This window comes from Xanthomonas sp. F14, from assembly GCF_014199865.1.
The window spans coordinates 3518-118860 of sequence record NZ_JACHOM010000002.1; the positions used below are offsets into that span (position 1 = coordinate 3518).

A 115343-nucleotide genomic window follows, 5' to 3' on the forward strand; every position below is an offset into this window, starting at 1 on the left:
ACGTCCTGCTGGGCGGAGCTGGCAACGACACCTTGTCCGGCGGCACCGGCACAGATCGTTTGGAGGGTGGTGCAGGCGATGACGTGTTGTCGGTGGACTCGCAGTCACGCGACAGCGTGTTCATCGGTGGCACGGGTAACGACACGCTCAACGGCAGCTGGTACTCGGACACCTACCTCTTCAACAAGGGTGATGGCCACGACACGGTGGTAGAGACCTCGAGCTACAGCGGTGCAGTGGATCGTGTCAGTTTTGGAAGCGGGATTAATCTGGATGATACGGTCTTCACTCGATCTGGTAACGATCTACTTGTCACCTTGAAGGGAAGTCAAGATCAGCTGGCAGTAGCAAGTTGGTTTGCCTCAGACTCATCCCAAGTTGAATATCTGGATTTTAATGATAGATCAGTAGCTGCTAGCGAAGTATCCAGCTTGATTGATGCTATGGCGGTGGCAAATGCCTCTTCTGTGTCATTTATTGCATCGCGTGAAACTCAAGAGACGAAGTTGATGCTCGCAAGTTCGGCTATCTAATTGATCATCACTATATAGCCGACGCCGGGCCCCGCCATTTGGCGGGGCCTTTATTTTATTTATGCGTTAAGTTATTGCTGGAGCGGAGTTGCCAAAGATTCGGTATATTCCTCGCAAGAATTTCAAGTCATATTTTCAGATTTGAGGTCCGTTGTCTCAGGGTGTGTGAATGCCGGCAAGCGTATTGAGCAAACGTGGCAAAACCCACCATACCCTCTAGAATCGCCCCATGAGCAACGCACCCCCCGATTACCCCACCCTCCAATCCATTGGCTGGCCCTGGCCTGGCCCTGCCGAGGATCCGGCCTGGCAGGCGCTCTTTGCCGCGCATCCGCAGGCGTTGCCGGCGCGGGTGGTGGAGCAGCACCGCACCGGCTATGTGGTGGCCGATACGCCGGAGGCCGGTCTCAAGGCCGAATCGTTGCCGGAGTGGCAGCGGCCGCGGTTTCCCAGCCATGAGCGGGCGTCGGTGGGCGATTGGGTGCTGATGGAGGGCAAGCGCATCGTGGCCTTGCTGCCGCGGCGCACCTCGATCAAGCGCGGTGCGGCCGGCGAGCATTACCACCAGCAGGTGATCGCGGCCAACATTGATACGGTGTTCATCGTGTGCGGGCTGGATGCGGACTTCAATCCGCGCCGCATCGAACGCTACCTGCTGCTGGTCGGCGGCGGCGGTGCCGAACCGGTGGTCGTACTGACCAAGGCCGACCAGACCGAATACGCCGAGGATGCATTGGCCGTGCTGGAGGAACTGGAAGCGCAGAACATCCCGTTGCGCGCGGTCAACGCCAAGGATCCGGACAGCGTGGCGGCGCTGCGGCCGTGGCTGGGCGATGGCCGTACCGCGGTGCTGGTGGGCTCGTCCGGTGCCGGCAAGTCGACGCTGACCAATACCCTGCTAGGGTCGCAGAAGATGAAGACCAATGCGGTGCGCGAGAACGATTCGCGCGGCCGGCATACCACCACCCATCGCGCCTTGATTCCGTTGCCGTCCGGTGCCTGCCTGATCGATACGCCCGGCATGCGCGAACTCAAGCCCACCGGCGAAGAAGATCTGGCCGAGGGCGGCTTCTCCGATGTGGAAGCGTTGGCGGCGCAGTGCCGCTTCAACGATTGCGCGCATATCGCCGAGCCCGGTTGTGCGGTGCGTGCGGCGATCGAGGCCGAGACGCTGGATCCGGAGCGGGTGGCCAATTACATGAAGCTGCGCGTGGAAGTGGCCGCAGCGGCCGAAAAGCTCGCCACACGCCTAGCGCAGAACAACCGGGGCAAGGGATCGGGCCGGCGGCCTGCCAGCGTCGACCGCAACGGACGCCGCTGATGCCATCGCGCAAGGGGCCGCCGGACATCGTCCATCATGCGGCGCTGGATACGCGCCTGGTCAAGGCCGTACGCGGTGTGCGTCTGCTCGCGCTGGCCAGCTGGCCGCGCTCGCTGCAGGAGCCGTTCCTGCAAAGCGTGGCACGTGGGCAGCCGGAGCTGCCGCAGGTGGAGTATCCGCGACTGGATTTCGGCGATACCCGACGCGAGTTGGGGGCTATTGCCAAGCAGGCCGATCCGCATCACCCGCTGGGCGCCTACCTGATCGACTCGACGCATAGCTGGGGCCTGGCCGCCGGCCTGCTGGAATCGCTGGGTACTCCCGCAGTCAGCGATTACTCGGCGCAGCTGTTCGGCGTGCCCGACGACCCGATGCCGGGCAACGGCCCGAGCACGCGCGAGGCAGCGCGGCATTTCATCCAGATCGCGCAGGAGCTGGACCGTGAGCTGCTGGCGCCGGAAGAACAGGTGCCGGTGTCGGCAACCGCCCTGCGCATGCAGCTGCAGAACGATCTGGACGCCTTCTTCGAAGGGCGCGTCATCACCGTCACGCTGGATCCGGATCTGCTGGCCAAGGCGGCGGCCGGCGCGCATCGCATCCGCCTGCGCAGCGGCGCCACCTTCAGCGATTACGATCGTGCGCAGCTGTTCCATCACGAGGCGCTGGTGCATTCGCTGACCGCGCTCAACGGGCGCGCCCAGGTGCATCTGCCCAGCCTGGGCATTTCCTCGCCGCGGACCACCGCGACGCAGGAAGGCCTGGCGACGTTTGCCGAGCAGATCACCGGCAGCATCGATATCGAACGCATGAAGCGCATCAGCCTGCGTATCGAGGCGATCGCGATGGCGCGCTCGGGTGCGGACTTCATCGAGGTGTTCCGCTATTTCACCGCAGGCGGGCAGAACGCGGCGGAAAGCTTTTCCTCGGCGCAGCGCGTATTCCGCGGCGTGCCGACCTCCGGCGGCGGTGCCTTCACCAAGGACACGGTGTATCTGCGCGGGCTGGTGGCGGTGCACACCTTCTTCCGGCATGCGCTGCAGCGCGATCAGCTGCAGCTGTGCCGTTACCTGTTCGCCGGCAAGATGGCCCTGGGCGACGTGGCGCGCTTTGCGCCCTTGTTCGACAGCGGCGTGCTGGTCGCCCCGCGCTGGTTGCCGCCGTGGGTGAGCCGGGTCAGCGGCCTGGCCGGCATGCTGGCGTTTTCGTTGTTCGCCAATCGCATCCGCATGGATCAGCTGCAGCCACCGGCGATGAACGTCTGACGCTTGCCGAGCAACTTGCGCGCAGTTGCTGCGTCAACGCGGTGGCGCGGCGAAGCTGCCGCGGGCGCAGGTCGGGTGACAAGGCGCAGTACGTAACGCAAGCCTTGCAGTGCATTGCTTCCACTGCAAGGCGCTGAACGGTAAGCATCGTGCCGACGCGTTCTACACGATGCTGCAACGGGCTGCACCGGACACTGTTCGCCTTGCCCGAGATGGGCCATGACACGAGGCGATACGATGAAAATCCTGATGGTGCTCACTTCCCACGACCAACTCGGCGATACCGGCAAGAAGACCGGCTTCTGGCTGGAGGAGTTTGCCGCGCCGTATTACGTGTTCAAGGACGCGGGCGCAGAGATCACCCTGGTCTCGCCCAAGGGTGGCCAGCCACCGCTGGACCCCAAGAGCGACGAGCCCGATGCGCAGACCGAGGCTACCAAGCGCTTCAAGCAGGACACCGACGCGCAGCAGGCTTTGGCCAGCACGCAGCGTCTGGCGGACGTCAAGGCCGCTGACTTCGATGCAGTGTTCTACCCGGGTGGCCATGGCCCGTTGTGGGACCTGGCCGAAGACGCGGATTCGATCGCGCTGATCGAGGCATTCGCCGCGGCCAACAAGCCGCACGGCCTGGTGTGCCATGCACCGGGCGCGCTGCGCCGGGTCAAGGGCAGCGATGGCAAGCCGTTGGTCAACGGCCGCCGCGTCACCGGCTTCACCAATAGCGAAGAAGAGGGCGTGGGCCTGACCAAGATCGTGCCGTTCCTGGTCGAAGACGTGCTGACCGAACTTGGCGGCCGCTACGAGAAGGGCGCCGACTGGGGCGTGCATGTGGTCACCGATGGCTTGCTGGTCACCGGCCAGAACCCGGCTTCGTCGGAGAAGGCTGCCGAGGCGTTGCTTGAGTTGTCGAAGCGCTGATTCTGCAGTTGTCGTCTGGTGATGCCTGGACGGCCACCGGGAGACATCGCGACGTTTGATTTGGAGCGGCCAACAAAACGGAGCAACTAGTCGTCAGCTAAGGTGCGGACGTCGCGGAGGGACCGGGGTGTACGCGTGGTACATATCGGGTCCGAGCGGCGGCCGCGCTCGTCTGATGGTGAGCGCAGCAGTTTTTGGCGTCCTTCGTCGTCCGCTTCCAGAGCGCCGCAGCATCCTAAGAATCGGACGCAATCCGGTGCTCGCAACCAGGCGCACCGACCATGGTGACTAGCCCTTGCCCGCCCACCGTCGCGGGACCTTACGCGGCATGGAGGCCGCGTAAGAACCTACACGGACGTACTTGCGGCGTGTCCCGCGAGGGTGGGCGGGCAAGGGTGCTGCTGCCAGGCCACAGATCGTCCGCCCTAGCCGCAGATGGTCCGCCCTGCAGGTGCGCGACAAACCTGCACAATCGCGTTCAAGCAATACGCTCCAGCCAACGCACTGCATACGCCGGCAGCACCAGCCGCATGTCATCGCCCAGCGACTCGGCAGCCGTCTCGCCGCCATCCGCCACCACCTTCCATCGGCCATCTCCGAGCGCGTCAAGCTCCACCGTTAACAGTTGTTCGCCGAAGTTGTGCACGGCCAGGAAGCGATCGCCACGCGTCAATGCAAACAGGCGTGCATCGCCCAGCGCAAGGCTGCCTAGCGCCTGATCGGCTGCCAGTGCGGGCAGCGCGGCACGTTGCCGGATCAATCCACGTAGCCGGCGATACACCGTGCCGCTCAGGCTGGCTGCATCTTCGCGCTGTGCTGCAAGCTGCCAATCCATCGCCGGGCGATGCAACCAGCGACCTTCGTGCCGACGCTGCGGATCGTCGCGGTAGCTGCCGTCGTTGGGCAGGGCGAGCTCGTCGCCCATGTAGATCAATGGCACGCCCGGCATCGCCAGCGCGATGGCATAGAGCAACACCAGCCGATCCACCGCCATGCGCAACGCCACCGTATCGCCCGATGCCTGTGCGGCCTGGATCCCGACCAGTGCCGCGGCCATGCCATTGGTGCCGTGCACGCCGTCGCCACTGCTCTGGAAGCTCTCGCCACGCGCGTAGCTGCCCGGCACCTCGTTGGCATAGAAGCGCGCGACATCGCGCAGCGCGAATGGCGGCTGCGCGGCGTTGCCGGCGGCTTCGTGTTGCAGCACGTTCCAGCCGATGTCGTCGTGGCAGCGCACATAGCTCAGCCAGGCGCAGTTGGCCGGCAAGGGCGGGCTATGCACGATGACGTTGTGCAGGATGTCGCCGCGTTGCAGCGCCAGCGCCGACCAGCCGGCCGCCATCAGCGTGCTGTGATAGGCCAGGTGGCATTCGTGGCCCTGGTCCGCACCGCTGCCGAAGTAGGGCGGCAATTGCGTCATCGGCACGATGGCTTCGGCCTTCATCACCACCGACGGCGCAACGATGTCGGTGACCGCGCGCAGCGCCACCAGCAGGGTATGCGCCTCGGGTTGGTTCATGCAGTCGGTGCCGGTGCGCTTCCACAGATACGCGGTGGAATCCAGGCGGAAGGCTTCCACACCCAGATTGGCCAACTGCAGCATCGCCAGCGCCATCTCGCCGAACACCGCCGGGTTACTCCAGTTCAGATCCCACTGATAGGGATAGAACGTGGTCCACATCCACTGGCCGGTGGCGTCCACCCAGGTGAAGTTGCCGGGTGCGGTATGCGGGAAGACCTGCCCCAGCGTGGCTTCGTACTGGTCGGGCTGCGTGCGATCGGCGAAGTGATGGTAGTAGTTGAGATAGCGCGCATCGCCGGCCCGCGCCGCCTGCGCCCAGGCGTGATCGTCGGCGGTATGGTTGAGCACGAAATCTGCGCACAGGCTGATGCCGGCCTCGCGCAGGCGTGTGGTCAGCGCGACGAGATCGTCGTTGCTGCCCAGGCTTGGCTCCACCTGGCCATAATCGCTGACCGCAAAGCCACCATCGTTATCGCCGGCGCGTGCACGCAGGAACGGCAGCAGGTGCAGATAGCGCACACCCAGTTCCTGCAGATACGGCACGCGTTCGGCCACGCCCTGCAGCGTGCCGGCGAAGCGGTCCACATACGCGCTGTAGCCCAGCATGTGCTGCTCGCCGAACCAGCCGGGCTGACGCGTTGTGTCGAGCTGTTGCAGTGGCTGTGGCCGCTGTTGCGCGCTGCTGCCAAGCGCGCTCAACCACTGCGTCAGCCACGACGTATAGTCCGGGCGTTGCCCATACAGCGCTTGTAGCGCGTCGAGCAGACGCCGCGCATGCCGGTCGAAGCGCGGTAACAGCACGCTCGCACGCTGCGCATCCAGGGGCGCGGCAAACGCCGCGCGCAATGCAGTGAAATCGGTGGGGGAGGTGCTCATTGGCAAGCGCCGGGACGAACCCGGCGAGGGGTCCTTAGAAGTCGTAACGCAGGCTGATGCTGGTGGTGCGGCCGGCAATCGAGCGCGCGCGGATGATGCCATTGGCCGGGATGCTGGCTTCCTCGGCCTCGGTCAGGCCGAAGGTGTTGAACAGGTTGTTGACGTTGAGCGCGACGGTGAGTGCGTCGGTCACGCGGTAGTCGCCGAACAGGTTCACCTGCGTATAGCCCGGCATCTTCAGCTGATTGGAATCCTGGGTATAGGCATCGGTGGTGCCGATCAGGTTGATGCCGAACTGGTAGCCGTCGCCGCGATAGCTGGGCGTCAACTGCCACACCACATCGGCCTGGCGACGCGGCACGTTGCCGGTGTTTTCCGGAGTGATCTGGTCCTTGGAAATCTCCGCATCGGTCCAGGTCAGGCCGCCGTTGACGGTGAAGCCTTCGTAGCGGTAGCTGGCTTCCAGCTCCACGCCGTGCGCCTCGTAGCTGCGGTTGAAGAAACGCTGGCTGGTGACTTCGAAGTTCTGTTCCTCGGTACGCGCCGAGAACGCGGTGGCGAACAGGCTCAGGCCATCGCGGCGCCACTTCAGGCCGGCTTCGGCCTGGCGGACCACGTTGACGCCTTCATCGGAGGAGACCGAGCCGTCGTCGCGGACCACGCCGAACAGCAGGCGGTCGGCATTGGCGCGTGCGCCGCGGCTGATGCGCGCGAACGCGCCCAGGTCGTCGTTGATCAGGTAGTTGCTGCCCAGCGAATACGACAGGTAGTTCCAGTCGTAATCCACCGGCCGTGCGTTGGCGGTATCGACCGTGGCCACGCGTTGTTCCACCGGCTGGATCACGCCATCGCCGTTGACGTCCAGGTTCTGCGCGATCGCGGTGCCGGCATAGCTGCCGCGTGCATCGCCCATGTCGTAACGCAGGCTGCCGTCGATGCTGAACTTGCCGCTGTCGAAGGTCAGTGCGACGTACGGCGCGTTGACGTCGTAGCGCACGTCGTAGCTGCGGGTGATGCAGCAATCGCCCCAGAACGGGGTGCCGTACGCATACAAGCCATTTTGCGAGCGCGACACGCCGCCGGCATCGACCACGTTGAGCAGGCGCGAATCGCGGCCCAGGCTCTGCACATAGGAGTTCCAGGTCCAGTCCATGTCGATGGTCTGGCGCGAGCTGTAATAGCCCATGCGCAGGTTGAGCGTGCGGCCGTCGCCGCCGAACTCGCGCGAGACGCTGAGATCGTTGGTGACGTTGCCCAGGTCGTTGATCGCCACGTTGAACAGATGCGTGCGGATCGCGTTGCCGGTGTAGGCCTGGCCGGCGTCCGGGCCGCTGGCCTGCACCAGTTGCGCGCCGGCGCCGCCGATGGATGCAGCGAGCGTGGCGGCATCGGTGACCTCGGCCGGGAACGGGCTGACGAAGCGGCCGCTGTTGTCGGCGATGCGGAACTTCTCGCTCAGGTTCCAGCCGCTGCCCAGGTCGAACCAGGCCTCGGCGCCGATGGTGCGCGAGATCGGATGCATGCCGTCGCCCAGGTCGGTGCGGCGCGGCTGGTTGTTGCCGTCCAGGCCGACATCGCTGCGGAAATTGCGGCTGTACAAGGTGTCGTTGCCCGGGTCGAAGCCGGCAAAGCCCCCCAGGTCCGGCGAGCCGTCGCGGCCACGCACGGAGGTCGGCACCGGCAGATAACCGGCGGCGCGATCGTTGAGGTATTTGCCGTAGACACGCACGTAGCCGTTCTCGAACAGCCGGGTCAGGTTGGCCTTGAGCTGGCCGCCCTTGTCGGTGGTGTAACCGGCATCGCGTACGCCATCGCCCTGACGGAAGAAGCCGCCGATGTTGAACTGCCAGTTTTCCGCGAACGGCGCGCCGTAGTCGAAGTCCACGCGGGTGTTGTCGTAATCCAGGCCGCGGCTCACGCCGACGCTGCCGCCTGCGGTGTCGCCGGTCTTGCTGATGAAGTTGATGATGCCGCCAGGCGCGTTGCTGGTGAACGTCGATGCCGAGCCGCCGCGGATGGCTTCGATGCGGTCCAGGGTGAAATCCGAGCGCAGGAAGATGTCCGAGTTGCCGAAGGCGATATCGCCGAATTCCATCACCGGCAGGCCGTCCTCCTGCAGCTGCAGGAACTTGGCGCCGCCGGAGGCGACCGGCAGGCCGCGCACGGCGATATTGGCATTGCCTTCGCCACCGCTGGATTCGGAGCGGATGCCGGGGATGTTGCGGAAGATCTCGGCAGTGCTGCGTGGCGCCGATTGTTCGATCGCCTCGGCGCCCACGGTGCTGACCGACACGCTGGACTTCAGCTTGGTGGTGGCGGTGGAAGTACCGGTGACGAACACCGAATCCAGATTGACCGCGGCGCTGTCGGCGGCCGGCGGGGTGACGGGTTCGGCCGTGGTCGCGTCCTGCGCCAGCGCGGCAGGCGCGCACAGGCAGGAGACGACCGCGCAGGCCAGGGCATGCAGGCGCAGGGTGTGCAAGGTGGACATTGCGGTTCTCTCTCTCACGGATGGTGGTGTGCCGACGCCTGCATCGTCCCCTCCCAGGGAGTGGCCGTGTGGCCTGCAGTGCGAGCGCAGTAATACGCCTCAATACAATCGATTGCAATCTTGCGCTGCAGCATCATTTCTAAGCTCGCTCGCTCATGTTTCGACAAGCGGAAACGTGTTGCGGCGCAGCGTTACAATCGATTGCAAAGACGGCAGGGTACAGTGCGCTGCGGCCACTGGGAGCCGCACCGATGCCCAGGGTTCTGCATGTCGTCGACCGCCACTCCGTTCTCCTTCGCGCGCATCCTGGCGCTCAACGCCGGCTTCTTCGGCGTGCAATACAGCTTTGGCCTGCAGCAGAGCAACATGAGCCCGATCTACAACTATCTGGGCGCCGATCACGCGAGCCTGCCGTACCTGTGGCTGGCCGGGCCGATCACCGGGCTGGTACTGCAGCCGTTCGTCGGCGCGTGGAGCGACCGCTCGGTGACCCGCTGGGGCCGGCGCATGCCGTACATGGTGCTGGGCGCGCTGGTGTGCAGCCTGTGCCTGCTGGCGATGCCGTTCAGCACTGCGCTGTGGATGGCGGTGTGCCTGCTGTGGATCCTGGATGCGGCCAACAACGTGGCGATGGAGCCATACCGTGCGCTGGTCAGCGATGTGCTGGCGCCACCGCAGCGGCCGCTGGGCTATCTCACCCAAAGCGCGTTCACCGGGCTTGCGCAGACGCTGGCCTATCTCACCCCGCCGTTGCTGGTGTGGATGGGCATGAACCAGGACGCCGCCAATGCGCACCACATTCCCTATGTCACCATCGCCGCCTTCGTGATCGGTGCGGGGTTTTCTGCGGCCTCGATCCTGCTCACCGCGCGCAGCGTGCGCGAGCCGGTGCTTGCGCCGGCAGAGATCGCGCGGATGCGCCAGACCGGTGCCGGCCTGGGCGCCACAGTGCGCGAAATCTACGGCGCCCTGCGCGCAATGCCGCCGACCATGCGCCAGCTCGCGCCGGTGATGCTGTTCCAGTGGTACGCGATCTTCTGCTACTGGCAGTACATCGTGCTGTCGCTATCGACCAGCTTGTTCGGCACCACCGAAGCCGATTCGCATGGCTTCCGCCAGGCCGGCCTAGTCAATGGGCAGATCGGCGGGTTCTACAATTTTGTCGCGTTTCTGGCCGCGTTTGCGATGGTGCCGGTGGTGCGCCGCATCGGCCCCAAGTACACGCATGCAGCCTGCCTGGTCGCGGCCGGCGTGGGCATGTGGGTGTTGCCGGGCATCCAGGACCGCTGGCTGATGCTGCTGCCGATGATCGGCATCGGGCTCGCCTGGGCCAGCATGATGGGAAACCCGTACCTGATGCTGGCCGACAGCATTCCGCCCGAGCGCACCGGTGTGTACATGGGCCTGTTCAATCTGTTCATCGTGCTGCCGATGCTGATCCAGATCGTCACCCTGCCGCTGTATTACGAGTGGCTGTTGCACGGCGATCCACGCAACGTGATCCGCCTGGCCGGCGCACTGATGCTGGCGGCCGCTGTGGCGATGCTATGCGTACGCGTCCGCAAGCCCAAGGCAGCAGTGGTGTAGCCGCGACGCGTTACGTCTGTGTCGCTGCGTACTGAAACAACCGACCGCGATAACGTGGACAGCAACGCGTAGCTATGCACCGCACGCCATCACACACGCTCTTACGATTCCCGATTCCCGATTCCCGGCCTCACGCCGACTCACGCACCACCAACTTCACCGGCATCTCCACCGACTCCACCGCTTCGCCGCCGATCAACGCCAGCAGCCGGTCCACCAGCAGGCGCGCGGCCAGGCCCAGGTCCTGCCGCACCGTGGTCAACGGCGGTTGGCTGTAGGCGGCCAGCGGAATATCGTCGAAGCCCACCAGCGAGATGTCCTGCGGCACACGATGCCCGGCTTCGACCAGGGCGCGGATCGCACCGACCGCAATCACATCGGAGGCGGCGAACAGCCCGTCCGGCGGATCGGTCTTCTTGAGCATGGCGCGGGTGAGGCGGTAGGCATCTTCGCTGAGGAAGTGGCTGCGCGCATGCAGGCGCGTATCGAACTCCAGCCCGTGCCGCTGCAGTGCATGGCGATAGCCGGCAAAGCGCGGGGCAACCTCGGGCAACTGGTCGTCGCCGAGAAAGGCGATGCGGCGACGACCGCTGGCGATCAGATGTTCGGTGGCCAGCGCGCCGCCCTGGAAATTGTCGCTGCCCACGCTGATGTACGACTGCCCGTCGATGCGGCTGCCCCAGACCGCCATCGGCAGGCCATCGCGCGCGGCTTCGTCCAGCGCGGCATGTTCGGAACTTTGCCCCAGCACGATCACGCCATCGGAGCGGCTGCCGCGTGCGAGTTGTTCCACCCATCCATCCTGATGCCGGTCGAGCTTGGACAGCAGCATGCTGTAGCCGCGCCCGGTCAGCTCCTCGGCCAGCAGCGCCAGCATCGTCATCATGAAGGGGTCCGACAACGGCTGATCCAGCGCATGCATCATCGGCACTGCCACGCTCACCGTGTTGGAGCGTTTGGCGCGCAGGCTGCGCGCGATCGGATCGACCTGGTAGCCGGCATCGGCGGCAATCTGCTTGATGTACGCACGCGTCCGCTCGGCCACCACCGGGCTGCCGGCCAGGGCACGCGACACTGTGGATTCGGACACGCCCGCCATGCGGGCGATGTCGGCCATCTGCGGGCGGGCACCCGGCGTGGCGCGTTCTGAAGGTTTGGCCATGTCAGCGCAGTGCGGAAAACGCCGAGTGTAATCAGTTCGCGCTGGAGGCGGGTTGATCGACGCAGTGGCGCCCGCTTGTGCGCGCTGGTCAAACGCAATCACGCACCTGCATGCAAGCGGCAGGCGTGCGGGGCGTGCATGACAGCGGCCACGACTAGCGCGGGGTGGAGCGGTGAGGCTTCAGGGGAGTGAGGCTTCAGAGCAGTCAAGCATCAGAGCAGTGAGGTATCAGAGCGGTGATGCTTCACCGCCACTAGCAAGGACTGCGCTCACCGCCCGGCCGGCGCGCTCGGCGCTGGAACCGCATTTCTCCTCCGCACAGTCCTGCTCGGACGCGCCGTCTGTATCGAGCTGACGATTGCTCGCTACGGTCTGCCAGCGGCTCTCAACCCATGTACAGACCGCCGTTGACTGCATAGTCGGCGCCGGTCACGTAGGCGGCCTCATCGGAGGCGAGCCAGGCGCACAGCCCGGCGACTTCGGCCGGTTTGCCGAGCCGGCGGATCGGCACCGAGGTGGCCAGGCGGTCGAGCACGTCGGGTGGGAAACTGCTGATCGAGGCGCTGGCGATATAGCCCGGCGAGATGGTGTTGACGGTGACCCCGCGCGAGGCCACTTCCTGCGCCAGGGCGCGGCTGAAGCCATGCATCGCCGCCTTGGCGGTAGCGAAATTGATCTGCCCGATCTGGCCCTTGTGCGCACTGACCGAGCCGATGTTGACGATGCGTCCCCAGCCGCGCGCGGTCATGCCGTCGACCACCTGCTTGGTGATGTTGAACAGGGAATGCAGGTTGCTGGCGATCACCGCGTTCCAGTCGTCGCGGCTCATCTGCCGGAACAAGGTGTCGCGGCTACCACCGGCGTTGTTGACCAGCACATCGATCTCGCCGACCTCGGCCTTGACCTTGGCGAACGCGGCCACGGTGGAATCCCAATCGGCGGCATTGCCTTCGGAGGCGACGAACTCGAACCCCTGCTCGCGCTGTTCGCGCAGCCAGGAGGTCTTGCGCGGCGAATTGGGCCCGCAACCGGCGACCACGGTATGTCCGCTGCGCGCCAGCTTCTGGCATATCGCGGTACCCACACTGCCCATGCCACTGGTGACGTATGCGATGCGAAGTGTCATTGCTTGAACTCCTTCGGAGTTGGGATTCGGGATTGGGGATGAGGGGATTCGTAACAGCGGGCATTGGTTCGCTCTGGCTTTGGCGAATCCCCAATCCCGAATGCCGAATCCCGGCGCGCGGCTAGCGCGCCAACGGAAACAGGCCAAACAACAACCCGCCCGCCAACATCAACAGGGAAATCAGCACCGCCCACTTCAGCGTGAAGCGTTGATGGTCGGCGAAGTCGACCTTGGCCAGGCCGACCAGCAGATAGGTCGATGGCACCAGCGGGCTGAGCAGATGCACCGGTTGCCCGGCCAGCGAGGCGCGCGCCATTTCCACCGGGGTGATGCCGTAGTGGCCGGCGGCTTCGGACAGGATCGGCAGCACGCCGAAGTAGAACGCGTCGTTGGACATGAAGAACGTAAACGGCATGCTGACGATCGCGGTGATCACCGCCAGATACGGGCCCCAGCTGTCCGGGATCACCGCCAGGAAGCTGCGCGACATCGCTTCGACCATGCCGGTGTTGGACAGGATGCCGGTGAAGATGCCGGCGGCGAAGATCAGCGACACCACCGACAGCACGTTACCGGCGTGATTGACCAGGCGGCGGCGCTGCTCGGCCAGGTTGGGGTAGTTGATCATCAGTGCCAGCGCAAAGCCGATCATGAACAGCACCGGCATCGGCAGCACGCCGACCACCAGCGCGGCCATCAGCGCCAGGGTCAGGAGCAGGTTCACCCACAGCAGCTTGGGCCGCTTCATGTCCTCGGTGTCTTCCACGCGCGGCAGTGCATCGCTTTCTTCGGGGATGCTGGTGTCCAGCCAGTTGCCGTCGGCCGGCAGGCGCACCACGCCCAGGCGGCGCCGTTCGCGCATGCCCAGAAACCAGGCCAGCGTGAGGATGCCGGCGATCGCGATCGCCATCGCCGGCACCAGCGGCACGAATACATCGGCCGGATCCACATGCAGGGCGGTGGCGGCACGCGCGGTGGGGCCGCCCCACGGGGTGAGGTTCATCACGCCGCTGGCCAGGATGGTCACGCAGGTGAGGTTGAGCGCGTTCATGCCCAGGCGCTGGTACAGCGGCAGCATCGCCGACACGGTGATCATGTAGGTGGTGGAGCCATCGCCGTCGAGCGAGATCAACATTGCCAGGATCGCCGTGCCCATGACGATCTTCAGCGGATCGCCCTTGACCAGGCGCAGGATGCGGCCGACCAGCGGATCGAACAGGCCGGCATCGATCATCACGCCGAAGTAGAGGATGGCGAACATCAGCATCACGCCGGTGGGCGCGATCTTCTTGATGCCGTCGAGCATCATCTCGTTGATGCCGGTGCCGAAGCCGCCCAGCAGCGCGAACACGATCGGCACCGTGATCAGAGCCACCAGCGGCGACAGCCGCTTGCTCATGATCAGGTACATGAAGGTGATCACCATTCCGAAACCGAGCGCGGTCAGCATGCGGGCAAATCCTTTGAGGCGTACAGCAGGGGGAGAGTGGAGCGCGCGGCGGCGGGTGCATTGCGGCAGCGGTGACGCATCGTGCGAAGGTCAGGCAAACGGTCAGAAGTCGTACTGGAAGCGGCCGGTCACCGCCAGCGTGTGATCGACCACCGCATCGGCCATGCGGTCGCGGTTGCGGCTGTCGATCACATTGAGCATCACGCGCAGGTTCGGCTTGAAATACCAGTTGCCGCCCAGCGTCCACGACTGCGTGCTGGCATTAATGAAGTCGGGTTGGCCATCCAGATGCTGATCGCCGCGCATGTAGTCGTAGCGCAAGGCCAGCTCGAACGCGCCGGAGGGGCGATTGGGCGTCTTGATCCGGCTGAAACGTCCGGTCTTGCGGTCGTAGCCGCGCGACTCGCCGGTGACGAACCAGCTGACCAGGCCGTAGCTGGCCAACACCTTGGCATGCTGGGAGCCGTCGTCGAGCAGGCCGCCGCTGAATTCGCTCTGCCACGACCATGGGCCCAGCACTTCGGCGTATTCCAGCGACCATTTATCGAAATCGGTATCGCGGCCATCGGCAAAGCGCGCCAGGGTGATGCGGCTGTTGTTGGCCAGATCGTTTTCCGGACGTGGCCGGATCAACAGGGACGCCGCGCCGCCGCTGCCCGGATGCGAATAGCGCTCGTGCGCCAGCGATACGCCCAGGTGGCGCAGTCGTGCCTCGCCCATCTCCGGTGCGAAGGTCAGCCGCGTGCCGAGCGCGCCGCCCTTGGTCGAGGAATTGTCGATGCTTTCCAGGCTGTAGGCCGCGGTGGACCAGGTCGCATCGGGGCGATTGGCCTGCCAGGAGATCGCCTTGCGATAGATCGGCGCCAGCGTGGTGGAGGCATAGCCGCGTTCCAGGAACGGGCCGTAGTTGGAGCCGGTGCGATCGTCCAGCGAGAAATATTGCTTGAACTGGCCCACGGTCAGCGTACCGGCGGAAAACTTCTTGGCGATGTACACATCGCGCGCCAGGATGCCGCGGCTGCCGGACTCGTATTGCAGGCCGGCAAATTCCGCCTCGGCCTTGTAGGTGAAACCGTAGAACTTGCCGGCCACATCCAGCCACACACGGCGGAACTGGGTGTCGTTGCGCTCGGGCGTGCCGCGTTCGTCGTTGTCGAACACGGTGAAGTCCCAATGCACGCGCCCACCCACCTCGGCGGTGACCGGGCCGTCGCCCTCGGCCGCATGCGCCGCCGGCGCCAGGCACAGCGCGGCGCAGGTGGTGAAGACGCGCAGACGCAAGGTGTCGTTGCTCACAGACCCTCCCAGGTACATGTGTGAATCACGTTCAGCGATGCACCGCACAAGCACGCTGCGGCGCGTTGGCAGCAGCCTAGTCCGGTGAAGCTGTCATGGACCTGTCGTTTGGGGCGGGGATTGGGGAGTCGGGATTGGGGATTGGCAAGAGTCAAAGAAGCTTTTGTTTGCGTGGCCTGTTACCTTCCGGCCGCGGCCAACCGCCTTTGCGAATTCCCAATCCCGACTCCCCAATCCCCGCCCATGCGCCTGCTGCTAGTCGAAGACAACGCCGATCTCGCCGATGCCATCGTGCGGCGCATGCGCCGTAGCGGGCATGCGGTGGATTGGCAGTCCGATGGCCTGGCGGCGGCGAGTGTGCTGCGCTATCAGAGCTTCGATCTGGTGGTGCTGGATATCGGCCTGCCCAAGCTGGATGGACTGCGCGTGCTGGCCGGGATGCGCGAGCGTGGCGATACCACGCCGGTGCTGATGCTGACCGCGCGCGATGGCATCGAAGACCGCGTGCAGGCGCTGGATGTCGGGGCCGACGACTACCTGGGCAAGCCGTTCGATTTCCGCGAGTTCGAGGCGCGTTGCCGGGTGCTGCTGCGGCGCAACCGCGGGCAGGCCAGCGAGGTGGTGCAGATCGGCGGGTTCGTGTTCGACAACGCCGCGCACACGCTGATGCTGGACGGGGTGCCGATCGAGTTGCCCAATCGCGAATACCGCCTGTTCGAGATCCTGATCGGGCGCCTGGGCCATGTGGTTGGCAAGGACGAGATCGGCAACGGCTTGTTCGGTTTCGACGACGATGCCGGGCCGAATGCGATCGAGCTGTATGTCGGCCGCCTGCGTCGCAAGCTGGCGGGCGCGCCGTTGCGCATCGTCACCGTGCGCGGCGCCGGCTACAAGCTCGAAGAAGCCGATCCGCATGCGCCGGTGGAGCCGGGCGTCGATGGCTGAGCCGCGCATGGTGGCACCGTCGATCCGGCGCACCTTGCTGCTGTATCTGGGCAGCCTGTCGGTGCTGGGCGCGGTGGTGCTGTTCTTTGCTGCACGCGACTACGGCGAGCGGGCCGCCAACCGCTCCTACGACCACCTGCTGGTGTCCTCGGCCCTGTCCATCGTCGACAGCGTGGCGCTGGTCGGCGGCGACTGGCAGGTGGACCTGCCGTATGCCTCGCTGGACCTGCTCGGCATGGCACCGGAAGACCGCGTGTTCTACCGCGTGTTCGATGCGCAAGGCCGCACCATCACCGGTGAAGAGACGCTGCCGTTGCCGGCGCGCGCGCCCGGCGACGAGCGCCCGGTGCTGTTCGATGCCGTCTACAGCGGCGAGCCGGTGCGCTTTGCGGTGGTGATGCATCGGGTGGCATCGGCCTCCGGGCAGGGCGAGGTGCGCGTGCAGGTCGGTCAGACCCGGCGCGCCCGCGATGCGGTGGCACGCGATGTGGTGCTCAACGCGCTGGTGGCGATCGGCGTGCTGTCGCTGCTCGCCCTGGGCCTGGTGTGGCTGGGCGTGTATCGTGCCCTGCGCCCGTTGCAGCGTATCGAGCGCGACCTGTCGCGGCTGTCGTCCAGCAACGAAACCCTGCGCGCCTTCATGGCCGAAGCCGCGCACCAGATGCGCACGCCGCTGGCCGCATTGCGCGCGCAGGCGCAGCTGGCGATGGACGACGACGACCCGCGCGAGATGCAACGCAGCCTGGTGGCGATCGAGCGCAATGCCAGCCATATGAGCCGGCTGCTCAATCAATTGCTCAGCGATGCCAGCGTGATCCACCGCGCCAACCTGCAGCGCTTTGCCACCGTGGACCTGGCCGAAGTGCTGCACCAGGCCTTGCACGAGGCCTTGCCGCGCAGCGACGGCGCACCGCGCGTGCACCTGGCGATCGACCCGCAACCGGCGCTATTGCGCGGCGATGCACTGCTGCTGCGCGAGGCGCTGAAGAACCTGATCGACAACGCCTGCAAATACGGTGCCGGGGCGCCATTGCAGGTCGCGCTCACCAGCGACGGCAGCCATCACGTGCTGACCATCGCCGATCACGGCCCCGGCATTCCCGCTGCCGAAGCCGAGCGCGTGTTCGAGCGTTTCGTCCGCGGGCCGGATGCGCCGGCCGGTGGCGCGGGGCTGGGGCTGGCCATCGTCAAGCGCGTGGTCGAAGCGCACGGCGGGCGCATCGATCTGAGCAACCGCGTCGGCGGCGGGCTGATCGCCTCGTTGCATTTTCCTGGAGGGACGCGGTGATGCGCGTGCTGTTGCTGATGGTGGTCTTGCTGGCGCCGGTTGTTGCGCGTGCCGCGCCCGGCGATGTGCGGGTGTTTCCCGCGCACGGCCCGAAGCAGGCGCAATTACGCGTGCAAGGCTCCACCGATCTGGAAGTGTTCGGCGCGGTCATCCAGGACTACCAGCGCCTGCATCCGGGCACCGAGGTGATCTACGAGGACGTGATTGCCTGGGACATCTACGAGCGCTATCTGCATCCGGGCAAGGCCACGCCTGCCGCCGACATGCTGATCAGCGCCAGCATGGACCTGCAGACCAAGCTGGTGAACGACGGCCACGCGCTCGCGCATCGCTCCGCGCAGACCGAAGCGCTGCCGGCGTGGGCGCAGTGGCGGCACGAAGTGTTCGGCATCAGCTACGAGCCGGTGGCGATCGTCTACAACACGCGCAAGCTGGCGGCCGCGCGGGTGCCGCGCACGCGCCGGCAACTGCTGGCCTTGCTGCGCGCGCCCGACGCGCCGCTACGCGGCCGGGTTGGCACTTACGATGTCGAGCGCAGCGGCGTGGGCTATCTGTTCGCCACCCAGGACGGGCAGGTCGGCAGCATCGCCGGTGCGTTGCTGGCCGCGTTGGGGGCCAACCAGGTCAGGCTGGAAGAACGCACCGGCACCTTGCTCGACCGCGTCAGCCGTGGCGAGCTGCTGCTGGCCTACAACGTGCTCGGCTCCTACGCGCAGACGCGCATCGACGCAGGCGCGCCGCTGGGCATCGTGCAGCCGCAGGACTACACGCTGGTGGCGCTACGCACTGCGGTGATCCCCAGGACTGCACCGCACGCGCCGGAGGCGCGCAGATTCCTGGATTACCTGCTCTCGCCACGCGGCCAGCAGGTGCTCTCGCGCGAGGCGCGGCTGATGCCGATCCTGCCGGCCGCCGGCGGCCGTGGCGGCCCGGCGCAGCCGCCGTTCCGGCCGATCCCGCTCGGCCCCGGCCTGCTGGTGTATCTGGACAAGCTCAAACGCCGGCAGTTCCTGGATGCCTGGCGGGCCAGCACGCAGCCGCCGCGCTAGGCAAGCGCCGACGAGCTGCGCGAACGGCCGCATGCCGGTGCGATGTGCGCTGCCGGCCTTGGCGTGCAGGGCATGGAGGCGGCGATTTCCACGCCCATGCTGGCTGCCCGGCAGGCCGGATGCCCGCGTAGCGAGGCGGGGATGGATGCCCGGACGCGGGAAACCGACACAGCCATGTGCCAGACTTGGCGCATGGCCGATCTCACCATCCTCGTCGCCGACGACCACCCGTTGTTCCGTGCCGCCGTGATCCATGTGCTGCAGCAGACCCTGCCGCAAGCCGACGTGGTGGAGGCCTCCAGCGCCGCCACGCTGAGCGCGATGCTGCGCTCGCACCCCCAGGCCGAGCTGGTGCTGCTGGACCTGGCGATGCCGGGCGCCCGCGGCTTCTCGGCACTGTTGCACGTGCGTGGCGAGCATCCGGACATCCCGGTGGTGGTGATCTCTTCCAACGATCACCCACGCGTGATCCGGCGCGCGCAGCAGTTCGGCGCGGCCGGCTTCATTCCCAAATCCACCCCGGCCGAATCGATCGGCACTGCGGTGGCCAGCGTGCTGGAGGGCGGCACCTGGTTCCCGCCGATGACTGCCGAGCGCTCGGAGGCCGACGCGCAACTGGCCTCCAAGCTCGCCCAGCTCACCCCGCAACAGTTCCGCGTGCTGCTGAGCCTGGCCGATGGCCTGCTCAACAAGCAGATCGCACACGAACTCGGGCTGGCCGAGAACACCGTCAAGGTGCACGTCACCGCCATCCTGAAGAAACTGGACTGCTACAGCCGCACGCAGGCGGCAGTGCTGGTCAAGGCGCTGGAGCCGGAAGGCGAGGGCTGATCGCTCCTGGTGATTGTGTACTGCATCGTGTTTTGCGATGACGATGACGTGCTGAGACGCAGCGCCGTGCAGAACGGCATGCAAACGCGCGATGACGCGACGGATTGATCGGTCGTGCCGTTGTCGGTAAAAGACCATTGCACGTGAGGCAGTGCATCGCTGCCGACGGATCGTCCGTCGGCGATGCATCCATCAACTGCGTAACTGCACCTTGTAGGTGCCGTAGATGAGTTGCTGCGCCATCGGCCGGCCGATAAAGCGTTCCGGGAAGATCGGCGCCAGCGCGCTGATCCGATCCAGCCGAGCCAGGTGTTCATCGCTCAAGACGATTTCCAGCGCACCGAAGTTGTCCTCGGCCTGCTGCAGCGTGCGCGCGCCCATCACCGGCGAGACCACGGCCGGATTGCGCAAGGTCCAGGCCAGCGCCACCTGCGAGCGCGAGGCGCCCAGTTCCTCGGCGACCGCACCGACCGCATCGGCGATCTCCAGCGAGCGTGCGTTGAGATGTCCGGTCGAGGCGATCACGCCCTTGCGGCTGGTCGAAACCTCGGCTGCGTTGTCGTCGGAGAGATCGGCGCGGCTGTACTTGCCGGTCAGGATGCCACCGCCCAGCGGCGACCATGGCAACACGCCCAGGCCCAGCTCGCGTGCCATCGGCAGCAACTCGTGTTCGACGCTGCGCTCGACCAGGCTGTATTCGATCTGCAGCGCCACCAGCGGCGACCAGCCACGCAAGTCGGCCAGTGTCTGCAATTGCGCCACCCGCCAGGCCGGGGTGTTGCAGATGCCGAGGTAGAGCACCTTGCCCGATTGCACCAGATGCTCCAGCCCGCGCATCACTTCCTCCGGCGAGGTGGTGAAATCCCAGGCATGCAGGTACAGCAGGTCGATGCGGTCGGTGTCGAGCTGGCGCAGGCTGGTCTCCACCGAGCGGATCAGGTTGAGGCGATGATTGCCGCCGGCGTTGATGTTGTCCGGATCGCGCGCCATGGTGAACTTGGTGGCCAGCACGAAGCGCTCGCGGCGGTGCTTGAGCAGCGCGCCGAGGATGCGCTCGGAGCCGCCGTTGGTGTAGTTGACCGCGGTGTCGATGAAATTGCCGCCGCGGTCGGCATACGCATCGAAGATGCGCCTGGCTTCGTCCGCGTCCGCGCCCCAGCCCCAGTCTTCGCCGAAGGTCATGGTGCCCAGCGACAGCGGCGAGACGCGCAGGCCGGAGCGGCCAAGCAGGCGATAGTGGTCCAGCGACAGTGTATGACTCATGCGGTGTGTCTCCCGGTAGTGGCGTTATGCGTGTTGCGATGCACTGTGCCGCGGGCCGCCGGGTCGGCGTGAGCCTGGTGATCCGGCATCCTTGCCCGATCGTCCGGATCGTCACCTCGGCATCGTCACGCAGGAGTGCGCGCTACTGGGAGGCGATTGAGCGACCAAGACGCTGATGTCTGCAACTTCGTTGCAGGGCCCTTGCCCGCCCACCATCGCGGGACACGCCGCAAGTACGTCCCTGTAGGCTCTTAGGCGGCATCCATGCCGCGTAAGGTCCCGCGACGGTGGGCGGGCAAGGACCAGTCGAGTTGATTGGTGCGTATGGCTTTCAATAAAACAGCCAGCAAACTGTCTTGTGCGGTGTCCTTGCCGCTTGCGGGACCGTGTGGCGGCATGGATGCCGCCACCGAGCCTCCACGGACGGATTCACGGCGTGTCCCGCGGGCGGCGAGGGCACCGCGCCCTCGACCGCCCAGGCTGTTGACTGCATCTAAACGACGCAACGAATCGGCATCCATGCGCAGCAGCACGCGTGCGCAGGCGTATCGCGCGCGCTGCTGGCAATCACGCCACGCCATCAGAAATCCAGCGAATAGCCCAGCGTGATGGTGCGGCCGCGTCCTGCGAAGTAGCGCAGCGGTTCGACCAGGGCCGATTGCGAGTAGTAGGTGATGTACTGCTTGTCGAACAGGTTGGACACACCCATGCGCACTGCACCACGCGGCAGCGCGTAGTTGAAGGTCGCATCCACCAGCGTGTAGCCGCTGAAGCGCTTGTCGGCCTCGTCGAAGGATTGGCTGAAGGCATGCTGGGCCTGCACGAACGAGGAGAGCTTCGGCGTCCACTGCGCCGACCACGAGGCGATCACCCGGTTGGGCGCCACGTTGAGCCCATCCAGGCGTGCGTCCAGCTGCCCATCGTTATCGCTGTCGTAGCGGCCACGGGTGTAGGCGTAGGACAGGCGCAGGCGATGTGCCGCATCCAGGCGATAGCCCAGGCTGGCGTCCACGCCCTGCACGCGGGTCTTTTCGCGGCTCATCATGAAGGCGCCGTTGATCGGCACCACGCGTGTGCCCAGGTCCGAGTTGGACTGGAAGTAGCTCAGGTCCGCATCGACGGCGCCGCGTGTGAGGCGGGTGCCGGCTTCCACGCTCTTGGTCAGGATCGGCTCCAGCGTGCTCAGGCTGGCCACGCGCGTGCCCGGCGTGTTGATCGCGCGCAGCACGCGGCCCACGTCCGGCATGCCGAAGCCTTCGGAATAGCTGGTGAAAAAGCTCACACCCTCGAGCGGCGTGTAGACCAGGCCGGTGTTGTAGAGGGTCTGGTTGAAGTCGAGCGTGCCGCCTTCGACAGCGACCCGGTTGTAGCGCCACAGTGTCTGGTAGCTGTCGATCTGCAACTCGGCTTCTTCGCGGCGCACGCCGGCGTGCAGGGTCAGCGTGGGCAGCAGCTTGTATTCGCCCTGCACGAACAGCGATAGATTGCGGTAGTCCGACTCGGGCACATAGGTCCGCCCGGTGCCGTACAGATCCTGCTTGCCGGTGTCGGCCAGCAGGTCGACGCCGCCGGTGAGCTTGAGCCGGCTGTCGAGCAGGTCGTCCCTGGTCAGGCTGATCTTGCTGCCCCACTTGGAGGCGACCGAACGCGATTGGTCGTACAAGGTGCCGACCGGGGCGATGCGCGGGTCCTGAAACGTGGATGAGTTGTCGGCACCGAACAGCCCTTCGAATTCCTGGTTGAACACCATCGCGCTCAGCTGCATACCGGCCAGATCGTCATGGGTGTACGACAGGCTGGAGGTCAGCACATCGTTCCAGGGCGCGGTGCCCTGCGGGGTGCCGCGCACCGAGCTGGTGGGCAGGCCTTGCGCGCGGTTGCCGGCGACGCCGATGTAGTCGTTGTCGTTCTTGATGCGGTAGCGGTTGACGCTGACGCTCAGGCGCTGGGTGTCGGTGAGCGCGTAGCCGAGCTTGGCCAGCACGTCGTAGCTCTTGGACGTCATCAGGTCGCCCTGAGTGTTGTCGGCGCCAATCGGCCGGCTTTGTCCATCCACATACAGGCCCTGGTCGCTGTAGCTGGCCGAGAACAGGTAATCGAGCCTGTCCGAGCGGCCGTCCACGCGGTAGCGGGTCTCGACGCTGGCGGTTTCCGCACGCGTTTCGGAAGTAGGTGCGGTGGCCTGCACGTCGATGTGCTGGTTCAACGAGCCGTCCTGCGGGCGCCGGGTGATGATGTTGATGGTGCCGCCGGTGGCGCCCAGGCCGTTGATGGCATTGGCGCCCTGGATGACTTCGATGCGCTCGACCATCGCATAGTCGATGGTGTGCGCTTCGCGCCCGGTGGGGCGGATCGTATTGGACTGCGGCACGCCGTCGATCAGGATCAGCGGCGTGCGCCCGCGCAGGGTTTCGCCGCTGCCATTCATCTTGCCGCGGCTGGGCGTGTACGAGGGAATCAGGTTGGCGAGCACGTCGGAGGAATTGCTGGAGATCGTCAGCTGCTGCTGGATCTGCGCCTTGTCGATGATCAACACCGTCTGCGGCGATTCGGCCACGGTCATGTTGGAGCGCGAGGCGGCGACCACCACGGTGTCCAGCGTGTCGGTGACGTCCGATTGCGCGGACGCGGTGGCAGAGGCGAGCAGGCAGAGGGTGGCAACGAACGGCATGCCGGCCGATCCGGAGACGGGAGACTTCATGGGGCAAGGAACTCCAAGGCGCGCGGCCGGCACAGGAACAGCACCTGCACGGCAACGCGAAAGGTGAAGATTAAATGGGAATCATTATCGCCATTCTAACAGACGCGAGCGCCGCCACGCTGGGCATGCCGCAGCGTCGTGCGCTGCGAATGCGCGCGTTGGCAGCATCGCGGCGATGCCCGAGCCATGCGCCGCGCGTGCAGGTATCACCTGCGTCGGAAACAGGCGTGTGCATTCCTGCGGCGATGACCGCCTGCACGAATGTTGCAAGCCGCGCGCGCCGCGTCTGCACGCGTCTGCGCACGCAGCGCAGCAGGCAACTGTCTATGCTATGGCGACCGCCATCGAACATCGCAGCCGCGGCATCGTGACCATCAAATTCGACCTCAACGATCTACAGGCATTCCGTGCCGTTGCCGAAAACGGCAGCTTCCGCCGCGCTGCCGAACGCATCCGCATCACCCAGCCGGCGCTCAGCCGCCGGATCGACAAGCTCGAGTCGGCGTTGAACGTCAAACTATTCGAGCGCACCACGCGCAAGGTCGCGCTCACCACGGTCGGGCAGGCGTTCATGCCGCAGGTCGAGCGCATGCTCGACGACCTGGACATGGCGCTGATGAGCATCGGCGACGCCGGATCCAGCCGGATGGGCACGGTGACCGTGGCGTGCGTGCCGTCTGCGGCGTACTACTTCATGCCCCAGGCGATTCACGGGCTGCATCAGCTGTTTCCGAAGATCCGCATCAGGCTGTTCGATGGCAGCGCCAGTCACGTCAGTGCGGCAGTGGCCTCCGGCGAGGCGGATTTCGGCGTCAGCTTCAGCGGCAACCTGGCACCGGAGGTCGAGTTCGAGCCACTGCTGCAGGAGCGCTATGTGATTGCCTGCCGCCGGGACCATCCCCTGTCCGGGCGCGAGCAGGTCAGCTGGCAGGAAGCCTATGGCCATGACTACATCACGCTCGACAAGACCTCGGGCAACCGGCTGGTGCTGGACCGGGCGCTGTCTGCATTTACGCCGGAGCAGCCGAGCATTTGCGAAACACGCCACGTCACCACATTGCTGGGCTTGGTGGAGGCCGGCGTCGGCATTGCCGCCGTTCCTTCGATCGCCATGCCTTCCGGCCCGCATCCGGTGCTGGCGGCGGTGCCGCTGGTCGAACCGGAGGTGTTGCGCAACGTGGGGATCCTCAAACGCCGTGGGCGGACGCTGACGCCGACCGCGCTCGAACTGGCGGAACTGGTGCGACGGATGCCCGCGCGCTCACGGTGAGACCGGATCCAGGCCGGTCGCGCGCGCAACCGCCTGCGCGTCACCCGACTGCAGGTAGGCAAGCAGGCGCCTGGCCGCTGCGGGATGATCCGCGTTGACCGGCACACCCGCCGCATAGCGCGTGATCGACTGCAGCGGTTCGGGGATCTTGCCGACAACATCCACGCCTGCCACCGGGAGCAGTTCGGCCATCTGCTGAAAGCCCAGCTGATAACTGCCGTCGGCCACCACCGAGCCCACCGGGATGCGTTCGATCTTGCGGCTCTTGGCCATCATCGGGCCCTGGATCTGCAGCTGCTTGAACAGCGTGGTCTCGATGTAGACGCCACTGGCGCTGTCGGAATAGGCAACGGAATCGGCCTGCAGCAGCGCGTGTTTGAACTGTTCGACGGTATCGATCTGCGGCTTGGGTGCGCCGCTGCGCACCACCATGCCGATCCGGGAATCGGCCAGCTCCACCCGCGATGCCGGATCCACCAGTCCCGCATCGATCAGTTTCTGCAATGCGCTGCCCACCATGATCACCACATCGGCATGCTCGCCACGCGCAAGTCGGTTGGGAATGGCTTGCGGCGTCTGCCCCATCGAAGGGCCGTGCAGTGTCGCAACCGTCACCCCGGTCTGCCTGCTGTACTGCGGCGCCAGACGTTCGAAGGCGGCGGTGAAACCGCCGGAGGTCATCACGGTCAGATCCTGCGCGGCTGCGGCCGGCGACAGCAGGGCCGTGGTGACAACCGCAGCGAGCAATTTTTTCCAGAGAGCCCGCATCATTTCGCCGCTCCCGCAGCCGTATCGAGGCCGGTCGCTGCCGCTGCGTTGCCATGCCGGCGATACAGGAACAGCGTCGCCAACAGTGCGCACACCGACGCGAACACCAACCAGTACCCAGGGGCCGCCTTGTCGCCGCTGACATGGATCAGCCAGGTCGACATCACCGGCGTAAACCCGCCAAAGACTGCCGTGGCCAGACTGTAGGCGAGCGAGAAGCCCGCCACCCGCACATGCGCCGGCATCAGTTCGGTAAGCGCGGGAATCATGGCACCGTTGTAGATGCCGTAGAGGAAGGACAGCCACAGCAGCGCCTGCAACATATGCGCAAAGCTCGGTGCGGATGCAAGGAACGCGAGCACCGGATAGGCGCTCAGTGCGCACACCACCGCCATGGTCACCAGCAGCGGCTTGCGGCCGAAGCGGTCGCTGAGCGCGCCGCCGATCGGCAGCCACAGGAAGTTGGAGATGCCCACCAGCAGCGTCACGATCAAGGCGTCGCCGGTGCTGAGCTTGAGCACGCTCTTGCCGAAGGTCGGTGCGTACACGGTGATCAGATAGAACGCGGTCGTCGTCAGCGCCACCATCAAGCCGCCGGCAATCACGGTGCCGGCATTGTTCGCCAGCCCGCGCATCACCTGCTTCATCGTCACCCGCTGGGTGCGCTGTGCGAACTCCGCAGTCTCTTCCAGGCGCCGCCGCAGCAAAAAGATGAAGGGGATGATGACGCAACCGATGGCGAAGGGAATCCGCCAGCCCCACTGCGCCAGATCCTGCGGCGGCATCAGCTGGTTGAGCGCATAGCCGATGGCGGCCGCAGCGACGATGGCCACCTGCTGGCTGGCCGATTGCCAACTGGCATAGAAGCCGCGCCGCCCCGGCGTGGCCATCTCGGCCAGATACACCGACACACCGCCCATTTCGGCACCCGCCGAGAAGCCCTGTAGCAGCCGTCCGAGCAGCACCAGTGCCGGTGCCCACAAACCGATGCTGGCATAGCCCGGCACCAGCACGATCAGCACCGTGCCGCTGGCCATGATCGCCAGGGTGACGATCAAGCCCTTGCGGCGGCCGACATCGTCGATGTAGGCGCCCAGGATCACCGCGCCCAGCGGGCGCATCAGAAAGCCTGCGCCAAACACTGCGAAGGTCATCATCAGCGAGGCGAATTCGTTGCTCGCCGGGAAGAACACCGCGGCGATCTGGGTTGCGTAGAAACCAAACAGGAAGAAGTCGAACTGCTCGAGGAAGTTGCCCGAGGTCACCCTCAGCACCATCCCCAGTTTCGACTGCCGCGTTGCCTCAAGGTTCGAAGTCTGCATAGATCGCCCTCCACGATAGGTATGCACGTGCGTCTGATAGGTGAGGCGATCGATTCTGGTGGAGCGGGCCGGCATTGATAATTGCTGCTTTCTCATCGACTGATGCGCGTTGAACATCAACCACGCCGGAGCAATGCTCGACTCGACCTGGCGGCGATGCGACAAACGTGGCACGCAGCAGGTGCATGCAGGGCGTCCGCGAGGCGTGGGCGTTTATCGATCCAGGGCGTAGAAACGAACGCTGTCTCGAGCTGCCGATGCGCAGATCGGTCCTGAGTAGTGCGCGTACTACCGCTCTGCATCAACTGCTAGGCCGCATGCCGTGCCGGCAGCCGGGCAACCTATCCGCGCCGCAACAACATCTGGGTGACCAGTGCGCGCAGCGCGGGCGGGCGCACCGGCTTGGTCAGGAATCCCCAGCCCAGGTCGAGCGCGTGTTCGCGCAGCGCCGGGTCGGGTTCGGCGGTGACCAGGATCACGCGCGGTTCGCGTTGCCAGCGTTGCACCAACTGCGGCAGCAGCATGGGGCCGTAGTGCTCGCCCATGCGCACATCCAGTAATAGCAGCTCCGGCACCTCGTCGGGGCTGGCGGCGGCCAATGCCTCGTTGGGTCCGCCGGCAAAGTCCACGCGGCATTCCCAGCGTTCCAGCAGGGCACGGCTGGCCTCGCACACGCGCGGGTCGTCGTCCACGCACCAAACGCGGCAGCCGTGCAGGATCGGGTCGTTGGCGTTTTCTGCGGTGGTGGTGGTTGGCGGCGGCAATTGCCTGACGATGGCAGCGCGTTCGCCCAGCGGCACGGTCACCGAAAACACGCTGCCGCTGCCCAGCGTGGAGCGCAGGCCGATGCGGTGGCCGAGCAGCCGGCCGATGCGCTCGACGATGGCCAAGCCCAGGCCGGCGCCACGATCGTTGGCCACGCCGTCGTCCAGGCGCCGGAATTCTTCGAAGATCTCTTCCTGCAAGGCCTCGGGAATGCCGGGCCCCTGGTCGTGCACCTCGATGCGCAGCCAGCCGCCGCGACGACGGCAACCGATCAGCACCCGCCCGCGCGGGGTGTAACGGATGGCGTTGGACAGGAAGTTCTGCAGGATGCGCCGCAGCAGGTTTTCATCGCTCAACACCACCGCGGACGTGGGCACCCAGTCCAGCACCAAGCCGCGGTCTTCGGCCAGGATGCCGAACTCGCGGGCCAGCGTTTCCAGCAGCGGGGCGATGGCGAAATCGCGCACCTGGGTCTTCAGGCTGCCGGCCTCCAGCCGCGAGATGTCCAGCAGGCTGTTGAGGATGGCGTCCTGCGCGGCGAGCGCGCCTTCGATGTTGTCGACCACGCGCGCGCTGCCGGGCTCGCCCACCTGTCCGCGCAGGACCGAGACGAACATACGCGCGGCGTTGAGCGGTTGCAGCAGGTCGTGCACGGCCGAGGCGACAAAGCGGGTCTTGTAGCGATTGGCGCTTTCGGCCTCGCGCTTGGCCGCGGCCAGGTCGCGGGTCCGTTCGGCCACGCGGTGTTCCAGTGCATCGGCCAGCGAGCGCAGCTCGCGCGCGGCGTTCTTGTAACTGGTGATGTCGGCATAGCTGGTGACGAATCCGCCATCGGGCAGCGGATTGCCGCGGATTTCCAGCACGGTGCCGTCTTCCTTTTCGCTCTCGCGCATATGCGGTTTGCCGCTGCGCAGATGATTGAGGCGGCGTTCGATCGCCGCTTCGATCGGCCCCGGTCCGAGCAGGCCGCGGCGTGCGTTGAAGCGGAACAGGTCTTCGATCGGCCGGCCGATCTTCAGCAGTTCGGGCGGGAAGCGGAACAGCTCCACATAGCGCGAATTCCACGCCACCAGATTGAGCGCCTCGTCGATCACCACCACGCCCTGCGGCAGGTGTTCCAGACTGCGGCTCAGACCGGCGTTGGCCTGTTGCGCGGCGGTGACCACGCCATCCTGCGCGGTACGCAGTTCTTCGGCGTGTTGTTGCAGCAGCGTTTCCAGCTCGTGCCGGCTGCGCTGGCGCAATGCGGACAGGCGCCGCCGCTGCTGCACGAACAACCACAGCAAGGCCAGTGCCAACCACGCACCGGCCGCGGCAATCGCCGCGGCGCGGCCGGCCGCTGCGCTGGCGCGGGTGTCGTGCAGCAGATGCAGGCGCCAGCCGCTTTCGGGCACCTCCAGGGTCTGCCACAGCACCGGGCCGGCGAGCGGTGGGTCGCTGACCTCGGCCAGCACGCCACCGTTGCCGGTCTGCTCGATCAGCCGGCGCCGCAGCGGCAGCAGGCCCTGGTCGGCGTACTGGCGGGTGCTGCGCAATTCGCTGCGGTCGCGCAGGCTCAGCGGGGCCAGCATGCGGTAGCGCCACTGCGGGCGGCTGGCCAGGAACACCACCGCATGCGCGTCGGAGGCCAGCACGATGTCCGGGGTCTGCAACCACTCGCGTTCCAGCGCGGCCAGCGCGATCTTGATCACCACCACGCCCTGTACCTGGCCGCCGGCATCGACGATGGCCTGCGACAGGAAGTAGCCCGGTTCGCTGGTGGTCATGCCGATGCCGTAGAAACTGCCGCTGCCATTGGCCAATGCCTGCTGGTAATACGGGCGAAAGGCGTAGTCCACGCCCACGTTGCTGCGCGCCGCGCGCCAGTTGCTGGCAGCCAGCGCAATGCCGTCGCGGTTGATGAGCGTCAGCGTGGAGGATTGGGTGACATTGTTGGCGCGCTCGAGTTTGCGATTGAGCCGCTCCACCTGCGCGGGCGACAGCGGGCCGGAAACGGCCGCGCGCAGTTCCGGGTCCAGCGCCAGGATCTGCGGCAGCGTGCGATAGCGATCGATGCGTTGCTGCAGGGCCTGCGCGTACAGGCGCAGCTGGCGCCGCACGGTGGCACTTTCCTCGTGCAGGGCGTTCTGTTCGACAAAATGCCCGGCCGCCAGCATGGCCACCAGCATGCCGCCCAACACGATGGTCAGGGTGAGCAGCAGACGGCGGCGTTGCGAGGCGTACATGCCGACAAGTATGGCGGTGCGCCGATGCATCGTGCAGCCATCGCGGCCACGGCGCCCCCAAAAACGACTGCGGCCGCATCCCCGGAAGGAAGCGGCCGCAGGGGCCTGCATGCTGGCTTGAATAGCCAGGTTACCGCGTTGAAGCGGTCAACCGAAGCCAACCCGCGGCCGGCAAGGGCCGAGTCAGCTTTGCGCGATAGGGCTTAGAACTGCACCTGCGCGCGCAGCTCCATCACATGCGGGGTCTCATGCACGCCGTTGCGCGTGGCATCCACCCAGCTGTAGTTGGCCTGCATCTTGAAGTGGCTGGTGAGGTACCAGTTGGCGCCGATGGTGGTGTCGTGCTGGCGGCCGCCGCTGACGCGGTTGTCTTCCAGATCCAGGCGGCTGTAGCGGGCGGTCAGCTCGACCGCGCCGTAATCGTGCGCCGGCTTGATGTTGCCCGGTACGCCGCCGGCATAGCTGCGCGACTCGCCGGTCAGCGTCCAGGTGCCATAGAGGTATTGGCCCTGCGCGATGTAATGCGGCAGGTTGTCGTTACGCGCCACCTCGGCGCGCAGCGCTTCGCTCTGCAGCGAGAACGGGCCGTGGATCCACACCGCTTCCACGCCGGCGCGGATCACGTGGTCCACATCGAGAATGGTGCCGGTGTCGATCAGACGCACGTCGGTCAAGCCGGCTTCCGGGCGGGCACGCAGGCGCACGCGCGGGCTGAACGACACGCCGCGGCCGTCGCTGAAGCCGCGCGGGTTTTCCACCGAACCGGCCAGGCCCAGGTGCAGCACGTTGCCTTCGGCCTTGAACGGGGTCCAGGCGGCATGCACGGCCTGGGTGGTGCCCGGGTTGTCGCCCTGCAGGTCCTTGCCGCCGTAGGCGCCGGCCTGCAGCAGGTACTGCTGGCGCTCCAGCGTCCATTCCACGCCGGTACGACGGCCCTGGAACACCGCCTGGATCGGCAGGCCCAGTTCCATGAAGCTGCCAGCACGCGAGCTCTGCACCGCTTCCAGGCCCACCGGGACCTTCATGTAGCCCATCCGCACGCGACCGTAGTCCTGACCGAACAGCGCCTTGGTCTCGACGCGGAAGAACACGTCCAGCCACAGCTTGGACTCGAAGTCGAAATACACCATGGCGTCGTAGACGCCCTTCTTCTTGAGGGTGGCGCCGAATTCCTTGCGGCGGAAGTCGGTGCGGTCTTCCAGGCGGTCGTCGCCGGAGAAATTGTTGTCGTCGTAGGCATAGTTGCCGGTCAGGCCGAGCTCGGTGCCATCCCCGAAGGTGTATTTGGTGGGCCAGTTTTCCAGCGAGGTGGCCGCATTGGCGGCAGCGGGCGCGGCGGCGATGGCCAACGCGAGAACGAGCGGATTGAGGCGCATAGGTGTGGTCTTCGGCAAGGAGAAGGGGCCGGGCGTCCTGCCATGGCGGTCGCACTGAACAGCTTCAGCAAGCGCGCAGGTTCCGGACGGCCAACAACACAGGAATCGGTGTCTGCGTTAAACGGAATTAACGGCCGGTGGTGGCGCGGCTGAAGTGTAAGGCGACGTTCAGCCCGGGGACAGTGCGTAGTACCAATGGGCTATCGGCTCGGGCTGTGACGTACGGCCAGAATGCCCGCACCGGGTACCTGCTCAGGCACCCTCTATGTTCCCTCGGAGTGGCGTCATGCACATCAGCAAGCCTGCCGGCCCCTTGCCGGCGCCCGTCCCGTTTTACCGTCAGCTGTATTTCCAGGTGGTGGTGGCGATCGTCCTGGGTGCCCTGCTGGGCCACTTCGAGCCGGCCTTCGCCGAAAGCCTGAAGCCGCTGGGCGATGCCTTCATCAAGCTGGTGAAGATGATCATCGCCCCGGTGATCTTCCTGACCATCGTCACCGGCATCGCCGGCATGACCCACCTCAAGACGGTGGGCCGGGTCTTCGCCAAGTCGATGACCTACTTCCTGTTCTTCTCCACGCTGGCGTTGATCGTGGGCATGATCGTGGCGCACGTGGTGCAGCCCGGCGCCGGCATGAACATCAACCCGGCCGAGCTGGATCAGAGCGCGGTCAACACCTACGTGCAGAAGTCGCACGAGCTGAGCCTGGTCGGCTTCCTGATGGACATCATCCCGGCCACGCTGGTCAGCGCGTTCGTCGATGGCAACATCCTGCAGGTGCTGTTCGTGGCGGTGCTGTTCGGGATCGCGCTGGCCCTGGTCGGCGAGCGTGGCCGCCCGGTGCTGAGCTTCCTGGAAGCGCTGACCGCGCCGGTGTTCCGCCTGGTGCACATGCTGATGAAGGCCGCGCCGATCGGTGCGTTCGGTGCGATCGCCTTCACCATCGGCAAGTACGGGGTGGAATCGCTGGTCAATCTGGCCTGGCTGGTGGGGTCGTTTTACCTGACCTCGCTGTTCTTCGTGCTGGTGATCCTGGGCATCGTGTGCCGGTTGTGCGGCTTTTCGGTGCTCAAGCTGATCCGCTACCTCAAGGCCGAACTGCTGCTGGTGCTGGGGACCTCCTCGTCGGAGTCGGCACTGCCGTCGCTGATGGAGAAGATGGAAAAGGCCGGCTGCGAGAAGTCGGTGGTGGGCCTGGTGGTGCCGACCGGCTACTCGTTCAATCTGGACGGCACCAACATCTACATGACCCTGGCCGCGTTGTTCATCGCCCAGGCCACCAATGTGGATCTGAGCCTGGGCCAGCAGATCACCCTGCTGGCGGTGGCGATGCTCAGCTCCAAGGGCGCCGCTGGCGTGACCGGTGCCGGCTTCATCACCCTGGCCGCCACGCTGTCGGTGGTGCCGGACGTGCCGGTGGCCGGCATGGCGCTGATCCTGGGCGTGGACCGCTTCATGAGCGAGTGCCGCTCGCTGACCAACTTCATCGGCAACGCGGTCGCCACCGTGGTGGTGTCGCGCTGGGAAAATGCGCTGGACCGCGACCAGCTCAAGCTGGTGCTGGATGGCGGCTCGCCGCCGCTGCAGGCACCGGTGGCCTCGACCGACGTCGTCGCCCCGATCAGCGCACGCTGATGCTTCCTACGGCCCTGTATTCCGTCGGCGCTGCCGGCGGGGTGCAGGGCCGTTTCCGCTTCCAGCCCACACTGGCCGCCGCGCACGACGCGCTGCAGCCTGCGATCTTCCTGCCACGCCGACAGCTGCGCGACAGGCCCTTGTTCAGGCAGGAGGGTAGAATTCAGCCCTCCTGCGCCTTCGAGACCCACACAGCCGATGTCCAACGACGACTTCAAACAGGCCGCCCTCGACTACCACCGCCAGCAGCCGGCCGGCAAGATCAAGGTCACCGCGACCAAGCCGATGCTGACCCAGCGCGATCTGTCGCTGGCGTATTCGCCGGGCGTGGCCTTCGCCTGCGAGGCGATCGTCGAGGAACCCACCCAGGCCAGCGAGCTCACCGCGCGCGGTAATCTGGTGGCGGTGATCACCAACGGCACCGCCGTGCTGGGCCTGGGCAACATCGGTCCGCTGGCCTCCAAGCCGGTGATGGAAGGCAAGGGCGTGCTGTTCCAGAAGTTCGCCGGCATCGACGTGTTCGACATCGAGATCAACGAGAACGACCCGGACAAGCTGGTCGACATCATCGCTAGCCTGGAGCCGACCTTCGGCGGCATCAATCTGGAAGACATCAAGGCGCCGGAGTGCTTCATCGTCGAGCGCAAGCTGCGCGAGCGCATGAACATCCCGGTGTTCCATGACGACCAGCATGGCACCGCGATCATCGTCGGCGCCGCCGTGCTCAACGCGCTGGTGGTCACCGGCAAGAAGATCGAAGAGGTCAAGCTGGCCACCACTGGCATGGGCGCGGCCGGCATCTCGTGCGTCAACATGCTGGTCTCGCTGGGCCTGAAGCCGGAGAACATCCTGGCGCTGGACCGCGACGGCGTGATCCACACCGGCCGTACCGACCTGGACCCGGACAAGCAGCGCTACGCGCGCGATACCGACAAGCGCACCCTGGCCGAGATCGTCGAGGGTGCGGACATCTTCCTGGGCCTGTCGGCGGCCGGCATCCTCAAGCCGGAGATGGTCGCCAGCATGGCGCGCCAGCCGGTGATCTTCGCGCTGGCCAATCCCAACCCGGAAATCACCCCGGAAGCGGCCAAGGCGGTGCGTCCGGACTGCATCATCGGTACGGGGCGTTCGGATTACCCGAACCAGATCAACAACGTGCTGTGCTTCCCGTATCTGTTCCGCGGCGCGCTGGACGTGGGCGCCACCGGCATCAACGAGGAAATGAAGATCGCCTGCGTCAAGGCGATTGCGGCGATGGCGCGGCGCGAGGCCTCCGACCTGGGCGCGGCCTACGGCGGCGAGACCCCGAGCTTCGGCCCGGAATACCTGATTCCGCGTCCGCTGGACCCGCGCCTGCTGGTGGAGCTGTCGTCCGCCGTTGCGCAGGCGGCGATGGATTCGGGCGTGGCCACGCGCCCGATCACCGACATGGAGGCCTATCGCGACAAGCTCGGCCAGTTCGTCTATCGCACCAGCCTGATGATGAAGCCGGTCTATGACCGCGCGCGCGCTGACAAGCAGCGCGTGGTGTATGCCGAGGGCGAAGAGGAAGTGGTGCTGCGCGCGGTGCAGAACGTGGTCGACGAAGGCCTGGCGTTCCCGATCCTGATCGGCCGCCCGGACGTCATCGAGGCGCGCATCGAGCGCATGGGCCTGCGCCTGACCGCTGGAGTGGATTTCGAGATCACCAACATCCTCGACGACCCCCGCTTCAACGAATACTGGCAGTACTACCACGCGCTCACCGAGCGTCGCGGCGTGACCGTCACCGCCGCCAAGGAACTGATGCGCTCGCGTCCGACCCTGATCGCGGCGGTGATGGTGGCGCGTGGCGAAGCCGATGCGATGCTGTCGGGCGTGGTCGGCCGCTTCCACAAGAAGCTGGGCTACGCACGCAGCGTGATTCCGCTGGAGCCGCGGGTGAGCTCCACCTCGGCAATGACCGGCGTGATCAACCAGCTGGGCGTGTTCTTCTTCCTGGACACGCATGTGCAGGAAGACCCGACCGTGGAGCAGGTGGTCGAGGCCACGCTGCAGGCCGCGTACCGCCTCAAGCTGTTCGGCATCGAGCCCAATATCGCGCTGCTGTCGCACTCCAACTTCGGCAGCCACGACTCGCGCGATGCGCTGAAGATGCGCCAGGTGCGCGAAGCCCTGCTCAAGCGCAAGCCCGAGCTCAACATCGACGGCGAAATGCAGGGCGACACCGCCTGGGACGAGGCGCTGCGCAAGCAGATCATGCCCAACAGCACGCTCAAGGGCCGGGCCAACCTGTTCGTGCTGCCGAACCTGGAAGCGGCCAACATCGCCTACAACCTGGTACGCGTGTTCACCGACGGCGTGGCGATCGGCCCGATCCTGATGGGCATCTCCAAGCCGGTGCACATCCTCACCACCAGCGCCACCTCGCGCCGGGTGATGAACATGACCGCGATCGCGGCGGTGGATGCGCAGATCCGCCGGCAGCGCGATGCCGAGAAGACCGCCAGCGAAAAAAATAGCGATTGAGATCCCCCCACCGGGAAACATCAAAGACCGATCCGCTAGCGGCACCCCGCGTGCCGCGCCAACGCCCCTCTCTCATCGGGGCGACAAGGCACTGCTTGCGCGCCACTGGCGCGCGTGCCTTGAAGCGCCCGCGCCGCAAGCGCGGGCCGGCGCGCGGAGCGGGGGGGTACGATCACCAGCGCTGCTGACCTTGCAGTAAAACCCCGCTCCGGCGGCCCCCGTGTAACTCCGTCGATCGCGTGAGCGGGTGCCTGCATCCTGCAGTCGCCTGCCTGCAGAAAGCAGCGCGATCAGCGATGCGAGACCGGCGCCTCAACGCGCCGCAGGCTCAGCCCCCAGCAACTCGATCTCCGCCAGCTGCAGTTTCGCAGGTGCGCTGAATCGCAGCCGATACTCGGCATATGCACCCGGGGAGGCAATGCGAAACGGCCGCGTCTGCAATGGCCAGTCAAACGTTTCCTCGCGGCGCTGATCGACCACCTTCCACGCACCATCGGCCGTCCGCGCTTCCAGCGTCCATCCGCTTGCCGCAATCGCCGCGTTGCCGCTGGTCAGCGTGTAGAGCGTCGGCGTGCCGCGCGCCATGCCGCTGAACGTCAGTGCCGATGCCGATGCAACTGCAGCGACCGTCCCGGCATCGTCGTCATGCAGTGCCGGGACATCGCCACCACCGGCCAGGGTGATGCGCGCCGTGTCTCCGAGCACATCGCGCAACGGGGCAGGGCGTTCACCCGCAGGTGTCAGCGATGGCGGCGCATCGTCCGGCCCGGTGCCCCAGCGCGAGGGCGTCGGCCCCATGACGAAGTCCAGCGTCGCACCATTGGCGATGTCCGCATGCGGCAACCAGGTCTTGCGCCAGGGCTTGCCGTTGACCTTGAGCGATTGCACGTACACGTTTTGCGGCGAATTCTGCGGCGCATTGACCCTCAGCGTCCCGCCGTTCGGCAAACGCAGGCTGGCCTGCGTGAACAGCGGTGAGCCGATCACATAGTCAGGCGTACCCATGCGCAACGGATACAAGCCCATCGCTGCGAACAGATACCACGCCGACATTTCGCCATTGTCCTCATCGCCGGGGTAGCCCTGGCCGATCTCGCTGCCCAGGTACAGGCGCGCCAGGATCTCGCGGGTCAGGCGTTGCGTCTTCCACGGCTGCCCGGCGTACAGGTACATCCACGGGATATGGTGCGCGGTCTGGTTGCTGTGCGCGTACATGCCCATGCGCACGTCGCGCGCTTCGGTCATTTCGTGAATGGTGGAGCCGTAAGAGCCGGCGAACCTGGCCTCGGCGGTCTCGGGGGTGGCGAAGAACGTATCCAGCTTCGCTGCCAGACCGGCGCGTCCTCCATACAACGCGGCCAGGCCTTGCCCATCGTGCGGTGCGGTGAACGCAAACGTCCAGCCGCTGGATTCGGTGTAATCGTGGCCCCAGACGCGCGGATCGTACTGTGCCGCGTCCACGCGCCAGGTGCCGTCCGGGGTGCGGCCCTGGAAGAACCCGATCGCCGGATCGAACAGTGCCGAATAGCCTGCCGCGCGGTGACGGAAATACAAAGCCTCGGTCGCGTAACGCTCGCGCGCCGTGGCTGTTTTCGCCTGCGTGGCCAGCGCATCGGCCATGTTGGCGATACCGAAGTCGTTGAGTGCGCCTTCCATCGACCACGACATGCCTTCGTGGGTGTCGGTATCGGCATAACCGCGAAAGGTCGAACGCGCCATGCCCTTGCGGCCGACATGCCTGTCGGGCGCCACCACGGTGGCGTTCTTGCGTGCGGCAACATACGCCTCGAGCGGATCGAAGCCCTGCACGCCCTTGAGCCAGGCATCGGCAAAGGCCACGTCGGAACTGGTGCCGACCATCAGATCGGCATAGCCGGGCGACGACCAGCGCGCCACCCAGCCGCCCGCGCGCGACTGCTCCAGAAAGCCTTGCACCAGCGCACCGGCATCGTCGGGCGCGAACAAGGCGTACGCCGGCCACGCGGTGCGAAAGGTGTCCCACAAGCCGTTGTTGACATAGACCCGGCCATCGCGGATCGGCGCAAAGCTGCGCACCGCGCTGCCATCGATGTTGTCGTCCGACCAGCTGCTCTGGCTCGCGTAACGCCAGTCCGGTGCGCTGGCGCTGCCGACGTTCTCGTGGCCGGAGTTGGGATACAGGTGCAGGCGGTACAGGTTGGAGTACAGCGTGGTCTTCTGGTCGGCGGTGGCATCGGGCACCTCCAGGCGTCCCAGCAATGCATCCCAGGCGTCCTGCGCACGCGCGGCAACCTGCTCGAATGTTGCCTGCGGCGCGATTTCCAGGGCCAGGTTGTGCCTGGCCTGATCCAGCGAGATCAGCGAGGTGGCAATGCGCATCTGCACCTGCCGGGTGCTGCCGGCATCGAACTTGATCCAGCCGGTGGGCCGGCCGGTATCGCTCAGGCCGCTGGTTTTCCACGGCGTGTCGAAGCTGGCATGGACATACATGCGCGTGGCCCCGGTCGATAGCCCGCTACGCACATCGGTGTAGCCGGAGAGCGTCTGTGTTGCCGCATCCAGGCGCAGCGCGCCGCGCGCGTCCACATTGTCGAACACCAGATTGGCATCGCCCTGTGCCGGGAAGCGAAAGCGGAACAGCGCGGCATGGTCGGTCGGTGCGATCTCGGCCTGGATCCCGTTGTCCAACCGCAGCGCGTAGCGATAGGGGCGCGCAGTTTCATTGGCGTGCGAAAACGCCAGTGCTCGTTGTTTGCGATCGGCTGGCGGCACGCCGGCGGCCAACGACGGCATCACCTGAAAGGTCTGGCGGTCGCCCATCCACGGGCTGGGCTGATGGCTGAGCGACAATGCCTGCAGGCGCGGGCGATTGTCCGCATCGTTGTGTTCGTTCCAGCGATACAGCCAGGTCAGCGTGCCCGCATCGGTCACCGGCGTCCAGAAGTTGAAGCCATGTGGCACGGCCGTTGCAGGGAAATTATTGCCACGCGAGAACGTGCCATTGGACTGCGTGCCGCGCGTGGTCAGCACCCAATCCGACGGACGCGTTGCCGGCGTTAGCGGCACCTCGGCAAGCGCGATATCGTCGATCCAACCGGCACTGGTCGCGCCTGCGGGCGGCGCAACGTCCAGCTCGATCGCACGCACACGGCGGCCACGCAGGCCGGGCACGTCGCCCAGCCGCACCGCCTTGCGCGCCCATTGCTGCGGATACAGCGTCTTCGACTCGCCTTGCGCCTGCGCAGATAGCGCGACGCCATGCTGATCCCGCGCAGCGCTGGCAGACACGCGCGTGCCGTCGTCCAGCAGCAGATCCAGTGACACATAGGTCGATGCCACATGCTCGCCGCCCACACTCTCCGGCAATACCAGCCACGACAGCGTCGTATCGGCACCGATCGGGACATCGGCGGTAAACAGGGTGCGCCGCCCACCTGCGGCATGACCTTGATACCGCAATGCATGCGCACCGCTGTAGCCGGCGTTGGGCTTGGCCGCATATGGCGCGGCCGGGCCGGTACCGATGGCAATCTGCACATCGCCTGCCGCTGCGCTCACCGGCAACGGCTGCCCGGGCTCGAACGAACTCGAAAACTCAATCGCCGCGCTCACCGACAGCGGCGCAGCGCAGCCCAGGGCGACAACCAGCCGTAGCCACAGCTCACGCGGGTGCAACAGCACAACAGACGAGGTCACGTGGCGATGTCTCCTTAGGGTGCGATGCCGCAGGGCAGGTCCGGCCGAGTGCTGCGGGCGATCCGGACACGGGGCGCAGGCACGGGGCGGTGCGCCATGGTCAGGCGATGATAAGCGCGATGTCCGGGTGGGGTGGCGCTGCCGTGCCTGTAGGGGGCCAGGCGCTGCTGGATCTTTAGCATCTCTCGAGGTTGCCGGCGCCCGCGCTGGCGCCGAGACCATCGCCACCCGAACCGGCGTCACCCGCTCAATGGGCCGATCACCACGCAGGCTGCTAGAATCCGCGCTCTGCCTTTGCCTCTACGATCGTGCCGCCATGAGCCAGACCGCCACCGCGCCCGCCAATGCCGAAGCGCGCTACACCGTGCATCGCAGCGATCTGCCGCTGAGCTGCCCGACGCCGCAGATGGCGTTGTGGAACTCGCATCCGCGCGTATACCTGCCGATCGAAGACGAGCCCAACTGCGAAGCCAAGTGCCCGTACTGCGGCGCGCTGTTCGTGCTCGCCGACTGATCCTGGCCGGATGCACCGCCTGACCGTGGTGCAACTGCTGCCGGCGCTGCAGTCCGGCGGCGTCGAGCGCTCCACCCTGGAAATCGCTGCTGCGCTGGTGCGCGCCGGCCACCGCGCGGTGGTGGTGTCGGCCGGCGGTCGCCTGGTCCAGCCGCTGCTGGAGGCCGGTGGCGAACATCTCACCCTGGATATCGGGCGCAAGTCGCTGCTGACCTTGCGTCATGTGGTCGGCCTGCGCCGGCTGTTCGCCGAACTGGGCGCCGACATCGTGCATGCGCGTTCGCGCCTGCCGGCCTGGCTGGGCTGGTATGCCTTGCGCGGCATGCCGCCAGCCACGCGGCCGCGCTTTGTCACCACCGTGCACGGGCTCAACTCGCCCAGCCGCTACAGCGCGGTGATGACCTATGGCGAGCGGGTGATCTGCGTGTCGCAGACGGTGCGCGAGTACGTCTGCACGCACTATCCGCAGACCGACAGCGCGCGCTTGCGCACGATACCGCGCGGTGTCGATATCGCGCAGTTTCCGCGTCGCCCGCATCCGGATCGCCGCGCGCGCACCTGGGCACAGAGCATGCTGCCCGGCCTGCCGGCCGATGCGCCACTGCTGCTGCTGCCCGGGCGCGGTACTCGGCTGAAGGGGCATGCCGACGGTCTGCAACTGCTCGCCGACGTGCGCGCTGCCGGCGTGCCGGCCTGGTTGTGGCTGCCGGGCGCGCGCGAGCCGGGCCGCGAAACCTATCTGCGCGAGCTGGAAGCCGAGGCCACCGGGCTGGGCGTGGCCGAGGCGGTCGCCTTCACCGAACCCACCGCACGCATCGCCGAGGCCTACGCCGCCAGCGATCTGGTGCTGCAGCTGTCGCGCAAACCCGAGGCCTTCGGCCGCACCGTGGTGGAGGCCTTGTCGGTAGGCCGGCCAGTGCTGGGGTGGGCGCATGGCGGCGTCGGCGAGCTGCTGGCCGAGTTGCAACCCGGCGGCGCGGTGCCGGCCTTCGATGCCGCTGCCTTGCGCACCCAGGCGCTTCATTTGCTGCAGCAGGCGCCGACAGCGCCCGCCGTGCTTCCCTATACGTTGCAGGCCATGCAAGCGGCCACCCTGAAGGTCTATGACGAACTCCGCCGCTGAGGCCATCCCTCCCGCGTCCGTGCTGACGCCCGATGCCGGTCGCTGGGCGCCGCTGTGGGTGATCCTGTTCGTGGCCCTGTGGCCCACGCCCGGGCTGGCCGAGACGGTGTTGTCGCTGGGCGCGCTGTTTGCGGCGTATCGCCTGCTGCATGCGCGCTTCCGCGGCGGCACCCGGCTGCTCAGCGGTGCGGCCTGGGCGCTGACCAGTGTGTTGTTCTTCGCGTACTGGTTGCCGCAGATGCTGTCGGCGTTCGATGCGGTGGACGTGGGCCGCGCGCTGCGCAAGTCGGCCACCGATCTGCGCTATCTGCCTTTCATGTGGTTGTGCGCGATCGCGGTGGCCAATGCGCAGCGGCGTCGGCGCACCTTCACCGGCCTGGCAGTGATCGGCGCGGTGTGGACGCTGGATGCGCTGTTGCAGGCCGCGTTCGGCAACAGCCCGTTGTTCTTCGGTCTGGATCAGATCAAGCAGCTGATCAGCGGGCATGGCCTGTGCACGCCGCAGGAGCTGGCCCTGGTCGACCGCCTCAGCGGCGTGCTGGGGCCGTGCAACCTCAAGTTCGGCCAGACCCTGGCCAGCCTGTCGCCCTTCCTGTTGCTGACGCTGGGCCGGCGCCATGCCTGGGCCTGGGCAGGCGCTGCGGCGGCGGTCGGGGTGGTGTTGGTGCTGGCCGGTTCGCGGGCGTCGTGGATCACCTATGGCGTGATCGTGCTGTTGTCCGGCTGGCAGTTGCTGGGTGGCCGTCGCCTGCTGGGAGTGGCGCTGATCGGCGCGCTGCTGGCGGCCGGCGTGGTGGCGGTGGCGCCGCAGGCGCGCGAGCGCATCCAGCGCACCGCCCTGGCCTTCAGCGATGGCGAGCAGGGCGTCGACCAGGCCCTGTCCGGGCGTGCGCAGATCTGGGGCGCGGCGCTATGCATGATCCGCGCGCATCCGCTCAATGGCGTGGGCGCACGCGGATTTCGGCAGGCGTATCCGGCCTGCAATCCGGCCCCCGCGCAGGCGCCGGCATGGGGCGACGGGCCGGCCTTCCATGCGCACCAGATCGTGCTGGAAATCCTGGCCGAAACCGGGGCGATCGGTTTGCTGCTGTGGCTGGCCGGTGCGGCCCAGGCCTGGCGCGCGTGGCGCTATTCCAGCCTGGCCGCGCGCGCGCAGGCACGCCCGGCAATGATCGCGCTGGTGGCAACCGTGTTCCCGCTCAATACGCATCTGGCGTTCTATTCCAGCTTCTGGGGCGGACTGAGCCTGATGCTGGCCGGCCTGTATGCCGGTGCCTTGCTCAACGACGACGCAGATCAGCCCCTGCCGCGCTGACTCGCCGCACGTCCGTGCGCTGCTGCGGCTGCACGCAGCGCAGGCCTGAGACCGGCCGACATCAGCGATAGAATGCGCTGCGCCCGCCCGGCTGGCGCTTGAAGCGCCGATGGATCCACAGGTACTGGTCCGGCGCCTCGCGCACCATGTCCTCGATCGCCGCATTGACCTGCGCGGTATCGGCGATCACATCGTCGGAGGGGATGTCTGCCAGCGGCGGTGCGATCTTGAGGATGTAGCGGCCACCTTCGCGCCGATGGAAGTACGGCACCACCGCGCAGCCGGTCAGCCGCGCCAACTGGTGGGTGGCGGTGATGGTGGAGGCCGGATGCCCGAAGAACGGCACGAACACGGTGTCCTTGCCGCGCATGTCCTGATCCGGCGCGTACCACAGGAAACCGCCGCGCTTGAGGTGCTTGATGGTGGCGCGCAGATCCTCGTTGGCGAACATGTGCGTGGCATAGCGCAGCCGCCCGCGCTTGACCGCCCACTCGAACACCGGGTTGCGATGCCTGCGGTACATGCCGGCCAGCGGCACGTAATCGCATAGCAGCCGCCCGCACATCTCCAGCGTCATGAAGTGGCCGGACACCAGCAACACGCCGCGCTTTTGTTCCTGCAGACGCTGCAGATGTTCCAGCCCTTCGACCTGCACGCCCGGACGGATGGCATCGATGCTGCCCCACCAGGCACGCGCGAATTCAAACAGGCCCACGCCCAGCGCATCGAAACTGTCGCGCAACAGCCGCGCCCGCCAGGCATCGTCCTGTTCGGGAAAACACAGCGCGAGGTTGACCTCGGCAGCGCGCCGGCGCGTGCCGGCCAGGCGCATCGCGATCCAGCCCACGCCACGGCCGAGCGCGCGCTGCAGCGTCCAGGGCAGGCGCCCGGCGATCACCATGACGGCAAGGGCCAGATACATCGGCCAGTGCCTGGGGTTGCGCAGGGAAGGGCGGACAGCGACGTTGGCGGGTTCGGACATGCGTCAATTCTAAGGGATCACGCGCGCGCGTCGGCGTGCACATGCGCACGCCGCAACGCTCCCGTATCCTGCAGCGATGCGGAAAGACCCGATCGAATGGCTGTTGCGCGGACTGTACTCGGCGCTGTTGTACCTGTTGCTGCCGGTGACGGTGTACCACCTGGTGTGGCGCGGTTTTCGCGTGCGCGAATACTTCAACCGCTGGAACGAGCGCTATGCCTCCTACACGCATGCCTGCGGTCGCCCGCGCGTATGGGTGCATGCGGTGTCGGTGGGCGAGGTCAATGCCGCCGCGCCGCTGGTCAACGCCTTGCGCGCGCAGCGTCCGGATATCCGCTGGGTCATCACCACCATCACCCCCACCGGCTCCGAGCGCGTGCGCGCGGTCTGGGGCGATGCGGTGGACCACGTGTATCTGCCCTATGACGTACCCGGCAGCGTTGGCCGGTTCCTGGAGCATTTCCGCCCGCGCCTGGCGTTGATCCTGGAAACCGAACTGTGGCCGAACATGTTGTTCGGCTGCCGCGATCGCCAAATTCCGGTGTACATCCTCAATGCGCGGTTGTCGGCGCGCTCGCTGCGTGGCTATCGCCTGCTGGCGCCGTTGATCAGCCGCGCGCTGCGCAGCGTCACCTGCGTGGCGGCGCAGTCGCACGACGATGCCGAACGCTTCATCACGCTGGGTGCACGGCCCGACCAGGTGATCGCACTGGGCAATCTCAAATTCGATATCGCCGCACCTGCGCAGTTGCAGGCCCTGGTCGCGCAGTTCCATACGCAGGTGCCGGCAACGCGGCCGGTGTGGATTGCCGCCAGCACGCACGAAGGCGAGGAAGCGGCCGTGGCCGACATCCATGCGCGCCTGCTGCTGCAGTTTCCTGATCTGCTGATGTTATGGGCGCCGCGCCACCCGGAGCGCTTTCCCAAGGTCGAGGCCGTGGCGCGCGAGCGTGGCTGGGCCGTGTCCACGCGCAAGAGCCAGCAATGGCCGCAGGCGCGCGACAAGGTGTTTGTCATCGATACCCTGGGCGAGCTGATGAGTTTCTACGCCTGCGCACAGGTCGCCTTCGTCGGCGGCAGCCTGCAGCCGATCGGCGGGCACAATCTGCTCGAACCGGCGGCGGTCGGCACGCCGGCAGTCACCGGCCCACATCTGCACAATTTCTCGGAGATTTCGCGGCGCATGCGCGAGGCCGATGCGGTGGCCATTTGCGACGATGCCGACTGCGTCTACCACGATCTTGCGCGCCTGCTCGGCGACCCAGCCCAACGCGAGGCGATGGCCGCGGCGGGGCTGGCCTTGGTCGCCAATGGCAAGGGTGCGGTGGCGCGGACGCTGGTGCAGATCGCGCCGGACCTGCCACCGGTGGTGAGCGAAGGCGCGGCGTCCTGAGGATGTCACTGCGCCTGCACTGCAGCGTTGCAGTAATCCTGCCGCAGTCACGCTAATGCGCGTCATCCAACGGCCTTGGAGTGCCAACAGGGCGTGGCGATCGCGCAGTCGTGTGATCAGCCGCTTTGGGCGTCATCTGGAGAGTCTCAAGCCGCATTGGTCGAGCGTGCGGTGTCCTCGCCGTTCGCGGGACACGCCGTGAATCGGTCCGTGGAGGCTCGGTGGCGGCATCCATGCCGCCACACGGTCCCGCAACCGGCGAGGACACCGAAGCAGGGAGTTCGCCGGTTGCTTTGTTGAAATTGCTTGCAAACCTGCACGGCCGACCATCTCGACTGGTCCTTGCCCGTTCACTGTCGCGGGACCTGACGCGGCATGGAGGCCGCGTAAGAGCTTACAAGGACGTACTTGCAGCGTGTCCCGCGATGGTGGGCGGGCAAGGGCCCTGCAGCCAAGTCGCAGATCAGCTGCTAATGCCGCAGTCATCGCAGGGATCGCACGCAGCCAGGTACGCGTGTGCATCGGACATAAAAAAGGCGGGCCTGCGCCCGCCTTTTTAGTTACCTATCCGCCCGCATTACTGCAGCGAACCACTGCCCTGCAGCTTGGACTCGGCATCCTGCGACAGCAGGCGGTTCACGTCCTGCAGGTCGGTGATGTCGAGCTTGCCGATCGCCTGGCCCAGCAGCAGACGGTTCTGCAGGAAGTTGTAGCGCGACTGCGCATAGTTCAACTGCGCCTGGAACAAGGTGCGCTGGTTCTGCACCACGTCCAGCACGGTGCGCGTACCGACTTCCAGACCCACCTGCGAGGCGTCGTATGCGGCCTGCGCGGAGACCACGGCCAAACGGCGTGCTTCCACTTCGCTGATGCCGGCGACCACGGTCTGGTAGGCATTGCGCGTATTGCGATCCAGCGCGCGCTTCTGCTGCTCGTAGGTGTCCTGCTGGATATCGCGCTGCGACAGCGCCTGACGCACGGCCGACTGGGTGGCACCGCCAGCAAAGATAGGAATCGACAGCGTGATGCCGATCGAATCGGTATCAATGTTGCGATTATTGGTCGTGAAGTTGCCGGCAGCTGTATCGATATCGGTGGCACCGCCCCAGCTATTGGTTCGTCCCATGCTGCCGGACAGGTTCAGTGTCGGGAGGTGACCAGCGCGCGCGGCACTAACCTGCGCCTCGGCGGCACTGACCTGCAGCTGCTGCGCCTTCAACGCCGGGTTATCGGCGATGGCAGTGGAGACCAACTGATCCACATTGCTGTAGGCAGCAGGTACTTCCGGGCGGAATTCTTCCGGCAACGCGCGCAAGCCGACGACGGGCTGGCCGGTAAGCTCGGTCAGTGCCTGGTAGTAATCCTTGAGCGTATTGCGGGCATTGATGGTGTCGGCGCGCGCCTGGTCATACTGAGCACGCGCTTCGTGCACGTCGGTGATCGGTGCCAGGCCCACTTCCAGACGCTTGTCGGCGTAGTCGAACTGCTTTTTGGCCGCCGCTTCGTTGGTCTCCGCTGCCGCCAGCGATTCAATACCGACCAGTACCTGGAAATATGCCGCCGAGGTGCGGGTGATCAGGTCGTTGTTGGCTGATTCCAGGTTGAAGTCTGCCGCCTTGGCCACTTCGCGTTGTGCACGCAGATTGGAGAACTGCGCCCAGTTGAAGATGGTCTGGCTACCCTGAATCGCGTACTGGCGTTGTTTGGTGGTGGAGCGCCCCGGCTGGCCTTCCAGTTCGCGATGCGACTGGGTGAAGCCAGCGCTACCATCCAGCTGCGGCAACAACGCCGCACGCGCCTGCACCTGACCTTCCCGGTTGACCAGGCGGGTGGACTCGGCCACTGCCAGCTGCGGATCGCCGTTGCGGGCCATTTCGTAGACCTGCAGCAGATCGGTGGCGTTCGCGGCCATCGGAGACAGGGCGGCGGCCAGCGCCAGGACGAGGGATCGGCGGATCATCGGGGAAGCTTCCTTGGGAATCAGAATTGGAATCGGGGCGTCGGTGCGGCGCCCTGGAGATAGGCGAGGTCGGTTTCGAACAACGATTCGATGCGCGGCGCGTTGACGTCGCCACGGACCAGGACCGCTTCCATCACTGGATCGTGACCGCGCACCACGAACAGCCGGCCGTTCGGGCGCAGCCACTGCAGCCACTGCGTCGGCAGCGACTCGACCGCGCCGGTCACGCAGATGGCATCGAAGCGACGCTCGCTCTGCCAGCCGAACACGTCGGCGGTCTCGATCCGCACGTTGCTGCCCAGGCCGCTGCTATCCAGATTGGCGCGTGCAGCGGCGGCCAGTGCCGGGTCGATCTCCAGGCTCAGCACTTCGCGGGCCAGCGCGGCCAGGCAGGCAGTGGAAAACCCGCTGCCGGTGCCGATTTCCAGCACGTCTTCGCCCGGCTGCAGATCCAGCGCCTGCAACATGCGGCCTTCCACTACCGGCTTCATCATCTTGTGGCCGGCCGACAGCGGGATTTCCACATCGACATAGGCCAGGGTCTTGTAGGCCTCGGGCACGAAGGCTTCGCGCGGCAGGCGCGCCAGCACCTCGAGCACGCGCAGGTCCAGCACGTCCCACGGCCGGATCTGCTGTTCGACCATCTTTTCGCGGGCCTGGGAGAAATCGATCGTCATGGTGCGGTTATCCAACGCGGTGGGGCAGGCATTTTACCGGTGCACGGGGCAACTGGCGCATCTAGCATCGCTGCGCGCCGCCAAACGGCGCAGTGCCGGAAGTCATCGCCACCAAAGGCCGGGGGCGGTCAGCGCGGCGCATACGCCCTCAGGAAAAAATCCACGCTGGCCTGCAGGTGCTCGTCCACCTGCGCGCGGGTGGGCTGGCCATGCAGGCCGCACATCATCAGCGCATACAGCTCGCCCTTGAGCAGGCAGAAGAACTGCGAGGCCGCACGCGCCACGTTGTCGATCTTCAGCTGGCCGTCGGCCACGCGCGCGGACAGGAAATCCGCCAGCGCCTGCTGGGTTCGCTTGGGGCCGGCGTCCCAGAACATCTCGCGCACATGCACATCGCCGGTACCCGGCGCCATCATCATGCGGTGGGTGGCGATGGCCGAGTCGGTGCTGACCATGGCGAAGAAGGCATCGGCGATTTCGATCAGCTGATCGCGCAACGCGCCCTCGGGGGCGTGGTCGAACAGGTCGTCCGGCATCATGTGCTGGCATTGCGCACGGATCGCCTCGGAAAACAGGCTCTCCTTGTCGCCAAAATGACTGTAGACGGTGAGCTTGGACACGCCCGCCTGCGCGGCGATGCCATCCATGCTGACACCGGCATACCCCTGCTCCATGAACATGGTGCGGGCAGCGCCCAGGATGGCGGCGCGTTTCCCAAGATCCTTGGGCCGTCCAGGGCCGTTGCTCTTGGCCTTGGACTTGAGGGGGGGCGAGCTGGACATGCCGCCAATACTAGACCATCGGGTTCTATATTTATACTCGCCGCCCGCGCTGCGCCTTGAAGCACTCAGGAAAGATCGCGCCACCGCGTTAGCTGCGCCCCCGCTTGGTGATGGCCAATAATTGTTTCAACTGAATGCCTCCCGGTGTCATGGTGCGTCCCATCCTTGTGGGGAATCCACCTAGGGCGCCGAAAAACCCCCGGTGATAGATTGACTAACGGTCTGTCGGCGCATGTCGGCAGCCTCTTTTGCCGGCACGACGAGGGGATGGGAGAGCGTGGACAGGGTCGGGGCGCATGCGCATACAGGCTGCGTCCGCAGCACATGCGTGCGGCGGACCGGGCTGCTGTGGCGATGGGCGTTGCTGGCCTGCATCCTGCTCGGCGTGTGGCCGGCCGGCGCCCAGCCGCCGACCCATACCGCGTATCACACCGTCACGCGCTGGAGCATGGACGACGGCCTGCCGCACAACCTGGTGCATGCGGTCGCGCAGGGCGCCGACGGACTGATCTGGCTGGGCACCTGGGAAGGCGTGGCGCGCTTCAACGGCCGCGACTTCACCGTGTATGACCGCCAGAACACACCGGGCGTCGAGCTGGGAGGCGTGTTCGTGGTGATACGCGACAGCACCGGCGGGATGCTGTTCGGCACCGCGTTCGATGGCGTCTATCACTACCAGGACGGCCACTGGCAGCAACTGGGCGACGCTTCGGCGCGGCACCTGGCGGTCAGTGCGCTGCTGCGACGCGCCGACGGCGCGCTGTGGGTCGGCACGCCGCAGACGCTGTACCGCATCGAGCCGGATGGGCGGGTGGTGGACGTCGGTCGCCAGGCCGGCCTGCCGCGCGCGCGCATCACCGCGCTGGCGGCCGAGGGCAGTGGCGATTTATGGGTGGGTACCGAAGTCGGGCTCTATCGTCTGCCCCGCGACGGCAGCGCAGCCGAGGCCTGGGGCAAGGCACATGGGATGCGCGCCGCACCGGTGCGGCGGCTGGCCGGCGATCGTCAGGGCGGCCTGCTCGTTGCAGGCGACGACGGCGTGTGGTGGTGGAGCCGCGGCGGCGGCCTGCAGCGGTTCCGCCAGGGCCAGCGCGTGGATGCATTGCTGCTGGACCGGCGCGGACATCTGTGGATGAGCCTGCCCTCGGGCACGCTGGTGGTCCACAGCGGTGCGAATGCGCCCGACGAACAGATCGCCATTTCAGGAGTGGCCAGCCCGGCGCTGCTGGAAGACGCCGAGGGCCTGATCTGGGTCGGCAGCACGCACGGCCTGTTCCGCATTGCCGAGGGCGCCGCGCACGGCATCACCCACGAGGACGGGCTGGCCTCGGACTATGTGCGCACGGTGTTGCAGACCGGCGACGGCACCGTGTGGGTGGGCAGCGCGGTGGGCCTGGACCGCTGGCGCAATCGTCAGATCAGTCGCGTGTCGGTGGTGCCGAACCAGGGCGGACGCGTGCTGGAGCAGTCGGTGCTGGCCCTGGCCGACGCCGGCGATGGCGGCGTCTGGGCCGGCACCTACAGCCAGGGTGTGGTGCGGCTGGATGCGCAAGGTCGCGTGCTGGCGCGCATCGGTGCGGCCGACGGCCTGCCGTCGCTGTCGGTGCGCGCGGTGTTGCCGGATGGCCAGACGCTATGGATCGGCACCACGGCCGGGCTGGTGCGCTGGCGCGATGGCAAGGCACGCCGCTACACCGCCGCCGACGGCGTGCCCGATGGCTCGGTGCAGGTGCTGTATCGCGACACGCTGGGCACCGTGTGGATCGGCACCGATCGCGGCATGACCGCGCTGTCGGCAAACGGCAGCACGCGCGCATGGCTGGGCGAGCAGGATTTTCCCGGACAGAACGCCTTCGACTTCCTGCGCGATGCCAAGGGCGACCTGTGGATCGCCAGCGATCGTGGCCTGCTGCGGCTGAGTGGTGAGACCTTTCGCGTCTACGACCACCGGGTCGGGCTGCCGCGCGACAAGGTGTTCCGGGTGATCGATGACGGCCGCGGTTATTTCTGGTTGTCGAGCAACCATGGCGTGTTCCGCATCGCGCGCAGCGACTTCGACCAGCTCGATGCCGGGACGCGCGAGCAGTTGAGCGTGGAGGTGGTGGATCGCAGCGACGGCATGCCCGGCAATCAAGGCAACGGCAGCAGCGCGCCGGCCGGCTGGATGACGCAGTCCGGGCAGCTGCTGTTCCCCACCGCTGCGGGCCTGGGCGTGATCGATCCGGCGCGCGTGGGCACCTTGCAAGGCCATCGCGTGCCGATCGTGTTCGAGCGCCTGCTGGTCGACGGCATGGTGCAGCCGCTCACTGGCCTGCATCGCTTCGGTGCGGAGACCCGGCGCATCGCCATCGGCTATGCCGGGTTGAATTTCCGTGGCCCGGACAAGGTGCGCTACCGCTACCGGCTGGAGGGCTTCGACCCGGACTGGGTGGACGCCGACAGCACCAGCGAGGCGGTCTACACCAATCTGCCGCCGGGGCGCTTCCGCTTCCGTGTCCAGGCGATGTCGCTGCCGGTGGACTGGCGACAGACCGCGCTGTTGGGCGAATCCAGCCTGGTGATCGCGCTGGCGCCGCCGTGGTGGCGTCGTGGCGAAGTGATCGCCCTGGGCATCCTCGGGCTGGGCAGCCTGATCTACGGGTTTTATCTGTGGCGTACCGCCAGTTATCGCCGCCGGCAGCGCCAGCTCAATACGGTGATCGACGCACGCACACGCGAGCTGAGCGACAAGAACCTCGCGCTGCAGCAGGCCAGCCAGGAGCGCGAAGCGCTGATGCGCCAGCTCGAATACCGCGCCAGCCATGACGTGCTGACCGACCTGCCGAATCGCCGCGAGGCCGAGCGGGTCCTGCAGCAATGGTTCGACGATGCGCACGCCGGTGGCGCCCCGTTGGCGTTGGTGCTGATGGATATCGACCATTTCAAGCACATCAACGACGAATACGGCCACGAGGTCGGTGACGCGGTGCTGTCCGCGATCGGCGAAGCACTCAGTGAACAGGACCGGGCGCAGTGCTTTGCCGCGCGCCACGGTGGCGAAGAGTTTCTGCTCGCGGCAGTGGGTGTGGACGCGGCACAGGCGCGCGCGCTGTTCGAACGCATGCGCCAGCGGCTCGCCGCGATCGCTGTCATGACGCAGGGCACGACGGTGCGCTGCACCGCTAGCATGGGCATGGCGATGAGCGATGAGGCACCGAGCCGGCGCGAATTGCTGGCGCTGGCAGACCGCCGTCTGTACCACGCCAAGCGGCTGGGGCGCGATCGGTTGGTGGATCAATAAGGCTGCTGTGTTGCCGGCTGCGTGGAGCTGCCGCGCTCACGTCTGCAGCTGGTCCGCCTGCGCATGCAACAACGCGACAAATGCCTGCGCGGCACGCGACAGGGTGCGCCCGCCATGGGTCACGCAGCCCAGCTCGCGCGACAGCGCCACGTCGGGCAGCGGCAGCGCCACGATCTGATGATCGATCATGCGCTCCGGCAACACGCTCCACGCAAGGCCCACCGACACCAGCATCTTGATCGTCTCCAGATAGTTGGTGGTCATGCGCAGGCTCGGCACCAGGGCGCGCTCGGCGAACAGACCGGCGACGATGCGATGGGTGAACGTGCCCGGGTCCGGCAGCACCGCCGGATGCGCCACCACATCTTCCAGCGACACCGCGCGCAACGCGGCCAGCGGGTGATCCGGCGCCACCACGAACTGCAGGCGGTCATGCCAGATCGGTTGCGCGCGCAGCGGCGCACGCGTATCCGGTGCCAGCGTGGTGACCGCCAGCTCCACCTCGCCGCGCAGCACCGCGGCATAGGCCAGCTCCGAATCCAGAAACTGGATGTCCAGCGCGGCCTGCGGGTGTTGCGCAGCGAAGCCGCGCAGCAGGGCGGGCAGGCGATGCAGGCCGACATGATGGCTGGTGGCCAGGCTTAGGCGCCCGCCGACCGCCGCGCCAAGATGCTCCAGCACCCGGCGGGTGTCCTGCAGCTCCGCGAGGATGCGTTGCGCGCGCGGCAGCAAGGCCTGGCCGGCCTCGGTCAGCACCACCTGGCGACCAAGGCGGTCAAACAGCCGCGCCGACAGTTGCGCTTCCAGCAAGGCGATCCGCTTGCTCACCGCCGGCTGGGTGAGGTGCAAGGCCTCGCCGGCTGCCGAAAAGCTGCCGCTCTCGGCGATCGCCACGAAGGCGCTGAGGCTTGCCAGGTCCATTGCCATTCCCAAATTTCATTTGTTGAATAAACAATATGAATTTGCGTTATCCAAGGCAAGCTCCTAGCATCGAACGCAGCCAGGTGGGTGCTCCCACCATCCGCCAACCGGATCGCCGCGATGACTGCCAAGACGCTGTACGACAAGCTGTGGGACCTGCACGAGGTCACGCGCCGCGACGATGGTTCGTCGCTGATCTACATCGACCGCCACATCCTGCATGAAGTGACCTCGCCGCAGGCGTTCGAAGGCCTGCGCCTGGCCGGGCGCAAGCCCTGGCGCATCGACGCCAACATCGCCACGCCCGACCACAACGTGCCGACCACGCGTGCGGAGCGCCAGGGCGGGCTGGAGTCGATCTCCGACGAAGTCTCGCGGCTGCAGGTGCAGACGCTGGACGAGAACTGCGACGACTTCGGCATCCTCGAGTTCAAGATGAACGATGCGCGCCAGGGCATCGTGCATGTGGTCGGCCCCGAGCAGGGCGCCACCCTGCCGGGCATGACCGTGGTCTGCGGCGATTCGCACACCTCCACGCATGGCGCGTTCGGCGCGCTGGCGCACGGCATCGGCACCTCCGAGGTCGAGCATGTGCTGGCCACGCAATGCCTGATCGCCAAGAAGATGAAGAACATGCAGGTGCGCGTGGAAGGCACGCTGCCGTTCGGCGTGACCGCCAAGGACATCGTGCTGGCGGTGATCGGCAGGATCGGCACTGCCGGCGGCAACGGCCATGCACTGGAATTTGCCGGCAGCGCGATCCGCGCGCTGTCGATGGAAGGCCGCATGACCATCTGCAACATGTCCATCGAAGCCGGTGCGCGCGTGGGCATGGTGGCGGTGGACGAAAAGACCATTGCCTACGTGCAAGGTCGCCCGTTTGCGCCCAAGGGCGCCGACTGGGAGGCGGCGGTCGCACTGTGGCGCACGCTGGTCTCCGATGCCGACGCGCACTTCGACACCGTGGTGGAGCTGCGCGCCGAAGACATCAAGCCGCAGGTCAGCTGGGGCACCTCGCCGGAAATGGTGCTGGCGGTGGATCAGCAGGTGCCAGACCCGGCAACCGAACAGGATCCGACCCGGCGCGATTCGATCGAACGCGCGCTGAAGTACATGGGCTTGCGCGCAAACCAGCCGATCACCGAGATCCGCCTGGACCGCGTGTTCATCGGCTCGTGCACCAACTCGCGCATCGAAGACCTGCGTGCGGCCGCTGCGGTCGCCAGGGGCCGCAAGGTCGCCTCCACCATCAAGCAGGCGCTGGTAGTGCCGGGCTCGGGTCTGGTCAAAGCGCAGGCCGAGGCCGAAGGCCTGGACAAGGTGTTTCTGGACGCCGGCTTCGAATGGCGCGAGCCGGGTTGCTCGATGTGTCTGGCGATGAACCCGGACAAGCTGGGCAGCGGCGAACACTGCGCCTCCACCTCCAACCGCAATTTCGAAGGCCGCCAGGGCGCCGGCGGCCGCACCCATCTGGTCAGCCCGGCGATGGCCGCAGCGGCGGCGGTCAGCGGGTATTTTGTTGATGTGCGTGACCTTGGGGATTCGGGAATAGGGATTCGGGATTCGTAAAAAGCGCTCCACCATCCCCAGCCTTTTCGAATCCCCAATCCCCAATCCCCAATCCCGGCCTCTCCCAATGACCCCTTTCACCCAACACACCGGACTGGTGGCGCCGCTGGATCGCGCCAATGTCGATACCGACCAGATCATTCCCAAGCAATTCCTCAAGTCGATCAAGCGCACCGGCTTCGGGCCGAACCTGTTCGACGAGTGGCGCTATCTGGACATCGGCGAGCCCGGCCGTGACAACAGCCAGCGCCCGCTCAATTCGGAGTTCGTGCTCAACTTCCCGCGCTATCAGGGCGCCAGCGTGCTGCTGGCACGCGAGAACTTCGGCTGCGGTTCCTCGCGCGAGCACGCGCCGTGGGCGCTGGACGAATACGGCTTCCGCACCGTGATCGCGCCCAGCTTTGCCGACATCTTCTTCAACAACAGCTTCAAGAACGGCCTGCTGCCGATCGTGCTGGCCGAAGCGGAAGTGGACGCCTTGTTCGAGCAGTGCCTGGCCACCGAGGGCTATCGACTCACGGTGGATCTGGCCGCACAGCGCGTGCGCCGCCCCGATGGCGTGGAATACGGCTTCGACATCGATGCATTCCGCAAGCACTGCCTGCTCAACGGCCTGGACGACATCGGCCTGACCCTGCAGGACGCCGATGCGATCGGCCGCTTCGAGCAAGGCCATCGCGCGCGTCAACCGTGGCTGTTCGGCGCGCTGCAGTAAAGTCGCCGGCGGTCACCGATGAGCCGGTCATGCCAGGTGTGTGTGGCGCGATGTTGATTTCCAAGGCGCTGCGGCGCCAACTGACGAGGATTGCATGAGCAAGCAGATTCTGATTCTTCCTGGCGACGGCATTGGCCCGGAGATCATGGCCGAAGCGGTCAAGGTGCTGACGCGCATCGATGCGCAACATGGTTTGGGTTTCAGCCTGGTGTACGACGAACTGGGCGGCGCGGCCTACGACAAGTACGGCAGCCCGCTGGCCGACGAAACGCTGGAGCGTGCGCGCGCTGCCGACGCGGTGCTGCTGGGCGCCGTCGGTGGGCCGCAATGGGACACCATCGACCCATCGTTGCGCCCGGAGCGGGGCCTGCTCAAGATCCGCTCGCAGCTTGGGTTGTTCGCCAACCTGCGTCCGGCACTGCTGTATCCGCAGCTGGCCGAGGCCTCCACGCTGAAGCCGGAGGTGGTGTCCGGACTGGATCTGCTGATCCTGCGCGAGCTCACCGGCGGTATTTATTTCGGTCAGCCGCGGGGCACGCGCACACTGGAAAACGGCGAGCGTCAGGCCTACGACACGCTGCCATACAGCGAAAGCGAGATCCGCCGCATCGCCAAGGCCGGTTTCGAGATGGCACGTTTGCGCGGCAAGAAGCTGTGTTCGGTGGACAAGGCCAATGTGTTGGCATCAAGCCAGCTATGGCGTGCCGTCGTCGAAGAAGTGGCCAAGGATTATCCGGACATCGCGCTGTCGCACATGTACGTGGACAATGCGGCGATGCAGTTGGTGCGTGCGCCCAAGCAGTTCGACGTGATCGTGACCGACAACATGTTCGGCGACATCCTGTCCGACCAGGCGTCGATGCTCACCGGCTCGATCGGCATGCTGCCCTCGGCCTCGCTGGATGCCAACAGCAAGGGCATGTACGAGCCGTGTCATGGCTCGGCGCCGGACATCGCAGGCAAGGGCATCGCCAATCCGCTGGCCACCATCCTGTCGGTGGCAATGATGTTGCGCTATACGTTTGCGCAATCTGCTGCCGCTGATGCGATCGAGCAAGCGGTCGGCAAGGTGCTCGACCAAGGCCTGCGCACCGCCGACATCTGGTCGGAAGGCACGACCAAGGTTGGCACGGTGGCAATGGGCGATGCAGTGGTGGCCGCGCTGTAACAGCGATCGCTTCTTTGATGCGTCGTGGCTGTACTGGTGGCTATCGTTCTTCTGACGATAGCCACTTTCGTTTGGCGGCTGCCTCATCCGTGACCACATCATTCAACCGAAGCATCTGCATGAACCTGCGGATGGTGTGCGCAGGACTGGTCGGCATGCAGGTCGGTCGGTGGCGCGGCGCCGCATCCGATGTCGGGACACGCCGTGAATCCGTCCCTGGAGGCTCGGTGGCGGCATCCATGCCGCCACACGGTCCCGTCCCCGGACGCGGCACCACGTTCCCAGCATGCCCTCTGCATTTCTTTCCGTAACCGATAGCAATTGGTGATGCTTGCGCGGGTGCCGGCGTGGGACCTTGAGCGGCATGGATGCCGCGCCAGAGCCTACATGGACGTACTTGCGGCGTGTCCCACACCGGTACGCGTGCAAGCGCCCGCAGCAAACCGAAGCATTCGCGCAAAGTCGGCAGACCTCGTGCGCGAGGCTGTTCTGTGTCGGTGCGCGTGCAAGCGCCTGCAGCAACCCGATGCATTCGTACAGAACCCGCAGATGCCGCCCCCCAAGATCGGTGGCGCGGCGCCGTATCCAGTGACGGTAGGCGCACAGGCGCCCGCAGCAAATCGACGGCCTTGCAAGAAAGTTGGAACACCAAACACCAGAACGGCCAGCAGATCACGCTGCCGGCCGTCAGGTTTGCATCGTCCAGCGAATGAGCGGTGTTACGCCACCGCAGCCGTCTTGCCGGCGACCACGCCGCGCTCGCGCTGACGCAGCAGGCGGTTGGCTACATCCAGCCACGCTAGGGCGCTGGCTTCGATGATGTCCTTGCTGGTGCCGGTGCCTTCGTATTCCACGCCATCGTGGCGCACGCTCAGGCTGGCTTCGCCGCGCGCATCTGCGCCGATGCCCACGCTATGCACTTGGTAGCTGTCCAGCTCCAGCTTCACACCGGTGGCCGAGGCCAGTGCGCCGAAGAGCGCATCCACCGGACCATTGCCCTGCGCGGTTTCGGCCACGCGATTGCCTTCCGGATCGGACAGCTCCACCAGCGCATTGGCGCGGCTGCCGACATCGCTGATGGTCATCGACGCCAGGCGATAGCCTTCCTGCACAGTGGCGTCCTGCATCAAGGCCTGCAGGTCCGCGTCGGTGACCACGCGCTGCTTTTCGCACAATGCCTTGAACTGCTCGAAGACCAGCTTGACCTCTTCTTCCTCCAGCAGGTACCCCAGGGCACGCAGGCGCTGTTCCACCGCCGCGCGGCCGCTGTGGCGGCCCAGCACCATCTGCGAGGACTCCCAGCCCACGTCCTCCGGACGCATGATTTCGTAGGTGCCGCGATGGCGCAGCATGCCGTGCTGGTGGATGCCCGACTCGTGCGCGAACGCATTGCCGCCGACCACTGCCTTGTTGCGCTGCACTGGCATGCCGACCAGGCGCTGCAGCAACTGCGAGGTGGAGACGATGCGTGGGGTGTTGATGTCGGTATCGATGTTGTAGAACGCACCGCGCACCTTCAATGCCATGGTGATTTCTTCCAGCGCGCAGTTGCCTGCGCGCTCGCCGATACCGTTGATGGTGCACTCGACCTGCCGTGCGCCGCCTTCGATCGCCGCCAGCGAGTTGGCCACTGCCAGGCCCAGATCGTTGTGGCAGTGCGCGCTGAAGATCACGGTGTCGGCACCTTCCACGCTGGCGATCAGGCGCGAGAACATGCCGCGGATTTCTTCCGGCGTGGTAAAGCCTACCGTGTCCGGCAGATTGATCGTGGTGGCACCGGCGGCGATCGCCACGCGCGCCACCTCGGCCAGGAAATCCTCTTCGGTGCGGGTGGCGTCTTCGGCGGAGAACTCGATGTCGTCGATATAGCCGCGCGCCAGCGTCACATGCTTGTGCACCGACTCCAGCACCTGCTCGCGGCTCATGCGCAGCTTGTGCTCGCGGTGCAGCGGGCTGGTGGACAGGAAGACATGCAGGCGCGGATTGGCGGCCGCCTCCAGCGCACGCGCGGAGGTTTCGATGTCGGCCTGCAGGCAGCGCGACAGCACCGCCAGCGTGGGGCGACGCAGCTCGCGGCCGATCATCGCGACGGCCTCGCGGTCCGAATGCGAACTGGCCGGGAAACCGGTTTCGATGATGTCCACGCCGAGTTCGTCCAGCGCGCGCGCCATCACCAGCTTTTGCTGGGGCGTCATGCTGCAGCCGGGGGATTGCTCGCCGTCGCGCAGGGTGGTGTCAAAAATTCGGATACGCGGGGTCTGGTTGGATACGGTCGTGTTCACCAGGAAGACTCCTCTACGGCGATGGCGGTGACAGGCGTTGGAGCGACTGCGGATGGGCGGGAAAGAACGGGTGTTTCGGGAAGTGACTTGGCGCTGCGTTCGTTGCGAAGTCGCTCGGTATTGCGACGACGTGGCTTGCGTGGCGGCCGCGGCCGCACCTCGGACAAGAGTGTGGCCAGAACAGTTGCGTCGATATTACCGCCAGAGACCACCGCACACTTGCGTTTCCCTGAAACGCGGCGACCGGCGGCCAAGGCCAGCGCGCCAGCGCCCTCGGCGATGACGTGTTCTTCCAGGGCCAGGCGCACCAGCGTTTCGCGTAATTCGGCCTCGCGCACGATCACCACATCGTCGAGCAGGCTCGCGCACAGGCGGCGGGTCAGAAAGCCGGGAATCTTGACCTTCACGCCGTCGGCCAGGGTGGGGACGGGAGTGATTTCGCGCAGATCGCCACGTACGGCGCGCGCCATCGAATCGACACCTTCCACCTGCGCGCCGACGATGCGCACGCCTTGCGATTTCAGCGCCAGCGCCACCCCGGAGGCCAGCCCGCCGCCGCCGATCGGCACGATCACCACGTCCGGCGCATGCGCGGCCAGTTCGATGCCGACCGTGCCTTGCCCTGCGATCACATCCGGGTCGTCGAAGGCGGACAGAAAACGGTAGCCGTTCTGGTCGGCCAGCTCGCGCGCGAACGCAAACGCCTCGTCGTAGCTGTTGCCATGCTGGCGGACGGTGGCGCCCCAGTGCGCGACGCCGGCGATCTTGGTCTGCGGCGCGCCGTAGGGCATCACCGTGATGGCCTGCACGCCCAGCCGGTACGCCGACCACGCTACGCCTTGCGCATGATTGCCGGCCGAGGCGCAGATCACCGGGCGCTCGTCGCCGCGTTCCAGCCCTGCCAGCAAGGCGTTCAATGCGCCGCGCACCTTGTAGGAGCCGGTGCGCTGCAAATTCTCCAGCTTCAACCACACACCGAAGCGCTCGGCGTAATGCAGCGGCGTGGGCGACAGATACTTGCGCAGACGGGCCTGCGCGGCCAGAACGTCGGCCACGCTGACCGCCACGTCGCCTACGTCTGGCTCCTGCGGGGAGGGGCGGCCGGAATCAGGCATTGCGGCACGCGCACGGCCGATCCGGGAGAAGACACCTCCGGACAGCGGTTTCATGCTCGCGCGAGGTCCGGGCGTTCACGCCGCGACCTCGACCGAGTCCAGCACGGTGATCGTCACCGACTCGCAGTCGTACACCTTCTCCAGCTGCAGGCGCAGCGTCTCCGGCGGGCGGGTGCTGTCCACGTCCAGTTGCAGATGCCAGCGGCCGGCATCGTCCGGGGTGCTGGCGCCCTGGATGGCGCAGGGGCGGAAGCCGCGTCGCTCGGTCATGCCGAGCACGCGCACCAATGCGCCTTCGGCCGGCTTCAGCACCAGGTCAAGCCGGTAACGCATGCGATGTCTCCTTGGCCGCGTGTGCGGGATTGCTGTCCAGCATGGTGCTGTTGGCGTTGTTGGGCGGCACCAGCGGCCATACGTTGGCACGCGCGTCGATGGCCACATGCAGCAGGCCGGGGCCGGGTTGCGCCAGCAGTTCGGCCAGTGCGGCATCGACATCGCCGCGCGCGATGATGCGCTTGGCCGGGATGCCGAAGACCTGCGCCAGGGCGGCAAAATCCGGGTTGTCGGACAGATCGATTTCGCTGTAACGCTCGGCAAAGAACAGTTCCTGCCACTGCCGCACCATGCCCAGCGAGCTGTTGTCCAGCAGCACGATCTTCACCGGCAGCTTGCAGCGCGCGATCGTCACCAGCTCCTGCACGTTCATCATGAAACTGCCGTCGCCGGAGACCAGCACCACGGTGCGGTCGGGGCAGGCGAACTGCGCGCCCATCGCCGCCGGCAGGCCGAAGCCCATCGTGCCGAGCGCGCCGCTGGTGAGGTGATTACGCGGATCGTTGAAGCGGCAATGCTGGGCCACCCACATCTGATGCTGACCCACGTCGCAAGCGATGATGGTGTCGGCCGGGGCCACTTCGCTCAGGCGCTTGAGCAGCGCCGGCGCGTAGATATCGGTGCCGGGCGCGTCGTAACGCGCGCCGAATTTTTCGCGGTTGGCAAAGCAGCGCGTACGCCATGCCTGGCAATTGCCACGTGCCGCGCTCAGTGCCTTCAGGCTGACCGCCACATCGCCGGGCACGGCGATGTCGGCCGTGCGCAGCTTGGAGATTTCATACGCATCGGCATCCAGATGGATGACGCGCGCGAATGGTGCGAACTCGCTCAACTTGCCGGTGGCACGGTCGTCGAAGCGTGCGCCGACCACTACCAACAGATCGCATTCCTGGATCGCCATATTGGCCGCACGTGTGCCGTGCATGCCCAGCATGCCCAGATAATCCGGATGCGCATGCGGCAACGCGCCCAGCCCGCGCAAGGTCAGCGCGGTGGGAATGCCGGTGGCTTCGACAAAGCGCCGAAACGCCTCCACCGCACCGGCCAGGGCGATGCCGCCACCGCCGTACACCACCGGGCGTTCGGCGCTGGCGATGGCCGCCAGCGCTTCGGCCAATTTCGCATCTTCCGGGGCCGGAGGCGGCAACACTGCCGCCGGCACATGATCGGGCAGATGCGAGGCATCGGCGATCTGCACGTCCTTGGGCAGGTCGATCAGCACCGGCCCGGGGCGTCCCTCGCGCGCAATGCGGAACGCTTCGCGCACCATCTCCGGGAGATCCTCCACGCGCCGCACCAGAAAGCTGTGCTTGACGATCGGCATGGTCATGCCGAACACGTCCAGTTCCTGGAACGCATCGGTGCCCAGCAGGGGCGTGGCGACCTGGCCGGTCAGGCACACCATCGGGACCGAATCGAGCATCGCATCGGCGATGCCGGTGACCAGATTTGACGCGCCCGGGCCGGAGGTGGCCACGCACACGCCGACCCGGCCGCTGGCACGGGCGTAGCCGTTGGCAGCGAGGGCGGCGCCCTGTTCGTGACGGACCAGGATGTGCTTGAGCCTGGAATCCACCAGGGCGTCGTAGAACGGCATGATGGTGCCGCCCGGATAACCGAACAGCGTTTCCACGCCTTCGGCTTCCAGGGCCTGCGTCAGCCAGCGCGCGCCGTTGCGGGGCGTGCTGTGTGCGGAGGTGTTCATGCGTTGCGGACCTTCGGTGTTAGCGGTGGGGGTGCGGCGGCATTACGCCGCTTGTTGATTCGCAGGTGCGGCGGCGGCCTGCTGCTGACCGTTGAGCCACACCATCTTGGCGCGCAGCTTCTTGCCCACTTCCTCGATCGGGTGCTCCAGATCGGCCTGCTTGAACTTGGTGTAGTTCGGCAGGCCGGCTTCGTATTCGGCCACCCAGTTCTTGGTGAAGGTGCCGTTCTGGATATCGGTCAGCACGTCCTTCATGCGCGCCTTGGTGCTGGCGTCGATCACGCGCGGGCCGCTGACATAATCGCCGTATTGCGCGGTTTCGGACACGAATTCCAGCATGCGGGTGATGCCGCCTTCGTAAAACAGGTCCACGATCAACTTCAGTTCGTGCAGCACTTCGTAGTACGCGATCTCCGGTTGGTAGCCGGCTTCCACCAGCACTTCGAACCCGGCCTGCACCAGCGACGAGGCGCCGCCGCACAGCACGGCCTGCTCGCCGAACAGATCGGTTTCGGTCTCTTCTTTGAAAGTGGTCTTGATGATGTTGGCGCGCGCGCCGCCGAGGCCGCCGGCATAGGTCAGCGCGAACTGCTCGGCCTTGCCGCTGGTGTCCTGGTAGACCGCATAGATGCACGGCACGCCGCGGCCGATCTCATATTCGCGACGCACCAGCGCGCCCGGACCCTTCGGCGCGACCAGCACCACGTCCAGATCGGCGCGCGGGGTGATCATGTCGAAATGCACGTTCAAGCCATGCGCGAACAGCAGGCAGGCGCCTTGCTTCATGTTCGGGGCGATGACCTCTTCGTAGAGCTTCTTCTGCACCATGTCCGGGGTCAGGATCGCGACCAGGTCGGCACTCTTGACCGCCTCGGCCGGCGCCACCACGGTGAAGCCGTCGGCCTGGGCCTTGGATTCGGTCGGGCCACCGGCGCGCAGGCCGACGGTGACGTCGAAGCCGGAATCGCGCAGGTTCAGCGCATGCGCGCGGCCCTGGCTGCCGTAGCCGATGATCGCGATTTTCGGTTGGGTGTCGTTGCTCATGGAGTAGTCCTTGCGGGGTTGGCAGTGGGAAAAGGATCAGCAGGCAGCGTCAGGGGCTGGCCGGCCGAGCAAAGCGGGGATGGACGACGGCACCGGCCATGCAGGCACTGCACCAGCGCAGTGGCCGGCGCGGGTAGGGCAGTTGGTGGCGATGTCGGTGATGTCGTTCATGTCATTCGAAACTTTTGGTGGTCCCTGAAACGCGAAACCCCGCGCCGTTGCCGGTGCGGGGTCTGATCGAAGCCTTGTGTGTCTGTTGCCTACACGAAGTCCCGTCCCGCACCGGTTGGCGAGGTAATAAGTACGAGCACGAGAAGCGACGCTGCCGACGCGCCGATGGGCGCGGACACTGGGGCGTTCGAGGTGGTGTGGCGGTGCGACATGTGGCTGAGATAACCATCGCTGCAGGTGGGGTGTCAACCCTTGCGCATGAAACGGCCGCATCAATCGGCGCTGTGTCGCGCGAAACCGCGTGGCAGCAGCATGGTTGCTGTTGAAACCGCATCGCTGCAGGGTGGTGACGGGCGATGCGAGTCACTAAATGCGCGGTATTTGTGCTGACAGGCAGCGCTTGTCGAGCGAGGCGGCCCGACCCGCTGGTATGGTTGGCCACTTACCTGTGGTGTCCGGGGATCTTCTGTCATGCGTCGCGTACCTGTGTTGTTGATGTCTGCCCTGGCGCTGCTTGCGCCGCCCCTCACTGCTGCCGACCGGATCACCGGGCAGCCGTTCGCCACCCGCTCCGAAGTCATCGCCCCACATGCGATGGCAGCGACCTCGCAGCCGCTGGCCACCCAGATCGCGCTGGATGTGATGAAGGAGGGCGGCTCGGCGGTGGATGCGGCGATTGCCGCCAACGCCGCGCTGGGCCTGATGGAGCCCACCGGCAACGGCGTCGGCGGGGATCTGTTCGCCATCGTCTGGGACCCCAAGACCAGCAAGCTCTATGGCTACAACGGCTCGGGCCGCTCGCCCAGGTCGCTGACCCTGGCCGAGTTCCAGCGCCGTGGGCTGAAGGACATACCGCCGACCGGCCCGTTGCCGGTCTCGGTGCCGGGCGCGGTGGATGGCTGGTTCGCGCTGCACGAGCGCTTCGGGCGCAAGCCGATGGCGCAGAACCTGGCCCCGGCGATCCGCTACGCCCGTGAGGGTCATCCGGTGGCCGAGACCATCGCCTATTACTGGGACCGCTCGGTGCCGCGGCTGTCGCAGTACCCCGGCTTCAAGGAGCAGTTCACCATCGACGGCCATGCTCCGCGCAAGGGCGAGCTGTGGAAGAACCCGAACCTGGCCAACACCTTGCAGCAGATCGCCGACGGTGGCCGCGATGCGTTCTACAAGGGCGACATCGCCCGCACCATCGGCGCCTATTTCAAGGCCAATGGCGGCTACCTGAGTTACGAGGATCTGGCCAGCCACACCGGCGAGTGGGTGGAGCCGGTGTCCACCAACTACCGTGGTTATGACGTCTGGGAGTTGCCGCCCAACAGCCAGGGCATCGCCGCGCTGCAGATGCTCAATATCCTGGAAGGCTACGATTTCTCCAAGATCCCGTATGGCTCGGCCGAGCATGTGCACCTGTTCACCGAAGCCAAGAAGCTGGCCTTCGCCGACCGCGCGCGCTTCTATGCCGACCCGGCGTTCCAGCCGGCGCCGCTGGCCAGGCTGATTTCCAAGGACTACGCCGCGCAGCGTCGCGCGCTGATCTCCATGGACAAGGCGCTCAAGGAAGTGCAGCCGGGCACGCCCAAGCAGCTGGAAGAAGGCGACACCATCTACATGACCGTGGCCGATGCCGACGGCATGATGGTCTCGTTGATCCAGTCCAATTACCGCGGTATGGGCAGCGGCATGGCCCCGCCGGGGCTGGGCTTCATCCTGCAGGACCGCGGCGAGATGTTCGTGCTGAAAAAGGATCACCCCAACGGCTACGCGCCGGGCAAGCGGCCGTTCCAGACCATCATTCCCGCCTTCGTCACCAAGGACGGCAAGCCGTGGCTGAGCTTCGGGGTGATGGGCGGGGCGATGCAGCCGCAGGGACACGTGCAGATCGTGATGAACCTGGTGGACTTCCATATGAATCTGCAGGAGGCCGGCGACGCGCCGCGCATCCAGCATGAAGGCTCCACCGAGCCGACCGGCCAGGCCACCGCGATGAGCGACGGCGGCGAGGTCAACCTGGAAACCGGCTTCTCCTACGACACCATTCGCGCGCTGATGCGCAAAGGCCACCGGGTGATCTTTGCCGATGGCCCGTATGGCGGATACCAGGCGATCGCGCGCGACCCGGCCAGCGGGGTGTATTACGGCGCTTCGGAAAGCCGCAAGGACGGGCAGGCCGCCGGCTACTGAGCAGGCGCTTGCGGTGCGTGGCGCCGCTCAATTGCAACCGCAGTGCGCCGCTAATGATGGTGATGGATTAGGAAAGCCCATGAGCTCGATGCAACAGCCCGATCCGCCGTCGCAAACGCATGCGGCGCTGCTCCCCGATGCACCGGTCGCGCTGTTGCGGCTATCGGCCGAGGCCTGCGTGGTGGCCTGCAACCGCGCCGGCCTGGACGTCCTGGGCAAGACCGCCGGCGAGCTGCAAGGCGCACCGGCGTCGGTGTTGTGGGGATTGTGCGCAGCCGATCTGGTCGGCGAAGACGGCGTCTGGGCGGCCCCGGGCGACGACCCGGCCCGGCGCGTGCGCTATGTGCGCGACCGCGAGCACGGTGGCTGGATGCTGTCGTTGCCGCATGTGGAAACCGCGATCCTGCTGCGCGAAGCCACCCGCCTGGCCGAAGACAGCCGACCGGTGCCGATCTCGCCGCTGCTGCAGCCGCTGGTGGCGCGCCTGCAGGCCGAACACGAAGACCGCACCGTGCTGGAGCGCACCGCCAACGCGTTGGCCGGTTGCGAGCTGGAACTGCTGCTGCCGCCCGGTCTGGCGGAGACCGACATGGGGCGCCGGCTGCAGGCCGGCTTCGGCAATCTGGCCGAAGCGATCCGCCAGGCCGTGGCGTTGTCGGTGCAGATCGCCGCCGAAGTGCCGCCGCTGGTGGCCGAAAACGACGGCATGGTGCGTCAGTCGCAGGCGCAGGCCGATGCACTGGATGGCGCCCGCACGGCGGTGCAGCGGCTCTCTTCGAGCCTGCAGGACGTCAACGCCGATCTGACGCAGGTGATTGCGCTGGCCGCCAGTGCCGACGACAGCGCACGTCAGGGCGTCGCCGCCGCACATGCGCTGGGCCAGGCCATGCACGAAGTGGAACGTCGGGCCGCGCGTGCCGGCGAGGTCATCGAAGTCATCGACTCGGTGGCGTTCCAGACCAATATCCTGTCGATCAACGCCGGCATCGAAGCCGCGCATGCCGGCGATGCGGGGCGCGGGTTCGCGGTGGTCGCCACCGAGATCCGCCGCCTGGCCGAACGGGCGGCAGCGGCAGCGCGCGACGTGCGCGCGATCCTGGCCGAAACCAGCGCCGCGGTGGGCGAGGGTGCGGCCTCCGCGCGCGGCACCGAAGCGGTACTCGACGGCATCACCCGCGTGCTCGGCCAGGCCAGCAGCGCGATGACCACGGTGGCCGGGCGGATCCAGGCGCAGGACGGCGAGATTCGCGGCATCGAACGTGCCGTCGATGGCGTGGTGGCGCTGGGTCGCAGCAACCTGCAGCATGCCGCGCACGTGGCCGAACGCAGCGAGGCGCTGGAGCGCGGTACCGAAACGCTGCGCGATTGCGTGGGCCTGTTCCGTCTGCCGGCCGACCCGCTGACAGTGCCCCGGCACGCGCGCGTCAAGGAACTCACCGTGGCGACCGCCGCTCGTATCGGCACTGCCCTGGCGCAGGCCATCGCACGCGGCCAGATCGACGAAGCGGCGCTGTTCGCCCGCACCTACACGCCGATTGCCGGCGTGGAGCCGGCCAAGTTCAGCACCGACTTCGATGCGCTTTGCGACGAGGTGTTGCCGGCCTTGCAGGAGCCGCTGCTGGATGCGCATCCGTGGATCGTGTTCGCCATCTGCGCCAATCCCGACGGCTATGTGCCCACGCATAATCTGCGCTTCACCCAGCCGCTGACCGGCGATCCCAAGCGCGATCTGGTCGGCAACCGCACCAAGCGCAAGTTCACCGACCGCGTCGGCCGCAGCGTGGGCGCGCACACCGACCCGTATCGCCTGCAGGTCTACCGCCGCGACACCGGCCAGATCATGTTCGACCTGTCGGCCCCGATCTACGTCGGCCGCAAGCACTGGGGCGGTTTGCGGGTGGGCTATACGCTGGACTAGCTTGCGTGGTCACTGCGGCGCGGCGGATACGGCACTGGACGTCGTCGCTGTGGTGGTGTCGCCCAACTGCTCGGCAAGAAAGCGTTCGAGCGTGCGGTAGAAGGTGACCTGATTGGCTTCCTTGTAGAAACCGTGGCCTTCCTTGGCAACGGCCATCCACTGCGGCGCGTTGCCGCTGCGCGTCAATGCCGCGCGCAGGCTCTTGGCCTGTGCAAACGGGGCGCGTTCGTCCTCTTCGCCGTGCACGAGCAGCACCGGCACCTTGATGCGCTCGGCCAACATCACCGGGGAGTGTGCGGCCAGTTCGGCGGCATCACGGCCGATGGCGCGCTCCAGATAATTCAGGCCGTACTCGCTTCGATTGATGTCGCCCTTGCTGTACATCATCTGCAGATCGTAGATGCCGGCCACACCGACCGCGCAGCGGAACAACTCCGGCGCCTTGACCTGCACCATCATTGCGGCATACGCGCCGAAACTGGCGCCGTAGCTGCAGATGCGCGTCTGATCGGCCAGTCCCTGGCCCACCGCCCAGCGTACGCCGTCGATCAGATCGTCCTGGATGCGTTCGCCCCACTGGCGATATCCGGCGCGCTCGAACCGGTTGCCACGACCCAGGCCGCCGCGATAGTTGACCTGCAGCACCAGATACCCGCGGCTGGCCAGGAACTGGGCGTCGGTATCGAAGGCCCAGCCATCGCCATCTGCGTGCGGGCCGCCGTGCGGCAGCAGGATCATCGGCAGGCGCACCCCGTTTGCGGCGTTGCCGGGAACGGTGAGCACGCCGTCCAGGGTCAAGCCGTCGCTGGCTTGAAAGGTCACCATGCGCCGCTCGCTCATCTGCGCCGCCTGCAATGCATTGCGTGCCTTGATGACGAGTTTGAGCGTATTGCTCGGCCGGTCGAAGATGTACCAGGCTCCGGCATCGCGGTCGCTGTAGGCCCTCAGCAGCAGGCCATTGCCGTCCTCGGTGAAATTGATGAAGTCCACGTACTGGCCGGCCAGGGTCTGGCTCAGGCTCCGGTGCAGTTGCGCTTCGGCGGTGTCCTGCTCGAAATAGCGCAGTGTCGGCCGCCCTGGCCCCAGCCGTGCAGCAAATGGCGTTTGCGGCGCCGAACCCCACTGCAGGTCATCCACGCTGTAGAACGGGTCCGACGCAAGCACGCTGCGCTGCTGGCCATCGGGATCGGTGGCCACCAGGACTGCAGGGCCACCCGCGTCGCTGTACCAGCCATAGAGGCGGCCCGGCTGCCGCGCGAATGCGATCGGTCGCCAGCTGGCCTGGACCTGGGTCATTGGCGACCAGCCATTGCCCGAGCGGCGGAACAGCAACGGGTTATCGTTGTCGTCGGTGCCGTACGCGTAGTGCGCCACGCCATCGTGGTTAAGCACGAACCGCAGATCGGGGACGTCGATGTCGGCCATCAGGCGATGGGTGGTGGTGTTGGCGTCGACGTCGTAGAGCATCGAATGGCGCGAGTCCAACGACAGACGCCGCATGTAGAAGTGCCCGTTGCGGCGACTCGGCAGGCCCTCGATATAGCCGAATCCGCGCTCCAGGCCCGCATTGCGCGTGCTTTGCAGGTAGCCGTACACATAGCGCTGATTGCTGCCATCCAGATCGGTGGCGATGATCTCGCCCATCGGCACGGGTTCTTCCAGCGAGCCGAGTTTGCGCCCCTTGCCGATCACCAGTCGGCGGTCGCTGACCCAGGCAATGCGCACCGGCAATTCATAGCGCGGCAAGCGCAGCATCGTGGTGGATTGCATGCCGGCGATACGGTAGACCACCAGCGCGTAGTTGCCATCGCCCAGATCCGCGCTGACCGCCAGATGCTTTCCATCGGGTGACATCGCCGGCGAGGTGATCGGACCGGATTCGACGAATGCCTCGACAGGCGGCGCAGAGGCGGCCTGCGCGGTCCCTGAAAATATTCCCGTCAGCAGCACTGCCGCCCAGCCAAACCGGTGCATCCCCTGCATCTGCGTCGTCCATCCCCTGTTTCACAGAACGATAACGAACCGGCGACGGCTGTGGCAAGTAGGTCCAAAAAAAAAGCCGCCGAAGATCGGCGGCAGGGAGAGAGAGCGGGTTTCTTGTTGTAGTGACTGCAGGCTAGCGGGGGGATGTGCCGTGGAAATGTCCCTGCATGGCGCCGCTGGCGTGCTGCGTGCCAGGCGGCCGCCTGCGTGTCAGCCCTGGCACATGCACAACGACCTCCCGAGGGAGGCCGTTGTGACAACCGGCGTATCCAGCCAGCGGGCCCGGCGGCCCAAGGGCGCGCGATCAGAAGCGCTGGGTGTACTGCAGGTAGCTGTAGCGTCCCGGGATGGCATAGGCCGAATCGAACGAGTTGGCAGAGGCGCTGAGCGCCACCGGCGGGTCGCGGTCGAAGACATTGTTCAAACCCACGCGCACAGTCGCATTCCACGGCAATTGGTAAGACACCTGCATGTCGTTGAACGCAGTTGCCGCGACGTGGCGATAATTGCCGGTGTCGTCCAGCTCCGAGTCGTAGTCCTTCATGCCCGAGTAGTAACGCACGGCCCAGTTGGCGGCCAGGTTGCCGTAGCTCCAGTCCAGGGTGAGCGTGCCGCGCGTGCGCCAGTTCGGGTTATCGGTGTGGTAGATGCCGTTGTAGCTTTCCCAGGCCGAATTGTCGTCCTGCTTCTGCTCGTTGACCGCCACGTAGGTCGAATCCAGCGTCAGCATGAACTGGCCGATCGCGGTCTGCGGCAGCTTGTAGCGCGCGGTGAAATCGTAGCCTTCCATGCGTTGCTCGCCGACGTTCACCGGCTGGATCACCAGGCCGGTGATGGCGCCGGTGGCATCGCGGGTGACCAGGTCGCAGAACGCCGAGACATTGAACTGATAACACTGCGACAGGATCTGGTTGGCGCTGAATTCGGTGATGGCGTCGGTGATCCTGATCTTCCACCAGTCCAGCGACACATCCAGGCCTTGCACCGAGGCGGGGCTGTAGACGAAACCGAGCGTGGCGTTCTTGGACTTTTCCGGCTGCAGGTTGGCGTTGCTGGTGTAGGTGAACGGATAGATGGTCTGGCCGGAGTTGCCGCTGGCGCTGTTGTACTCGGCTACGTAATTGGCCGGTACGCCGCCGGCCGCGCACGCGGCGGCAATCGCGCCGGTGTAGGAGGTGCTGTTGGTCGAGCAGGGATCGGAATAGGTATCGAAGCTGTCCGATGCGCCCAGGTACAGGTTTTCGATCGATGGCGCGCGGAAGCCGGTAGCGTAGTTGCCACGGATCAACAGGTCGGCGACCGGCTTCCACTTGAAGCCGAATTTGCTGTTGGTGGTGCTGCCGAAGGTGTTGTAGTCCGAGTAACGCACGGCTGCGCTCAATTCCAGCAATTGCGCACCGGCCACATCCTTCAGCAGCGGAATCGCCACTTCGGTGTAGTAGTCGTTGAGCGTGTACGAGCCGGAGGTAGGCGTAAACGAATTGCCCGAGGTGTAACCGGCCGAAATCAACGCATCCGGCGAGGAGAAGCCGCTTTCCTCGCGATGCTCGACGCCGGCGGCAAAGCTCATCCAGCCGGCGGGAAGCTCGAACAGATCGCCGGTGAGGTTGGCGGTGAAACTGCTGTTCTTGTACTGATAGGTGTTGTGCGCGGTAAACAGGATGTAGTCCAACATCTCCTGAGTCACGCCACCGGCCGGCGACAGTGGGTTGAATGGCACGCAGCCGGCAATGACTGCGCCGCCGCTGTCCAGGCACGACAGGGTGCCATTGACGATGGCGGATGCGCCGAGCGCGTTGCCCAGGTTGAGCAGGTTGACGTCGCCGTACTGGGTTTCGGTCTGGTCGGTCTGATTGTGCGCAAAGCCCACATCCCAACTGAACTGCCTGTCCGCAAACTGGAAGTCGCCCTCCAGCCCGGTATACACGTGCGAGGTCTTGACGTCCTGCTGGTAGGTGCGCGCGAATTCGGTCAACCGATGCGACCAGCCCACATCGCGTCCGTCGCCGCCGTAGGCGCTGTTGTACGGGTTGTAGTAGCTGTCGCCGCTCATCAGGATGCCGGTGTTGACCGAGGCCAGCGGAAAGCCGGCCAGCTGCTGCGACGATTGGCGGCGGTTGTAGAGTCCATCGAACTTGAAGCGCACGTTGTCGGTGAGTGCGTAGTTGCCTTGCACGTACAAGGCATCGCGCTTCTGCGGCGTGACCAGGTAATTGTCCTTGGCATAGTTGTAGCCGTAGTCGGAGGTATTGAAGGCGGTGTACTGGTCCAGACCGTAGCGCGGATAATTGCTGTCGCCGCTGGCGGTTGCGCTGCCGGGCAACACGGTCCAGGCACCGCTGTTGCCACCTGCCCGCAGACGGCCACTTGCCGAGTAGCTGCTGTAGGCCGACGACCCTGCGCCATACACCGGCTCGGCCGAGATCTCGCGGTCGCCTGCCATCACCGCATCTTCCTTGACGCTGGACAGCCCGATCACCAGATTGCCACGCTCGCTGGTGGCGCCCACGGTGGCATCGAACGAGGTGCGCTGACCGTCGCCTTGGCCGTACTGGCCGACGTAGGCATTGACTTCGGCACCATCGAAATCGCTGCGGGTGATGATGTTGACCACACCGGCGATGGCATCGGAGCCATAGATCGACGAGGCGCCGTCCTTGAGCACTTCCACGCGCTCCACGATGGCCGACGGAATGGTGTTGAGATCCACCGAGCCGGACAGGCCCGACACCCAGCGCCGTCCGTTGACCAGGACCAAGGTGCGCGAGGCACCCAGGTTGCGCAGGCTCACGGTGGCCGAGCCGTCGCCGCCGTTGTTGACGGTGGAGTTCATCGTTGCGCCATTGGAGGGGATGCGCTTGAGCACGTCGGCCACCGAGGTCAGGCCCTGCTTTTCGATGTCCTGACGCGTGAGCACCAGCACCGGTTGCGAATTTTCCACATCGACAGAGCGGATGCGCGAGCCGGTGACTTCGATCTTGTCCAGATTGGTCGGACTCTTGTCGGTCTGTTCCTGGGCAACGGCACTGGTGGTGATGCACAGGCCGATGGCGATCGCGAGCGAGCCCCGACGCAGGGTCGGGTGGAGCGTGGACATAGTCATGTATACGGCGATTCCCGGTAGAGGAGGAACGACAGCGCGATCCCCGTTGGATGGCACCTGCGCGTGTACGTCTTCATCGACACGACACGCGGGCTTAGCGGGAATTTAACGAGCGCGTGTCGCCACCGTTTTTCGCCAATCGGCGCCTTGTTGCGCTGCGCCGCGCACAGTGCGCGGGCGCGCCATGCAATGCCGTGGCGAGGCCGTGCATGTGCACCGCCGACCTGCGGTGGCAGGCGGAGACATATGTCGCTGTGGAAGGCGAGGCTACTGCTGCACGCTCTGCCAGGTGGGCAGCGTTCGCTGCCTAGAACGGCATGCGCCGCTGGCGCACTCGGTGCGGGCGCGTTGCCGACGCCCCGCGATATTTTTTCAGCCGCGCAGGGTGCGATGTGGTTTAATCGCCGCCGAAGTGGGGGTACCGCAGTACGCTGCGGTTGAGATAGTCCCTTCGAACCTGATCCGGCTGATACCGGCGTAGGGAAGCTTCGTTAGATGCGATGGTCCGTGCCTGCACGGGTGCATCGCCATTGAGCGCCGCCGCTTCGTCCGCCTGCGAATCCTTCGCAGGGCCAGCGCCGTGGGTGCTGGTCTTCCAGCACACAGGACGAACGCCATGAATGCCGCGCCGACCGTTTTGCAGCAACAAGCCCAGTCGCTGTCCGAGGCTGTGACCCAGCCGATTCCAGGCTCCCGCAAGATCTTCGTGCAGGGTTCGCGCGCCGACCTGCAGGTGCCGATGCGCGAGATTGCATTGACCCGCACACCGACCCTGTTCGGTGGCGAGGACAATGCGCCGCTCAGCGTCTACGACACCTCAGGGCCGTATACCGACCCGCATGCCGCGATCGATCTTGCCGCCGGTCTGGCGCCGCTGCGCGCGCGCTGGATCGCCGAGCGTGGCGATACCGTGGCGCTGGATGGCCTGAGTTCCAGCTTTGGCCGCGGCCGCGAGCACGATGCGCGCCTGGATGCGGTGCGCTTTCCTGCGCGGCGCCTGCCACGCGTGGCGCGCGAGGGTGCCAATGTCACCCAGATGCATTACGCGCGGCGCGGCATCATCACCCCTGAAATGGAGTTCGTGGCGATCCGCGAAAACCAGCGCCTGGAAGCGGTGGCCGACGCGATGCTGCGCAAGCAGCATCCGGGCGAAGCCTTCGGTGCCGCGATCCAGCAATGCATCACACCGGAATTCGTGCGTGACGAAATCGCACGCGGCCGCGCGATCCTGCCCAACAACATCAATCACCCGGAAAGCGAGCCGATGATCATCGGTCGCAACTTCCTGACCAAGATCAACGCCAACATCGGCAACAGCGCGGTGTCGTCCGGCATTGCGGAAGAGGTCGAAAAGCTGGTGTGGTCGATCCGCTGGGGCGGCGACACGGTGATGGACCTGTCCACCGGCAAGCACATCCACGAAACGCGCGAATGGATCATCCGCAATTCGCCGGTGCCGATCGGCACGGTGCCGATCTATCAGGCGCTGGAAAAGGTCGACGGGCGTGCGGAAGAGCTTACCTGGGAGATCTTTCGCGACACCTTGATCGAGCAGGCCGAGCAGGGCGTGGATTACTTCACCATCCACGCCGGCGTGCTGCTGCGCTATGTGCCGCTGACGGCAAAGCGGGTGACCGGCATCGTCTCGCGCGGCGGGTCGATCCTGGCCAAGTGGTGCCTGGCCCATCACAAGGAAAACTTTCTCTACACGCACTTCGAAGACATCTGCCAGATCATGAAAGCCTATGACGTGGCGTTTTCGCTGGGCGATGGCCTGCGCCCGGGCTGCATTGCCGATGCCAACGATGCAGCCCAGTTCGGCGAGCTGGAAACGCTGGGCGAGTTGACCAGGATCGCCTGGAAGCACGATGTGCAGACCATGATCGAAGGTCCGGGGCACGTGCCGATGCAGCTGATCAAGGAAAACATGGACAAGCAGCTGCGCGAATGCGGCGAGGCACCGTTCTATACCCTGGGGCCGCTGACCACCGATATCGCGCCCGGCTACGACCACATCACCAGCGCCATCGGTGCGGCGATGATCGGCTGGTTCGGCACCGCGATGCTTTGCTATGTCACGCCCAAGGAACATCTGGGCCTGCCCAACCGGCAGGACGTACGCGACGGCATCATGGCCTACAAGATCGCCGCACATGCTGCGGATCTGGCCAAGGGGCATCCCGGTGCGCAGGTGCGTGACAACGCCTTGAGCAAGGCGCGTTTCGAATTCCGGTGGGACGACCAGTTCCATCTCGGGCTGGATCCGGAAAAGGCCAGGGAGTTTCACGACGAAACCCTGCCCAAGGAGGCGCACAAGCTGGCGCACTTCTGCTCGATGTGCGGGCCGCATTTTTGCTCGATGAAGATCACCCAGGACGTGCGCGATTACGCGGCCGAGCACGGTATGGGCGAGGCGCATGCCTTGTCGGCGGGAATGGAAGAGAAGTCGGCGCAGTTTCTGGCGCAAGGCGCGCAGGTGTATCGCGCCACGTGACATGCGGCAGCATCGTCACGTTGCAGCAGACCGACTGGCTGCTTAGGAAAAATTCAGCTTCGGCTTAGTCAGATCGCAGCGCGGTACGCAAGTGCCGCGCGGTGACTGCGTTGCAAGCGGTTACAGCCCGCAAGCATTTCGCGGCATTTTCCTGAATCGCAGATAAAAAAATCGCGCCAGAGGCGCGAAGGGGACATCGTAATTATTTGAATTCGTCGGCGAGAGAGAGAGAGCCTGACGTCGCCACCTGTCGTAGGGAAGCAACGAGGCATAGAGTAAAATTTGCACCAAATGGATGCATGACACAGTTGGTTGTGGTCCTTTGCTGAATTTGGCGTTTCGCGCGAAGTGCGTGTTGCGTTCTTTGTAGTCCTTGCATGCCGATGCGTGTTTCTTGCCGATGAGTGTTCCTCCCGCTAATGCCATGCCATCGGGCCGGTTACGTGTCGGCCAGTGCGTGGTCGACGTCGCCTCGCGCGAAGTGCATGCGCCCGGCGCCAAGCGCGCCGCGCGTCTGGCGCCGAAATCCCTGGCGGTGCTGCTGACGCTGGCGCGGCAGCCGGGCCAGGTGGTGACGCGCGAGCAACTGCTGGCCGAGGTCTGGCCCGACACCTTGCCGACCAACGACGTGGTGACCCAGGCGGTCACGCAACTGCGCAAGGCATTGGCCAGCAACGGCAGCCAGCGCTTCGAGCATATCGAGACCATTGCCAAGACCGGCTATCGGCTGCTGGCCCCGGTTGCGTGGGAGCAGCCGTCGGACGGTCCGGCCGATGTTGCCGCGCCCGCGACGGCGGTGACTGCATCGGACAAGGAGCCCGACGAGCGCAACCGCACCGCCGGCGTCACCGCCACTGCCGCGTTGCAGCGCAGCCCGGTCACCCGGCAGCCTCCAGCATCGGTTCCGGCTGCGTCGGCTGCAGTGCGGCAGCGCCGATGGATGGCCTTGGCAGTGGCCAGCGTGGCCTTATTGGTGGTGCTGGGACTGGCGGCGCGGACGCTGTGGATGCGCCCGCCGGATCGCGACGCGGCAGCGGCCTCGGCAGTGCTCGGCAGCCCCAAGCGCCCGTATCAGATCATCACTGCGGGCGGCGGATTCGATCTCATGCCCAGCCTGTCGCCGGACGGGGCGATGGTGGCCTATGCCTCGCTGACCAGCGATCGCGCAGGCACCTCGATCCTGGTCAAGACCACCAACAACGCCTACCCGCGCGTGCTGGACACGCCGGCGGCCGGTATTTCCGATCGGCTGCCGGCCTGGTCACCGGATGGGCGCGAGATCGCCTTCTCGCGGCAGGCGCCCGATGGCAGCTGCCGCATCATGATCGCTGCTGCCAACGGCCCGGCTGCCGCACGCGAGGTGGCGCGCTGCGATGGCGCGGACATGCTGAGTTTCAGTTGGTCGCCGGACGGCCGTGCCCTGCTGTTCGGCAGCATGACCGGCATGCACGGGTCGCCGCGCATGCGGCGGCTGGATCTGGAAACCGGCCAATGGCAGCCGCTGCGCTACAGCGCGCAGTCGAGCGACTTCGACTACACGCCGCGCTATTCGCCCGACGGGCACTGGATCGTGTTTCTGCGCAATCCGCAGCTTGGCGATCTGTGGCGCATTTCGGCAAGCGGCGGAACCGCCGAGCGGCTGACCCACGACAACGCCGATATCCGTGGCTGGAGCTGGTTGCCCGACGGCAGCGGGCTGATCTTCGGGCGTCGTGTGGACAGCGAAGCGCGGCTCTACCGGCTCGATCTGGTCGACCGCAGCCTGCATGACCTCGGTGTGGACGATGCGCAGGCACCGGATGTGGCGCATGGTCATCTGGTCTTCGTGCAGCGCAAACCGCAATTTGGCGTGTATCAGGTCATTCACGACCCCATGAATGGCGGCTACATTCGCCGCCGGCTGTTTCCTTCCAGCGGGCGCGACGATCAGCCGATGATTGCGCCGGACGGGCGCCAGTTAATCTTTGCCTCCAATCGCTCCGGTGCGTACGGCCTGTGGTGGGGCGATGTCGGCAAGCCCGGCTCGGTGCGCCTGATCGAAGGCCTGCGGCCGGATGCGCGCCAGGCCGCCGACTGGTCGGCCGACTCGCAACGCGTGCTGGTCAGCGGCAGCGATGCGCACGGGCATGCGGCACTGTTCGAAGTGACCCCGAGTACCGGCAAGGCGCTGCGGCTCCCGGTGCCGCAGCCGCGACCGTTGCAGGCGATCCATGTTCCCGATCCCGATCAGTTGTTGGTGGTGGCTGCCGCCGATGACGGGCGCACCTTTGCCACGCTCTACGACAGACGCAGTGCTCCATGGCGCGCGCTGGCGTCGCTGCAGGACGTCTCGCAGTTGCGGCTGGACCGCGCCAGCGGCCAGGTATTGCTGACGCGTCTGACCGGCGGCGGGCTATGGCAGGTCGCCCCGTCGCTGGCCGCCGACACCTTGCGACCGGTCGATCCGCAGCAGCCATCGCGCTGGCGCTATCGCAGCTGGGCTCCCGGCGCGCGCGGGCAATTGCATTACCTGTCGTCCACCGACGCCTGTGCCACCTATGACAGCGACCTGCGCGGCGGTGTCGGGCGCTGCATGGATGCGGCCAAGTACACCACCATCAATGGTTTCAGCGTGGATCAGCGCAGCGGCGCGTTGTATGTGGCATTGGCAGAAGAAGACGGCAGCTCGATTGCCTTCATGGCGTTGCCGGAGCGCCTGGCCACGCCGTTGGGTGTGATATCCAACCTGTTGATCGTGTTGAGGAAAATCGCTTCGTAAGTTTTTCGGAAAGACTTCGTGGCAATTTCGGCAGACCTTCGTCGGAACTTCCTGACTGACGCCAGATTCGGCAAAACACTACGCCCTCTTTTGTACAGGGGGCTGCCACCATGCAACAGGTCATCACCGCAGATCGCGGGCTCGCACTTTCCTTGGACGGTGCCAGCGAGCCGACGTCGACGACCTGTCTGGCGGTCTCCCGCCTGGGCAGCATCCGGACCGCCGCGGCCACGTTCACGCTGTGGGTGCAGTTGCGCGGCCGCGCCTGGGTGGAGTCCAAGGAAGGGCGCTTCCGTCTGCGCGCCGGCGACTGGATCGCCTTCGACAAGGAATCGCATCCCACCGTACAGGCCGACCGCAGCGCGCTCTGTGTCGGCGTCAGCCTCGATGGCGACAGTCTGCAGTCGCTGGCCGAGTTGACCGACGCCACGTTGTATCCGGGACGCAGCCAGCTGTCGCGTGGGGATCTGCGCATTGCATTGCGTCTGTGGCGTAACGCGGCTGCGCAGAGCGGCGGTGCATCGGCACGCCCGTTGTTGCTGCATCTGGCTGCGATGCAGCGCGACTTCATCGCGCAGGAGCAGCGCTGCCCGGGGCGTTCGCGCAGCCGTCGCCGTCAGGTCTTCGGTCGCATGCAACGTGCGCGGCTGTATCTGGAAGGCAATAGCGACCGCGTGGTGCGCATCGCCGAGCTGGCGCAGCTGACCAACTTCTCCAGTTGGTATGTGTCCAAGACGTTCCAGAGCCTGTACGAGGAAAGCCCGCAGGCCCTGTCGGCGCGCCTGCGCCTGGAACGCGCCTCCGATCTGCTGCGCGATACCTCGATGATGATCGGTGAGGTTGCGGCGGCAAGCGGGTTCGACAATTGCTGCAGCTTTGCGCGTGCATTTCGTGCGCGTTTCGGTGTCTCCGCATCGCATTACCGCGACCAAACGACAAATCCGCCAGATTCGGCAAAGCCACGGAACGTGACGCGCAAAGCGACGATGTTCACGCAATCGTAATTTGCACAGGGGCGCTTAACGCGCCACTAACGAACCCTGGAGAGATTGATGAACCTTCGCACCTCCGCAGTGCGGCTGGGCCTGTTGCCCGCCGGTATTGCGATCGCGTTGACGCCGGCATTTGCCGTCGCGCAAGAATCGACCACCACGCTGGACCGTATCGAGATCACCGGCTCGCGCATCCGCAGCGCCGATGTCGAGACCCAGCAGCCGATTTTGACGCTTGACCGTCAGGCACTGGAAAAGCAGGGTCTGACCTCCGTCGCCGACGTGCTGCAGAACCTGACCTCCGCTGGTTCGCCGGCGATCTCGCGCGCTGATGCGCTGTCGTCGGGCGAAGACGTCGGCGGTTACTACGTCGATCTGCGTAACCTCGGCGCGCAGCGTACGTTGGTGCTGGTGAACGGTAAGCGTCTGGGTGCATCGACCTCCGGTCTGCAGGATCTCAGCCAGATTCCGATGTCGGCAATCGAGCGTATCGAAGTGCTGAAGGATGGCGCTTCGTCCATCTACGGTTCCGATGCCATTGCCGGTGTGGTCAACGTCATCACCCGCAAGCGTTTCGACGGCGCAGAAGCAAGCGTGCAGTTCGGCCAGTTCGGTCAGGGCGACGGCGATACCACGCAGTACTCCTTCACTGTCGGTTCGCAGGGCGAGCGCGGCGGCGTGACGCTGTCGGCCGAGTACTCCAAGCAGGATCCGGTGTTCGCCAAGAACCGCTGGTTCAGCCGCGATGGCTCGCGTGGTCCCAACTCCACCCCGAACAGCTGGAGCCCGATCAGCCAGAACGGCTCGTGGTGCAATCCGCTGCAGGTCGACTGCGCAGATCCGGACACCGCGGTGTGGCAGACCCTCAATGCCGGTGGTAACCCGAACAACCCGGCCGACTATCACCCCATCACCCCGGCCGAGTACGCCAACTCGAACCAGCAGATGATGGTGCAGACCGGTATCGAGCGGAAGTCGGTGTTTGCCAACGTCAACTACGACGTTGCCGATGCCATCACCTTCAACGCCGACATCGCTTACAACGAGCGCACGACCGACGGACAGATCGCGGGTTATCCGTACCAGTCCGGTTCGTTCGGCACGCCGCTGGAAGCCGGTAGCGCGTTCAATCCGGTTGGCCAGGACGTCGATTTCCGTCGCCGCCTGTGGGAAGTGCCGCGCGCCACCGAAAACCAGCTCAAGACCCTGCGCTTTGCGCCGACCTTGAGCGGCTACTTCGATCTCGGTGGCAAGACCTGGGACTGGGACGTTGGCGCGTTGTGGAATCGCAACGAGAACACCAAGCGCAGCCGTGGCGACATGAGCCTGATCGCATCGCGTCAGGCACTGGGCCCGTCCTTCATCAACGGCCAGGGCGTTGCACAGTGCGGTACCGCTGCCAACCCGACCCCGCTGTCGGCGTGCCGTCCGTGGAACCCGTTGCTGCCGTACAACGTTGCAGGTCAGGGCTCGCTCGCCGATCCGGCGTTGCAGGAATTCCTGTTCCCCACCTTCACCGACACCGGCCTGACCAAGACCACCAGCTTCACTGCCAACCTGTCCGGTTCGATCGTTGAACTGCCGGCTGGCGACCTGGGCATTGCGGTCGGCTATGAACACCGCAAGGAAGAAGGCCGCTTCTCTCCTGACGCATTCGCGCAGTCGGGCGAGAGCACGGGCCTGGGTGCCAAGACCACGCAGGGTGAGTACTCGCTGGACGAGGTCTACCTCGAATTGAATGTGCCGCTGCTGAGCGACGTCGCATTCGCCAAGGAACTGACCTTCAACGCTGCGACGCGTTACTCGGACTACAGCAACTTCGGCGACACGCTGAACTCCAAGTTCGGCCTGACCTGGCGTCCGCTGGAAGACCTGCTGGTGCGTGCGACCTATGCGGAAGGCTTCCGTGCGCCGACCATCAGCGATCTGTACGGCGGCCTGAGCAGCAGCTTCGAGGATTACATCGATCCCTGCGGCGTCGGTGCTCCGAACAGCGTCAATGGCAATGCAGCCTGCACCAATGCCGGCGTACCGTTGGGCTACACCCAGCTGGGTCAGGGCTTCGTGCCTTGCACGACCTACCCGTGCCAGACGCCTGACGAATTCGTCAGCGGTGCCAACCCGAACCTGAAGCCGGAAACCTCCACCAGCAAGACCGCTGGTCTGGTGTGGAGCCCGCGTTGGGTGCAGGGCCTGGATATCTCGCTGGATTGGTACCGCTACGAGATCAACGACATGATCATCGCCGATAGCGTCGACCGTATCCTGCGCGACTGCTACGTGCTGGGCAATTCGGAGCGCTGCGCAGGCGTGACGCGTGCAGCCGACGGCCATATCTCCTCGATGACCTACGGCGTGGCCAACCTCGGCCAGATGGAAACCGAAGGCTACGACCTGGGCGTGAAGTACCGTTTGCCGGAAACTGCAATCGGCTCTTTCACCCTGGATTGGCAGACCAGCTACGTCAGCAAGTACGACGAAGCCGGCCAGGACAGCGCGGGCAACGCCATCATGATCGGCCGCGTCGGCGAGCCGGGCATCTTCCGCGTGCGTTCCAACGTTGGCGTGAACTGGGCGCTGGGTGATTTCGGCGTCAACTACACCCTGCGTTACTACTCGGGCATGAAGGAAAGCTGCATCACGCTGGCCGAGGGCTATTGCGACGCCCCCGACCATTTCGCCAACGGCGAATCCGATCCGCTGCGCCACACCGGTTCCAACACCTTCCACGACCTGCAGGTCAACTGGAAGGCACCGTGGGACGCAACGATCGCACTCGGCGCGAACAACGTGTTCGATCACCGCGGTCCGCTGCAGTACTCGGCACCGAACAGCAGCTTTGCCTATTACGGCGGCTTCGAAATCGGTCGCTTCGTGTACATGAAGTACACCCAGCGTTTCTGATCCATCGACGCGCTGTAGCATGAGGGACGGGCCGCAAGGCCCGTCCTTTTTTTATGGTGAGGTGGATGCGATGCAGGCCTCTGCGGCCCTCATGATCAAAGCGACCGTGCCGACGGTCAGCCGGCGCCACTGCCATCACTGATGACATCTGCACTGATGTGGCAAGCCGCCGATCGGAAAGGAGGTGCCGGCTGCACTTCAGCGGCTGCGTTTCAGTGCGGCCTTGCTGCAGTGGTGCGGCAAAAAAAAACGCGGCTTTCGCCGCGTTTTTTTTCATTCACAGGCAGCTCAAGCCTCAGCAAGCCCCAGCAAGGTATCGGCCTGTTCGCGCCAGGTTGGCAGGCGGGCGAGCACGCCGACCTTGGACAGGTACTCTTCGTCCACGGTTTCGCCGCTGGCCAATGCGGTCGCCACATGCACCGCGCCGGTCACCCAGAAACTGCGCAGGCTGGAGCGCTGCGGGTGGCGATGGAAGGCCACCGCTTCGATGATCGGCATCGGCAGGCCCCACAGGCCGAGCAGGTAAGCACCGGCTTCGGTATGGCCCAGGCGGTCGTCGCCGCCTTCCAGCGGCGGTTCGCGCTCGTCGCGCACGCCGGGCAGCAACAAGCCGATATCGGCCAGCAGCGCGGCGGTGGAGCCCAGTTCTGCGCTGGTCGGCGGCAACACCTTGGCGGCCAGTCGCGAGGAGAGCAGGGCGCGTCGCTGCATCGCATTGCGCTCGGCCGGGGTCAGCGTCTGTACCGAGAACACTTCGCTGGCCAGGACCAGGTCGCGCAGCGTGGCCACGCCCAGGCGGGTCACTGCCGTGCGCAGATCGGTGATGCTGCGGCCGCCGGAGAAGAATGCGGAATTGCACAGCTGCAGCACCTTGGCGGCAATCGCCGGATCGCCGGCGATCAGCTTGGCGATATCGGCCGCGTCGGCGCCATCGTCTTCTTCCAGTGCATGCATCAGGCTCAGATACAGATGCGGCGGCGACGGCAGTTTTTCGATCCGGCCGATGGCGGCGCGCAAGCGCGGATTGCCGAGCAGATCGCGCAGTTCTTCCAGGCTGGTGATGGCTTCGAGCAGGACTTCCGGGGCCAGCGGCACCGGCAGAAAGCGGTGCGCCACGCCAATGATGCGAGCCGGCGGGGTGCGCTGACCATCCTGGGCATCGATCAGGGCGATGCGGATGGTGTCCGGGCGCAGCGTACGGATCTGCCCCAGCAACGTGGCGGACGTGAGATCGGGCAGGACGGGGGCGACGATGACCGCGTCGAACGGCGATAACGCGGCCGCCTCGATCGCCGAATTGCCGTCGGCCACCTGCTGCACCTGCCACTGATCACCCAGATCGGCGACATAGTCGCTCAATTCGGACGGAAGACTGGCTTCGTCCCCAACAAACAGAATACGCAAGACACTTCCCCAAGAGTCACCGGTGACAGACACCGGCCAAACGCTGTCGGCAATGTACCCAATCTGCCGCCGGCGGTCACCGGGATCACGCCGGAAGCGTGATCCCGATCGCCCCGCGGTTGCGGGGCTGCGTCACGGTCGTTGGATCAGGGTGCGTCGGAATTATAGCGTTCCACCGACTCCACCAGGATGCGCTTGGCCTCGGCCGCGCCGCCCCAGCCATCCAGCTTGACCCACTTGCCCTTCTCCAAGTCCTTGTAATGCTCGAAGAAATGGCCGATGCGCTCCATCCAGTGGCTGGACACCTGGTTGATGTCCTCGATATGCGCGTAACCGGAGAAGATCTTCTCGATCGGCACTGCCAGGATCTTTTCGTCGCTGCCGGCCTCATCGCTCATGCGCAGTACGCCCACCGGACGGCAACGCACCACCGAGCCAGGCACCAGCGGCAGCGGCAGCACCACCAGCACGTCGGCCGGGTCGCCGTCGCCGCACAGGGTGTTGGGCACATAGCCGTAATTGCAGGGGTAACGCATCGGGGTGGACAGGATGCGGTCGACGAAGATCGCGCCGCTGGCCTTGTCCACCTCGTACTTGACCGGCTCCGAATCCTTCGGAATTTCGATGACGACGTTGATTTCTTCCGGCAGATTCTTGCCGGAGGTGACCAGTTCAAGACCCATGCGCGTAACTCCCGAGGCGTCATCTAGTGTGTGGAGCGCGATTCTACGCGTTCGGCTGTTGCGGTGCAGCGACACTGAATGGGCAATGTTCTGACCGCCGTGTGCGGCATAGCCCGCATTCATCCCGGGAAGCTCCCCGATCGTCGCGGCCCGCGGCGCGGCGCACGCTGCAGACTCATCCACTGCTCGGGAACTGCCATGTTCAAGCCTGTGCGTTTGCTCGTTGTGCTGCTGCTCTCCGGTGCCTGCCAGCTCGCCTCTGCGGCGACGCCGGCGCCGACATTCGTCGATGCGGTGGACTGGCCCGCCAATGGCGAAGGCTGGGAAGCCTTTGTCGATCTGGAGCAGCGGCTGGAACAGGATTTCGACAACATCTGTGGCGACACCTTTTGCGGCGGCGAGTTCAGCGACTACCAGCCGCTGCGCTTGCGTTGCTCGGTGCACCGGGTCAGCGGGGTGGTGCGCAGCTGCACCTGGACCTTCGGGGCCAGCGAGGTCAGCGTCGACCCCGGCAGCGGGTACCTGCGCTCGGACAGTCGGGTCTGGCGCTGCACGGCGCCGCTGAAGGCAGGGACGCGTCTGGACGAGATGTACCGCACCCTGGCGGTGAACAATCCGCTGTTCGAGCCACTGCCCGGTGGGGCGCCACCGATCTATGACGGCTTGATCGGTTGCCTCTGAGGAAACGCTTGCACCGCAAGCCGTGGCGCGGTGTGTTGCCCGGTGCAGCGATTGCATGCGGGCGCCGGACCTGCCCGGCGTCGGCACGTGCGAGCCGATGCGGCACGCGGGATCATTACCGCAGGCCTGTCGCTTGTCAGTAGCAGGCCGGCACGCGGCGCACACCGGCGCACGGCCCCGGGGTACGGCGCCTGGGCCCCGGAACGTGAGTCGGCACGTTCCGGGGCCGGCCTCCATCAGCTTCGATCGACCCGCGGCTTGCGATAGGTGGTTCTCAAAGCAGCGGCACCAGCAGCAGGGCCACGATGTTGATGATCTTGATCAGCGGATTGATCGCCGGTCCGGCGGTGTCCTTGTACGGGTCGCCTACCGTGTCACCGGTGATGGCGGCCTTGTGCGCCTCGCTGCCCTTGCCGCCGAAATGGCCGTCTTCGATGTACTTCTTGGCGTTGTCCCAGGCCCCGCCGCCGGTGGTCATCGAAATCGCCACGAACAGGCCGGTCACGATCGTGCCGATCAACAGGCCACCTAGGGCACGCGGGCCGAGCAGCAGCCCGACCACCACCGGCACCACCACCGGCAGCAGCGAAGGCAGGATCATTTCGCGGATCGCCGAGCGGGTCAGCATGTCGACTGCGCGGTCGTATTGGGGCTTGGCGGTGCCGGCCATGATCCCGGGAATCTCGCGGAACTGGCGACGCACTTCTTCGACCACGGCGCCTGCCGCGCGCCCCACTGCTTCCATCGCCATCGCGCCGAACAGATACGGGATCAAGCCGCCGATCAACAAGCCGATGATCACGCTGTGGTCGGACAGGTCGAAGGCGAAGACCTCGCCGGGATTGGCCGCCTGCAGGTTGTGCGTGTAGTCGGCAAACAGCACCAGCGCGGCCAGTGCGGCCGAGCCGATCGCATAGCCCTTGGTGACCGCCTTGGTGGTGTTGCCCACCGCATCCAGTGGGTCGGTGATGTTGCGCACCTCCGGCGGCAGCTCGGCCATCTCGGCGATGCCGCCGGCGTTGTCGGTGATGGGCCCGTACGCATCCAGCGCCACGATCATGCCGGCCATCGACAGCATTGCCGTCGCTGCGGTTGCAATGCCGTACAAACCGCCAAAATGAAACGCGCCCCAGATTGCCGCGCACACCGCGATGACCGGCAGCGCGGTGGATTTCATCGAGACGCCCAGGCCGGCAATGATGTTGGTGCCGTGGCCGGTGGTGCTTGCGGCGGCCACGTGCTGCACCGGCTTGTACTGGGTGCCGGTGTAGTATTCGGTGATCCAGACGATCAGGCCGGTAAGCACCAGGCCGATCAATGCGCAGGCGTACAAGGCCGTGGCGCCATGCGTGTTGTCGCGCATCAGCGACTGGGTGATCGGCCAGTAGGCGAGTGCGGCCAAGACGCCGGAAACGACCACGCCTTTGTAGAGCGCGCCCATGATCGAGCCGCCCGCTTTGACCTTGACGAACGAGGCGCCCACGATCGACGCGATGATGGAGACGCCGCCCAGCACCAGCGGGTACAGCACCGCGTGCGGACCGGTTTCGCTCAGCGTCAGGCTGCCGAGCAGCATCGTGGCGATCACGGTGACCGCATAGGTTTCGAACAGATCCGCCGCCATGCCGGCGCAGTCGCCAACATTGTCGCCCACGTTGTCGGCGATCACCGCCGGGTTACGCGGGTCGTCCTCGGGGATGCCCGCTTCCACCTTGCCGACCAGGTCTGCGCCCACATCCGCACCCTTGGTGAAAATGCCGCCACCCAGGCGCGCGAAGATCGAAATCAGCGACGAACCGAATGCCAGCCCCACCAGCGCGTGCAGGTTGCGCTCCAGCGGCAGGCCCATCGCCTGCAGCACCGCGTAATAGCCTGCCACCCCGAGCAATCCCAGCCCCACCACCAGCATGCCGGTGATGGCGCCACCGCGGAACGCCACATCCATCGCACGGCCGATGCCATGGCGTGCGGCCTCGGCCGTGCGCACGTTGGCGCGTACCGACACGTTCATGCCGATATAGCCGGCCAGCCCCGACAGCACCGCGCCGATCGCAAACCCGATGGCGGTGTACCAACTCAGAAACAGCCCGACCAGGACAAACAGCACGCCGCCGGCAATCGAAATGGTGAGGTATTGCCGGTTGAGATACGCGCGTGCACCTTCCTGGATCGCGGCGGCGATCTCCTGCATGCGTGCGTTGCCGCTCGGCTGCGCGATCACCCAGCGTGCCGATACACCGCCATAGACGATTGCCAGGACCGCACATCCCAGCGCAAGTGGTAACCCGTAGTGTTCCAGCATGACCCCTCCCAGAGAATGGATGTCGTCCGGTCGGGACGAACCAAGGGCGATGCACGCAGCGAGTGGGGTGGCGAATACGGACTCGACGGCCATGGAGGCCGCAATGCGCGTCGCGATGTTCGGGTGGCCGGATTGCGGGCGAGTATGCGCCGCGGCCTGCGCCGCTGCCACCACTGCGGCTTTGGCGCGTCGTTCAGTCGCGGCATGACAGCCTGCGGCCAACGTGATCGAGCCGATCCAGGAGTGACGATGTCCAACCATGCCGCGTCAACATATGCCGTGACCATCGCTGCAGTGCTGCTCAGCGCCCATGCGCTCGCTGCCGACCCGACGCCGGAGCTGAAACAGCGCCCGGCCGGCACCGCGCAAGCGGTCGGTGCCGTGCACACCCTGCGCCAGATTCCAGAAGCCTGTGCGCGCCTGGAAGGCGTATTCACCGGCAATGCTGCGCAGCCGTATACCTTGTCGGTGGTGCGCAGCAGTCCCACCTGCCAGCCACGCGCCCGCTTCGTGGATTTCGCCAAGGCCACGCCCAGCGTCGCATCGGGCTGGATCTACAACGACGTGATCCGCGTCCCCAGCGCAGCCTGCCCCGCGCAGCAGGCGGTAGTGCGCATCTGGCGCAAGCCGGTGGATGCCAAGCCGCAGCTCGATGGCCAAGGCCAGTCGCGCATCTATCTGGAAGATGCCAAGCAACAGGCTGCCGCCGGAAAGATCCCGCAGGTGCCGATGTTTGCTGCGCAGATGACGGTGGAAGGCAAGGCCTGTCAATAACTCAGGCGTTCGCTCCAGTCACTCTATTCAACGACAAACCCCGGCCAGGCCGGGGTTGTCTGCATGACGCTTCACAAGGTCACATGCGTCGTCGCAGCGGCGCATCCGTCGATCAGTGTCGTCAAAAACCTGGACGACCAGGCGAGGCGCTGTATCGATGGCCGCATGCCGTGTTGCGGTGCATGAGCACTGTGGCAGATGTGCGAGTGGGTATATGGGCGTGCAGCGCCCATTAGCGCTTCCGGTCGCCCACGCCGACGTTCATCCCTCCCAGTTCGGCAATTTTTTCGCCACTGCCACGTTCTTCAGCGTCACATACTTCGGCAACCCGTCGCTGCCGTAGGCCAGCGGCGCTTCGCCCTTGATCAACGGGGCGAAATAACGGCGAGCGCGTTCGGTAATGCCGAAGCCGTCCTTGCGCAGGAAGCTGGGCGGCATCTTCTTTTCGTGGTTGGCCACCTTGTGCAGCGGGGCCGGCACGATCTTCCAGCGGTATGGCGCGTCGCTGACGCGTTCGATCACCGGGATCACCGCGTTCATGCCCTTGAGCGCGTATTGCACCGCGGCCTTGCCGACGGCCTGTGCCTGCTCCCAGTCGGTCTTGGAGGCCAGATGGCGTGCGGAACGCTGCAGGTAATCGGGCAGGGTCCAGTGCACCTTGTAGCCGAGTTCCTGCTTGACCTGCGCGGCCAGGAACGAAGCCACGCCGCCCAGTTGCGCATGGCCGAACGAATCGGCCGCGCCGCCCGCGTCGGCGACGAAGCTGCCGTGCGCGTCCTGAATGCCTTCGCTTGCGACCACCACACACCAACCGACCTTTTCCACCACCTGCTTGACCTTGGCCAGAAACGCGGCCTGGTCGTAGGCCCGCTCGGGCAGCAGGATGATCTGCGGTGCGTCGTCCGGGCCCTGGCCGGCCAGGCCTGCGGCAGCGGCCAACCAGCCGGCGTGGCGTCCCATCGCCTCGTAGATGAAGACCTTGGTCGAGGTGTCGGCCATGGCGGCGACATCCAGTGCCGCCTCCCGCACCGACACCGCGGTGTATTTGGCCGCCGAGCCGAAGCCGGGGCAGGTATCGGTCACCGCCAGATCGTTGTCGATGGTCTTGGGCACGCCGATGCAGTGCAGCGGGTAGCCATAGGCCTTGGCCAGCTGCGAGACCTTCCAGGCGGTATCGGCCGAGTCGTTGCCGCCGTTGTAGAGGAACCAGCGCACGTCGTGCGCACGCAGCACATCGAGCAGGCGCTCGTACTTGGCGCTGTCTTCTTCCAGCGATTTGAGCTTGTAGCGGCACGAGCCAAACGCGCCACCCGGGGTCTGCGCCAGCGCGGCGATCGTGGCGGCGGACTCCTTTGAGGTATCGATCAGCTCCTCGCGCAATGCGCCCAGGATGCCGTTGCGTGCGGCCAGCACCTTGATCTTGCGTGCGCGCGCCTCGGTGATCACGCCGGCGGCGGTGGCGTTGATGACGGCAGTGACGCCGCCGGACTGGGCATACAACAAGTTGCCAGTAGACATAGGGGGACGGGCTCCTCGATGGGACATGGCGCAGGGGACAGTGCCGGGACATTCCCCGGATGCGGTAAGCTGCACGACCATACGGTCAGCGCTGGCGAAGACCAGAGTCTAACGCCGCCAACCGCAACGCGTTTTTATTCGAAAGTGGAGTGCACTGATGCGATTGGTTCTGTTGGGACCGCCCGGTTCGGGCAAGGGCACCCAGGCGACACGTCTCAAAGACAAGTTTGAGATCCCGCATATTTCCACCGGCGATCTGCTGCGCGCCGAAGTGGCCGCCGGCTCGCCGTTGGGCCTGAAGGCCAAGGAAGTGATGGCACGCGGTGATCTGGTCTCCGACGAGATCCTGCTCGGCATGCTGGAGGCGCGGCTCGGTCAGGCCGATGTCGCCAAGGGTTTCATCCTCGACGGCTATCCGCGCAACGTGGCGCAGGCCAATGCGCTGGACGACCTGCTCGGCAAGATCGGTCAGCCGCTGGATGCGGTGGTGCAGCTGGATGTGGCCAGCGAATTGCTGGTCGAGCGCATCGCCGGCCGCGCCAAGGCCGAGGGCCGCGAGGACGACAATCCCGAGTCGGTGCGCAAGCGCCTGCAGGTCTATACCGACTCCACGGCACCGGTGATCGGTTTCTACGAACAGCGCGGCAAGCTGGCACGCGTGGACGGCGTGGGCTCGCTGGATGAAGTGCTGGAACGTATCGGCACCGCGCTCGGTCGCTGAGACGGTTCGGGCCGGGCAGTGCGCCCGGTCCATCCGCCGCGCTGGAATCCGTCGCGGCTTGCGTAACGCATTGATTGCGCAAAAGAAAAACCCCGGGCGTGCAAGACGCCCGGGGCAGAATAACGCCAGCAATGAGCTTGCTCAGAGCTCCACAGCATGAGCTCCCTGGGGATTTGGCCTCTTGGGGAGTAGGACCAAAGGGGTGCTGCGACTGGCGTTCAGCATAGTGATGGATGTGACGCAGTTCGCATATCGGGAAATTCCCGACAGTACGGTAGGTCTTTCCTGACACTGCGCTCGGCCGCGAGGCGGAATGGCCGGCAACTCCGGCGATCGGCGACAATGCACCCCATGACCAAACTCCACATCCTCGGCATCGCCGGGACCTTCATGGGCGGTGTCGCCGCCCTTGCGCGCGAGCTGGGCTGGCAGGTAGAGGGCAGCGACCAGGCCATCTATCCGCCGATGTCCACCCAGTTGGAAACCCTCGGCATCGCGCTGGCACAAGGCTACGCGCCGTCCAATATTTCGGCCGATGCCAGCGACGTCGTCATCGGCAATGCCTTGTCGCGCGGCAATCCGGCGGTCGAAGCAGTGCTCGATGCCGGCCGTCGCTACAGCTCCGGTGCGCAATGGCTGGCCGAGCAGGTGTTGCCCGGCCGCGACACCCTGGCCGTCGCCGGCACCCACGGCAAGACCACCACCACCACCATCCTGAGCTATCTGCTGGAAGCCGCCGGGCGCGCGCCGGGCTTTCTGATCGGTGGTGTGGCCGAAGACTTCGGGGTCTCGGCGCGGCTGGGCCAGGGACGCGAATTCGTGGTGGAAGCCGACGAATACGACACCGCGTTCTTCGACAAGCGCAGCAAGTTCGTGCATTACCGGCCGCTGGTGGCGATCCTCAACAACCTCGAGTACGACCACGCCGACATCTTTCCGGACGTGGCCGCGATCCAGCGCCAGTTCCATCATCTGGTGCGTACGGTGCCGGCGCGCGGGCGGCTGATCGTCAACGGCGAGGATGCGCGCCTGGCCGAGGTGTTGGCGATGGGCTGCTGGACGCCGGTGGAGCGCTTCGGTTTCGATGCCTCTCTCGAGTGGAGCGCACGCTTGATCGCCGCCGACGGCAGTGCGTTCGCGGTGCTGCAGCATGGGGTGGAGATCGGCCAGGTGCAGTGGCCGCTGGTCGGGCGGCATAACGTGCTCAATGGATTGGCGGCACTGGCCGCCGTGCATGCGGTAGGCGTGGATCCGGTAACGGTGATGCCGGCGCTGGCGCGCTTTCAAAGCGTCAAACGGCGGCTGGAGCTGTTGGGGCAGGCGCGCGACATCACCGTGTACGACGACTTCGCCCATCACCCCACCGCGATTGCGACCACCTTGCAGGGCTTGCGTGCGAAGGTCGGCGCGGCGCGCGTGCTGGTGGCGATGGAGCCGCGCAGCAATTCGATGCGGCTGGGTGCGCATGCGCAGGCATTGGCACCATCGTTGCGCGATGCCGATGCGGTGGTGTTTCTGCATCGCCCCGAACTGGCCTGGGACGCCGCACCGATCATCGCGCAGGTGCGCGGTGACGCGCACGTGGCGCATGACGTGGAGGCATTGCTACAGACACTGGGCGCGATCGCGCAGCCGGGCGACCATGTGGTGTTCATGTCCAATGGCGGTTTCGATGGCGCGCCGCGTCGCTTCCTGGCGCAATTGTCCTCATGACCGGCCTCACGACCACCGCCGACACCAGCGCCTTGCCGCTGTTTCCGCTGCACAACGTGCTGTTGCCGGGTGCGGCAATGGGTTTGCGCGTGTTCGAGCGCCGCTATCTGGACCTGGTGCGCGAGAGCGGCCGCGCCGGCAGCAGCTTCGGTGTGTGCCTGATCCTGGATGGCAGCGAAGTCGGCGTGCCGGCCACACCGGCTGCGTTCGGTACCGAAGTGCGTATCGAGGATTTCGATGTCGGTGCCGACGGCGTGTTGGTGCTGCGCCTGCGTGGCACGCGTCGCTTCCGTGTGCAGCGCTCGCGCATCCGCGACAACGGGTTGGTGGTTGGCGAGGTGAGTTGGTGCGAGCCCGACAGCGATGACGAACTGCGGCCCGAGCATGGCCTGCTGGCGACCGTGCTCGAGCGCATGCTCGAACAGGTCGGCGGCCAATTCGCCTCTGCCGGGCCGGAACTGCTGGACCAGGCGGCATGGGTCGGTTGGCGCCTGGCCGAACTGCTGCCGCTGACCGAGCAGCAGCGTCTGTCGCTGTTGCAGCTGGACGATCCGCATCGGCGCCTGGACCAGTTGCTGGCCTGGATGCCGTGACGCGGTGAACCAAGCGCGCGCGTAACCCGTCACCGCGCTTGCACCCCTGCAACGGCACACTCGCCACGCTTGAGTGCGCTCACGATGGCATCCATGCAGTGGATGCGCGCATGGGCGTCACCCGTTTTCGATCCACGGAGTGTGCCTTGATCATCGATGTCAAACCGCGTGTGGCGGATGTGTTCAGTCAGGTCTGGCGGACCCTGGCGGTATTGTTCGTGTGGGACGTGTTGATCACGATCATCTACTACGTGCTGCCGTTCCGCGCGCCCGCATTGCCGTTGACCATCTTCGGCTCGGCGCTGGCGTTGTTCCTGGGCTTTCGCGCCAACTCGACCTATCAACGCTGGTGGGAAGGGCGTGTGCTGTGGGGCCAGATGATCAATGCATCTCGCAATCTGGTCCGCCTGAGCGTCAGCATCCTGTCCGCGCCGGAAGCGGCAGCACTGGGCCGCACCATCGCGCTGCGCCAGATCGCCTACGTCAATGCGTTGCGCTGCCAATTGCGGCGGCTGCCGGTGGCGATGGCGCTGGAGCCGCGTCTGCATGCCGACGAAGTGGCCGCGGTGATCACGCGCACCAATGTCGCCAATGGCCTGCTCGACACCACCGGGCGCAGCGTCGAGCAGGCGCGTCGCGATGGCTGGATCGACAGCATTCAACAAGCCAGTGTCGAGCGCATCCTGGTGGATATCGCCAACGCGCAGGGCGGCATGGAACGGCTGAAGAATACGCCGTTGCCGTACCAATACCGCTTCTACCCGAACCTGTTCACGCGGCTGTTCTGCGTGTTGCTGCCGATCGGCCTGGTGGAGACGCTGCAATATGCGACGCCGGTGGGGTCGACGGTGGCAGGTCTGATGTTCCTGGCAGTACTCAAGATCGGCGACGAACTGGTCGACCCGTTCGCCAATGCCATTCACGACCTGCCGCTGGACAGCATGTGCCGGACGGTGGAAATCGACGCCTTGCAGGCGATCGGCGAACAGGCGCCCGAGCCGATGCAGCCGGTGGATGGCGTGTTGTGGTAAGCGCATCGCGCCTGCACCAATGCGGTTTGTGCGTATCCAGACGGCGTTGAGGCGCAGGCTCTCGGTCACCTCCAGAGCTGATTGAACGCTGCGGATGCGTCGGTTGTAGGGCGGTTGATCTGCGGCTTTGCTGCAGGGGGCCTTGCCGCCTACCGTCACGGGACACGCTGCAAATCCGTCCATGTAAGTTCTTGGGCGGACGCGGCATCCATGCCGCGTAAGGTCCCGCGAGCGGTGAGGCAACGCGCACTCGACCAACCAGGCTGTTGAGCTGAACATTCGGCCGCATCCACGCGACGCGAGCGCGTTGCCGCCATCGGTACAGCGTTCAAGAAGTTCTCCTGGCGGCTCCTGTCTACAGAAGTGCGCGTTCGCCGACCGCTGCTGCTGCCAGATTGATCAAGGACGCTGTCGTGACGGATCCGATGCAGCCGGATCGGACGCGGTGGTTTCCGTTTGTGGTGCAGCGCTGTCTTTGTCCTCTCGCTGCAGCGCATTTGCCGACGTGCTGTCGATCAATATCACTGGGACCTGCGAGCGCCGACGCTGTTCGACGCGATGCGGCAATGGGCCGAGTGCTTCACGTAATGCGCTTAGCGCCGGGTCGACTCCACGCAGCGGATACCACAGGCCGATCAGGCTGAAGTGGCGGCTGTAGCGCAGCGTCTGCGTGCTGCCCACCCACAACGGTTGCGCGCCGGGCTGCAGGCGTGCGGCCGCCGGCCACAGGCGCAACACATGCACATGGCCGGGCGCGGCGTGACGCACCATCAGCAGCGCTTCGACCTGCGTGTCCAGCGTGGCCGGCAGGATCGGCACCTCGTCCGGGCGGCCGCCGACATCCAGCAGATGCAGCGCCTGCTCCCAGCCGGCTTGTGGCTGCATGCGCCACCCGCGTGCTTCCAGCTGGCGCTGCAGCGGTGCCAGCGGGCCGGCCAGTTGCACGTCCAGCGGCCAGCGCTGGTCGTCGTCGAATTCGTTGCGGCGTGCCGGCAGCAGGCGCCACTGGCCATCCCACCAGTCGCTGGCGGGCAACTCCATCAGCAACGGTGGCGGCGGTTCGAACCTGGCCAACTTGGTGCCCAGGTTGCGCGGTGCGAACACGATCGCGCAGGTCAGGAACACGCCGTAGAAGATCCACGAGACCGGCTTGACCCAGAACGCACGGGTGGCACGACGGCGATAGGCGATGCCCAGCACCAGCAGCCAGAAGATGCCGAACAGCATGCCGCCGACCACGTCGCTGAGCCAGTGCGCGCCCAGATACAGGCGCGCGAAGCCGATCAGCGACACGATCGCGCCACTGACCAGGTACGGCCATACCCGGCGCCGGCCCGGCAGCTCGCGCGCGATCAGCAGCGCGAAGAAGCCAAAGCCGATCGTGGCCATGGTGACCGCCACCGACGGAAACCCGAAACCGCTGCTGGCCGCCGGCGGGCGCACCACCTGCACGGTGGCGCCCAGCAGTTGTGTCAACGCCAGGCCGAAGGCCAGTGCGATCACCCAATGCGCCACCGCCATCCAGCGGCGCCGCCAGGCCAGATAGCCCATTGCCGCCGCGATCGCCGGCAGCAGCACTTGCCAGTCGCCCAGCGAGGCCAGCGCCACCATCGGGTAGTCGGCCAGCGGGTTGCGCAGCGCCAGCATCAGATCGTGCACGGCCAGGTCCACGCGCAGCGGCTCACCGTGCGCCAGCACCACCATCAGCAACACGAACCAGCCCCAGCCCAGCAGCAACAGCATCAACGCCATCATCGCCAGCGGTACCGACTCGCGACGGCGCGGGTCGAACACGCTCACCGACCAGTTGCCCAGCACCGGATGCCGATGCGACCACTCCAGCAGGCGCGCCAGCAAGGCGTCCAGGTGGCCGGCCGACCAGCGGTACGAGTACAGCACCATCGCCCAGGCCAGGCCGATCACTGCGGCCAGCAAGGCGACCACCACGAACAGGCGGCCGGCGACTGCAGCCACCGCGTCGTAGGCAGTGCCCAGCACCCAGCCGGGCACCAGGAACAGCAGCGCCCACGAGATGCAGGCCAGGCCGCTGGCGATCAGATAGCGCTTGAACGGCATGTGCGACATGCCGGCGATGGCCGGCACGAACGGCCGCACCGCGCCCACGTAACGCGCGATCAGGATGCTCTTGAAGGCATTGCGCCGGAACAGTAGCTCGCCGCGCTCCAGCAGTTGCGGGTAGCGGCGAAACGGCCAGTAGGTGTGCAACTGGTGGCCCCAACGATGGCCGACCCAGAAACTGAGCGCATCGCCGATGAAGGCGCCCAGGGTGGCGCAGGCCACCGCATACGGCCCGTTGATCTGACCCAGCCCGATCAGCACACCGATGGCGAACAGCAACGGCAGCGCCGGCACGATGGCGCCGAGCACGATCACCGCATCGGAAAATGCGATGGCAAAGATCACCACGCCAGCCAGGGTGGGGTGGTGTCCGATCCACTCCAGCGTGGCGTCGATCCATGAATTCATCCCGCGATTATAGGTGGGCATGGCGATGAGGTGACTTGCGCCCTCGTCACATCGCCCGGTCCGCTTCACCTCAGGTTGCGGGCTGGCAACGCCGCACGCCGCAGTGACATGCAGGTAACGCACGCTGTGGCGATGCGGGCGCCCCGCCTACAATGGGGGATGAGTGACGATCCCGCCGGCAACCTGCCGCTGAAGTCCGATACCTTCGGGCGCATCCTGTTGATCCGCGACGCCGATCGCCTGTTCGTGCGGCGCGACCTGAGCGCGGCGCCATGGCTGCTGCGCGGGGTGGCCTGGTGGCTGGCGCGGCGCGAAGCCCTGGCGCTGCGCCAGCTCGATGGCCTGGCGCGGACACCGCGTCTGTTGCACTGGGACGGACGCCATCTGGACCGCAGCTATCTGGCCGGCGACGCGATGTACCAGCGCCCGCCGCGCGGCGATCTGGCCTACTTCCGCCGTGCGCGCAGGTTGTTGCAGCAGTTGCACCGCCGCGGGGTGGCGCACAACGATCTGGCCAAGGAAGCCAACTGGCTGGTGCAGGACGACGGCAGCCCGGCGGTGATCGATTTCCAGCTGGCGGTACGCGGCAATCCGCGCGCGCCCTGGATGCGTCTGCTTGCACGTGAAGACCTGCGGCACCTGCTCAAGCACAAGCGCATGTACTGCCCGGCCGCGATCACCCCGGTGGAACGTCGCGTGCTCAAGCGCACGTCCTGGGTCCGCAAGCTGTGGTTCGCCACCGGCAAGCCGGTCTACCGCTTCGTGACCCGCCGCGTGCTGCATTGGGAAGACAACGAGGGGCGGGGGCCGAGGCCCTGAGGGGCGGGGATTGGTTATTGGGGATTGGGGATTCGTAAGAGCGTATGGCTTGGGCCTGCGGGTTGGTCGATGCAAGTGGGGGAGGCGATACGCTTTTGCGAATCCCGAATCCCGAATCCCGAATCCCGAATCCCGAATCCCGAATCCCGCACCGTTCTTGCTCGGGTTGTAAGCTTTTGCGAATCCCCAATCCCCAATCCCCAATCCCCAATCCAATGACCCTAAACGGCAAAACCCTCTTCATCACCGGTGCCTCGCGCGGGATCGGCCTGGCGATTGCGTTGCGGGCGGCGCGGGATGGGGCCAATGTGGCGATCGCGGCCAAATCGGCAGTGGCCAATCCCAAGTTGCCCGGCACCATCCACAGCGCGGCCGCGGCGGTGACTGCGGCCGGTGGGCAGGCGCTGGCGCTCAAGTGCGATATCCGCGACGAAGCGCAGGTGCGTGCCGCGGTAGCCGCCACGGTCGATGCGTTTGGCGGCATCGATATCCTGGTCAACAACGCCAGTGCGATCTGGTTGCGTGGCGCGTTGGAGACGCCGATGAAGCGCTTCGACCTGATGCAGCAGGTCAACGCGCGCGGCAGTTTTCTGTGCGCGCAGGCGTGCCTGCCGCATCTGTTGCAGGCGCCCAATCCGCATATCCTCACGCTGGCGCCGCCACCGTCCTTGAACCCGGCGTGGTGGGGCGCGCATACCGGCTACACGCTGGCCAAGATGGGCATGAGCCTGGTGACGCTGGGGCTGGCAGCCGAGTTCGGCCCGCAAGGCGTGGCGATCAATGCGCTATGGCCGCGCACGGTGATCGCCACCGATGCGATCAACATGATCGATGGCGTGGACGCAGCCGCGTGTCGACGGCCGGAGATCATGGCCGACGCGGCACATGCGGTGCTGACGCGCGAGGCGGCCGGATTTCATGGCCAGTTCCTGATCGACGACCAGGTGCTGGCCGAGGCCGGCGTCACCGACCTGAGCGGCTACGCGGTCGACCCGTCGCGCGCGTTGTTGCCGGACCTGTTTCTCGACTGAGCGCGGCCAACGGCCCGCGCGCGCAGCCGGCCTGATACGGGTACGCCGTCAGCGGTGCATGCGGCCAGCGCGATCCGAAAAAATCGATGCGGCGGACCAGCGGCCGCGCCCCCGCGTGCCAGCCAGGCTGTCGGCGTCCGGGCGTGAGCACAGGGAGTTCACAGTCGTGTTTGCTATCGTGCGCGGCTGAAACCGTTTCCAACAAGGATGTACAGCGCGTGTCTTCGATGTTCCGTGTAGTCGTTTTGGCGGCGTCCGTGTCCGTCCTGGTGGCCGCTTGCGGCGGCAAGTCGCCGCCGCCTGCAACCGATGCCAAGACGAGTGAAAAACAGCCGGACTCCCTGCAGGGCGTGACCGCAAAGCTTGGCGCCTACATCGACTGCTTCAACCGCATCGATGCGAAGGTGCACGCCGGCGCCAGGCAATACACCGGCTGGATGCAGGACCCGTTCGCCGGCCCGACCGGTCGCGAATCCGGCATGACCGGCCCGTACGATATCGACGCCTACGACATGAAGCAGTGCGATGCGCCGGTCAGCGCGGCCGCTGCGGCGAACCCGTCGCTGCCTGCATTGGACAAGGCGGCGCGCGACTACCGCGCGGCATTGAAGGCGCTGCAGCCGATCAGTCACGCGGTAGCCGACTACTACACGCGTCAGGACTACGAAGACGACCAGTTCGCCAAGGGCAAGCAGCTGCACCCGGAGCTGATGAAGGTGCTGACCACCTATGCCGATGCCAGTACCGCCTTCAGCGCCGAACTGGACACGCAAAACGACGCGGCGCAACGCGAAAAACTCAAGATGCTGGAACAGGGCGAGGGCCGCACGCGCGAATACTATCGGCTGGCGATGATGCTCGACGCCAAGGAGATCGCCGATGCGCTGGAACAGGAGCAGTTCGACGTGCCACGGGTCAATACGCTGCTGGACGGCTTCAACCGTCTCTCCGACGAGGCGCATGCCAAGGTGGCCGATCAGGAGCCGGGCAGGCTGGACTGGAACAGCTTCGAGACCGCTGCGGAAACCTTCCGCAGACAAGCCAAGGCGCGGGTGAAACGCGTGGTCGAACGAACGCCCTATAGCAAGATGGAACAGGGCTGGCTGGACAACCCCTCGCTGGCGCCGGAGGGTTCGCCACGCAAGTTGCTCAACACGTACAACGCGCTGGTATTCGAAAGCAATCGTCAGTAATTGACGCGCTGCACCCGCCGCGCGCGTACCGAGGGTGCGCCGCGCCAGATGTCATTCGGCCGCACGCTGCGGCAGCCACCTCGTTCAACCCATCACTGGAACCCAAGATGACCCTTCGACTTCGTTATGCGCCGCTCACCGCGGCGATGGCTTTTGCCGCGCTGCTTGCCGGCTGCCAGAAAGACGCACCCGCCACCGCAGTGGAAGGCGCCGACAAGATCAATGCCTACATCACGTGCTTCAATGGCGTTGAGCAGCCGATCCACGAGAGCTACCAGCAATACATCGAGTGGATGCAGGACCCCGAGGCTGGCCCGACCGGCAAGGAAAGCGGCATCCATGCACCTGGCACGGTGCTGTCGCATCACGTGGACGAATGTGGCGCGCCGATGACCGCTGCGCTGGCGCAAACGCCCGCCAACCCCGAGCTCGATCCGGTGGCCAAGACCTATCAGGAACGGTTCACCGCACTCAACGAGCGTATCGGCGAAGCGGTGCGCTACTACGACCGCGAGGATTATCTGCGCGACGACGGCAAGGGCATGAAGGCGCTGCACGCGCCGTTGATGCAGGCCTATCACGCATTCTTCGAAGCCGGCGAAGCCATGAATGCCGCACTCGAACGTAACGAAGACATGCGTCGCCAGGCGCAGATCGATGCGATCGAAAAGGAAGAAGGTCGCAGCGCCTCCTGGTATCACCTGAAGATCATCGGCGAAGGCAAGCAGCTGGTGCAGGTGCTCGACAGCGACACGCCGGATCTTGCCGCAGCGCAGTCCCAGCTCGCGCGTTATCAAGGCATTCTGGAAGAGGCGCAGAAAGCCAAGATCGGCCAGGGCGATGCGATGTGGGGCCACATGGAACGCTCTGCCGACAAGCTGGCGCGCGAGTCGGGACGACTGGTCGAACGTATCCGCACCAAGACACCATTGAACAAGAGCGAGCAGATGCTGCTGGAAAGCGGTTCGATGCCGCCGGGCGGCACCCGCCAGGCCGTGCTGGCCAGCTACAACGATCTGATCGATATGAGCAACCGCATGTCGCATTGATGCTGTGCAGGCATTCCTGTCGCGTTGTGTAAGCGGATCGCGCACCGCTTTTACCGTGCACACCGATCATCTCGACAGGTCCTTGCCGGCCCATCGTCGCGGGACCTTACGCGGCATGGATGCCGCGTAAGAGCCTACAAGGACGTACTTGCGGCGTGTCCTGCGATGGTGGGCGGGCAAGGGCCCCGCAGCCAAGCAACAGATCATTCGTTCTACGATTGATCCATCAGCACTATCCAGGTCCATCGAAACACACCACATAAAGAAGTCGAGACCTGGAAGCGTGACCGTGTTTAGGCGCGATCAGCTGCTGAGATCGAAAGTTCGGCGAGTCGACGGCGCGATGCCTCCACTGCTTGCGGGACATGCCGTGAATCCGTGCCAGCAGGCTCCGTAGCGGCATCCTTGCCGCCAAGGGTTCCGAAATCGATAAGACCACCGCACATGTCAGCCTTGTTGCATGCCGATGGGAACCGCAAAGCCGGCTGCCCCCGCTTCTCGGCGGGCGCAGGCGTTGCGTCGCGTCGGCAGCACCGCGTCAGCCGTTGGAGATCTCCGGCAGCGGCTCGGCACACTGGCGGCAATAGCGTGCGTCGGGCGCGTGGCCTTCCAGCCCGCAACGTGGACAATTGCGCGCATCGCGCTTGCCGGTGTGGCCACCTTCGCGCAGCGTGCTGGCCAGCTCGGCGGTGTAGATGCCGGTGGGCACGGCGATGATGCTGTAGCCGATCAGGATCAGGGCCGAGGTGATGAAGCGGCCCAGCGTGGTCTGCGGCACCAGGTCGCCAAACCCCACCGTGGCCATGGTCACGATGGCCCAGTACATGCTGGTCGGGATGCTGGTGAACCCATGTTGGGGGCCTTCGATCACATACATCGTGGCGCCGGCGATCACGGTGATGGTGAGCACGCTGAACAGGAACACCAGCACCTTGCGCCGGCTGCGCCACAGCGCGTCCACCAGTTGCCCGCTTTCTTCAATGTAGCGGGTGAGCTTGAGGATGCGGAACAGGCGCAGGATGCGCAGCACACGCACCACCAGCAGCGTCTGCGCACCGGGCACGAAGAACGACAGATAGCTGGGCAGGATCGAGAGCAGATCGATCACGCCCCACACGCTCAATGCGTAATGCAGCGGGCGCCGCACCACCGCCAGGCGTAACGCGTATTCGACGGTGAACAGGACCGTGAACGCCCATTCCAGCGGCACCAGCCGGTGCGCCGAATGCGAATGGATGCGCGGCACGCTGTCGATCATGATCACCACCACGCTGGTGAGGATCGCCACCACCAGCATCAGGTCGAAATTGCGCGATGGGCGGGTGTCGTGCCGGTAGATGATGTCGAACCATTGCCGGCGCCAGCCGTGGTCGGTGGCGGGAGTGAGCTGGGGATCGGAGAAGGGGCGCATCCGCGCATTGTGCCGCAGGCCGGCGAATGCGCGAGAATGCGCGTTCTCCCTCCGCTTCTGTGACCCACCATCATGAGCACCGCTGCCGATTCGCCCCTGTCCCTCGCGCATTACTACCTGCCGGTGTATCGCCCGCGCCAGGTGGTGCTGGAGCGTGGCCAGGGCAGTCGCGTGTGGGACGACCAGGGCCGCGCGTATGTGGATCTGTCCGCCGGTATTGCGGTCAGCGGGCTGGGCCACAACGATCCGGACCTGATGGCCGCGCTGACCGAGCAGGCCGGCAAGCTGTGGCACACCAGCAATGTGTTCTTCAGTGCGCCGCCGCTGAAGCTGGCCGAAGAGCTGGTCACCGCCTCGCGCTTCGCGCACAAGGTGTTCCTGTGCAATTCGGGTACCGAGGCCAACGAAGCGGCGATCAAGCTGGTGCGCAAGTGGGCCAGCAGTCAGGGCCGCCCGGCCGACAAGCGCGTGATCGTGACCTTCCGCGGCAGCTTCCATGGGCGCACCCTGGCGGCGGTCACCGCAACCGCGCAGCCCAAGTATCAGGAAGGCTACGAGCCGCTGCCCGGCGGGTTTCGCTATGTGGACTTCAACGATGTCGCCGCGCTGGAAGCGGCTATGGCCGCGGGCGATGTGGCCGCGGTGATGGTCGAGCCGATCCAGGGCGAGGGCGGGGTGATGCCGGCGGCGCCGGGTTTCCTGAGCCGCGTGCGTGCGCTATGCGACCAGCACGATGCACTGCTGGTGCTGGACGAGATCCAGTGCGGCATGGGCCGGACCGGCACGCTGTTCGCGCATTGGCAGGAGCAGGTGACGCCGGACATCGTGACGCTGGCCAAGGCGTTGGGTGGCGGTTTCCCGATCGGCGCGATGCTGGCCGGCCCCAAGGTGGCCGAAACCATGCAGTTCGGCGCGCACGGCACCACCTTCGGCGGCAACCCGCTGGCTGCAGCGGTGGCGCGCGTGGCGCTGCGCAAGCTGGCCTCGCCGCAGATCGCCGAGAACGTAGCGCGTCAGTCGGCGGCGCTGCGCGCCGGCCTGGAGGTGCTCAACACCGAGTTCGGCCTGTTCGCCCAGATCCGCGGGCGTGGCCTGATGCTGGGCGCGGTGCTGGCGCCGGCGCATGCCGGGCAGGCCGGCGCGATCCTGGATTTTGCCGCCAAGCATGGCCTGCTGTTGCTGCAGGCCGGGCCGGATGTGTTGCGCTTCGTGCCGGCACTGAATCTGACCGATGCCGAGCTGGCCGATGGGTTGGAACGCCTGCACCTGGCCATTGCCGAGTACGTGGCGCAGAAGTGATGGAGTCCTGCGCGTTCTGCACCGTCGTGGTGGGTGCCGCGACGGTAAGCGCGGTGGGGTAAGCGGCGCGGGTCGTTGCGTTTCTTGATTGGCGCTAAGTCACCCGGCGGGAGAGGGGCTCGCTTTTGCGTTCGTCATTAACCCGAAACGAACTCAAAGCGCCAACGCTGTACCTGACCGTGGACGCCGACGCGTTCAACGCTGCGAGCAGCGTCTTGCGTAATCCTTGAGGGTGATCAGTGCTTCGCGATGCTCAACGATTCCCGATTCCCGATTCCCGATTCCCGATTCCCCAATCCCCAATCCCCAATCCCCAATCCCCAATCCCCAATCCCCAATCCCGGCTCTTCACCCCAGCCCATACCGTTTCAACACCCGCCGCAACGCCCGCGCATCGCGCACCGTGTCCGCATGCAGACCGGCGGCACGCGCGCCGCGGACGTTGACGAATAGATCGTCGACAAACAACGTGCGCGCAGCACTCGCATCCAGTTGTGCAAGCGCGCGCTGATACACCTGCACATCGGGCTTGCGGCCGCCGAGCGCGCCGCTGCACAGCACGCGGCCCTGCAATAGCGGAAACAGCGGCGGCACGATCCGCTCAATCGCTTCCGCCATCAATGGCCCGTTGTTGGTGAGCACCGCCACCGCGGTGGTTGTCGCCACCGCCAGCACCTGCGTCAGCACTGCCGGGTCGGCGCGGCATGCCGCCACGCGTGCGGCGATCCAGGTGGCGCGATCGATCGCGCAGCCAAGGCCGTCGCTGAGCTGGGCCAGATAGGCGGGCGTGTCGATCACCCCGGCGTCGTAGGCGCGCTCCAGGCCCTGCTCGAACAACACCTTTTGCACATGTTGCGGCGTGCACGCCGCCGCATTGGCAAGCGCCGCCACACGGCGCGGCCGCGAGTAGCTGGCCAGCACGCCGTCGAAATCGAGCAGTAACAGGGACGGTGCTGCAGGCGGCATGGGTGCACTCGGAATGTGGCGGGGCAGCGTTGTCGATTCGCCACGGGATGGCAAGCGTGCAAGACCTGGTATGTCCGGATCCACGCAGGTGGGTAGGGATGGTACCCATTCAGATCGTTGAATTCGGCAGCAACCTACCCACCCGCGCCGCCCCTACCCTCCGCGCGGCGCTTGCGGTGGAACTGTGCTGGGTATGGTCGATGCATGCCGCATCCGCGGTGTCAGCCGGTCTTGGGGAGCGGGCCCGGTCACTCAGCACGTCACACCATCCAGGGGGTCGATTGCATGCGCAAGCGCTTGAACACCGATCAACTGGCGGCGTCGGTCGCCGCCATTCTCACCACTGCCACGCGTGGTCGCACGCTGGCTTCGATGACCTTGGTGCTGGCTGGCGCGCACAGCCTGCCCGTCCTGGCACAGGAAGCGCGCACGCTGGACGCGGTCAGCGTGGTCGGTACCGGCTCCACGCGCACCACGGCTTCCATCTCCGTTGCCGAGATCCAGGCTCAGGTGCCCGGCGTGGCACCACAGCAGTTACTGGCGAGCCTGCCCGGCGTGAATGTGCAGACCACCGATCCGTTCGGGCTGTACGAATTCGGCGACTCGATGACCATCCGCGGCTTTTCCGCCAACCAGATCGGCGTGACCCTGGACGGCATCCCGATCGAAACCTTCGACACCCGCGAAGGCGGCCCGATCACCCGCTACGTGTCCAGCGAGAACCTGCTCGACGTCACCGTGTCGGCCGGCTCCGGCGATGTCACCCAGCCGTCGTACCACGCACTCGGCGGTGCGATCCGCTACACCAGCCTGCCCCCAAAGGGCGGCGACAGCTGGAGCGGCAATCTCACCCAGACCATCGGCTCGGACGATCTGGTACGCAGCTTCGTGCGGCTGGATACGCCGGACTGGTGGGAAGGCGGCCCCAGCGCCTATCTGTCTGCCTCGCGCACGCAGGGCGGGGTGTGGGACATGGAACCGGCCACGCAGAAGAGCGATCACTTCGAAGCCAAGATCCGCCAGGCCTGGGACGTGGGCCACCTGACCCTGGGCTGGATCTACAACAACCGCAAGGACTACGACGTGCAGTCGTATAACTCCGACGGCTCGGTGGCGTGGGATCTGCACGAACGCATCACCGGCAATCCGGAAGTGGATGCCGAGCATTACAGCGAATGGCAGAACGGCCGCCGCGACTCGCTGCTCAGCCTGCACGGCGATTTCCTGTTCAACGATGCGATCGGTTTCACCTTCACCGGCTACTACGAGAACAAGCATGGTTACGGCGTCGGCGGCACGCCGCCGAGCACGGCCACTGGCCTGTACAACGATGCCATCGCCGGTACGCCAGGGCGCACCGACATCGCCATCAACGACCCGCAGATCGTCGATGCCAACGGCAATGTCACCCGCGTCGGTGCGATGACGCGGCGCGAGGAAATCATGGGCGGCGATCGCTACGGCGTGACCACCGCGGTGTCGTGGGAGACCGAGCACAACAAGCTCGAAGTCGGTGCGTGGTACGAGAACTACGATTTCGACCAGGTGCGCCCGCTGTACAACCTGGACCCGGCCACCGGCGCACTGCTCAAGGGCTCGCTGCCGATCGTCATCTACTACGACAACCACTTCTCCACCGAGGTGAAGCAGCTCTACATCAAGGACACGCTGCGTTTGCTCGATGACCGGCTCACCATGGAGTTCGGCGCCAAGGGGCTGGATGTCAAACGCGACTACAACGGCATCGCCAATCTCGATGACTTCAATGTCGGCGTGCGCCGCGATGTCACCATCAAGAACAGCGACTGGTTCCAGCCGCAGGTCGGCGCCAGCTTCCAGCTTGCCGACGGCGTGCAGGTATTCGCCAACTACGCGGAGAACTTCAGCTCGGCGCCGCGGCTGGCGTTGACCTCGGGCGCATTCAATCCGGATATCGCACCGGAGGAATCGACCAATATCGATATCGGCATCCGCGCCGAATCCAGCCAGTGGAGCGGCTACGTCGCTGCCTACAAGATCGATTACGAGAACCGCATCATCGCGCTGACCGACCCGGACCCATTGGTGGTCGCACCCACGATCTACGCCAACGTCGGCGACGTGCAGACCTATGGTGCGGAAGTGTCCGGCATGTGGAAGCCGGCACCGGGCTGGCGGCTGGGAGCGTCGCTGACCTGGAACAAATCCGAGTTCCAGGACAACTATTTCGGCCCGGTCAGCGGCAACCTGGTGCAGGTGGAAGGCAACGAAGTGCCGGACTCGCCCAAGGTGATGTTCAGCCTCAACGGCGGTTGGGAGGGCGAGCATTTCTTCGCCAACCTCGACACCAAATACACCGGCAAGCGCTACGGCGACACGCTCAATACCGACCAGGTGGATGCCACCTTCATCGTCAACGGCAGCCTCGGCTACCAGGGCGAGGATGCCGGGTTCCTGGCCGGTGGGCGGCTGCAGTTGTCGGTCTACAACCTGTTCGACAAGGACGATGCGATCGGTGCGGTGTTCCCGAACGAAAGTTCCGGCTCGTACCAGTTGATCGCACCGCGCCAGCTGTTCGCCAGTCTGTCCTACAAGTTCTGAGGCGGTGATGCGGCCGGCGTCACTGCCGGCCGCGTCATGCGTTTTTTGTCAGTCGCACTCGTTCCATGACATGCAAGGACTACGCGTTGATGCAAGGCAATCATTCTGGGGCGATGACGCGGCGGCAACTGCTGGCGCGTATCGGCATGACCGCTGGCGGCGCGATGATGTACCAGGCGATGAGCAGCCTGGGCATGGCAGCCGAATCAAATTTCAAAGGGCCGCTACAACTGGATGGCGACCCGAAGGGCGCCTCGGTGCTGATTCTGGGGGCGGGGCTGGCCGGCATGGCTGCGGCCTTCGAACTGCGCAAGGCGGGGTACCGCGTGCAGTTGCTGGAATACAACGACCGCCCCGGTGGGCGTAACTGGACGCTGCGCGGCGGCGACCGTTATACCGAACTGGGCGGGGCGACCCAGCATTGCCAGTTCGACGACGGGCTGTACCTCAATCCGGGGCCGTGGCGCATTCCGCATCACCACAAGGCGGTGCTGAGTTACTGCAAGCAATTCGGTGTGGCCCTGGAGGCGTTCAACCAGGTCAACTACAACGCGCTGTTGCACAGCCAGCAAGGCTTTGGCGGCAAACCGCAGCGCTTCCGCGCCATCGATGCCGATTACAAGGGCCACGTGTCCGAGCTGCTGGCCAAGTGCACGCAGCAGCAGGCGCTGGACCAGAGCGTGAGCCGTGAAGACCAGGAGGTGCTGTTGGAGTCCTTGCGCACCTGGGGCGCGCTCGACCACAAGTTCGGCTACGTCAAAGGCAAGGACAGCAGCGAGCGGCGCGGCTTTGCGCGGTATCCCGGCGGCGGCCTGTCGGGCAAGCCGGAGTTCTCCGATCCCTTCAGCGTGCAGGACGTGTTGCGCTCGCGTCTGTGGACCACGTTGGCGGCCGGCAACAACTACGAAATGCAGACCACCATGTTCCAGCCGGTGGGCGGCATGGACCAGATCGGCAAGGCGTTCGCGAAGCAGCTTGGCGATGCGATCACCTACAACGCCAAGGTCACCAGCATCGATCAGGACGGCAACGGCGTGCGTGTGTCCTGGCAGGATGCCGCGCACGGCGGCGAAGAACGCATCGCCAGCGCCGATTGGTGCATCTGCACGATTCCGCTGTCGGTGCTCAGTCGTATTCCGGTCACCGCCGGCGACGCGATGACCACCGCGATCGGCCAGGTGCCGTACGCGGCATCGGTGAAGGTGGGCCTGCAGTTCAAGCGCCGCTTCTGGGAAGAGGACGAGGCCATCTACGGCGGCATCAGCTATACCGATCTGCCGATCACCTTGATCAGCTATCCCAGCACCAACTATCACAGCCCCGGCAAGGGCGTGCTGCTCGGTGCCTACGTGTGGGGACTGGACGCCTACCAGTTCACCTCGATGCCCCCGGAGCAGCGTGTGCGCAAGGCGGTCGAATACGGCACGCAGCTGCATCCGCAGTATCCACGCGAGTTCGAGAACGGCATTTCGGTCGGCTGGCACCGTGTGCCGTTCACGCATGGCTGTTTCGGCATGTGGAGCGAGCAGGCGCGTGCCGAGCACTACACGCCGCTGTGCCAGATCGACGGGCGCCTGGCGCTGGCCGGTGAACACGTCTCCTATATTCCGGCCTGGCAGGAGGGCGCGATCTTGTCCGCGCACGATGTCGTCGGCCGTCTGCATCGCAAAGTGCTGGCCGGAGGAGGTCGCGCATGAGTCTGTTACCACGATTGGCCGCGGCCAGCTTCGTCGTTGCGATGGCTGCCTTGCTGGTGCCGCCGGGCGTATACGATGCGCAGGCGCAGAGTTCCGATGCCACCCAGCTGTTCCCGCAGCAGGGCTTTGCCAAGGCATCCGGCCAGGATGTCTACCAGGCGATCTGCCAGGGCTGCCACATGCCGGCCGGGCGCGGCGCGCAAGGTGCCGGCGAATACCCGGCGCTTGCCGGCAATCCCAAGCTGGCCGCCGGACCCTACGTCACCATGATGGTGCTCGACGGCCACGCCGGCATGCCCGGCTTCGGCGAGATGCTCAACGACCGCCAGGTGGCCGAAGTGGCAAGTTATGTGCGCACGCACTTCGGCAACGATTACGCCGAGCGCGTCACCGTCGACGACGTCAAATCGCTGCGCCACTGATTCCCCCTTTTCTCTCATGCAAGGAGTTGCCATGTCCCGTCCAGTGACAGCCGTCCTCACTGCCGCCCTGTTGTGGTCTGCGGGTCTCACCGCTGCGCACGCCGCCGAGGTGATCCGCCACAAGATTCCCAACAGCGATTTCCCCATCGCTGCCGCCGTGGAAATTCCTGCCGGCAAGGCCACTGTCTATGTCAGCGGCAAGGTGCCGGCGGTGGTGGATGCCAGTGCGCCCAAGGATTCGGCTGCCGCCTATGGCGACACCAAGGCGCAGACGGTGAGCGTGTTGAACCAGATCAAGCAGCAACTCGCAGCGCTCGGCCTGGGGATGGGCGATGTGGTGAAGATGCAGGTGTTTCTGGTCGGCGATCCGGCCATGGGCGGCAAGATGGATTTCAACGGATTCATGGAGGGTTACCGCCAGTTCTTCGGCACCAAGGAGCAGCCCAACCTGCCGGCACGCTCGGCCTTCCAGATCGCCGCGCTCGGCAACCCGCTGTATCGGGTGGAAATCGAAGTGGTCGCCGTTCGTCCCTGAAACCGTCGTGCCGTCCTGCTGGAGGTTGTCATGAAAACTGCTCTTTCGCGCCGCATGTTTCTGCGCGATTCCGCGCTGTTTGCCGGCGCTGCCGGTGCGAGTGCGCTGCCGCTGCTGGCCAGCGCCGCCGAACGTTCCGCCGCCATCGCGCCGACACCGGCCAGTGCGCTGTCGCCGGTGATGATCGGCTCCAACGAATTTCCCGATGGCCCGTCGGCGGCCGCGGTCAAGGCCATCGCGCAGATCGCACCGCAAGGCGGACGCTACCTGCGCGATGTGCAGAGGGAGCTGATGGATACCCTGGCCGCCGAGCTCAAGCTGCCGGTCAATCACCTGATGGCCTACGCCGGCTCCACCGAGCCGCTGGACTACACGATGCTGGCGTTCACCTCGCCCAGCGCCGCGCTGGTCACCGCCGACCCCACCTACGAATCCGGCTGGCGCGCCGCCACCCGCAATGGCGCAAACCTGATCAAGGTACCGTTGCGCAAGGACTTTTCGCACGATGTGCAGGCGATGTGCGCCGCCGACGCCAGCCCCGGCGTGATCTACATCTGCAATCCCAATAATCCCACCGGCTCGGTCACCGCACGCAAGGATCTGGACTACGCATTGGCGCACAAGCCCAAGGGCAGCGTGCTGGTGGTGGACGAGGCCTATATCCACTTTGCGCAGAGCACCAGCAGCGTGGTCGACATGGTCGCCGCGGGCGAGGACGTGGTGGTGTTGCGCACCTTCTCCAAGCTCTACGGCATGGCCGGCATTCGCCTCGGCTATGCGGCCGCGCGCCCGGACCTGCTGGCCAAGCTGATGTTCTACAGCGTCAACAGCCTGCCGGTGACCGCCGCCGCCGCAGGCCTGGCCAGCCTGCGCGATCCCGCACTGGTGCCGCAGCGCCGTGCACGTACCGCGGCCACACGCAAGGACGTGATGGAGTTTCTCGCCAAGCAGGGCTACGCCTGCACCGCCTCGGAGAGCAACTGCTTCATGGTCGATGTGAAGCGCCCGGCCGCCGGCTTCAAGGACGACATGGCCACCCATGGCGTGTTCATCGGACGCAGCTGGCCGGTATGGCCGACCTGGTCGCGCATCACCGTCGGCACCGACGCGGAGATGGCACGCTTCAAGCAGGCCTTCGTGCAGGTGATCGCCGGCAAGCGCGGCCCGTTGCCGCTGCTGGACGCCACGGCCGCTGTGCATGATCCGATGGATGCTTTTTTCCGTTACGCATGAGGCGTTACTCTGGCACCACCGGCGCATGCGAACGCGCTGGTGTGGCCAGGCGCGCTGGGCGTCGCGCATCCCTTAACGCAGGAGTGTTCCCTTGAAAGTGTTTTCGACATTTGCCGTGCTTGGTCTGGTGCTGCTGGCGCCTTCGGCATGGGCGCGTACCTGCGCCGTCACCATCACCGGCAACGATCAGATGAAGTTCGACCAGAGCGCGATCAAGCTGGCACCCGACTGCACGCAGGTGGACCTCACGCTCAAGCACTCCGGCAAGATGGCCGCCACGGTGATGGGGCATAACTGGGTGCTGACCAAGTCCGCCGACTTCCAGGCAGTGGCCAATGCCGGCATACGCTCCACCATTGCCGACAGCTATCTGCCCAAGGCCGACGCGCGCGTGATCGCGCACACCAAGGTGATCGGCGGCGGCGACAGCACCACGGTGAGCTTTCCCACCAGCAAGTTGAGCAAGGGCGGCGATTACACCTTCTTCTGCTCGTTCCCCGGCCACTGGGCGATGATGAAGGGCACGCTGAGTTTTGGTTGAGCTGTCATGTGCCGCAGGTGTGCGTGGCCGCGGCAGGAGTGAAGTGTGAGGGAGCTGGCACGCGGTCACGCCGCGTGCTCCAGAGCGATCGCGACCGGAGTGGGCGGCAGCGCCAACCAGCGTCGTGGACGCTGCTTCTGGTTTCGGCGTTGGCGCATCAGCGTCTTTCGCCGAACGCGATGTAGTCTGCGTTTTTAACGGGCTTTCCCGGTCAATCGGTTGATCTACTCGTAGCTTGGCAAGGCGATGGCATTGGCGTCCCGTGCAAAATGGTTGTTGATGAACGACCTGAGTGCGGGCCGGCTGGCCAGGCGGATGGCGTTGCGCAGCACTGCCAGGCCGAAGCGGGTATGCGGCCACAGCAGGCGCGGGACCAGCTTGGGAATGTTCTGCCCCTGTTTGACGAAGGGACGCATGATGCGTTCGTAGTAAGCGAAGGCGGTTGCCGGCGTGTCCGACCTGGCAAGCTCCCCGGCAAGGACGTAGGCACCCACGATCGCAAGCGTGGTGCCGATGCCGGACAGTGCGGTCGGGCACCATGCCGCATCGCCGGTCAGGACCACCCGACCGTTGGACCAGCGGTCCATGCGTACCTGGCGCAGCACATCGAAGTAGAAGTCGTCGACGTCCGTCATCGCATCCAGGATGCGTGGAAACTCCCAGCCCAGCGCAGAGAACTGCGCACGAATGAAGGCGCGCTGCTGCGCCACGCTCCAGCTGTTCTCGTGACCGGGTCGCTTCTGGATGCCAAGATAGACTCCCAACTTGCCGTCGCGTGCAGGTTTCACCACCGCTCCCCGACCACCCAGCGTGTTGTATTGCCGCGCATAGACGCCGTCACTGGCGATCTGCGGAATGCTCAAGTAGGCAATCGTCAGGTCCATCCAGCGCGGCCGATTTTCTTCAGGGAAAACCAGCTCCCTGGTGTGCGAGCCGACGCCCTCGGCGATCACCACAAGTGCATAGGTTTCCTGATGGCCGCCGGCAAAGGTGACCTGGACGCCGCCGTCGTGCTGCTCAATGTGTTCGATGCTGTCACCGAAGCGGAAGCGCACTCCTTGCGCCGCTGCGGCCTCGTAGATGATCCGGGCGATATCGCCGCGGCGGATTTCCATCTCCGCGGTCGGGCCGCCGTCGGTGTCGGAGTGCGCCGCTTCGAAGCGGCCGACCACGTGATTGTCTTCGGTGACCCAATCGGTGCCGCGCTCCCGGGTGCTGCGTTCGAGCAGCAGCGCCTCCAGGCCCATCCGGCGCAGCACGTCTCGCGCGGTGCCGCGCACGTCCACGTTCTGTCCGCCGTCGCGGAACGCCGGCGCGCGCTCCACGACTTCAACATCGCGGCCATATCTGGCAAGCCACCAGGCCGTGGTGGTGCCGGCAACGCTGGCGCCTGTGACAAGGATACGAGCAGCCATGCTGTGAGCTCCCGATAAAAATACATCATACATGATGTATTTTTATCGACGGAAGCCAGTGCCGGCGCTGGCGGTCAGCCTGGCGACGTCTCCGCACTGCCGGGCGGGGCCGCTGCGCGCAACAACCCGCGTTGCAAGGCCTGCGCCAACGCGCTTTCGCGGCTGCGTGCATCGAGCTTGCGATAGAGGTTCTTCAAGTGGAACTTGACCGTGTTTTCCGACAGGTGCAGACAGCGTGCGATCTGCTTGTTGGAATACCCGCGTGCCAGCTGCGCGAGCACTTCCAGCTCGCGCTCGCTGAAGATGTCGCCGGCCGGGTCCTCGTCGCCGCTGAGGCGTTCGAGCAGAGCCTGGATGGTGAGTGCGCGGGTGGTGCCGCCGACGGTCTGCGGGTCGTGTTGACGCAGCGAGCGCAGCATTGCCTTGGCCGGCAGTCCGAGTTCGACGATCGCCTGCCAGCTTTGCGTCAGCGCCACATGATCGAGCGCGCTGTACAGATGCGGCAGCGCCGCGGCCAGTTCGCCACGCTGCTGCAGCACCAGGGCGATGCGTGCGCGGGTGCGCGCGAGGTGGCACAGATTGTCATTGGCCAGGCAGGCCTGTTCGATCTGGCCCAGGATGGTCAGCGCGGCGCTGCTGCGTCCGGCCAGCCGGTGCCAGCGTGCCAGCGCAAAGCCCATCGCCGCGCGATCGCGCCAGCGGTGGGGCGAGCGCAGCGTATGCGCCAGGCCGGATTCGCCGCCGGTACGGGCGATCACCACATCGATGGCGGCATTGCCCGGATGTTCCAGCAACAGCATCAAGCGCCATGCTGCCGCCAGCTCGGACAGGCGTGTCAGCTTGCGCCCGTGGGCGATCTGTTCGACGTGTTCGAGCAGCGCCAGTGCACTGCGCCCGCTGTGGTCGCGCACACGCTCCAGTCCCAGCGCGGTGCCGTAGGCGGAGGCCAGCACGTCCATGCCGCCGTCGTGCTGTTCCAGCAATTCCAGCGCCGGATGCAGCAGGTCGGCCGCATCGTCGTGGTGGCCGCGTTCGTAATGCAGTTGCGCGAGCAGACACTGGCCGGCGGCCTCCAGCACGCGATCCAGTTGCGGGGTGCGCGCGCACCAGTTCAGGGCCTGCCGATAACAGGCTTCGGCGTCGCCGAGTTGCCCGCGGTAGAAAAAGCTCTGGCCCAATGCCAGCAACGCCTGGCTTGCGCCCGGTTCGCTGCCACCGCGCTGCATCGCGTCGCGTGCGTTCAAGGCGTAGCGTTCGGCCAATGCAAAGGCGCCCTGCGCAATGGCGGTGGTGGCGCAGATACACAGCAGCATGCCGCGGCCCAGATGATCGTCTTCGTCCAGCGCGGATGCCTGCGCGGCGATCTGGGTCAGGCCATGCGGATTGCCGCAGATTTCGTCGAGGCGATCGCGCAACAGCGCCACCACCACCGTGTAGTCGCGCTGCAAGGGCTCACGCAGCGCCGCTGGAAAGTCGCGGAAGCGTTCCAGCAGCAGGCGCGCATGGCTGAATTCGCCGAGCCTTGCGTGCAGATGCGCCTGGGTGAGATTCAGCGCCGGGGTGTCGCGGATGGTGCGGTGTTCGAAATGCCGGAGCAGTGCGCGCACCTCGTGCGTGCCGTGGGTCAGCACCAATTGCCAGGTGCCGGCGCGCGCGATGTAGCTGGCGGCCAGGTCGCCGCACTCGGCACGCGATGCGTGCCGCACCGCTTCGGCCAGATGCTGATGCTCGCCAAACCAGCGTGCGGCCCGTTGATGCAGGTGCGTGGCTTGGCCGGGATGTTCGCGATCGAGCAGTTGCTGCAGGAAGTCGGCAAACAAGGGGTGATAGCGGAACCATTCGCGCTCGCCATCCATGGGCACCAGCAGGCCGTGGAAATGTTCCAGCCGCGCCAGCAGCCGGCCGCTGTCGTCGCGCTGGCGCACCGCATCGGCCAGCGCTGCGTTGACGCGCTCCAGTGGGCTGGTCCGCAACAGCAGATCGCGCGTGTCGGCATCCAGGTCGTTGACCACCTGTTCGGCCAGGTACGCGGCAATTTGTGCGCTGCGGCCGGAGAAACGCGCGGCCACCTCCTGTTGACGTTGCACGCCGCCCTCCAGCCACAGGCGCGCCAGATGCAGCGCCACCGGCCAACCTTCGGTGTAGCGCAGCAATTCGTCCACTACCGGCGCCGGGACCTGGGGCCCCAGCAGTGCCTGCGCCTCGTGCTCGTCCAGCGCCAGTTGCGCACTGCCGAGACGGCTGAGCTGTGCCTGCAGGTCCAGCCGCTCCAGCGGCAGTGCCGGCACGCGCCGGGTGGCCAGCAGCAGGTGCAGGCGTCCGCCGCCGTGTTCGACCAGCCGCAGTACCAGCTCGTCGACGATGCCGCTGCCGAGCCGGTCATAATCGTCAAGAATCACGCTGATGCGCCGTGGCGCCGCGCGCAGCGCGCGGATCAGCACCGTCACCGCCTCGCGCGGATCCTGGTCGCGGTTGTGCAGCACTGCGGCGCACAGCGCCGGATCTGCACCTGCGTGCTGGATCGCCAACGCCAGATGGCCAAGGAAGCGCGCGGCATCGGCGTCCTCTTCGTCCAGCGACAGCCAGGCCACGGCCGCGTGCTCGCGTGCGCGCAGCTGCGCATGCCACTGCGCCAGCAGCGTGGTCTTGCCGAACCCAGGCGGTGCCAGCAGCAGGGTGAGTGGCCGGGCCTGGGCCTGATCCAGCGCCGCCAGCAACGCGCCGCGCACCACCGCACCGGTACGCGGCAGCGGCGGCTCCAGCTTGCTGGCAAGCAGCCAATCGGGAAGGGCGGAATCGCGCGACGGTGAGGGGCGCGGTGTGAGCAACGCAACAGGCTTGAGCATGAGGCGAGGGCGGCCCTGGCAAGCGTCGGCAGCGCGCCGGCTCGACACGCTGCAGATCGTGATGAAACAGCGGCGATGCAGATGGCGTCACCGTGACCGGCGACAACGTCATATCGGCTGCTTCGAGGGTCCCCACCCATGCCCATCCGTGGACACCTTTCAGAAAGGTATGACAGCCACAAGACAAAAGCAAAGCTTGTCGTTGCGCCGCCGCCTGAATGGCGCAAGCGATGGCGCAGGGTGCGTGCAAGCGCCAGGCAACAGCCGAGTCCATCCGGACGCCATGGGCCCGGACACGACGCCGGCGCCGCGCCTGTTCAGCGTCGGCGCGGAGTCGAGATACACATCAGCCATCGCCGATGGCGCGAGCCTTGCGGCCAGCGCCATCGGTGAGCATCGCGAGGCACGCGATCACGCCTGGCTTTCAACGCCACACAAGGTCAGCGTGTCCGCGCCAGCTCGCAGACAAGACGACGTCCGAAGACGCCTCAGTGCGCCACTTCCGCAAACGCCTCGCGCGCGGCGGCCAGCGTGGCCTCGATCACTGCCGCGTCGTGCGCGCTGGACATGAAGCCGGCCTCGTACGCCGACGGCGCCAGATACACGCCCCGCTGCAGCATCGCGTGGAAGAAACGATTGAAGGTGGTGATGTCGCAGGCAGTGGCCTGCGCGTAGCTCTCCACGATCTCGTCGGTGAAGAACAACCCGAACATGCCGCCGACCTGATTGGTGGTGACGGCAATGCCGGCCGCGCGCGCGGCATCTTCCAGTCCTTCGCACAACACGCTGGTGGCCTCGCTCAGGCGGGCATGGAAGCCGGGCTCCTGCACCAGCTCCAGCATCGCCAGACCGGCCGCCATCGCCACCGGGTTACCCGACAAGGTGCCGGCCTGGTAGATCGGGCCGGCTGGGGCAATCTGCTCCATCAAGTCACGCCGGCCGCCGTACGCACCCACCGGCATGCCGCCGCCGATGATCTTGCCGAAGGTGCTCAGGTCCGGGGTGACCCCGTAATGCGCCTGCGCGCCACCGAGCGCGACGCGGAAACCGGTCATCACCTCGTCGAAGATCAGCAGTGCGCCATGCCGGGTGCACAGCGTGCGCAGATGCTGCAGGTAGCCGGCCTGCGGCGGAATGCAGTTGGCGTTGCCGACCACCGGCTCGATGATCACTGCCGCCACGTCGGCGCCGATCTCGTCGAACAGGGCGGTGGCGCCTTCGAAGTCGTTGAAGCTGAGTGTCGCGGTCAACTCGCTGAGGCCGGACGGCACGCCCGGCGAGGTCGGCACGCCCAGGGTCAGCATGCCGCTGCCGGCCTTGACCAGGAACGAGTCGCCATGGCCGTGATAGCAGCCTTCGAACTTGACGATGCGGTTGCGCCCGGTGGCGCCGCGCGCCAGGCGCACCGCCGACAGCGTGGCTTCGGTGCCGGAATTGACCATGCGCACCATCTCGCAGGACGGCACCAGCCGGTGGATCGTCTCGGCCATGGTGACTTCGGCCGCACACGGCGCACCGAAGGACAGGCCGTCGCGGATCGCGCGCTCCACCGCTTCGCGCACCGCCGGGTGATTGTGGCCGGCAATCATCGGCCCCCACGAGCCCACGTAGTCGATGTAGCGGTTGTCGTCCACGTCGTACAGATACGGGCCATCGGCGCGCGCCACGAAGAACGGCTCGCCGCCGACCGACTTGAATGCACGCACCGGTGAGTTGACGCCGCCGGGCAGCAGCGTCTGCGCCTGGGCGAACAGGGCGTGGGAGCGGGTGTGGTTCATGCGCGCAGATCCTTGAGTGGTACCGAGTGGGGGCGGCGCGGCCCGACTGCGGGCAGCGCACTCGCCATTGTCAGGC

79 protein-coding genes, 1 other RNA gene and 1 riboswitch are annotated in these 115343 nt (G+C 65.9%); of the genes, 43 read left to right on the forward strand and 37 right to left on the reverse strand.

The features are described from left to right. The 4 genes from GGR73_RS08640 to GGR73_RS08655 form a co-directional block, all read left to right on the forward strand. A partial coding sequence (locus tag GGR73_RS08640; protein ID WP_456362939.1) for a calcium-binding protein occupies positions 1 to 533 on the forward strand: 533 nt, incomplete at its 5' end. 229 nt (positions 534 to 762) lie between these two features. After that, positions 763 to 1854: a ribosome small subunit-dependent GTPase A gene (rsgA, locus tag GGR73_RS08645; protein WP_184456555.1), complete on the forward strand. Its 1092-nt coding sequence runs from the start codon at positions 763 to 765 to the stop codon at positions 1852 to 1854. Beyond that, positions 1854 to 3116 carry a flavohemoglobin expression-modulating QEGLA motif protein gene (locus GGR73_RS08650; protein WP_184456557.1) on the forward strand — a complete coding sequence of 421 codons (1263 nt, stop codon included), beginning with the start codon at positions 1854 to 1856 and terminating at the stop codon, positions 3114 to 3116. The genes rsgA and GGR73_RS08650 overlap by 1 nt, the downstream gene beginning before the upstream one ends. 237 nt (positions 3117 to 3353) lie before the next feature. After that, the gene (locus GGR73_RS08655; RefSeq protein ID WP_104627878.1) at positions 3354 to 4034 is read left to right on the forward strand and encodes a type 1 glutamine amidotransferase domain-containing protein; all 681 of its coding nucleotides are present in this window, start codon (positions 3354 to 3356) and stop codon (positions 4032 to 4034) included. Positions 4035 to 4101: 67 nt separating this feature from the next. On the opposite strand, the gene GGR73_RS08660 is transcribed toward GGR73_RS08655, so the two are convergent. From GGR73_RS08660 to GGR73_RS08670, 3 genes are all read right to left on the reverse strand, one after another. Beyond that, positions 4102 to 4178, reverse strand: a non-coding RNA gene (locus GGR73_RS08660) — sX9 sRNA. Positions 4179 to 4512: 334 nt separating this feature from the next. Next, on the reverse strand, positions 4513 to 6432 hold the full coding sequence (locus tag GGR73_RS08665; protein WP_184456559.1) for an alpha-amylase family protein: 1920 nt from the start codon (positions 6430 to 6432) through the stop codon (positions 4513 to 4515). Positions 6433 to 6466: 34 nt separating this feature from the next. Further along, positions 6467 to 8923, reverse strand: a complete 2457-nt coding sequence (locus GGR73_RS08670) for a TonB-dependent receptor domain-containing protein (protein WP_184456561.1) — start codon at positions 8921 to 8923, stop codon at positions 6467 to 6469. Between the two features lie 267 nt (positions 8924 to 9190). Between GGR73_RS08670 and GGR73_RS08675 the strand changes: the two genes are divergently transcribed. Next, a complete protein-coding gene (locus tag GGR73_RS08675; RefSeq protein WP_039525534.1) occupies positions 9191 to 10510 on the forward strand; it encodes an MFS transporter in 1320 nt (439 codons plus the stop codon). A 130-nt stretch (positions 10511 to 10640) separates the two neighbouring features. Here the strand turns inward: GGR73_RS08675 and GGR73_RS08680 are convergent, their stop codons facing one another. The 4 genes from GGR73_RS08680 to GGR73_RS08695 all read right to left on the reverse strand — a co-directional run bounded on the left by GGR73_RS08680 (position 10641) and on the right by GGR73_RS08695 (position 15544). Further along, a complete protein-coding gene (locus GGR73_RS08680) occupies positions 10641 to 11672 on the reverse strand; it encodes a LacI family DNA-binding transcriptional regulator (RefSeq protein WP_024938961.1) in 1032 nt (343 codons plus the stop codon). A 385-nt stretch (positions 11673 to 12057) separates the two neighbouring features. Beyond that, a complete protein-coding gene (gene phbB, locus GGR73_RS08685; protein ID WP_024938962.1) occupies positions 12058 to 12798 on the reverse strand; it encodes an acetoacetyl-CoA reductase in 741 nt (246 codons plus the stop codon). A gap of 121 nt (positions 12799 to 12919) precedes the next feature. Beyond that, entirely contained in the window at positions 12920 to 14248 is a 1329-nt protein-coding gene (locus GGR73_RS08690) for a CitMHS family transporter (RefSeq protein WP_179465234.1), read from the reverse strand. 102 nt (positions 14249 to 14350) lie between these two features. Next, positions 14351 to 15544 (reverse strand): OprO/OprP family phosphate-selective porin, encoded by a 1194-nt coding sequence (locus GGR73_RS08695; RefSeq protein ID WP_024938964.1) that lies wholly within the window; start codon positions 15542 to 15544, stop codon positions 14351 to 14353. A gap of 243 nt (positions 15545 to 15787) precedes the next feature. On the opposite strand from GGR73_RS08695, the gene GGR73_RS08700 reads away from it, so the two are divergent. The 4 genes from GGR73_RS08700 (at position 15788) to GGR73_RS08715 (ending at position 19657) form a co-directional block, all read left to right on the forward strand. Continuing rightward, the gene (locus GGR73_RS08700; RefSeq protein WP_065032382.1) at positions 15788 to 16489 is read left to right on the forward strand and encodes a response regulator; all 702 of its coding nucleotides are present in this window, start codon (positions 15788 to 15790) and stop codon (positions 16487 to 16489) included. Continuing rightward, entirely contained in the window at positions 16482 to 17777 is a 1296-nt protein-coding gene (locus GGR73_RS08705; RefSeq protein ID WP_184456563.1) for a sensor histidine kinase, read from the forward strand. The genes GGR73_RS08700 and GGR73_RS08705 overlap by 8 nt, the downstream gene beginning before the upstream one ends. Then, positions 17777 to 18826 (forward strand): ABC transporter substrate-binding protein, encoded by a 1050-nt coding sequence (locus GGR73_RS08710; RefSeq protein WP_024938966.1) that lies wholly within the window; start codon positions 17777 to 17779, stop codon positions 18824 to 18826. Before GGR73_RS08705 ends, GGR73_RS08710 begins: the two co-directional genes overlap by 1 nt. Before the next feature lie 192 nt (positions 18827 to 19018). After that, entirely contained in the window at positions 19019 to 19657 is a 639-nt protein-coding gene (locus GGR73_RS08715; protein WP_024938967.1) for a response regulator, read from the forward strand. A 192-nt stretch (positions 19658 to 19849) separates the two neighbouring features. On the opposite strand, the gene GGR73_RS08720 is transcribed toward GGR73_RS08715, so the two are convergent. The 3 genes from GGR73_RS08720 to GGR73_RS08730 all read right to left on the reverse strand — a co-directional run bounded on the left by GGR73_RS08720 (position 19850) and on the right by GGR73_RS08730 (position 23621). After that, positions 19850 to 20920 (reverse strand): aldo/keto reductase, encoded by a 1071-nt coding sequence (locus GGR73_RS08720; protein ID WP_184456565.1) that lies wholly within the window; start codon positions 20918 to 20920, stop codon positions 19850 to 19852. 251 nt (positions 20921 to 21171) lie between these two features. Next, positions 21172 to 21501: a hypothetical protein gene (locus tag GGR73_RS08725; RefSeq protein WP_184456986.1), complete on the reverse strand. Its 330-nt coding sequence runs from the start codon at positions 21499 to 21501 to the stop codon at positions 21172 to 21174. Further along, positions 21501 to 23621: a TonB-dependent receptor gene (locus GGR73_RS08730; protein ID WP_456362940.1), complete on the reverse strand. Its 2121-nt coding sequence runs from the start codon at positions 23619 to 23621 to the stop codon at positions 21501 to 21503. The genes GGR73_RS08725 and GGR73_RS08730 overlap by 1 nt, the downstream gene beginning before the upstream one ends. Before the next feature lie 367 nt (positions 23622 to 23988). On the opposite strand from GGR73_RS08730, the gene GGR73_RS08735 reads away from it, so the two are divergent. Next, complete coding sequence (locus GGR73_RS08735) at positions 23989 to 24891, forward strand: LysR family transcriptional regulator (RefSeq protein WP_026064333.1); 903 nt, start codon at positions 23989 to 23991, stop codon at positions 24889 to 24891. Here the strand turns inward: GGR73_RS08735 and GGR73_RS08740 are convergent. The 4 genes from GGR73_RS08740 to GGR73_RS08755 all read right to left on the reverse strand — a co-directional run bounded on the left by GGR73_RS08740 (position 24883) and on the right by GGR73_RS08755 (position 31347). Continuing rightward, positions 24883 to 25662 carry a substrate-binding domain-containing protein gene (locus GGR73_RS08740; protein WP_184456567.1) on the reverse strand — a complete coding sequence of 260 codons (780 nt, stop codon included), beginning with the start codon at positions 25660 to 25662 and terminating at the stop codon, positions 24883 to 24885. The two genes, GGR73_RS08735 and GGR73_RS08740, sit on opposite strands and share 9 nt — an antisense overlap. Beyond that, complete coding sequence (gene tcuC, locus GGR73_RS08745; RefSeq protein ID WP_102255967.1) at positions 25659 to 27008, reverse strand: MFS transporter; 1350 nt, start codon at positions 27006 to 27008, stop codon at positions 25659 to 25661. Before tcuC ends, GGR73_RS08740 begins: the two co-directional genes overlap by 4 nt. A gap of 314 nt (positions 27009 to 27322) precedes the next feature. Continuing rightward, positions 27323 to 29971 carry a hybrid sensor histidine kinase/response regulator gene (locus GGR73_RS08750; protein ID WP_104609341.1) on the reverse strand — a complete coding sequence of 883 codons (2649 nt, stop codon included), beginning with the start codon at positions 29969 to 29971 and terminating at the stop codon, positions 27323 to 27325. Positions 29972 to 30174: 203 nt separating this feature from the next. Then, on the reverse strand, positions 30175 to 31347 hold the full coding sequence (locus GGR73_RS08755) for an OprO/OprP family phosphate-selective porin (protein WP_016902551.1): 1173 nt from the start codon (positions 31345 to 31347) through the stop codon (positions 30175 to 30177). 286 nt (positions 31348 to 31633) lie between these two features. Between GGR73_RS08755 and GGR73_RS08760 the strand changes: the two genes are divergently transcribed. Next, positions 31634 to 32980, forward strand: a complete 1347-nt coding sequence (locus GGR73_RS08760; RefSeq protein WP_016902552.1) for a dicarboxylate/amino acid:cation symporter — start codon at positions 31634 to 31636, stop codon at positions 32978 to 32980. Between the two features lie 198 nt (positions 32981 to 33178). Then, positions 33179 to 35488: an NADP-dependent malic enzyme gene (locus GGR73_RS08765; protein WP_024938976.1), complete on the forward strand. Its 2310-nt coding sequence runs from the start codon at positions 33179 to 33181 to the stop codon at positions 35486 to 35488. A gap of 312 nt (positions 35489 to 35800) precedes the next feature. Here GGR73_RS08765 and GGR73_RS08770 read toward each other — a convergent pair whose 3' ends face one another. After that, entirely contained in the window at positions 35801 to 39163 is a 3363-nt protein-coding gene (locus GGR73_RS08770; RefSeq protein WP_184456569.1) for a GH92 family glycosyl hydrolase, read from the reverse strand. Between the two features lie 316 nt (positions 39164 to 39479). Between GGR73_RS08770 and GGR73_RS08775 the strand changes: the two genes are divergently transcribed. The 3 genes from GGR73_RS08775 to GGR73_RS08785 are packed head-to-tail and all read left to right on the forward strand — an operon-like array spanning position 39480 to position 42115. Further along, positions 39480 to 39677, forward strand: a complete 198-nt coding sequence (locus tag GGR73_RS08775; RefSeq protein WP_184456572.1) for a zinc-finger domain-containing protein — start codon at positions 39480 to 39482, stop codon at positions 39675 to 39677. Positions 39678 to 39687: 10 nt separating this feature from the next. Beyond that, positions 39688 to 40800, forward strand: a complete 1113-nt coding sequence (locus GGR73_RS08780) for a glycosyltransferase (RefSeq protein WP_184456574.1) — start codon at positions 39688 to 39690, stop codon at positions 40798 to 40800. Next, a complete protein-coding gene (locus tag GGR73_RS08785) occupies positions 40781 to 42115 on the forward strand; it encodes an O-antigen ligase family protein (protein WP_184456576.1) in 1335 nt (444 codons plus the stop codon). Before GGR73_RS08780 ends, GGR73_RS08785 begins: the two co-directional genes overlap by 20 nt. A 61-nt stretch (positions 42116 to 42176) precedes the next feature. Here the strand turns inward: GGR73_RS08785 and GGR73_RS08790 are convergent, their stop codons facing one another. Continuing rightward, a complete protein-coding gene (locus GGR73_RS08790) occupies positions 42177 to 43097 on the reverse strand; it encodes an LpxL/LpxP family Kdo(2)-lipid IV(A) lauroyl/palmitoleoyl acyltransferase (protein ID WP_054591292.1) in 921 nt (306 codons plus the stop codon). Between the two features lie 76 nt (positions 43098 to 43173). On the opposite strand from GGR73_RS08790, the gene waaA reads away from it, so the two are divergent. After that, positions 43174 to 44490: a lipid IV(A) 3-deoxy-D-manno-octulosonic acid transferase gene (gene waaA, locus GGR73_RS08795; RefSeq protein WP_065032830.1), complete on the forward strand. Its 1317-nt coding sequence runs from the start codon at positions 43174 to 43176 to the stop codon at positions 44488 to 44490. Between the two features lie 577 nt (positions 44491 to 45067). On the opposite strand, the gene GGR73_RS08800 is transcribed toward waaA, so the two are convergent. The 3 genes from GGR73_RS08800 to GGR73_RS08810 all read right to left on the reverse strand — a co-directional run bounded on the left by GGR73_RS08800 (position 45068) and on the right by GGR73_RS08810 (position 47909). Next, positions 45068 to 46450, reverse strand: a complete 1383-nt coding sequence (locus tag GGR73_RS08800; RefSeq protein WP_065032829.1) for a TolC family outer membrane protein — start codon at positions 46448 to 46450, stop codon at positions 45068 to 45070. Between the two features lie 20 nt (positions 46451 to 46470). Beyond that, positions 46471 to 47127: a protein-L-isoaspartate O-methyltransferase family protein gene (locus GGR73_RS08805; RefSeq protein WP_024938983.1), complete on the reverse strand. Its 657-nt coding sequence runs from the start codon at positions 47125 to 47127 to the stop codon at positions 46471 to 46473. 128 nt (positions 47128 to 47255) lie between these two features. Further along, a complete protein-coding gene (locus GGR73_RS08810; RefSeq protein WP_184456578.1) occupies positions 47256 to 47909 on the reverse strand; it encodes a TetR/AcrR family transcriptional regulator in 654 nt (217 codons plus the stop codon). A gap of 232 nt (positions 47910 to 48141) precedes the next feature. Here GGR73_RS08810 and GGR73_RS08815 point away from each other — a divergent pair, with 232 nt between their 5' ends. Next, positions 48142 to 51189, forward strand: a complete 3048-nt coding sequence (locus GGR73_RS08815; RefSeq protein ID WP_456362941.1) for a diguanylate cyclase — start codon at positions 48142 to 48144, stop codon at positions 51187 to 51189. A gap of 36 nt (positions 51190 to 51225) precedes the next feature. On the opposite strand, the gene GGR73_RS08820 is transcribed toward GGR73_RS08815, so the two are convergent. Continuing rightward, positions 51226 to 52110 carry a LysR family transcriptional regulator gene (locus GGR73_RS08820; RefSeq protein WP_039525576.1) on the reverse strand — a complete coding sequence of 295 codons (885 nt, stop codon included), beginning with the start codon at positions 52108 to 52110 and terminating at the stop codon, positions 51226 to 51228. A 120-nt stretch (positions 52111 to 52230) separates the two neighbouring features. Here GGR73_RS08820 and leuC point away from each other — a divergent pair, with 120 nt between their 5' ends. The 3 genes from leuC (at position 52231) to leuB (ending at position 55562) form a co-directional block, all read left to right on the forward strand. Beyond that, positions 52231 to 53679, forward strand: a complete 1449-nt coding sequence (leuC, locus tag GGR73_RS08825; RefSeq protein WP_184456582.1) for a 3-isopropylmalate dehydratase large subunit — start codon at positions 52231 to 52233, stop codon at positions 53677 to 53679. A 67-nt stretch (positions 53680 to 53746) separates the two neighbouring features. Continuing rightward, entirely contained in the window at positions 53747 to 54394 is a 648-nt protein-coding gene (gene leuD, locus GGR73_RS08830; protein ID WP_184456584.1) for a 3-isopropylmalate dehydratase small subunit, read from the forward strand. A 94-nt stretch (positions 54395 to 54488) separates the two neighbouring features. Further along, positions 54489 to 55562 carry a 3-isopropylmalate dehydrogenase gene (gene leuB / locus GGR73_RS08835; RefSeq protein WP_047127201.1) on the forward strand — a complete coding sequence of 358 codons (1074 nt, stop codon included), beginning with the start codon at positions 54489 to 54491 and terminating at the stop codon, positions 55560 to 55562. 719 nt (positions 55563 to 56281) lie between these two features. Here the strand turns inward: leuB and GGR73_RS08840 are convergent. The 5 genes from GGR73_RS08840 to ilvC form a co-directional block, all read right to left on the reverse strand. Next, entirely contained in the window at positions 56282 to 57844 is a 1563-nt protein-coding gene (locus tag GGR73_RS08840) for a 2-isopropylmalate synthase (protein WP_024940104.1), read from the reverse strand. Next, positions 57841 to 58911 carry a threonine dehydratase gene (locus GGR73_RS08845; protein WP_241239518.1) on the reverse strand — a complete coding sequence of 357 codons (1071 nt, stop codon included), beginning with the start codon at positions 58909 to 58911 and terminating at the stop codon, positions 57841 to 57843. Before GGR73_RS08845 ends, GGR73_RS08840 begins: the two co-directional genes overlap by 4 nt. Positions 58912 to 59034: 123 nt before the next feature. After that, positions 59035 to 59292: an ACT domain-containing protein gene (locus GGR73_RS08850; RefSeq protein WP_184456588.1), complete on the reverse strand. Its 258-nt coding sequence runs from the start codon at positions 59290 to 59292 to the stop codon at positions 59035 to 59037. Beyond that, positions 59276 to 60997 (reverse strand): acetolactate synthase 2 catalytic subunit, encoded by a 1722-nt coding sequence (gene ilvG / locus GGR73_RS08855; RefSeq protein WP_016902671.1) that lies wholly within the window; start codon positions 60995 to 60997, stop codon positions 59276 to 59278. The genes GGR73_RS08850 and ilvG overlap by 17 nt, the downstream gene beginning before the upstream one ends. Positions 60998 to 61039: 42 nt before the next feature. Beyond that, positions 61040 to 62041, reverse strand: a complete 1002-nt coding sequence (ilvC, locus tag GGR73_RS08860; protein ID WP_024940100.1) for a ketol-acid reductoisomerase — start codon at positions 62039 to 62041, stop codon at positions 61040 to 61042. A 642-nt stretch (positions 62042 to 62683) separates the two neighbouring features. Here ilvC and ggt point away from each other — a divergent pair. Next, positions 62684 to 64393, forward strand: a complete 1710-nt coding sequence (gene ggt, locus GGR73_RS08865) for a gamma-glutamyltransferase (protein ID WP_104609336.1) — start codon at positions 62684 to 62686, stop codon at positions 64391 to 64393. Between the two features lie 79 nt (positions 64394 to 64472). Continuing rightward, positions 64473 to 66311, forward strand: a complete 1839-nt coding sequence (locus GGR73_RS08870; RefSeq protein ID WP_184456590.1) for a methyl-accepting chemotaxis protein — start codon at positions 64473 to 64475, stop codon at positions 66309 to 66311. Between the two features lie 9 nt (positions 66312 to 66320). Here GGR73_RS08870 and GGR73_RS08875 read toward each other — a convergent pair whose 3' ends face one another. Both GGR73_RS08875 and GGR73_RS08880 read right to left on the reverse strand, forming a co-directional pair. After that, positions 66321 to 68294: a prolyl oligopeptidase family serine peptidase gene (locus tag GGR73_RS08875; protein ID WP_184456593.1), complete on the reverse strand. Its 1974-nt coding sequence runs from the start codon at positions 68292 to 68294 to the stop codon at positions 66321 to 66323. Between the two features lie 304 nt (positions 68295 to 68598). After that, positions 68599 to 71370, reverse strand: coding sequence for a TonB-dependent receptor (locus GGR73_RS08880; protein ID WP_154833377.1), 2772 nt, complete (start codon positions 71368 to 71370; stop codon positions 68599 to 68601). Between the two features lie 431 nt (positions 71371 to 71801). After that, positions 71802 to 71899, forward strand: a riboswitch (TPP riboswitch). Positions 71900 to 72013: 114 nt separating this feature from the next. On the opposite strand from GGR73_RS08880, the gene thiC reads away from it, so the two are divergent. The 4 genes from thiC (at position 72014) to GGR73_RS08900 (ending at position 80545) form a co-directional block, all read left to right on the forward strand. Continuing rightward, entirely contained in the window at positions 72014 to 73891 is a 1878-nt protein-coding gene (gene thiC / locus GGR73_RS08885; RefSeq protein WP_184456595.1) for a phosphomethylpyrimidine synthase ThiC, read from the forward strand. 424 nt (positions 73892 to 74315) lie between these two features. Then, positions 74316 to 76649: a winged helix-turn-helix domain-containing protein gene (locus tag GGR73_RS08890; RefSeq protein ID WP_184456947.1), complete on the forward strand. Its 2334-nt coding sequence runs from the start codon at positions 74316 to 74318 to the stop codon at positions 76647 to 76649. A 110-nt stretch (positions 76650 to 76759) separates the two neighbouring features. Further along, a complete protein-coding gene (locus GGR73_RS08895; RefSeq protein ID WP_024940093.1) occupies positions 76760 to 77653 on the forward strand; it encodes a helix-turn-helix domain-containing protein in 894 nt (297 codons plus the stop codon). 48 nt (positions 77654 to 77701) lie between these two features. After that, positions 77702 to 80545: a TonB-dependent receptor plug domain-containing protein gene (locus tag GGR73_RS08900; protein ID WP_024940092.1), complete on the forward strand. Its 2844-nt coding sequence runs from the start codon at positions 77702 to 77704 to the stop codon at positions 80543 to 80545. 288 nt (positions 80546 to 80833) lie between these two features. Here the strand turns inward: GGR73_RS08900 and GGR73_RS08905 are convergent, their stop codons facing one another. Further along, on the reverse strand, positions 80834 to 81982 hold the full coding sequence (locus GGR73_RS08905) for an HDOD domain-containing protein (RefSeq protein WP_024940091.1): 1149 nt from the start codon (positions 81980 to 81982) through the stop codon (positions 80834 to 80836). Positions 81983 to 82095: 113 nt separating this feature from the next. Next, entirely contained in the window at positions 82096 to 82632 is a 537-nt protein-coding gene (gene ppa, locus GGR73_RS08910; RefSeq protein ID WP_005990841.1) for an inorganic diphosphatase, read from the reverse strand. Positions 82633 to 82830: 198 nt separating this feature from the next. Here ppa and GGR73_RS08915 point away from each other — a divergent pair, with 198 nt between their 5' ends. Further along, positions 82831 to 83313: a hypothetical protein gene (locus GGR73_RS08915; protein ID WP_184456949.1), complete on the forward strand. Its 483-nt coding sequence runs from the start codon at positions 82831 to 82833 to the stop codon at positions 83311 to 83313. 274 nt (positions 83314 to 83587) lie between these two features. Here GGR73_RS08915 and GGR73_RS08920 read toward each other — a convergent pair whose 3' ends face one another. After that, a complete protein-coding gene (locus GGR73_RS08920) occupies positions 83588 to 85615 on the reverse strand; it encodes a sodium-translocating pyrophosphatase (RefSeq protein WP_046344188.1) in 2028 nt (675 codons plus the stop codon). Positions 85616 to 85864: 249 nt separating this feature from the next. Between GGR73_RS08920 and GGR73_RS08925 the strand changes: the two genes are divergently transcribed. Next, complete coding sequence (locus GGR73_RS08925) at positions 85865 to 86389, forward strand: hypothetical protein (RefSeq protein ID WP_046344187.1); 525 nt, start codon at positions 85865 to 85867, stop codon at positions 86387 to 86389. Positions 86390 to 86650: 261 nt separating this feature from the next. Here GGR73_RS08925 and GGR73_RS08930 read toward each other — a convergent pair whose 3' ends face one another. Beyond that, positions 86651 to 87907 carry a 6-phosphofructokinase gene (locus tag GGR73_RS08930; RefSeq protein ID WP_154832600.1) on the reverse strand — a complete coding sequence of 419 codons (1257 nt, stop codon included), beginning with the start codon at positions 87905 to 87907 and terminating at the stop codon, positions 86651 to 86653. 157 nt (positions 87908 to 88064) lie between these two features. On the opposite strand from GGR73_RS08930, the gene GGR73_RS08935 reads away from it, so the two are divergent. The 4 genes from GGR73_RS08935 to GGR73_RS08950 all read left to right on the forward strand — a co-directional run bounded on the left by GGR73_RS08935 (position 88065) and on the right by GGR73_RS08950 (position 91965). Beyond that, positions 88065 to 88628, forward strand: a complete 564-nt coding sequence (locus tag GGR73_RS08935) for an adenylate kinase (protein ID WP_024940086.1) — start codon at positions 88065 to 88067, stop codon at positions 88626 to 88628. A 342-nt stretch (positions 88629 to 88970) separates the two neighbouring features. Then, positions 88971 to 90341 (forward strand): UDP-N-acetylmuramate:L-alanyl-gamma-D-glutamyl-meso-diaminopimelate ligase, encoded by a 1371-nt coding sequence (gene mpl, locus GGR73_RS08940; protein ID WP_184456597.1) that lies wholly within the window; start codon positions 88971 to 88973, stop codon positions 90339 to 90341. Beyond that, positions 90338 to 90934, forward strand: coding sequence for an LON peptidase substrate-binding domain-containing protein (locus GGR73_RS08945; protein ID WP_024940084.1), 597 nt, complete (start codon positions 90338 to 90340; stop codon positions 90932 to 90934). Before mpl ends, GGR73_RS08945 begins: the two co-directional genes overlap by 4 nt. 146 nt (positions 90935 to 91080) lie before the next feature. Beyond that, positions 91081 to 91965, forward strand: a complete 885-nt coding sequence (locus tag GGR73_RS08950) for a bestrophin family protein (protein WP_024938088.1) — start codon at positions 91081 to 91083, stop codon at positions 91963 to 91965. 399 nt (positions 91966 to 92364) lie between these two features. Here the strand turns inward: GGR73_RS08950 and GGR73_RS08955 are convergent, their stop codons facing one another. Continuing rightward, positions 92365 to 94452: a bifunctional DedA family/phosphatase PAP2 family protein gene (locus GGR73_RS08955; protein ID WP_184456599.1), complete on the reverse strand. Its 2088-nt coding sequence runs from the start codon at positions 94450 to 94452 to the stop codon at positions 92365 to 92367. A gap of 159 nt (positions 94453 to 94611) precedes the next feature. Here GGR73_RS08955 and GGR73_RS08960 point away from each other — a divergent pair, with 159 nt between their 5' ends. From GGR73_RS08960 to GGR73_RS08975, 4 genes are all read left to right on the forward strand, one after another. Further along, positions 94612 to 95271 carry a serine/threonine-protein kinase gene (locus tag GGR73_RS08960; RefSeq protein WP_154832598.1) on the forward strand — a complete coding sequence of 220 codons (660 nt, stop codon included), beginning with the start codon at positions 94612 to 94614 and terminating at the stop codon, positions 95269 to 95271. 215 nt (positions 95272 to 95486) lie between these two features. Further along, the gene (locus tag GGR73_RS08965; protein ID WP_065048197.1) at positions 95487 to 96302 is read left to right on the forward strand and encodes an SDR family oxidoreductase; all 816 of its coding nucleotides are present in this window, start codon (positions 95487 to 95489) and stop codon (positions 96300 to 96302) included. Between the two features lie 218 nt (positions 96303 to 96520). Next, positions 96521 to 97495 carry a YiiG family protein gene (locus GGR73_RS08970; RefSeq protein WP_456362942.1) on the forward strand — a complete coding sequence of 325 codons (975 nt, stop codon included), beginning with the start codon at positions 96521 to 96523 and terminating at the stop codon, positions 97493 to 97495. Between the two features lie 107 nt (positions 97496 to 97602). Further along, positions 97603 to 98544 (forward strand): YiiG family protein, encoded by a 942-nt coding sequence (locus GGR73_RS08975; protein WP_184456601.1) that lies wholly within the window; start codon positions 97603 to 97605, stop codon positions 98542 to 98544. A 538-nt stretch (positions 98545 to 99082) separates the two neighbouring features. Here the strand turns inward: GGR73_RS08975 and GGR73_RS08980 are convergent. Beyond that, positions 99083 to 99955 (reverse strand): ion transporter, encoded by an 873-nt coding sequence (locus GGR73_RS08980; protein WP_184456603.1) that lies wholly within the window; start codon positions 99953 to 99955, stop codon positions 99083 to 99085. A 72-nt stretch (positions 99956 to 100027) separates the two neighbouring features. Here GGR73_RS08980 and GGR73_RS08985 point away from each other — a divergent pair, with 72 nt between their 5' ends. Next, entirely contained in the window at positions 100028 to 101254 is a 1227-nt protein-coding gene (locus GGR73_RS08985; protein ID WP_184456605.1) for an acetylornithine transaminase, read from the forward strand. A 348-nt stretch (positions 101255 to 101602) separates the two neighbouring features. Here the strand turns inward: GGR73_RS08985 and GGR73_RS08990 are convergent, their stop codons facing one another. Next, positions 101603 to 102220 (reverse strand): HAD-IA family hydrolase, encoded by a 618-nt coding sequence (locus tag GGR73_RS08990; RefSeq protein ID WP_184456607.1) that lies wholly within the window; start codon positions 102218 to 102220, stop codon positions 101603 to 101605. Positions 102221 to 102517: 297 nt separating this feature from the next. Between GGR73_RS08990 and GGR73_RS08995 the strand changes: the two genes are divergently transcribed. The 6 genes from GGR73_RS08995 to azu all read left to right on the forward strand — a co-directional run bounded on the left by GGR73_RS08995 (position 102518) and on the right by azu (position 109228). Beyond that, positions 102518 to 104800 carry a TonB-dependent receptor gene (locus GGR73_RS08995; protein ID WP_180968642.1) on the forward strand — a complete coding sequence of 761 codons (2283 nt, stop codon included), beginning with the start codon at positions 102518 to 102520 and terminating at the stop codon, positions 104798 to 104800. Between the two features lie 89 nt (positions 104801 to 104889). Further along, positions 104890 to 106497, forward strand: a complete 1608-nt coding sequence (locus GGR73_RS09000) for a flavin monoamine oxidase family protein (RefSeq protein ID WP_184456953.1) — start codon at positions 104890 to 104892, stop codon at positions 106495 to 106497. Continuing rightward, positions 106494 to 106919 (forward strand): c-type cytochrome, encoded by a 426-nt coding sequence (locus GGR73_RS09005; protein WP_024938098.1) that lies wholly within the window; start codon positions 106494 to 106496, stop codon positions 106917 to 106919. Before GGR73_RS09000 ends, GGR73_RS09005 begins: the two co-directional genes overlap by 4 nt. Before the next feature lie 31 nt (positions 106920 to 106950). Then, a complete protein-coding gene (locus tag GGR73_RS09010) occupies positions 106951 to 107454 on the forward strand; it encodes a RidA family protein (protein ID WP_039519172.1) in 504 nt (167 codons plus the stop codon). A gap of 30 nt (positions 107455 to 107484) precedes the next feature. After that, on the forward strand, positions 107485 to 108687 hold the full coding sequence (locus tag GGR73_RS09015; RefSeq protein ID WP_184456609.1) for a pyridoxal phosphate-dependent aminotransferase: 1203 nt from the start codon (positions 107485 to 107487) through the stop codon (positions 108685 to 108687). A gap of 91 nt (positions 108688 to 108778) precedes the next feature. Further along, complete coding sequence (azu, locus tag GGR73_RS09020) at positions 108779 to 109228, forward strand: azurin (protein WP_016903022.1); 450 nt, start codon at positions 108779 to 108781, stop codon at positions 109226 to 109228. 224 nt (positions 109229 to 109452) lie between these two features. Here the strand turns inward: azu and GGR73_RS09025 are convergent, their stop codons facing one another. The 3 genes from GGR73_RS09025 to hemL all read right to left on the reverse strand — a co-directional run bounded on the left by GGR73_RS09025 (position 109453) and on the right by hemL (position 115267). Continuing rightward, a complete protein-coding gene (locus GGR73_RS09025; protein ID WP_184456955.1) occupies positions 109453 to 110643 on the reverse strand; it encodes an FAD-dependent monooxygenase in 1191 nt (396 codons plus the stop codon). Between the two features lie 74 nt (positions 110644 to 110717). Further along, entirely contained in the window at positions 110718 to 113489 is a 2772-nt protein-coding gene (locus GGR73_RS09030) for a LuxR C-terminal-related transcriptional regulator (RefSeq protein ID WP_184456611.1), read from the reverse strand. 488 nt (positions 113490 to 113977) lie between these two features. After that, a complete protein-coding gene (gene hemL, locus GGR73_RS09035; protein ID WP_024938103.1) occupies positions 113978 to 115267 on the reverse strand; it encodes a glutamate-1-semialdehyde 2,1-aminomutase in 1290 nt (429 codons plus the stop codon). Positions 115268 to 115343: the final 76 nt, after the last annotated feature.

What these genes read in the sequence shown, in the direction of transcription:
- rsgA (WP_184456555.1), top strand. Translation starts at nt 763, where the DNA reads ATGAGCAACGCACCCCCCGATTACCCCACCCTCCAATCCATTGGCTGG.
- GGR73_RS08650 (WP_184456557.1), top strand. Translation starts at nt 1,854, where the DNA reads ATGCCATCGCGCAAGGGGCCGCCGGACATCGTCCATCATGCGGCGCTG.
- GGR73_RS08655 (WP_104627878.1), top strand. Translation starts at nt 3,354, where the DNA reads ATGAAAATCCTGATGGTGCTCACTTCCCACGACCAACTCGGCGATACC.
- GGR73_RS08665 (WP_184456559.1), bottom strand. Translation starts at nt 6,432, where the DNA reads ATGAGCACCTCCCCCACCGATTTCACTGCATTGCGCGCGGCGTTTGCC.
- GGR73_RS08670 (WP_184456561.1), bottom strand. Translation starts at nt 8,923, where the DNA reads ATGTCCACCTTGCACACCCTGCGCCTGCATGCCCTGGCCTGCGCGGTC.
- GGR73_RS08675 (WP_039525534.1), top strand. Translation starts at nt 9,191, where the DNA reads ATGTCGTCGACCGCCACTCCGTTCTCCTTCGCGCGCATCCTGGCGCTC.
- GGR73_RS08680 (WP_024938961.1), bottom strand. Translation starts at nt 11,672, where the DNA reads ATGGCCAAACCTTCAGAACGCGCCACGCCGGGTGCCCGCCCGCAGATG.
- phbB (WP_024938962.1), bottom strand. Translation starts at nt 12,798, where the DNA reads ATGACACTTCGCATCGCATACGTCACCAGTGGCATGGGCAGTGTGGGT.
- GGR73_RS08690 (WP_179465234.1), bottom strand. Translation starts at nt 14,248, where the DNA reads ATGCTGACCGCGCTCGGTTTCGGAATGGTGATCACCTTCATGTACCTG.
- GGR73_RS08700 (WP_065032382.1), top strand. Translation starts at nt 15,788, where the DNA reads ATGCGCCTGCTGCTAGTCGAAGACAACGCCGATCTCGCCGATGCCATC.
- GGR73_RS08705 (WP_184456563.1), top strand. Translation starts at nt 16,482, where the DNA reads ATGGCTGAGCCGCGCATGGTGGCACCGTCGATCCGGCGCACCTTGCTG.
- GGR73_RS08710 (WP_024938966.1), top strand. Translation starts at nt 17,777, where the DNA reads ATGCGCGTGCTGTTGCTGATGGTGGTCTTGCTGGCGCCGGTTGTTGCG.
- GGR73_RS08715 (WP_024938967.1), top strand. Translation starts at nt 19,019, where the DNA reads ATGGCCGATCTCACCATCCTCGTCGCCGACGACCACCCGTTGTTCCGT.
- GGR73_RS08720 (WP_184456565.1), bottom strand. Translation starts at nt 20,920, where the DNA reads ATGAGTCATACACTGTCGCTGGACCACTATCGCCTGCTTGGCCGCTCC.
- GGR73_RS08725 (WP_184456986.1), bottom strand. Translation starts at nt 21,501, where the DNA reads ATGGCGTGGCGTGATTGCCAGCAGCGCGCGCGATACGCCTGCGCACGC.
- GGR73_RS08730 (WP_456362940.1), bottom strand. Translation starts at nt 23,621, where the DNA reads ATGAAGTCTCCCGTCTCCGGATCGGCCGGCATGCCGTTCGTTGCCACC.
- GGR73_RS08740 (WP_184456567.1), bottom strand. Translation starts at nt 25,662, where the DNA reads ATGATGCGGGCTCTCTGGAAAAAATTGCTCGCTGCGGTTGTCACCACG.
- GGR73_RS08750 (WP_104609341.1), bottom strand. Translation starts at nt 29,971, where the DNA reads ATGTACGCCTCGCAACGCCGCCGTCTGCTGCTCACCCTGACCATCGTG.
- GGR73_RS08755 (WP_016902551.1), bottom strand. Translation starts at nt 31,347, where the DNA reads ATGCGCCTCAATCCGCTCGTTCTCGCGTTGGCCATCGCCGCCGCGCCC.
- GGR73_RS08760 (WP_016902552.1), top strand. Translation starts at nt 31,634, where the DNA reads ATGCACATCAGCAAGCCTGCCGGCCCCTTGCCGGCGCCCGTCCCGTTT.
- GGR73_RS08765 (WP_024938976.1), top strand. Translation starts at nt 33,179, where the DNA reads ATGTCCAACGACGACTTCAAACAGGCCGCCCTCGACTACCACCGCCAG.
- GGR73_RS08775 (WP_184456572.1), top strand. Translation starts at nt 39,480, where the DNA reads ATGAGCCAGACCGCCACCGCGCCCGCCAATGCCGAAGCGCGCTACACC.
- GGR73_RS08780 (WP_184456574.1), top strand. Translation starts at nt 39,688, where the DNA reads ATGCACCGCCTGACCGTGGTGCAACTGCTGCCGGCGCTGCAGTCCGGC.
- GGR73_RS08785 (WP_184456576.1), top strand. Translation starts at nt 40,781, where the DNA reads ATGACGAACTCCGCCGCTGAGGCCATCCCTCCCGCGTCCGTGCTGACG.
- GGR73_RS08790 (WP_054591292.1), bottom strand. Translation starts at nt 43,097, where the DNA reads ATGTCCGAACCCGCCAACGTCGCTGTCCGCCCTTCCCTGCGCAACCCC.
- waaA (WP_065032830.1), top strand. Translation starts at nt 43,174, where the DNA reads ATGCGGAAAGACCCGATCGAATGGCTGTTGCGCGGACTGTACTCGGCG.
- GGR73_RS08800 (WP_065032829.1), bottom strand. Translation starts at nt 46,450, where the DNA reads ATGATCCGCCGATCCCTCGTCCTGGCGCTGGCCGCCGCCCTGTCTCCG.
- GGR73_RS08805 (WP_024938983.1), bottom strand. Translation starts at nt 47,127, where the DNA reads ATGACGATCGATTTCTCCCAGGCCCGCGAAAAGATGGTCGAACAGCAG.
- GGR73_RS08810 (WP_184456578.1), bottom strand. Translation starts at nt 47,909, where the DNA reads ATGTCCAGCTCGCCCCCCCTCAAGTCCAAGGCCAAGAGCAACGGCCCT.
- GGR73_RS08815 (WP_456362941.1), top strand. Translation starts at nt 48,142, where the DNA reads ATGTCGGCAGCCTCTTTTGCCGGCACGACGAGGGGATGGGAGAGCGTG.
- GGR73_RS08820 (WP_039525576.1), bottom strand. Translation starts at nt 52,110, where the DNA reads ATGGACCTGGCAAGCCTCAGCGCCTTCGTGGCGATCGCCGAGAGCGGC.
- leuC (WP_184456582.1), top strand. Translation starts at nt 52,231, where the DNA reads ATGACTGCCAAGACGCTGTACGACAAGCTGTGGGACCTGCACGAGGTC.
- leuD (WP_184456584.1), top strand. Translation starts at nt 53,747, where the DNA reads ATGACCCCTTTCACCCAACACACCGGACTGGTGGCGCCGCTGGATCGC.
- leuB (WP_047127201.1), top strand. Translation starts at nt 54,489, where the DNA reads ATGAGCAAGCAGATTCTGATTCTTCCTGGCGACGGCATTGGCCCGGAG.
- GGR73_RS08850 (WP_184456588.1), bottom strand. Translation starts at nt 59,292, where the DNA reads ATGCGTTACCGGCTTGACCTGGTGCTGAAGCCGGCCGAAGGCGCATTG.
- ilvG (WP_016902671.1), bottom strand. Translation starts at nt 60,997, where the DNA reads ATGAACACCTCCGCACACAGCACGCCCCGCAACGGCGCGCGCTGGCTG.
- ilvC (WP_024940100.1), bottom strand. Translation starts at nt 62,041, where the DNA reads ATGAGCAACGACACCCAACCGAAAATCGCGATCATCGGCTACGGCAGC.
- ggt (WP_104609336.1), top strand. Translation starts at nt 62,684, where the DNA reads ATGCGTCGCGTACCTGTGTTGTTGATGTCTGCCCTGGCGCTGCTTGCG.
- GGR73_RS08870 (WP_184456590.1), top strand. Translation starts at nt 64,473, where the DNA reads ATGAGCTCGATGCAACAGCCCGATCCGCCGTCGCAAACGCATGCGGCG.
- GGR73_RS08875 (WP_184456593.1), bottom strand. Translation starts at nt 68,294, where the DNA reads ATGCAGGGGATGCACCGGTTTGGCTGGGCGGCAGTGCTGCTGACGGGA.
- thiC (WP_184456595.1), top strand. Translation starts at nt 72,014, where the DNA reads ATGAATGCCGCGCCGACCGTTTTGCAGCAACAAGCCCAGTCGCTGTCC.
- GGR73_RS08890 (WP_184456947.1), top strand. Translation starts at nt 74,316, where the DNA reads ATGCCATCGGGCCGGTTACGTGTCGGCCAGTGCGTGGTCGACGTCGCC.
- GGR73_RS08895 (WP_024940093.1), top strand. Translation starts at nt 76,760, where the DNA reads ATGCAACAGGTCATCACCGCAGATCGCGGGCTCGCACTTTCCTTGGAC.
- GGR73_RS08900 (WP_024940092.1), top strand. Translation starts at nt 77,702, where the DNA reads ATGAACCTTCGCACCTCCGCAGTGCGGCTGGGCCTGTTGCCCGCCGGT.
- ppa (WP_005990841.1), bottom strand. Translation starts at nt 82,632, where the DNA reads ATGGGTCTTGAACTGGTCACCTCCGGCAAGAATCTGCCGGAAGAAATC.
- GGR73_RS08915 (WP_184456949.1), top strand. Translation starts at nt 82,831, where the DNA reads ATGTTCAAGCCTGTGCGTTTGCTCGTTGTGCTGCTGCTCTCCGGTGCC.
- GGR73_RS08920 (WP_046344188.1), bottom strand. Translation starts at nt 85,615, where the DNA reads ATGCTGGAACACTACGGGTTACCACTTGCGCTGGGATGTGCGGTCCTG.
- GGR73_RS08925 (WP_046344187.1), top strand. Translation starts at nt 85,865, where the DNA reads ATGTCCAACCATGCCGCGTCAACATATGCCGTGACCATCGCTGCAGTG.
- GGR73_RS08930 (WP_154832600.1), bottom strand. Translation starts at nt 87,907, where the DNA reads ATGTCTACTGGCAACTTGTTGTATGCCCAGTCCGGCGGCGTCACTGCC.
- GGR73_RS08935 (WP_024940086.1), top strand. Translation starts at nt 88,065, where the DNA reads ATGCGATTGGTTCTGTTGGGACCGCCCGGTTCGGGCAAGGGCACCCAG.
- mpl (WP_184456597.1), top strand. Translation starts at nt 88,971, where the DNA reads ATGCACCCCATGACCAAACTCCACATCCTCGGCATCGCCGGGACCTTC.
- GGR73_RS08945 (WP_024940084.1), top strand. Translation starts at nt 90,338, where the DNA reads ATGACCGGCCTCACGACCACCGCCGACACCAGCGCCTTGCCGCTGTTT.
- GGR73_RS08955 (WP_184456599.1), bottom strand. Translation starts at nt 94,452, where the DNA reads ATGAATTCATGGATCGACGCCACGCTGGAGTGGATCGGACACCACCCC.
- GGR73_RS08960 (WP_154832598.1), top strand. Translation starts at nt 94,612, where the DNA reads ATGAGTGACGATCCCGCCGGCAACCTGCCGCTGAAGTCCGATACCTTC.
- GGR73_RS08965 (WP_065048197.1), top strand. Translation starts at nt 95,487, where the DNA reads ATGACCCTAAACGGCAAAACCCTCTTCATCACCGGTGCCTCGCGCGGG.
- GGR73_RS08975 (WP_184456601.1), top strand. Translation starts at nt 97,603, where the DNA reads ATGACCCTTCGACTTCGTTATGCGCCGCTCACCGCGGCGATGGCTTTT.
- GGR73_RS08980 (WP_184456603.1), bottom strand. Translation starts at nt 99,955, where the DNA reads ATGCGCCCCTTCTCCGATCCCCAGCTCACTCCCGCCACCGACCACGGC.
- GGR73_RS08985 (WP_184456605.1), top strand. Translation starts at nt 100,028, where the DNA reads ATGAGCACCGCTGCCGATTCGCCCCTGTCCCTCGCGCATTACTACCTG.
- GGR73_RS08990 (WP_184456607.1), bottom strand. Translation starts at nt 102,220, where the DNA reads ATGCCGCCTGCAGCACCGTCCCTGTTACTGCTCGATTTCGACGGCGTG.
- GGR73_RS09000 (WP_184456953.1), top strand. Translation starts at nt 104,890, where the DNA reads ATGCAAGGCAATCATTCTGGGGCGATGACGCGGCGGCAACTGCTGGCG.
- GGR73_RS09005 (WP_024938098.1), top strand. Translation starts at nt 106,494, where the DNA reads ATGAGTCTGTTACCACGATTGGCCGCGGCCAGCTTCGTCGTTGCGATG.
- GGR73_RS09010 (WP_039519172.1), top strand. Translation starts at nt 106,951, where the DNA reads ATGTCCCGTCCAGTGACAGCCGTCCTCACTGCCGCCCTGTTGTGGTCT.
- GGR73_RS09015 (WP_184456609.1), top strand. Translation starts at nt 107,485, where the DNA reads ATGAAAACTGCTCTTTCGCGCCGCATGTTTCTGCGCGATTCCGCGCTG.
- GGR73_RS09025 (WP_184456955.1), bottom strand. Translation starts at nt 110,643, where the DNA reads ATGGCTGCTCGTATCCTTGTCACAGGCGCCAGCGTTGCCGGCACCACC.
- GGR73_RS09030 (WP_184456611.1), bottom strand. Translation starts at nt 113,489, where the DNA reads ATGCTCAAGCCTGTTGCGTTGCTCACACCGCGCCCCTCACCGTCGCGC.
- hemL (WP_024938103.1), bottom strand. Translation starts at nt 115,267, where the DNA reads ATGAACCACACCCGCTCCCACGCCCTGTTCGCCCAGGCGCAGACGCTG.